The organism is Vibrio sp. 10N.261.54.E10 (assembly GCF_002877735.2).
In the GTDB taxonomy this organism is placed as follows: domain Bacteria; phylum Pseudomonadota; class Gammaproteobacteria; order Enterobacterales; family Vibrionaceae; genus Vibrio; species Vibrio crassostreae_C.
Window position 1 is genome coordinate 2,363,072 of the sequence record NZ_MCXE02000001.1, and the last position, 115,343, is coordinate 2,478,414.

General features: G+C 45.4%; 89 protein-coding genes and 10 tRNA genes (1 of these 99 cut by a window edge). 38 read left to right on the plus strand and 61 right to left on the minus strand.

The genetic code is table 11. The features are described 5' to 3' along the window. Window positions 1–86 precede the first annotated feature (86 nt). From hemL to BCU07_RS10445, 15 genes are all read left to right on the plus strand, one after another. Window positions 87–1,382: a glutamate-1-semialdehyde 2,1-aminomutase gene (hemL, locus tag BCU07_RS10375; protein WP_102428943.1), complete on the plus strand. Its 1,296-nt coding sequence runs from the start codon at window positions 87–89 to the stop codon at window positions 1,380–1,382. A 162-nt stretch (window positions 1,383–1,544) separates the two neighbouring features. Beyond that, window positions 1,545–2,738, plus strand: coding sequence for an ISL3 family transposase (locus BCU07_RS10380; protein ID WP_413286133.1), 1,194 nt, complete (start codon window positions 1,545–1,547; stop codon window positions 2,736–2,738). A gap of 286 nt (window positions 2,739–3,024) precedes the next feature. Continuing rightward, entirely contained in the window at window positions 3,025–4,110 is a 1,086-nt protein-coding gene (locus BCU07_RS10385) for an AI-2E family transporter (protein WP_017059406.1), read from the plus strand. A 110-nt stretch (window positions 4,111–4,220) separates the two neighbouring features. Further along, on the plus strand, window positions 4,221–5,243 hold the full coding sequence (rsmC, locus tag BCU07_RS10390) for a 16S rRNA (guanine(1207)-N(2))-methyltransferase RsmC (RefSeq protein WP_017066801.1): 1,023 nt from the start codon (window positions 4,221–4,223) through the stop codon (window positions 5,241–5,243). A 216-nt stretch (window positions 5,244–5,459) separates the two neighbouring features. Continuing rightward, window positions 5,460–8,849 (plus strand): response regulator, encoded by a 3,390-nt coding sequence (locus BCU07_RS10395; protein ID WP_017059408.1) that lies wholly within the window; start codon window positions 5,460–5,462, stop codon window positions 8,847–8,849. Window positions 8,850–9,560: 711 nt separating this feature from the next. Beyond that, window positions 9,561–11,243 carry an ABC transporter substrate-binding protein gene (locus tag BCU07_RS10400; protein WP_017056650.1) on the plus strand — a complete coding sequence of 561 codons (1,683 nt, stop codon included), beginning with the start codon at window positions 9,561–9,563 and terminating at the stop codon, window positions 11,241–11,243. Window positions 11,244–11,412: 169 nt separating this feature from the next. Beyond that, the gene (locus BCU07_RS10405; protein ID WP_017059409.1) at window positions 11,413–12,399 is read left to right on the plus strand and encodes an ABC transporter permease; all 987 of its coding nucleotides are present in this window, start codon (window positions 11,413–11,415) and stop codon (window positions 12,397–12,399) included. A 2-nt stretch (window positions 12,400–12,401) separates the two neighbouring features. Further along, window positions 12,402–13,427, plus strand: a complete 1,026-nt coding sequence (locus BCU07_RS10410) for an ABC transporter permease (RefSeq protein ID WP_102428494.1) — start codon at window positions 12,402–12,404, stop codon at window positions 13,425–13,427. Window positions 13,428–13,429: 2 nt separating this feature from the next. Continuing rightward, entirely contained in the window at window positions 13,430–14,413 is a 984-nt protein-coding gene (locus BCU07_RS10415) for an ABC transporter ATP-binding protein (RefSeq protein ID WP_017063265.1), read from the plus strand. A gap of 74 nt (window positions 14,414–14,487) precedes the next feature. After that, the gene (locus BCU07_RS10420) at window positions 14,488–15,483 is read left to right on the plus strand and encodes an ABC transporter ATP-binding protein (protein WP_017063264.1); all 996 of its coding nucleotides are present in this window, start codon (window positions 14,488–14,490) and stop codon (window positions 15,481–15,483) included. A gap of 98 nt (window positions 15,484–15,581) precedes the next feature. After that, window positions 15,582–17,303 carry a glycoside hydrolase family 9 protein gene (locus tag BCU07_RS10425; RefSeq protein ID WP_102428495.1) on the plus strand — a complete coding sequence of 574 codons (1,722 nt, stop codon included), beginning with the start codon at window positions 15,582–15,584 and terminating at the stop codon, window positions 17,301–17,303. Window positions 17,304–17,305: 2 nt separating this feature from the next. Further along, window positions 17,306–18,190 (plus strand): N-acetylglucosamine kinase, encoded by an 885-nt coding sequence (locus tag BCU07_RS10430; protein WP_017066804.1) that lies wholly within the window; start codon window positions 17,306–17,308, stop codon window positions 18,188–18,190. A gap of 12 nt (window positions 18,191–18,202) precedes the next feature. Next, on the plus strand, window positions 18,203–20,164 hold the full coding sequence (locus BCU07_RS10435) for a beta-N-acetylhexosaminidase (RefSeq protein ID WP_102428496.1): 1,962 nt from the start codon (window positions 18,203–18,205) through the stop codon (window positions 20,162–20,164). Between the two features lie 127 nt (window positions 20,165–20,291). After that, on the plus strand, window positions 20,292–22,697 hold the full coding sequence (locus BCU07_RS10440; protein ID WP_102428497.1) for a GH36-type glycosyl hydrolase domain-containing protein: 2,406 nt from the start codon (window positions 20,292–20,294) through the stop codon (window positions 22,695–22,697). A 74-nt stretch (window positions 22,698–22,771) separates the two neighbouring features. Continuing rightward, on the plus strand, window positions 22,772–24,184 hold the full coding sequence (locus tag BCU07_RS10445; protein WP_102319894.1) for a phosphoglucomutase/phosphomannomutase family protein: 1,413 nt from the start codon (window positions 22,772–22,774) through the stop codon (window positions 24,182–24,184). Between the two features lie 150 nt (window positions 24,185–24,334). Here the strand turns inward: BCU07_RS10445 and BCU07_RS10450 are convergent, their stop codons facing one another. The 6 genes from BCU07_RS10450 to BCU07_RS10475 all read right to left on the minus strand — a co-directional run bounded on the left by BCU07_RS10450 (window position 24,335) and on the right by BCU07_RS10475 (window position 30,744). Next, complete coding sequence (locus BCU07_RS10450) at window positions 24,335–25,363, minus strand: ABC transporter ATP-binding protein (protein ID WP_102331933.1); 1,029 nt, start codon at window positions 25,361–25,363, stop codon at window positions 24,335–24,337. Continuing rightward, a complete protein-coding gene (locus tag BCU07_RS10455; protein WP_102428498.1) occupies window positions 25,363–26,988 on the minus strand; it encodes an ABC transporter permease in 1,626 nt (541 codons plus the stop codon). The genes BCU07_RS10450 and BCU07_RS10455 overlap by 1 nt, the downstream gene beginning before the upstream one ends. A gap of 244 nt (window positions 26,989–27,232) precedes the next feature. Continuing rightward, window positions 27,233–28,246, minus strand: coding sequence for a Fe(3+) ABC transporter substrate-binding protein (locus BCU07_RS10460; RefSeq protein WP_017059419.1), 1,014 nt, complete (start codon window positions 28,244–28,246; stop codon window positions 27,233–27,235). Window positions 28,247–28,541: 295 nt separating this feature from the next. Beyond that, entirely contained in the window at window positions 28,542–29,771 is a 1,230-nt protein-coding gene (locus BCU07_RS10465) for an ammonium transporter (protein ID WP_017059420.1), read from the minus strand. A gap of 27 nt (window positions 29,772–29,798) precedes the next feature. Then, entirely contained in the window at window positions 29,799–30,137 is a 339-nt protein-coding gene (gene glnK, locus BCU07_RS10470; RefSeq protein WP_004738200.1) for a P-II family nitrogen regulator, read from the minus strand. 238 nt (window positions 30,138–30,375) lie between these two features. Then, window positions 30,376–30,744, minus strand: a complete 369-nt coding sequence (locus tag BCU07_RS10475; protein ID WP_019824378.1) for a YacL family protein — start codon at window positions 30,742–30,744, stop codon at window positions 30,376–30,378. Window positions 30,745–30,875: 131 nt separating this feature from the next. Between BCU07_RS10475 and BCU07_RS10480 the strand changes: the two genes are divergently transcribed. From BCU07_RS10480 to BCU07_RS10490, 3 genes are all read left to right on the plus strand, one after another. Beyond that, a complete protein-coding gene (locus BCU07_RS10480) occupies window positions 30,876–32,030 on the plus strand; it encodes a sugar diacid recognition domain-containing protein (RefSeq protein WP_017066809.1) in 1,155 nt (384 codons plus the stop codon). A gap of 127 nt (window positions 32,031–32,157) precedes the next feature. Continuing rightward, the gene (locus BCU07_RS10485; protein WP_102428499.1) at window positions 32,158–33,423 is read left to right on the plus strand and encodes a GntP family permease; all 1,266 of its coding nucleotides are present in this window, start codon (window positions 32,158–32,160) and stop codon (window positions 33,421–33,423) included. Between the two features lie 16 nt (window positions 33,424–33,439). Further along, entirely contained in the window at window positions 33,440–34,573 is a 1,134-nt protein-coding gene (locus tag BCU07_RS10490) for a glycerate kinase (protein WP_017059424.1), read from the plus strand. 101 nt (window positions 34,574–34,674) lie between these two features. On the opposite strand, the gene acnB is transcribed toward BCU07_RS10490, so the two are convergent. From acnB to hrpB, 4 genes are all read right to left on the minus strand, one after another. Further along, window positions 34,675–37,263 carry a bifunctional aconitate hydratase 2/2-methylisocitrate dehydratase gene (acnB, locus tag BCU07_RS10495; RefSeq protein WP_102428500.1) on the minus strand — a complete coding sequence of 863 codons (2,589 nt, stop codon included), beginning with the start codon at window positions 37,261–37,263 and terminating at the stop codon, window positions 34,675–34,677. A gap of 272 nt (window positions 37,264–37,535) precedes the next feature. Continuing rightward, complete coding sequence (locus tag BCU07_RS10500) at window positions 37,536–39,869, minus strand: patatin-like phospholipase family protein (RefSeq protein WP_102428501.1); 2,334 nt, start codon at window positions 39,867–39,869, stop codon at window positions 37,536–37,538. Between the two features lie 38 nt (window positions 39,870–39,907). Next, window positions 39,908–42,307, minus strand: a complete 2,400-nt coding sequence (mrcB, locus tag BCU07_RS10505; RefSeq protein ID WP_102331931.1) for a penicillin-binding protein 1B — start codon at window positions 42,305–42,307, stop codon at window positions 39,908–39,910. After that, the gene (gene hrpB, locus BCU07_RS10510; protein ID WP_102428502.1) at window positions 42,304–44,802 is read right to left on the minus strand and encodes an ATP-dependent helicase HrpB; all 2,499 of its coding nucleotides are present in this window, start codon (window positions 44,800–44,802) and stop codon (window positions 42,304–42,306) included. Before hrpB ends, mrcB begins: the two co-directional genes overlap by 4 nt. A gap of 34 nt (window positions 44,803–44,836) precedes the next feature. Here hrpB and sfsA point away from each other — a divergent pair, with 34 nt between their 5' ends. The 7 genes from sfsA to panC all read left to right on the plus strand — a co-directional run bounded on the left by sfsA (window position 44,837) and on the right by panC (window position 50,936). Continuing rightward, a complete protein-coding gene (gene sfsA / locus BCU07_RS10515; protein WP_017066814.1) occupies window positions 44,837–45,562 on the plus strand; it encodes a DNA/RNA nuclease SfsA in 726 nt (241 codons plus the stop codon). 135 nt (window positions 45,563–45,697) lie between these two features. Continuing rightward, window positions 45,698–46,144, plus strand: coding sequence for an RNA polymerase-binding protein DksA (gene dksA / locus BCU07_RS10520; RefSeq protein ID WP_017059430.1), 447 nt, complete (start codon window positions 45,698–45,700; stop codon window positions 46,142–46,144). A gap of 179 nt (window positions 46,145–46,323) precedes the next feature. Then, window positions 46,324–47,199: a tRNA glutamyl-Q(34) synthetase GluQRS gene (gene gluQRS / locus BCU07_RS10525; protein WP_102428503.1), complete on the plus strand. Its 876-nt coding sequence runs from the start codon at window positions 46,324–46,326 to the stop codon at window positions 47,197–47,199. A gap of 183 nt (window positions 47,200–47,382) precedes the next feature. Then, window positions 47,383–48,738, plus strand: a complete 1,356-nt coding sequence (pcnB, locus tag BCU07_RS10530) for a polynucleotide adenylyltransferase PcnB (RefSeq protein ID WP_017059432.1) — start codon at window positions 47,383–47,385, stop codon at window positions 48,736–48,738. Further along, window positions 48,735–49,220, plus strand: a complete 486-nt coding sequence (gene folK / locus BCU07_RS10535) for a 2-amino-4-hydroxy-6-hydroxymethyldihydropteridine diphosphokinase (protein ID WP_004735459.1) — start codon at window positions 48,735–48,737, stop codon at window positions 49,218–49,220. The genes pcnB and folK overlap by 4 nt, the downstream gene beginning before the upstream one ends. Window positions 49,221–49,242: 22 nt before the next feature. After that, on the plus strand, window positions 49,243–50,037 hold the full coding sequence (gene panB, locus BCU07_RS10540; RefSeq protein ID WP_017059433.1) for a 3-methyl-2-oxobutanoate hydroxymethyltransferase: 795 nt from the start codon (window positions 49,243–49,245) through the stop codon (window positions 50,035–50,037). An 8-nt stretch (window positions 50,038–50,045) separates the two neighbouring features. Next, window positions 50,046–50,936 (plus strand): pantoate--beta-alanine ligase, encoded by an 891-nt coding sequence (panC, locus tag BCU07_RS10545; protein WP_017059434.1) that lies wholly within the window; start codon window positions 50,046–50,048, stop codon window positions 50,934–50,936. An 85-nt stretch (window positions 50,937–51,021) separates the two neighbouring features. Here panC and BCU07_RS10550 read toward each other — a convergent pair whose 3' ends face one another. The 3 genes from BCU07_RS10550 to BCU07_RS10560 form a co-directional block, all read right to left on the minus strand. Continuing rightward, the gene (locus tag BCU07_RS10550) at window positions 51,022–51,792 is read right to left on the minus strand and encodes an ABC transporter permease (RefSeq protein ID WP_010435987.1); all 771 of its coding nucleotides are present in this window, start codon (window positions 51,790–51,792) and stop codon (window positions 51,022–51,024) included. Between the two features lies 1 nt (window position 51,793). Further along, entirely contained in the window at window positions 51,794–52,711 is a 918-nt protein-coding gene (locus BCU07_RS10555) for an ABC transporter ATP-binding protein (protein ID WP_017059435.1), read from the minus strand. A 337-nt stretch (window positions 52,712–53,048) separates the two neighbouring features. Then, window positions 53,049–54,680 (minus strand): SulP family inorganic anion transporter, encoded by a 1,632-nt coding sequence (locus BCU07_RS10560; RefSeq protein ID WP_017063247.1) that lies wholly within the window; start codon window positions 54,678–54,680, stop codon window positions 53,049–53,051. A gap of 286 nt (window positions 54,681–54,966) precedes the next feature. On the opposite strand from BCU07_RS10560, the gene can reads away from it, so the two are divergent. Continuing rightward, the gene (gene can / locus BCU07_RS10565; protein ID WP_017063246.1) at window positions 54,967–55,635 is read left to right on the plus strand and encodes a carbonate dehydratase; all 669 of its coding nucleotides are present in this window, start codon (window positions 54,967–54,969) and stop codon (window positions 55,633–55,635) included. 74 nt (window positions 55,636–55,709) lie between these two features. On the opposite strand, the gene hpt is transcribed toward can, so the two are convergent. After that, window positions 55,710–56,240: a hypoxanthine phosphoribosyltransferase gene (hpt, locus tag BCU07_RS10570; protein ID WP_017059438.1), complete on the minus strand. Its 531-nt coding sequence runs from the start codon at window positions 56,238–56,240 to the stop codon at window positions 55,710–55,712. 337 nt (window positions 56,241–56,577) lie between these two features. On the opposite strand from hpt, the gene BCU07_RS10575 reads away from it, so the two are divergent. Then, on the plus strand, window positions 56,578–57,183 hold the full coding sequence (locus BCU07_RS10575) for a LuxR/HapR/OpaR family quorum-sensing transcriptional regulator (protein ID WP_102428504.1): 606 nt from the start codon (window positions 56,578–56,580) through the stop codon (window positions 57,181–57,183). A 192-nt stretch (window positions 57,184–57,375) separates the two neighbouring features. Here the strand turns inward: BCU07_RS10575 and lpdA are convergent, their stop codons facing one another. The 5 genes from lpdA to ampD form a co-directional block, all read right to left on the minus strand. Next, window positions 57,376–58,806, minus strand: coding sequence for a dihydrolipoyl dehydrogenase (gene lpdA, locus BCU07_RS10580; protein WP_017059440.1), 1,431 nt, complete (start codon window positions 58,804–58,806; stop codon window positions 57,376–57,378). 242 nt (window positions 58,807–59,048) lie between these two features. Beyond that, a complete protein-coding gene (aceF, locus tag BCU07_RS10585) occupies window positions 59,049–60,953 on the minus strand; it encodes a pyruvate dehydrogenase complex dihydrolipoyllysine-residue acetyltransferase (protein WP_102428505.1) in 1,905 nt (634 codons plus the stop codon). A gap of 30 nt (window positions 60,954–60,983) precedes the next feature. After that, on the minus strand, window positions 60,984–63,647 hold the full coding sequence (gene aceE, locus BCU07_RS10590) for a pyruvate dehydrogenase (acetyl-transferring), homodimeric type (protein ID WP_017059442.1): 2,664 nt from the start codon (window positions 63,645–63,647) through the stop codon (window positions 60,984–60,986). Between the two features lie 62 nt (window positions 63,648–63,709). Further along, on the minus strand, window positions 63,710–64,471 hold the full coding sequence (gene pdhR, locus BCU07_RS10595; protein WP_009847596.1) for a pyruvate dehydrogenase complex transcriptional repressor PdhR: 762 nt from the start codon (window positions 64,469–64,471) through the stop codon (window positions 63,710–63,712). A gap of 441 nt (window positions 64,472–64,912) precedes the next feature. Beyond that, window positions 64,913–65,554 (minus strand): 1,6-anhydro-N-acetylmuramyl-L-alanine amidase AmpD, encoded by a 642-nt coding sequence (gene ampD / locus BCU07_RS10600; RefSeq protein WP_102428506.1) that lies wholly within the window; start codon window positions 65,552–65,554, stop codon window positions 64,913–64,915. 83 nt (window positions 65,555–65,637) lie between these two features. Between ampD and nadC the strand changes: the two genes are divergently transcribed. The 8 genes from nadC (at window position 65,638) to yacG (ending at window position 72,757) form a co-directional block, all read left to right on the plus strand. Further along, on the plus strand, window positions 65,638–66,528 hold the full coding sequence (gene nadC, locus BCU07_RS10605) for a carboxylating nicotinate-nucleotide diphosphorylase (RefSeq protein ID WP_102428507.1): 891 nt from the start codon (window positions 65,638–65,640) through the stop codon (window positions 66,526–66,528). 253 nt (window positions 66,529–66,781) lie between these two features. Continuing rightward, window positions 66,782–67,228 carry a pilin gene (locus BCU07_RS10610; protein WP_102428508.1) on the plus strand — a complete coding sequence of 149 codons (447 nt, stop codon included), beginning with the start codon at window positions 66,782–66,784 and terminating at the stop codon, window positions 67,226–67,228. Beyond that, window positions 67,228–68,913: a type IV-A pilus assembly ATPase PilB gene (gene pilB / locus BCU07_RS10615; RefSeq protein WP_102428509.1), complete on the plus strand. Its 1,686-nt coding sequence runs from the start codon at window positions 67,228–67,230 to the stop codon at window positions 68,911–68,913. Before BCU07_RS10610 ends, pilB begins: the two co-directional genes overlap by 1 nt. Window positions 68,914–68,928: 15 nt before the next feature. Further along, window positions 68,929–70,158, plus strand: a complete 1,230-nt coding sequence (locus tag BCU07_RS10620) for a type II secretion system F family protein (protein WP_102428510.1) — start codon at window positions 68,929–68,931, stop codon at window positions 70,156–70,158. A 65-nt stretch (window positions 70,159–70,223) separates the two neighbouring features. Beyond that, window positions 70,224–71,093: a prepilin peptidase gene (locus tag BCU07_RS10625; RefSeq protein WP_017065897.1), complete on the plus strand. Its 870-nt coding sequence runs from the start codon at window positions 70,224–70,226 to the stop codon at window positions 71,091–71,093. A gap of 2 nt (window positions 71,094–71,095) precedes the next feature. Next, on the plus strand, window positions 71,096–71,710 hold the full coding sequence (gene coaE / locus BCU07_RS10630) for a dephospho-CoA kinase (RefSeq protein WP_102428511.1): 615 nt from the start codon (window positions 71,096–71,098) through the stop codon (window positions 71,708–71,710). 26 nt (window positions 71,711–71,736) lie between these two features. Further along, the gene (zapD, locus tag BCU07_RS10635) at window positions 71,737–72,477 is read left to right on the plus strand and encodes a cell division protein ZapD (RefSeq protein ID WP_017063237.1); all 741 of its coding nucleotides are present in this window, start codon (window positions 71,737–71,739) and stop codon (window positions 72,475–72,477) included. 82 nt (window positions 72,478–72,559) lie between these two features. Beyond that, window positions 72,560–72,757: a DNA gyrase inhibitor YacG gene (yacG, locus tag BCU07_RS10640; protein ID WP_004735515.1), complete on the plus strand. Its 198-nt coding sequence runs from the start codon at window positions 72,560–72,562 to the stop codon at window positions 72,755–72,757. 318 nt (window positions 72,758–73,075) lie between these two features. Here the strand turns inward: yacG and rplS are convergent, their stop codons facing one another. From rplS to ffh, 5 genes are all read right to left on the minus strand, one after another. After that, on the minus strand, window positions 73,076–73,429 hold the full coding sequence (gene rplS, locus BCU07_RS10645; RefSeq protein WP_004735514.1) for a 50S ribosomal protein L19: 354 nt from the start codon (window positions 73,427–73,429) through the stop codon (window positions 73,076–73,078). A gap of 59 nt (window positions 73,430–73,488) precedes the next feature. Next, a complete protein-coding gene (trmD, locus tag BCU07_RS10650; protein WP_102319880.1) occupies window positions 73,489–74,229 on the minus strand; it encodes a tRNA (guanosine(37)-N1)-methyltransferase TrmD in 741 nt (246 codons plus the stop codon). Window positions 74,230–74,255: 26 nt separating this feature from the next. After that, entirely contained in the window at window positions 74,256–74,810 is a 555-nt protein-coding gene (gene rimM / locus BCU07_RS10655; RefSeq protein ID WP_017063236.1) for a ribosome maturation factor RimM, read from the minus strand. A gap of 24 nt (window positions 74,811–74,834) precedes the next feature. Next, window positions 74,835–75,083 carry a 30S ribosomal protein S16 gene (gene rpsP, locus BCU07_RS10660; RefSeq protein WP_004410028.1) on the minus strand — a complete coding sequence of 83 codons (249 nt, stop codon included), beginning with the start codon at window positions 75,081–75,083 and terminating at the stop codon, window positions 74,835–74,837. Between the two features lie 212 nt (window positions 75,084–75,295). Beyond that, a complete protein-coding gene (ffh, locus tag BCU07_RS10665; protein ID WP_102428512.1) occupies window positions 75,296–76,690 on the minus strand; it encodes a signal recognition particle protein in 1,395 nt (464 codons plus the stop codon). 200 nt (window positions 76,691–76,890) lie between these two features. Between ffh and BCU07_RS10670 the strand changes: the two genes are divergently transcribed. Beyond that, window positions 76,891–77,685: an inner membrane protein YpjD gene (locus tag BCU07_RS10670; protein WP_102331964.1), complete on the plus strand. Its 795-nt coding sequence runs from the start codon at window positions 76,891–76,893 to the stop codon at window positions 77,683–77,685. Between the two features lie 127 nt (window positions 77,686–77,812). Then, complete coding sequence (locus tag BCU07_RS10675) at window positions 77,813–79,084, plus strand: HlyC/CorC family transporter (protein ID WP_017063233.1); 1,272 nt, start codon at window positions 77,813–77,815, stop codon at window positions 79,082–79,084. Between the two features lie 97 nt (window positions 79,085–79,181). Here the strand turns inward: BCU07_RS10675 and luxS are convergent, their stop codons facing one another. The 24 genes from luxS to pncC all read right to left on the minus strand — a co-directional run bounded on the left by luxS (window position 79,182) and on the right by pncC (window position 98,254). Then, window positions 79,182–79,700, minus strand: coding sequence for an S-ribosylhomocysteine lyase (luxS, locus tag BCU07_RS10680; protein WP_017056597.1), 519 nt, complete (start codon window positions 79,698–79,700; stop codon window positions 79,182–79,184). Between the two features lie 24 nt (window positions 79,701–79,724). Continuing rightward, window positions 79,725–80,375, minus strand: a complete 651-nt coding sequence (locus BCU07_RS10685; protein WP_017629422.1) for a hypothetical protein — start codon at window positions 80,373–80,375, stop codon at window positions 79,725–79,727. A 10-nt stretch (window positions 80,376–80,385) separates the two neighbouring features. Continuing rightward, complete coding sequence (gshA, locus tag BCU07_RS10690) at window positions 80,386–81,954, minus strand: glutamate--cysteine ligase (protein WP_102428513.1); 1,569 nt, start codon at window positions 81,952–81,954, stop codon at window positions 80,386–80,388. A gap of 99 nt (window positions 81,955–82,053) precedes the next feature. After that, entirely contained in the window at window positions 82,054–84,912 is a 2,859-nt protein-coding gene (locus BCU07_RS10695) for a M16 family metallopeptidase (protein WP_102428514.1), read from the minus strand. A gap of 9 nt (window positions 84,913–84,921) precedes the next feature. Next, window positions 84,922–85,383 carry a YqaA family protein gene (locus BCU07_RS10700; RefSeq protein WP_102428515.1) on the minus strand — a complete coding sequence of 154 codons (462 nt, stop codon included), beginning with the start codon at window positions 85,381–85,383 and terminating at the stop codon, window positions 84,922–84,924. A gap of 6 nt (window positions 85,384–85,389) precedes the next feature. Next, window positions 85,390–86,343 carry an NADP-dependent oxidoreductase gene (locus BCU07_RS10705; protein WP_102319878.1) on the minus strand — a complete coding sequence of 318 codons (954 nt, stop codon included), beginning with the start codon at window positions 86,341–86,343 and terminating at the stop codon, window positions 85,390–85,392. Window positions 86,344–86,515: 172 nt separating this feature from the next. Beyond that, the gene (locus BCU07_RS10710) at window positions 86,516–87,646 is read right to left on the minus strand and encodes a sodium ion-translocating decarboxylase subunit beta (RefSeq protein WP_019825842.1); all 1,131 of its coding nucleotides are present in this window, start codon (window positions 87,644–87,646) and stop codon (window positions 86,516–86,518) included. A 9-nt stretch (window positions 87,647–87,655) separates the two neighbouring features. Beyond that, entirely contained in the window at window positions 87,656–89,431 is a 1,776-nt protein-coding gene (gene oadA / locus BCU07_RS10715; RefSeq protein WP_102428516.1) for a sodium-extruding oxaloacetate decarboxylase subunit alpha, read from the minus strand. A gap of 31 nt (window positions 89,432–89,462) precedes the next feature. After that, a complete protein-coding gene (locus BCU07_RS10720) occupies window positions 89,463–89,720 on the minus strand; it encodes an oxaloacetate decarboxylase subunit gamma (protein ID WP_004741884.1) in 258 nt (85 codons plus the stop codon). 375 nt (window positions 89,721–90,095) lie between these two features. Next, window positions 90,096–90,172 (minus strand) — tRNA-Arg (locus tag BCU07_RS10725). Window positions 90,173–90,253: 81 nt separating this feature from the next. Then, a tRNA-Arg gene (locus BCU07_RS10730) sits at window positions 90,254–90,330 on the minus strand. Between the two features lie 57 nt (window positions 90,331–90,387). Beyond that, a tRNA-Arg gene (locus BCU07_RS10735) sits at window positions 90,388–90,464 on the minus strand. A gap of 58 nt (window positions 90,465–90,522) precedes the next feature. Further along, a tRNA-Arg gene (locus tag BCU07_RS10740) sits at window positions 90,523–90,599 on the minus strand. Window positions 90,600–90,681: 82 nt separating this feature from the next. Then, window positions 90,682–90,758: transfer RNA gene (locus tag BCU07_RS10745), tRNA-Arg, on the minus strand. Window positions 90,759–90,838: 80 nt separating this feature from the next. After that, window positions 90,839–90,915, minus strand: a tRNA-Arg gene (locus BCU07_RS10750). Between the two features lie 67 nt (window positions 90,916–90,982). Then, window positions 90,983–91,059: transfer RNA gene (locus tag BCU07_RS10755), tRNA-Arg, on the minus strand. A gap of 89 nt (window positions 91,060–91,148) precedes the next feature. Next, a tRNA-Ser gene (locus BCU07_RS10760) sits at window positions 91,149–91,241 on the minus strand. Window positions 91,242–91,285: 44 nt separating this feature from the next. Beyond that, a tRNA-Arg gene (locus tag BCU07_RS10765) sits at window positions 91,286–91,362 on the minus strand. A 43-nt stretch (window positions 91,363–91,405) separates the two neighbouring features. Beyond that, a tRNA-Ser gene (locus BCU07_RS10770) sits at window positions 91,406–91,498 on the minus strand. Between the two features lie 474 nt (window positions 91,499–91,972). Then, window positions 91,973–92,170, minus strand: coding sequence for a carbon storage regulator CsrA (gene csrA, locus BCU07_RS10775; RefSeq protein WP_004415691.1), 198 nt, complete (start codon window positions 92,168–92,170; stop codon window positions 91,973–91,975). A 92-nt stretch (window positions 92,171–92,262) separates the two neighbouring features. Further along, entirely contained in the window at window positions 92,263–93,444 is a 1,182-nt protein-coding gene (locus BCU07_RS10780) for an aspartate kinase (RefSeq protein WP_080583151.1), read from the minus strand. A gap of 220 nt (window positions 93,445–93,664) precedes the next feature. Beyond that, window positions 93,665–96,247: an alanine--tRNA ligase gene (alaS, locus tag BCU07_RS10785; RefSeq protein WP_102428517.1), complete on the minus strand. Its 2,583-nt coding sequence runs from the start codon at window positions 96,245–96,247 to the stop codon at window positions 93,665–93,667. A gap of 332 nt (window positions 96,248–96,579) precedes the next feature. Then, the gene (gene recA / locus BCU07_RS10790; protein ID WP_017056586.1) at window positions 96,580–97,620 is read right to left on the minus strand and encodes a recombinase RecA; all 1,041 of its coding nucleotides are present in this window, start codon (window positions 97,618–97,620) and stop codon (window positions 96,580–96,582) included. Window positions 97,621–97,759: 139 nt separating this feature from the next. Then, the gene (gene pncC / locus BCU07_RS10795; protein WP_029235458.1) at window positions 97,760–98,254 is read right to left on the minus strand and encodes a nicotinamide-nucleotide amidase; all 495 of its coding nucleotides are present in this window, start codon (window positions 98,252–98,254) and stop codon (window positions 97,760–97,762) included. 124 nt (window positions 98,255–98,378) lie between these two features. On the opposite strand from pncC, the gene mutS reads away from it, so the two are divergent. After that, on the plus strand, window positions 98,379–100,940 hold the full coding sequence (mutS, locus tag BCU07_RS10800) for a DNA mismatch repair protein MutS (RefSeq protein WP_102428518.1): 2,562 nt from the start codon (window positions 98,379–98,381) through the stop codon (window positions 100,938–100,940). Between the two features lie 140 nt (window positions 100,941–101,080). On the opposite strand, the gene rpoS is transcribed toward mutS, so the two are convergent. From rpoS to rlmD, 13 genes are all read right to left on the minus strand, one after another. Further along, window positions 101,081–102,061 carry an RNA polymerase sigma factor RpoS gene (gene rpoS / locus BCU07_RS10805; RefSeq protein ID WP_017059027.1) on the minus strand — a complete coding sequence of 327 codons (981 nt, stop codon included), beginning with the start codon at window positions 102,059–102,061 and terminating at the stop codon, window positions 101,081–101,083. Between the two features lie 98 nt (window positions 102,062–102,159). Further along, window positions 102,160–103,074, minus strand: a complete 915-nt coding sequence (gene nlpD, locus BCU07_RS10810; protein WP_102428519.1) for a murein hydrolase activator NlpD — start codon at window positions 103,072–103,074, stop codon at window positions 102,160–102,162. A 34-nt stretch (window positions 103,075–103,108) separates the two neighbouring features. Then, window positions 103,109–103,735 (minus strand): protein-L-isoaspartate(D-aspartate) O-methyltransferase, encoded by a 627-nt coding sequence (locus BCU07_RS10815; RefSeq protein ID WP_017059029.1) that lies wholly within the window; start codon window positions 103,733–103,735, stop codon window positions 103,109–103,111. After that, complete coding sequence (gene surE, locus BCU07_RS10820) at window positions 103,736–104,479, minus strand: 5'/3'-nucleotidase SurE (protein WP_017067358.1); 744 nt, start codon at window positions 104,477–104,479, stop codon at window positions 103,736–103,738. 81 nt (window positions 104,480–104,560) lie between these two features. Continuing rightward, entirely contained in the window at window positions 104,561–105,607 is a 1,047-nt protein-coding gene (truD, locus tag BCU07_RS10825; protein WP_102394113.1) for a tRNA pseudouridine(13) synthase TruD, read from the minus strand. Window positions 105,608–105,629: 22 nt separating this feature from the next. Further along, window positions 105,630–106,109: a 2-C-methyl-D-erythritol 2,4-cyclodiphosphate synthase gene (ispF, locus tag BCU07_RS10830; protein ID WP_017067356.1), complete on the minus strand. Its 480-nt coding sequence runs from the start codon at window positions 106,107–106,109 to the stop codon at window positions 105,630–105,632. A 2-nt stretch (window positions 106,110–106,111) separates the two neighbouring features. Next, window positions 106,112–106,813, minus strand: a complete 702-nt coding sequence (gene ispD, locus BCU07_RS10835; protein ID WP_017067355.1) for a 2-C-methyl-D-erythritol 4-phosphate cytidylyltransferase — start codon at window positions 106,811–106,813, stop codon at window positions 106,112–106,114. Beyond that, complete coding sequence (gene ftsB / locus BCU07_RS10840) at window positions 106,813–107,094, minus strand: cell division protein FtsB (RefSeq protein ID WP_010435786.1); 282 nt, start codon at window positions 107,092–107,094, stop codon at window positions 106,813–106,815. Before ftsB ends, ispD begins: the two co-directional genes overlap by 1 nt. Before the next feature lie 399 nt (window positions 107,095–107,493). Then, complete coding sequence (gene eno, locus BCU07_RS10845) at window positions 107,494–108,792, minus strand: phosphopyruvate hydratase (RefSeq protein WP_017063215.1); 1,299 nt, start codon at window positions 108,790–108,792, stop codon at window positions 107,494–107,496. Between the two features lie 81 nt (window positions 108,793–108,873). Continuing rightward, a complete protein-coding gene (locus BCU07_RS10850) occupies window positions 108,874–110,514 on the minus strand; it encodes a CTP synthase (RefSeq protein ID WP_017063214.1) in 1,641 nt (546 codons plus the stop codon). Window positions 110,515–110,664: 150 nt separating this feature from the next. Then, window positions 110,665–111,462 carry a nucleoside triphosphate pyrophosphohydrolase gene (mazG, locus tag BCU07_RS10855; protein WP_102428520.1) on the minus strand — a complete coding sequence of 266 codons (798 nt, stop codon included), beginning with the start codon at window positions 111,460–111,462 and terminating at the stop codon, window positions 110,665–110,667. Window positions 111,463–111,670: 208 nt separating this feature from the next. Then, on the minus strand, window positions 111,671–113,893 hold the full coding sequence (relA, locus tag BCU07_RS10860; RefSeq protein WP_017059036.1) for a GTP diphosphokinase: 2,223 nt from the start codon (window positions 113,891–113,893) through the stop codon (window positions 111,671–111,673). A 134-nt stretch (window positions 113,894–114,027) separates the two neighbouring features. After that, window positions 114,028–115,343 carry the 3' portion of a 23S rRNA (uracil(1939)-C(5))-methyltransferase RlmD gene (gene rlmD / locus BCU07_RS10865; protein ID WP_102428521.1) on the minus strand. 4 nt of this gene lie beyond the right edge of the window, so the window shows 1,316 of its 1,320 coding nt (coding positions 5–1,320); its start codon lies beyond the right edge, outside the window; it ends in the stop codon at window positions 114,028–114,030.

The window sequence follows — 115,343 nt, forward strand, 5'->3', positions numbered from 1 at the left end:
ATTATCTGGGCGAAAGCATTCCTACTTGGATTGTGGATAGGTACAATGCGTGCCAATTGGTCCGACAGTCAAAAGAGGATATATCAATGACCAAATCAGCAGAGCTATACGAAAAAGCACAGCAAACTATTCCTGGTGGCGTAAACTCTCCAGTTCGTGCATTCAATGGCGTAGGTGGTTCTCCAATCTTCGTTGAACGCGCTGACGGCCCACTTATTTTTGATGCTGATGGTAAAGCGTATATCGACTACGTTGGCTCTTGGGGTCCAATGATCCTTGGTCACAACCACGCTGTTATTCGTGATGCTGTGATTGCAGCAGCTCAACGCGGCCTTAGCTTCGGTGCTCCAACCGAAACTGAAATCAAAATGGCTGAACTTGTATCTGAGATGGTTCCATCGATGGAACAGCTACGTATGGTGAGCTCAGGTACAGAAGCAACAATGAGTGCGATTCGTCTAGCTCGTGGTTTCACTGGTCGTGACAAAATTCTTAAGTTTGAAGGCTGCTACCACGGCCACGCAGACAGCCTACTTGTAAAAGCAGGTTCTGGTGCACTGACTTTAGGTCAACCAAGCTCTCCTGGCGTACCAGCTGATTTTGCGAAACTAACACTAACAGCAACCTTCAATAATCTAGATTCAGTTCGTGAAATCTTCGCAGCAAACAAAGGCGAGATCGCTTGTATCATCGTAGAGCCAGTAGCGGGCAACATGAACTGTATCCCTCCTGTCGAAGGCTTCCACGAAGGTCTACGTGAAATCTGTGACCAAGAAGGTGCATTGCTAATCTTTGATGAAGTAATGACAGGTTTCCGCGTTGCTGAAGGTTGTGCTCAGGCTTACTACAACATCAAGCCTGACCTAACGTGTCTTGGTAAAGTGATTGGCGGCGGCATGCCAGTGGGTGCTTTCGGTGGCCGTAAAGATGTGATGCAATACATCGCACCAACGGGCCCAGTTTACCAAGCAGGAACGCTTTCAGGTAACCCTGTGGCAATGGCTGCTGGCTACGCATGTTTGAACCTTCTACGAGAAGAAGGCAACGAAAAGCGTCTAGCTTCAAAAACTAAGCAGTTGGCAAAAGGCTTCAAGCAACTTGCTGACAAGCACGGCATCCCAATGCTAGTTCATCAAGTGGGCGGTATGTTTGGTTTCTTCTTCACAGACCAAGAAACAGTAACCTGCTACGAAGATGTAACTAAGTGTGATGTAGAACGCTTCAAGCGCTTCTTCCACCTAATGCTGAATCACGGTGTTTACCTTGCACCTTCAGCATTCGAAGCAAGCTTTACTTCTCTTGCTCATGGTTCAAAAGAACTTGATGCAACACTAGAAGCTGCTGACCGCTCTCTTGCGATCATTGCTGCTGAAAGCAAATAATCGAAAGCACTTTATAAGTCGCTAACCGATTGAATTTAGGGCTGCATTAAATGCAGCCCTTTTTTATGGTTCATCGCGGATTAGCGGGAACTAAAAACAAAAACGGTAGTAAGTGATATGGTTTAGTCGCCAAACAAAAATCATACACAAACTACCGTTTTCATGCCGAATCATACTTTCCTATCTTCATTCTGGGAAGGCTTTCAAATAGTAAAGTCTCACCAGACAGCATCACTTATTACCCTGACTCTTAAACCTAACTCTGAGGCTAAGTGCCTTTGTGGTCTCGAGGCCGAGGCTATTCATGAGTATCAATGGCGTCATGTAAAAGAGGCCATGTTGCTCGGTGTTCCTGTTGAACTTTCCGTTCAAACACGAAGAATCAAGTGTCGTGACTGCGGCATAAAAACAGAGTCTCTATCTTGGCTAGAGCCTTATGCTCGCATCACGAAGCGCTTAAAAAGTTATATAGAACAACTGCTGCCTCTTCTTCCCATTAAGCATATCTCCCAGTTAACAAGCGTACATTGGCACACCATTAAAGAGATAGATAAACGCCGACTTCGCCAAGTGGTACCGTCAGTGAAATGGGAGGGGCTAAGGCAACTCGTCATGGATGAGTTCGCTATCTTTAAAGGACATCGGTATGCCACGGTCATCGCTGACGCTAAGACTCACCAAGTTATTTGGATAGGGTTAGGCCGTAGCCGCAAGGACATACGACCGTTCTTCGAGCTGTTAGGCAAGCATGGCAATAATATCGAAGCGGTCGCGATGGACATGAATACGGCTTTTGACCTTGAAGTTCAAGCGCATTGCCCGAACGCAAAAATCGTTTACGACTTATTCCATGTTGTCGCTAAGTTCGGTCGTGAGGTCATGGATAGAGTCAGAGTCGACCAAGCCAACAAGCTCAAGCAAGATAAAAAAGCGAGGCAATGGGTCAAGCGCTCACGCTGGGTGTTGTTGAAAAATAGAGGCAACTTAAATCCACGGCAAGACAGCTATCTTACAGAAATATTGAATATCAATAAGGACTTAATGACCACTTATATACTCGGGGCACAGCTCAAAGAGCTTTGGTATTTTGAATCAGAAGCACATGCTAAAGGGCTCTGGGAGGCGTGGTGGGCACAAGTACAAGAGAGTGGAATTAAGCCATTGAAAGAGTTCGCACGAAAACTGAGTCCTTATCTTCACGGTATTATCGCATCGGCAAGTTATCCGCTAAACACCTGCACCCTAGAAGGGATAAACAACAAGATAAAGCTAATCAAGCGAATGGGGTATGGGTATCGAGATACCGACTACTTCTTCTTGAAGATAAAAGCGGCTTTCCCCGGAAAGCCGCGATGAACCTTTTTTATATATCGCGCTCACCAGCCACAAATATGACAGCTTATTTAGCCGTCGACTAAGGCTAAAGCTGAACCAAAAGCATTAACGTTCCCAGAAAAGGAAAACCAACAACATCAAGGTACCAAGGAACATTCTGAACCAAGGGATCTCTTTTTTTGTTTGCTGTTCTTCGTCTTGGCATTTCTTATCTTTATTACAGCATCCCATTATCAAAACTCCTCATTGCTAACTCTCTGTTTTGCAGCCATTATAAACTCAGAACGCAAATATAGAGACCATTACCGTGTCAGAAAAACTCAAAATCAATTCCAGCCACTGGGTGATCATCATTGCCCTACTCGCGGCGGCTTATGCTTGTTACTTGCTTATCGAGCCATACGTTAACTCTATCGTGATGGCCTTTATCATTTCACTATTGATGTTCCCAATCCATGAGTGGCTTGAAAAAAAGCTCCCGAATAAAGAAAACATCGTCTCTCTGCTGTCTTGTATCATACTGACCTTCATTATTGTTATCCCTTTATTGGCAGTATTCGCAGCAATTGTTCAGCAAGGTTCTCTGTTCTCTCAGAATACTTACCAATGGGTGACCCACGGTGGCATTCAGACTCTGTTTGCTCATCCGTTAGTGGTCAAAGCGCTGTCATTTGTGAATAACTACCTGCCTTTCGACAACATTGAGCCCCAAGCCATCGCACAAAAAGTCGGTGAGTTTGCGACCAGCTTTGGTTCTAAGCTAGTTGGTATCAGTGCCAAAATCTTAGGTGACGCAACCAATTTCTTGATGGATTTCTTCTTGATGCTGTTCGTTTTGTTCTTCTTATTAAGAGATCATGACAAAATCATCAGTGTGGTTCGTCATATTCTGCCGCTGTCTCGTAGCCAAGAAGACAAACTTCTAACAGAGATAGAACAAGTATCTAAATCAGCAGTAATGGGCTCATTCTTAACCGCAATAGCGCAAGGTTTTGCCGGCGGTTTAGGTATGTGGATTGCCGGTTTCCCAGGTCTATTTTGGGGTACTATGATGGGCTTTGCCTCTTTCATCCCAGTTGTGGGTACCGCATTAATCTGGATTCCAGCAGCAACCTACTTGTTCCTAACTGGTGATACCACGTGGGCGATTTTCCTAACGGTTTACTGTGTAGCGATTGTTGGTTCAATTGATAACCTTCTGCGTCCGCTGCTAATGCAAGGCAGTGCAGGCATGAATACCCTGATGATCTTCTTCTCACTATTGGGTGGTATTCAACTGTTTGGCCTAATTGGTCTTATCTACGGACCATTGATTTTTGCGATTACCATTGTCCTATTCAACATCTACGATGAAGAGTTTAAGGACTTTTTAAACCAGCAAGACAAGAGTTAACGAACTTGACGTCAACTTGATTGGCGAACCCGTATTAAACACTTCAAGCTTTGGGCGGATTATGCGAAAATCCGCCCTCATTTTTTGCTAACGATTCAACAGAGTGTCCTATGTCAGCTTATATTGCACCAAGCCAGATTGCTCAACGCCAACTCGCCTACTTTGAAGGCAAACATGTTTTAGTTGCCGGTGAGGCAGAAGACTTGTTCCCTGTTGAGTTAGCGAAGCATTGTGAATCTGTCTCTGTGTTTACTTCTAATTACAGCTACTACCGTCAATTAGAAGGCTACAACACCATCCAACGTTTTTATGGTGCGGAGTTTACCGAAGAGACTAAAGCCGACTTAGTGATGTTGTACTGGCCAAAAGCCAAAGCGGAAGCGGAATTTTTGTTGGCGATGCTATTTGCCAAGCTAGGCAAAGATACCGAGATCGTCGTGGTTGGTGAAAACCGTTCAGGCGTGAAAAGCATCGAGAAGATGTTTGCTCCTTACGGCAAAGTTGTTAAATACGATTCAGCGCGTCGTTGCTCTTTCTACTGGGGTCAATGCTTCGAGCAACCACAAGCGTTCAACCTGCAAGACTGGTTTAAGACCTACACGGTTAACATTGGTGAGCAATCACTTACGGTAAAAAGCCTTCCTGGCGTCTTCAGTCACGGTCAATTCGATGTCGGTAGCCAACTTCTGTTGGATACTCTGCCAAAACTAAAAGGCAAGGTACTGGATTTTGGCTGTGGTGCAGGCGTATTGGGCGCGGTGATGGCATCTCGTAACCCAGATATCGAGCTAGAAATGTGCGACATCAGTGCATTTGCCGTGGCATCAAGCCAAGCAACGCTAGAAGCGAATGGTTTAACGGGTAAAGTCTTCGCATCCGATGTCTATTCTGATACTGCAGAAGACTATCAGTTCATCATCAGTAACCCACCATTCCATTCAGGTTTAGACACTAGCTACAGCGCGACTGAGACCTTACTTTCTCAGGCTCCTAAGCATTTGAAGCGTTCTGGTGAGATGATTATTGTTGCGAATAGTTTCTTAAAATACATTCCAATTATTGAACAAGCGTTTGGAAAATGCGCGACTCTAAATAAGACCACTAAATTCGCGATCTATCACGCAAACAAATAACCTCTCTAGCACAGCGCAGGGTCATTATCTGCGCTGTCTGTTCATATTTTTGTCAAAACTCTATAAAAATGAGCTTTTGCACACGCTTTAAATACCACTTACTTGTCAAAGTAAAAAAACTCGTTAATTTCGTTAAATTGGAACCCGTTAATTCTATTCTCTGTACTTGTTTTCGCCCCTTTTAGCAGTACATCAAAGGAAAGTAGTACCCAATTTATGTTTAGATTCTATCGTAAGCAGAAGTTTAAGCGCCTTCAAAATACCCTAATGCTGGCATTTCTTGTCCTCAGTATTACCCCTGTGACACTTATCGCGATATTTTTCCTCCAATCGCACAGTCAGGATCTCCAGGAACAAAGCACCTCACACCTTGTTTCGGTTCGTGATACTAAGCAGCAGCAAATTGTCGATTACCTACAAGCTCAAGAATCCCAAGTGATGGGCTTTGTTCGCTCAGAATTGGCCAATGCCAGTGGCGGGCGATTTTATGGTTTGATCAATGCATTTCAACGATTGGGGTTAGATATTGACGAGGCACGCAGTAATGCACAGCAGCGCTATATTCAAGGCTCTGGCGATCAAATCAAAACGTCGATCCTCCCTGAATCCAGCAGCTTTATTGGCAGCGAGCGTTATCGCCTGCTCCACAAGCGCTACCATAATGCTTACCTAGAACTGCTTAAACGCTCTGATTTTGACGATATTCTCTTAGTTGATATCAACGGTAACGTCGCTTATTCCGTCTTTAAAAATGACGATTACGGCACCAATCTGCTGACAGGAAAATACAAGGATTCCAACCTAGGTATTACCTTTCAACGACTAGCCAAAGACGTAACCGACCGACGTAAATCTAACGAAGATTACACGCCGGTTATCGTGTCTGATTTTAAAGACGAAAACGGCAAGCAGACCGCATGGCTAGGCGCACCTATCGTTCAACAAGGCTACCTGCACAGTTACGCGATGTTTAGGCTACCAATCAACGGCATTACTAAGTTGATTGCGGATCTCAACAAGAGTTCGAACATTCAAACGCTGCTTGTGGGTGATGATCACCTGCCGCGTAGCCTTGCCCATTCACAAGAATCAATCAATTTGAGCCTAGACGTTGTCGATAAAGCATTGGCTGGTGAAACGGCGGTTGGCACCTTCGACAACACCCTAGATCAAGCTATCATCGCAGCATATACGCCAATTGAGCTGAAATACGCAACATGGGCTTTAGTGGTTGAACTACCAGAGAAAGAGGCGTTTGCCCGTATTCATCAGTTAGAAAAGATCTTCGTGATCGTGATGCTAACGGCGATCATTCTCGTAGTCGTTGCATCGCACTATCTGTCTAACTTCATCACATCCCCACTGCTTAAACTGACTTGGGCAGCTGAAAAAGTATCGGCGGGTGATCTTGATGAAACCATGATCAATACCGAGCGCAAAGATGAGATCGGCCGTCTTGCGGTGAGCTTCGAAAGAATGCAGCGCTCTATTCGTGAAAAAATGCAGCTCATCAAAAGCCAAAACGATGAACTTGAGGACAACCTTAAGACCATTCAAAAGCAAAACGAAGAGTTGCAACTGGCCAACAAACTTAAAGATGAGTTCTTAGCGACTACTTCACACGAATTGAGAACACCACTGCATGGCATGGTGGGTATTGCTGAAGCGCTGATATCTGGAGCAAACGGCCCTATTCCGGCTAATCAGAAGTATCAGTTGGATATCATCATCAATAGTGGCCAAAGATTGGCAACACTGGTTGATGACCTGCTTGATTACCACAAGATGCGCTATGGCAGCTTAGATATTAAGAAATCAGCCGTTGATTTATCTGCAGCCACCAGCTTGGTCCTAGAGTTGTCTCATCACTTATTGGGCAATAAACCAATCCGTATCATCAACCAAGTCCCAAGTGATTTAGGTCTCGTTTCATCGGATCCTCAACGACTTGAGCAAGTGATGTATAACTTGGTCGGCAATGCTATCAAGTACACCTCAGAAGGTAAGATTGTTATCTCTGCCAGCGTTATCGACGACAACATTCGTGTACAAGTAGTCGATACTGGCCAAGGTATACCGGCCGAGTACCTTGAGCACATCTTTGAGCCATTGATTCAAGCTGGCCAAGATGCGAGTAACTACCGCCAAGGTGCAGGGCTTGGATTATCGATCAGTCGTCAGCTCATCGAGTTAATGGGCGGTTCACTGTACGTAAGTAGTCAACCAATGCTTGGCACTACGTTTAGCTTTACCCTGCCCCTAGCGACTCAAGGTGAGCTGGACAGTTACAACGAATCCGGTCATTACTCGCACTTCCAAGCGCCGGATTTAATTGATAACAGCCAACAAGAAAACAGCGTTATCAGTGAGAATCCAGATGGCCCGTTACTGGTTATCGCCGATGATGAGCCGGTTAACCTGCGAGTATTAGACAGCTTCTTGAAATTAGAAGGCTATCGAGTACGTACTGCATGTGATGGCCCTGAAACCATTGAACTGATTGAAAAAGAGAAGCCAGAGCTACTTCTACTCGACATCATGATGCCAGGAATGAGCGGCTATCAGGTTTGTGAAGCACTGAGAAAGCAATACGATCATGCTCAATTGCCAATCATCATGCTAACGGCACTCAACCAAGCAGAAGACCGTGTTCGAGGTTTCGAAGCGGGTGCCAATGACTATTTATCTAAACCGTTCAACAAACAAGAACTGGCGGCTCGAATCACAGCGCATCTTTCAGCAAGTAAAGCCGAACAGAGACGCCTTGAAAACGACCAACTGCAACTCGAGCTCAAACATAGAGCGATGGTTGAAGCTAACTTGTTAGAAACTCAAGGGCGCTTATTAGAACAGCTCGAATCGGCTCCTGAAGCCATCATCTGTATTCGTGATGACCAACGCATTCGCTTTGCTAACGAAGCCGCAGCTAAGCTATTCAGACGCGGACAGGAACAACTCAAACGCTCAATGGCCGACGAGATCATTGCGCCTAAATACCTTAAAGTGGAACAAGCCCACTACTGCGGTGACATTGATATCTATATAGACGACACACGTCAACGCATACCGAGTGACATCCTTAAGCTACCTGAAGGCTCAGGGCTCGACACCATGTACATCTTCAATGTCGGTGGTGGCGTTAACTCCAACCGAATCAATAACCTTGAAACGGCGGTTGAGGCTCTTTCTAGTTATGCCTTTGAAGGCGACAAAGATAAGTTACAGCAGCTTAAAGAGCTTGGCGGAGAATTTACTCGTCTTGCTGACAAGGCAACCGGTGAAGGTAAAAACAAGCAAGAGTTAATGCGTGAGGTACTGGTCGATGCGATGACGAATGCCATCATCTACTGGGAATCAGTGACTGGTGAAACCAAGTTCGCTTTCGCCGAGAAGAGTGGCTTGTGGCGCGTCTACTTAGACCGCAGTACGCTGCAAACTCGAACGCTAGACAAATACCTACGCGTCGAAACCCTACCGAAAACGCCTCGCTGGCGAACGGTACTGAGCTCAATCGAATTCATACTGGAACACTGTAAAGAACAGACACCAGAGAGAACCCATATTGAGATGCTAAGAGATAAACTGCAGAAACTACTGACCAGTTAATCCCTGAACCAACATCACGATACTTTGAATAATGGAGCCCACCTAGCGTGGGCTTTTTTGTACGCCTAATAATCACAAAAAGTAGAATCCCAACGTTTGCAACACACTTTTTTTACGCCTTTAAACAAGGGAGGATTCACGCTAATTACGCACAGTGCGTGCTCGTAACCGTCAGTACTTTTCGTTCTATTCTCAATCATATCTGACCGTTATCTGACTCTTTGTTGCAGTTTGAGAAGCGAGTCACAACAGAACGGCAGATTTAATTTTCTAGGGAAATTTAACGTAAAACTGGCAAGTGACCGAGATCTACAATTATACCAACGTAGGGTAAAGCATTATAATAAAAAGCCTTTAAAGTTAGTGACTACTTACAATTAACAAGAACCTCAAAACCAAATGCGAGTCACATCACCTTAACAATTACGCACAAAAAACCACCAAAGCAACCTATTTTGACGTTAATGACGTGGGGTTGTGTATTTTTAACGTTTTTGACGGGAAACGTGTTTGATTAATTCATCGATAAGGTGTTTTCTTACTCCTGCCAAAGGCCTACAGGCCACTCTTACCACTTCTCAGAATCAACGATGAATCTGGAGCAACGAAGAAGAGGTAGGCCTTTAACCAGAGTGTGTATCTACTAAACAATTTAGCGACAGATAACATTCAATCCATTAGTGAAATGAAAGCAAATAGTAAGGAACAGCTATGCTTGCCAATATAAAAAAAACAGCAATAGCAACAGCAATTATTGCAACTGCTACAACAGGTTTTGCATCAGTAGCAACCGCTGCAGAACGCAGTGAACTGACCGTTCACCCGAAAGAGTACACTACATTCGTACGTAACTTTAACCCGTACCTTGGTGCTACTAACCTACATACTACAACTGACTTCATGTATGAGCCGCTAGTAGTATTTAACGAAATGCACGGTAACACTCCTGTGTTCCGTCTAGCTGAAAACTTCAAAATGTCAGATGATCTGATGAGCGTTGTTTTCGACATTCGTAAGGGTGTTAAATGGTCTGACGGAGAAACTTTCTCTGCTGATGATGTTGTTTTTTCTTTCAACCTTGTAAAAGAGAAGCCAGAGCTTGACCAATCTGGTATCAACTCTTGGGTAACTTCTGTAGAAAAACTGAACGACAACCAAGTTAAGTTCACACTAACAGAAGCAAACTCAAACGTACCTTACGAGATTGCTAAAGTACCTGTAGTGCCTAAGCACATCTGGAAAGACGTTAAAGATCCATCAACGTTTACCAATGAGAACCCGGTAGGTTCTGGTCCATTTACAGAAATCGATACGTTTACAGCGCAACTATACATCCAGTGTGCAAACCCGAACTACTGGGATGCAGACAACCTAGATGTTGACTGTCTACGTGTTCCACAAATTGCGAACAACGACCAATTCCTAGGTAAAGTTGTAAACAGTGAAATGGACTGGACGTCTTCTTTCGTTCCAGATATCGATCGTACATACGCAGCAGCTAGCCCTAAACACCACTACTGGTACCCGCCAGCAGGTACACAGGCATTCATCGTTAACTTCAAGCACCCTGATGCAGCGAAGCATGAAGCATTGAGCAACGTTGACTTCCGTCGTGCTTTCTCTATGGCTCTTGACCGTCAAACTATCATCGACATCGCATTCTACGGTGGCGGTACTGTGAACGATTTCGCATCGGGTCTTGGCTACGCGTTTGAAGCTTGGTCTGATGAAAAAACTCATGACAAGTACAAAGGCTTCAACACTTACAACGCTGAAGGCGCGAAGAAGCTTCTTGCTGACGCTGGCTTCAAAGATGTAAACAAAGATGGTTTTGTTGACACTCCATCAGGCAAGTCTTTCGAACTAATGATTCAATCGCCAAACGGCTGGACTGACTTCAACAACACAGTTCAACTAGCGGTAGAACAGCTAAACGAAATCGGTATTAAAGCGAAAGCTCGTACACCTGACTTCTCTGTTTACAACCAAGCAATGCTTGAAGGTACATACGACGTAGCATACACAAACTACTTCCACGGTGCGGATCCATACACGTACTGGAACAGTGCTTACAACTCATCACTACAATCTGGTGATGGTATGCCTCGTTTCGCAATGCACTTCTACAAAAACGACAAGCTAGATGGTCTTCTAAACAGCTTCTACAAAACAGCTGATAAGAACGAGCAGCTAGACATTGCACACGGTATCCAGCAAATCATCGCTGCAGACCAAGTGACAATCCCTGTGATGTCTGGTGCTTACATGTACCAATACAACACAACTCGCTTCACTGGTTGGTGGAACGAAGAAAATCCAAAAGGCCGTCCAAACATTTGGGCTGGTATTCCAGAGCGTCTACTTCATGTACTGGACCTAAAACCAGTTAAATAAGTAATCGTTCAATCCTTGCGGCGTAACCTCTTACGCCGCTTATAAAAATCCCCACACTCTCAATTGAAAGTATGGCGCTAGTCGTCAGGGGATTTTTCGTTCCAAATTTCGCTAGGAGCGACCTGAATCCAGAAACAGGGAAACAATCTGGGTGAGTAAGGTGTGAGTTATGGGTTATTTTTTAAGACGTTTGTCATTTTATTTTGTCGCGCTATTAGTTGCTGCGACGTTAAACTTTATTATTCCAAGAGCAATGCCTGGTGACCCAGTTACCATGATGTTTGCGAACGCTTCTGTACAAGTTACTCCAGAGCGTATTGCTGCAATGAAAGAACTATTAGGCTTCGTTGATGGTGGCTACTTAGTTCAATACGTGGCGTACATGAAGAACATTCTTAGCTGGGAACTTGGTACATCAATTCAATTCTACCCACTTTCTGTAAACACACTGTTGGGTGGAGCATTCGGTTGGTCGCTTTTCTTAGCCGGCACCGCAGTTATTCTTTCTTTCTCGATTGGTTCAATCCTAGGTATTTTCGCAGCGTGGAAACGCGGCAGTAAGTACGATGCCTTCGTAACGCCAGGGATGCTGATTCTACAAGCCGTTCCTCAAGTTGTTATCGCGATGATTGCACTATTTACCTTTGCAATTGGCTTGAAGTGGTTCCCAACAGGGTATGCCTACACCGCTGGTACTATACCTGATTGGACAAGCTGGGCATTCATTAAAGATGTCGCTTACCACGCCTTCTTACCACTGTTCTGTGCTTCTGTTGTTCAAATTGGTGGCTTCCTAGTAAACATGCGTAACAACATGATCAACCTATTAGCCGAAGACTACATCACCATGGCGAAAGGCAAAGGCCTGAGCGAAAACCGAGTGGTATTCAACTACGCAGCTCGTAACGCGATGCTACCTAGTGTGACAGCCCTGTCAATGTCGCTAGGTATGGCAATCGGCGGTCAGTTAATTATCGAAATCATCTTTAACTACCCAGGTCTTGGCAGCGTACTTTTCAACGCAATTAACGCTCGTGACTACCAAGTACTGCAAGGTCAGCTGCTTATCATGACGCTATTCATGCTGTTCTTTAACCTAGTTGCAGACATGCTTTACGTTGTTCTTGACCCTCGTCTTCGTAAGGGTGGTAAATAATCATGAAAGACTTTTTAAAACTCATTTGGCGTAACCCGATGGCCCTAACAGGCGTCATCATCCTAAGTATTTTTATTCTTGGCGCGATTGCAGCTCCATTAATCACCAAACATGTACCAGACAAGCGTACAGGTAACCCTCACGAATATCCTGGTTTCGTGGTGAAGTCTGCACAAACTAACCCTGATGGCTGGGTTGCTCAAAATCTAGCAGACGACCGTCGTACATTGATCATGTCTAAAAAGGCAGACCACGTACTAGGTACAACTCGTATGGGTCGTGACGTTTGGTCTCAAGTGGTATACGGCGCACGCGTATCTCTTGCTGTAGGTTTTGGTGCGGGTCTAACCGTATGTTTACTCGCAACTGTTATTGGTGTTTCTGCAGGTTACTTCGGTGGCCGTGTCGATGACGTTCTAACAGCCGCAATGAACATCATGCTGGTAATCCCTCAATACCCATTACTGTTCGTAGTAGCAGCCTTTATCGGTGAGGCAGGGCCACTCACCATAACCTTGGTTATCGGCTTTATGTCTTGGGCTTGGGGTGCCCGTGTTGTTCGCTCCCAAACCTTAGCACTGCGTGAAAAAGAGTTTGTAAAAGCCGCTGAAGTTTTGGGTGAATCTTCATTCCGCATCATCTTCGTAGAGATTCTGCCAAACCTTATCTCTATCGTTGGCGCAAGCTTCATCGGTTCGGTGATGTACGCAATCATGATGGAAGCAACCATCTCGTTCCTAGGTCTTGGTGACCCGAACACAATCAGCTGGGGCATCATGCTTTACAACGTTCAAACCTCTTCATCAATGCTGATTGGCGCTTGGTGGGAACTGCTGGCTCCTTGTATCGCACTGACACTACTTGTAACTGGCCTTGCTCTACTTAACTTCGCGGTCGATGAAATTGCTAACCCGCAACTGCGTTCTCACAAAGGCATGAAGCGTTGGAAGAAACTAGCAACTCAAGACAAAGAAGAACGTGAACCAGAACTACCACCACAAAATGCACTTTGGAGCGGAGATAAATAATCATGTCTGAACCACTAATTTCTATCCGCAACTTATGCGTGGATTACATCACAGAGTCTGGCGATGTTCGTGCGTGTAACAACGTAAGTTTCGACATCGCTCCAGGTGAAGTCTTCGGCCTAGCTGGTGAATCTGGCTGTGGTAAATCAACGGTCGCTTTCTCTCTTATGCGTCTTCATAAGCCGCCCGCTTACATCAGTGGTGGTGAGGTTATCTTCAACGGTGAGAACATCCTTGAATACAGTGATGACCGTATGCAGTCGTTCCGTTGGAGTGAGATGTCGATGGTATTCCAGAGCGCGATGAACGCACTCAACCCAGTACTACCGATGGAAGAGCAGTTCTGTGACGTAATCATGCGTCACACCAACATGACTCGCGAGCAAGCTAAGCAGCGTGCTGAAGGTCTACTTGAAATCGTCGATATTCACCCGAGCCGATTGAGTGACTATCCTCACCAATTCTCTGGCGGCATGCGTCAGCGCTTGGTTATTGCTATCGCGTTAGCACTGAATCCAAAGCTGATCATTATGGATGAGCCGACAACCGCACTTGATGTGGTTGTGCAACGCGAAATCCTACAAAAGATCTATGCACTAAAAGAAGAATTTGGCTTCTCAATTCTGTTCATCACCCATGACTTGTCATTGATGGTCGAGTTCTCTGACCGCATCGGCATCATGTACTCAGGTGAGCTAATCGAAGTGGCTAACTCTCAAGATATTCTAGAAAACCCTTACCACCCTTACACCAAAGGGCTGGGAAGTTCTTTCCCTCCACTGACAGGGCCAAAGACAAAGTTAGCAGGTATTCCGGGTAACCCTCTGAACCTGTTAGAGATCCCTGAAGGGTGTCGTTTCCAAGCTCGTTGTGACCGTGTACATGAAAAGTGTACCAAGGTGCCAACCAAGCTGCGTTCTATCGACCCGGGACATTTGTCTAACTGCCACCTGTACGGTGACCCAATAGTACAAAGGAAGCTATAGCTTGCGTGAATAACGAACAAGGCGGCTCGACCGCCTAAAAACAAGCAAAGCGAATAAGGATTCTGGAGACAATTATGAGCAAAGATTTCGGTCAATTATTGGTAGAAGGCAAGAATGTCGTAAAAGACTTCCCAATAAGCAGTACCACCATTCAAACCCCAATGATGCGTGCGATTAACGACGTGTCATTCAAGATGTACAAAAGCCGTGGCCTAGCAGTGGTTGGTGAGTCTGGTTCAGGCAAATCAACAACCGCAAAAATGATCGCAAAAATGTACGCACCTTCAGGCGGCACGATCGAATACAAAGGTCGTGATATCCAAGAGATCTCAAGCAGAAAAGATCTTATGCACTACCGTGAAGGCGTGCAGATGGTATGGCAAGACCCGTTTGGTTCATTGAACCCAACACACAATATCTTCCACCACATTGCTCGACCACTGTTGATCCACAAGAAGGTAACCCCGGGCAATAAGAGAGAACTAGAAGAACGTGTTTACGATCTTTTAGAGCAAGTGGGCCTGATCCCACCAAAAGAGACGGCGAAGAAGTACCCTCACCAACTGTCTGGCGGCCAACGTCAACGTGTCAACCTAGCCCGCAACATCGCGGTAGGTGCGGAAGTTGTACTAGCCGATGAGCCAACTTCAATGCTTGATGTATCGATTCGTGCCGGTGTTTTGAACCTGATGGAAGAGATGAAGTTCGAGAAGCAAATGTCTCTGCTTTACATCACTCACGATATCGCAACCGCTCGTTACATCGCTGAAGACCTTTCGGTGATGTACGTGGGACACATGGTGGAATGGGGCGATACCGATGACGTGATTGCTAACCCTCAGCACCCATACACCCAATTGCTTGTTTCGGCCGTTCCAGATCCTAAGAAGTCGATCCACGAGCAACTTGCAGGCAACAAAGGTGAGATTCCTCTGTGGACACCAGTATCAGCAGGCTGCCCATTTGCAGGCCGATGTACTCACGCAATGGATAAGTGCAAAGAGCAGCTACCAGGGGTTACGCAGCTCGCTGATAACCACTTTGTGCGCTGTTACCTACACGAAAGCTAAGCAATAAAACCCAAGTTAGGGTCTTCGGACCCTAACTATTTATATCCAAAACATTCAAGTACCTAGCCAATAGAAACTAGGACTGTCGGAGAATATTGATGCTGTTATTGACCAACCATATTGGCTATGAGTCCACAGGCCCGAAGCAAGCTATCCTACAAACTAAGAAAGCTCGCCTATCAAGCACTACGGCTCTACTCGTCTGTGCTGACAACCATATGACTGTCGGAAATTTTGATGTGGTTAAACAAGGCCGCGTAGCAAATTGGCATCAAGGGCAATTCTTCACTATTGATTTCAGTTCAGTCACTGAATCTGGTCGCTACTACCTACGTTTTGACAACCTGCGTTCAGAAGTATTTGAGATTGGTAGCAACCTATTAATGAACCACACGTTTTCTGATGTGCTTCATTACTTTAAGTCACAACGCTGTGGCGGGATTTTCGACAAAAAAGATCGACAAGCACAAATTCTAGGTACCGACCGATACGTCGATGTCCACGGTGGATGGTATGACGCATCAGGTGATGTCAGTAAGTATTTTAGCCACCTGTCTTATGGTAACTACCTAAACCCACAACAAATTCCGATGGTCGTTTGGAACATGCTAAAAAGCGTACGCTTGACTGGCCATAACCCAGACTTCCCGAAATTCTCCATGACTCGTCTAACGGAAGAGGCTCTGTTCGGTGCCGACTTCTTAGTGCGTATGCAAGACGCTGACGGATACTTCTATATGACGGTATTCGACAAATGGAGCAAAGATATCAACCAACGCGATATCTGCGCTTATGCGACTCAAGAAGGTCATAAATCAACGGACTTACAAGCGGGCTACCGACAAGGTGCAGGTGTTGCTATCGCAGCATTAGCCGCAGCTTCTGAGCTTGAAATCTCTGGTAGCTACTCGAGCCACACCTACCTTGAAATGGCGGTTAAGGGTTACTGGCACTTAAAAGAGTACAACCTACAGTATATAAACGATGGTGAAGAGAACATCATCGATGAGTATTGCGCCCTACTCGCAGCCAATGAACTGTATCGCGTAACACAAGACCAGCAATACCTATCAGAAGCAAGAACTTGGGCGACTCGTTTAATCTCTCGTCAGCAATCCGATGATTCATTTGAGCACTTCTGGTCGGCAAACTCTGATGGCTCTCGTCCATACTTTCACGCAGCTGAAGCCGGTCTTCCTGTGATTGCACTATGTGAATACATCGACAATGAAACCGATGCTGAATTAAAAGAACAGGCGCGCACAGTTGTTGAACAAGCTTGTCAGTTCGAAATCAACATCACCGACAAAGTCACCAACCCATTTGGCTATCCAAGACAATACGTTAAATCTGTCGATGGTGATAAACGTGATGCCTTCTTCGTCGCTCAACAGAACGAAACCGGTTACTGGTGGCAAGGCGAGAACGCACGCCTTGGCTCACTCGCAACCATGGCTTACCTAGTTCAACCGCACATTAAAGATAGCGAACTTCAAGAGCGCTTAATCCAGCTTTCACAAAATAGCCTTGATTGGATCTTGGGCCTCAACCCATACCACATGTGCATGCTCGATGGTCATGGCCATAACAACCCAGACTACCTACCTCAGCTTGGGTTCTTCAATGCGAAAGGCGGTATCTGTAATGGCATCACAGCTGGTTTTGAAGATGAACAAGACATTGCGTTCAATCCACCAGCACAAAAAGATGACATGCTTCAAAACTGGCGCTGGGGTGAGCAATGGATCCCTCATGGTGCGTGGTTCTTATTAGCAACCGCTGCACAGTTCAACTTCTTAGCTCAGCGTAAGGAGCAATAATAATGACTCTTTACTACGTCGGTATTGATGGTGGTGGTACTTCTTGTCGTGCTCGTATTCGTGACGCTCAAGGCAAACTGATTGGTGAAGCGAAAAGTGGCAGTGGCAACATCCTTTTGGGTGTTGATGTTGCGATGAGCTCAATTATTGATGCCATCACAAAAGCTGCACAACAAGGGCAACTCAACTCAGACCATTTTTCAAATATGCATGTTGGCCTAGCGCTGGCTGGCGCTGAGCAAAAATCAGCATGGTTCGACTTCATGGCTCAACCACACCCTTTCGCAAGCATGACACTAAATACCGACGCTTATGGCGCTTGCATTGGTGCTCACAATGGCCAAGACGGCGCAATCATGATCGGTGGTACGGGTTCTTGCGGTATCTTCCTAAAAGACGGTGAGCAATATGTGGTTGGCGGTCGTGAATTTCCGATTTCAGATCAAGGCGGCGGCGCAGTCATGGGCTTACGTTTGATTCAACAAGTCTTGCTTGCAGAAGACGGTATTCGCAACAAAACCCCGCTGACTCTACATGTGATGAATCACTTTAATAATGATGTGGATGCCATTGTCGAATGGTCAAAAGGTGCTATTCCAAAGGATTACGGTCAATTCTCACCAGTTATTTTTCAACTCGCTAACGAAGGTGACGAACTGGCTATCGATATGCTCAAGCAAACCGCGGCTGATATCGAAATGTTTGTCTTAGCACTGCATCGAAAAGGCGCTGACAAGGTGTGCTTAATGGGAAGTATCGCTGAGCGTATTCTCAACTGGCTATCACCACCAGTACAACAATGGATCGTTAAACCTCAATTCGACGCTATTGAAGGCGCATTGATGTTTGCCGGAAAACCACAACACAACTTGTATCAACAGGCTTAGCAGGGAAGTTATATGAATTATCGCATCGACTTAGCTGTTCTTTCTGAACAAAAAAATAACTGCCGATTTGGCCTTACGGTACATAACTTAAGTGACCTCGACGTAAAAGATTGGTCTCTGCACTTTGCATTTGATCGTTTCATCCTTCCAGAGAGTTTATCGCAAGGAGAGCTGACTCAAGTTGGCAGCTTTTGCTCATTCACACCAAGTTCGTCAGTGTTAAAGGCCAACAACCATTACTACCTTGAATTCAGTATTCAAAGCGCACCATTCCGCTTCTATTCTGATGGCCTTAACGATGCCTTTATCCAGTCACATAATGATAGAGAAACATCGGTACTGCCTGTCGCGATATCACCCATAGTACTGGCTTCGCCATACCGTGAACGCAATCAAATACCTGAAGTTAACGCTGCTGAGATTGCATTGATTCCTCAGCCTAATCAGATCGAATTTCAGCAAGGTAGTTTCGCGCTAAGTAACTTCGCGCTAAATAACGACTGCAGAATTGAGGTTCAATCTCATCTTGCTGATAAGGCAGTCTCTTGGTTCCAGCAAGAGTTGCTCTCGACCTTTGAGCTGTCTCTTTCGACCGCGCTTTCAGCTGAACTTTCAAAAGACGAAAGCGGCAACATTCTATTTCGCAGCAACCCGACGTTAGATGAAGCCGAATACAAACTGACCATCACTGCACAACAGATTATTGCTGAATCAGGCAGCCAGTCGGGCTTTACACACGCTGTGGCAAGCTTGATTCAACTAGTTCAACAACTGGACGCAGAGAACTTCTCTCTACCATGTTGCAAGATAGCCGACCAACCGCGCTTTAAGTACCGCGGCATGATGTTGGACTGCGCTCGTCACTTCCACTCAGTAGAGCAAGTGAAGCGTTTAATCAATCAACTGGCGCACTACAAGTTCAACGTATTTCATTGGCACCTAACTGACGATGAAGGTTGGAGAATTGAGATAAAGAGCCTGCCACAGCTAACAGAAATTGGCGCTTGGCGTGGCCCTGATCATGCACTAGAGCCGCAATATACCCACATTGCGGAAAACTACGGCGGCTTCTACACGCAACAACAAATTCGTGAAGTCATTGAATATGCAGAGCAACGCAGCATCACGGTGATCCCAGAGATCGATATTCCGGGACACTGCCGTGCCGCAATCAAATCACTGCCTGACATGTTGGTAGAGCAAGCTGACACTACTCAATACAAAAGCATTCAGCACTACAACGACAACGTCCTAAACCCAGGTTTACCAGGCACTTACCAATTTCTAGATGCAGTTATTGAAGAAGTCGCAGAGCTGTTCCCGAGCGAATTAATTCACATGGGTGCAGACGAAGTGCCACCGGGAGTGTGGAGCAACAGCCCTGCTGCTCAAGCGTTGATGAAAGAACACCAGTACCAAGACAGCAAAGACCTACAAGGTCACCTATTCCGCTATGCCGAAAACAAGCTTAAGCAACTCGGCAAACGCATGGTCGGCTGGGAAGAAGCACAGCACGGCGACAAAGTGAGTAAAGAGACCATCATCTACTCATGGCTCAGTGAAGAAGCGGCTGTCAATTGCGCTCGCCAAGGCTTTGATGTGGTGTTGCAACCTGCACAGTTTACCTATCTCGACATGACCCAAGATTATGCACCGGAAGAACCGGGCGTAGATTGGGCTGCCGTTATCCCATTAGAACAAGCTTATACCTACGAAGCACTTGCTGAGATATCCGACACCGACCCAATTCGTAAGCGGATCCGCGGAATTCAGTGTGCTCTATGGTGTGAGATCGTCACCAACCAAAAGCGTATGGATTACATGGTATTCCCAAGAATTAGCGCTTTAGCTGAAGGATGTTGGACACATAAAAACAACCGAAACTGGCTAGATTACCTATCTCGCCTAAAGGGGCATCTGCCATTACTCGACAAACTCAATGTTGATTATCGCAACCCTTGGAAAGCTCAATAAAACAAACCAAAGCGACACTCATATCGAGTGGTTGCTGACTCAAATTAAGGTGCTCAGTTAGATACGACTCAGCATCACTATTTAAAAATTAGCTGCATAGATGCAGTTTGTTAAAAAGGAAATGACAATGAAATACGGCTATTTCGATAACGACAATCGCGAATACGTCATCACTCGCCCTGATGTACCAGCACCTTGGACAAACTACCTAGGTACTGAAAAGTTTTGTACCGTGATTTCGCACAATGCGGGCGGTTACTCGTTCTACAATTCTCCGGAATACAACCGTGTTACTAAGTTCCGTCCAAACGGCACCTTTGACCGCCCAGGACACTATGTTTACCTGCGTGATGATGAGACGGGTGATTACTGGTCTATCTCTTGGCAACCAGTGGCAAAGAGCCTAGATGAAGCGAACTACGAAGTTCGTCACGGCCTGTCATACTCAAAATTCAAATGTGAATACAGCGGCATTACCGCAACCAAGACGCTATTCGTACCTAAGGGTGAAGATGCAGAAGTTTGGGACATTGTATTAAAGAACAACACTGACAAGCCACGTACTATCAGCACTTTCTCGTTTGTTGAGTTCTCTTTCAGCCATATTCAATCAGACAATCAAAACCATCAGATGTCTTTGTACTCTGCGGGCACGTCTTACCAAGAAGGTGTTCTGGAATACGACCTGTACTACAACACTAACGACTTTGAAGGCTTCTACTACCTAGCTTCAACTTTCTCACCAGACAGCTACGATGGCCAACGTGACAACTTCCTTGGTATGTACCGTGATGAAGCAAATCCAATTGCGGTTGAAAACGGTAAGTGTTCTAACAGCGCTCAAACTTGTTACAACCATTGTGGTTCTCTGCACAAGCAATTTACGATTCAACCCGGTGAAGAAGTTCGCTTTGCGTATGTACTCGGTATCGGTAAAGGCAACGGTGAACGCCTACGTGAGAAGTACCAAGACACAGCAAACGTAGACGCCGCTTTCCAAGGCATCAAAGATCACTGGGACGAGCGTTGCAACAAATTCCAAGTTAAGTCGCCAAACGAAGGCTTAGACACAATGATCAACACGTGGACGCTATACCAAGCGGAAACCTGTGTGGTTTGGTCACGCTTTGCATCATTCATCGAAGTTGGCGGTCGTACTGGTCTTGGTTACCGTGATACGGCTCAAGATGCTATTTCAGTACCCCATGCCAACCCACAAATGACCAAGAAACGTATTATCGACCTGCTTCGCGGCCAAGTGAAAGCGGGCTACGGTCTACACTTGTTCGATCCTGACTGGTTCGATCCAGAGAAAGCCGACGTTGAGCCATCAAAATCACCAACAGTTGTTCCAACACCGTCAGATGACGACAAGATCCACGGCATTGAAGACACATGTTCTGATGACCACCTATGGATCGTTCCGACCATTATCAAATACGTAATGGAAACCGGTGAGCACGACTTCTTCGATGAAGTGATTCCATACGCAGACGGTGGCGAGGCGACAGTTTATGAACACATGAAAGCGGCACTGAACTTCTCTGCTGAATACGTGGGTCAAACGGGTATCTGTAAAGGTCTTCGAGCTGACTGGAATGACTGTTTGAACCTAGGTGGTGGTGAATCTTCAATGGTTTCATTCCTACACTTCTGGGCGCTACAAGAATTCCTAGATCTTGCTAAGTTCCGTAATAACGATGCTGATGTTGCGAAATACACTGAAATGGCAGCTAACGTTCGCGAAGCGTGTGAAACGCACCTTTGGGATGACGAAGGCGGCTGGTACATCCGTGGTCTAACTAAAAATGGCGACAAGATCGGTACCGCTCAACAAGCTGAAGGTCGTGTACACCTTGAGTCAAACACGCTAGCCGTTCTATCTGGTGCTGTATCTCAAGAACGCGGTGAGAAAGCGATGGACGCTGTTGATGAGAACCTTTTCTCAGAATACGGCCTACACCTAAACTCTCCTTCATTTGCAACACCAAACGATGATATCGGTTTCGTAACTCGCGTTTACCAAGGCGTAAAAGAGAACGGCGCAATCTTCTCTCACCCTAACCCATGGGCCTGGGTAGCAGAAGCGAAACTAGGCCGTGGTGACCGTGCGATGAAATTCTATGACGCACTGAACCCATACAACCAAAACGACATGATTGAAACGCGTTACGCAGAACCATACTCGTACGTGCAGTTCATCATGGGTAAAGATCACCAAGACCACGGCCGTGCAAACCACCCTTGGTTAACCGGTACCTCTGGTTGGGCTTACTTCGCGGTAACCAACTTCATTCTTGGTGTTCGTACAGGCTTTGAAGGCTTAACGGTTGATCCTTGTATCCCGACTGATTGGCCAGAATTCGAGGTTACTCGTCAATGGCGTGGCGCAACTTACAACATCACAGTGCAAAACCCGAATGCAGTAAGCAAAGGCGTTGCCTCTATCACTATCAATGGTGAATCAGTTGAAGGCGCTATCCCAGTACAAGCAGAAGGCAGCGTGAACGATGTTGTCGTTGTTCTAGGCTAGTCACGCAATTTAACGAACAGCTCTTGTCTCAAGTCTTTACAGGCTTGAGACAATGAGACTAAAAGGATTTTCTAATGATTAAATTTGGTACAGGTGGCTGGCGCGCTTTCATTGGTGAGGAGTTCACTAGAGAAAACGTCCGTTTGGTAGCGCAAGCACTCGCTAACATCATCAACAACGAAGATGCAGCCAAGAATGGGTTTGTGATCGGCTATGACCGTCGTTTCCTTTCCGATAAAGCCGCATGTTGGTTTGCAGAAGTACTTGCGGCGAACAACATCAAAGTAAGCTTCATCGATAAGTTTGTTCCAACACCTATCGTGATGTTCCAAGCAAAAGAGATGGGATGCACCTACTCGGCGTGTATTACCGCCTCTCACAACCCAGCCGATTACAATGGCATCAAGGTATTCATTGAAGGTGGCCGTGATGCTGATGAGATCATCACAGAGAAGATCGAACAGCAAATCGCAACACTGACCAACGAAGATATTATTCGTGTCGATTTCGAGCAAGCGTTGAATGACAAAGAGATCGAAATCATCAACCCGATGAACGCCTTTGTTGATTCCATCATTAATGCCATCGATATTGAATCGATTAAGAAAGCGAATCTACGCGTGCTGATCGACCCAATGTTTGGTGTGGCGAAAAACGCTCTGCAAACCGTGCTGATTAACGGTCGCTGTGATGTCGACGTCATCAACGATGGCAAAAACCCAGATTTTGGTGGCTTAATGCCGTCGCCAAATGCTGCAACGCTGTATCGCTTGAAGCACTTAGTTGCAGCAGAAGGCTATGACATTGGTATTGGTACTGATGGCGATGCTGACCGTTTGGGAATCATCGATGAGAAAGGTCACTTCATTCACCCTAACGAAGTGCTACTCCTACTTTACTACTACTTGCTGGAATACAAAGGCTGGAAGGGCTCTGTCGTTCGTAACATCGCAACCACACACCTACTGGATAAAGTGGCGGCAGATCATGGTGAGAAGAGCTTTGAGGTTCCTGTAGGCTTTAAGCATATCAGCTCACAAATGGAGGCCGATGACTCTCTGATTGGTGGCGAAAGTTCAGGTGGTTTAACCATTCGTGGTCACATCAAAGGTAAGGATGGCGTATTTGCTTCAAGCTTACTGGTTGAGATGATCAGTGTGACAGGCAAGAAGCTGTCTGAATTACTTGATGAGATTTACTCTAAATATGGCTATGCCTACACCGCAGAAGGCGATTATAAGTTTAAACCTTCAGAGAAAGAAGCGCTCTACACTAAGATCTACGTCGAGAAGCAACTGCCTGAATTTGAATACGAAATTGAAAGAGTCAGCTATGAAGATGGTGCCAAGGTGTACTTCAAGAATGGCGGCTGGGTCATTGCTCGCTTCTCAGGAACAGAGCCGTTACTACGAATCTTCGCAGAAATGGAAGATAAAGACACTGCAGAACGTGTTCTTCAAAAAGTGAAAGACTTCCTCTCTCTATAGGCTTATAGAGTGCAGCAGTTTTGTATGGGACTTAACAAATCACTGCCTTGTTAAAGCCTATAAGTGAAGAACTCTTGCCCAGTACTTTGATTAAAGTGCTGGGCTTTTTTATCGCGATTCTTGTAACGATTAGTATCGCGTTATATCTCTTTAAAAAGCCAATACGCCTTTGGTATCGACTTTTACGTTGACCGGCATACCCACTTCAAGTGCTTCTGACGAGGTTGCTAATAACTTCTGACCATGCGCTTCGATTACATAACGACAGTGATCACCCATAAATTGCTGTTCTAGCACCGAAATAGCACTATCTTGCTCGTAACTTGCTTGGATATGCTGGGGCCTTAGCAGAAGCTCACATGTATTGCCGAACTCAATCTCCGTTTGCGGTTTGGCTTCAACCATACCCAAACTGGTTTCAAATTCATGCTCCGAAATACGCTGTGCATTGAGGTAGCTACCGCCACCCAAAAAGTCTGCAACAAACTTACTTGAAGGATGGAAATACAACTCAGATGCCGAACCATACTGCTCAATCACACCATGGTTCATTACTGCCATTTTATCTGCAAATGCGAACGCTTCTTCACGGCTGTGAGTTACGAAGATAGCTGTAACACCCTGCTTCTTAAAAATCTTGCGAATCTGAGAAATCAGCTCATGACGAACCTGAGTATCGATGTTTGAGAATGGTTCATCTAACAGTAGCAAGTCTGGCTTGTACGCCAAAGAACGAGCAATAGCGACACGCTGTTGTTGACCACCTGAAAGTTGGTGTGGGTAGCGGTCACCGTACTCATCTAAGTGAACCAACTCCAGCATCTCTTGAACTTTGTCTTTCTTTTGCTGCTCAGAAAGGTCTGTCAAGCCAAAGCCGACATTCTGGTTTACCGTCAGATGCGGAAACAGGGCGTAATCTTGGAAAATCATACCAATGTTACGCTGCTCTGGTGGCAACCAATTCTCGCCATCATCAATGGTTTGACAGTTCAAACTCATCACACCGCTACTTAATGGAAGTAAGCCTGCAATCGCCTTCAGTAAGGTCGTTTTACCGCAGCCACTCGCACCAAGAAGACAAACAATTTCACCATGCTCAACTTCTAACGAGAGCGCTTCCAAAATGGTTTGCGACTCATACTTACAAGTCAGATCTTTAATTGATAATGCACAACTCATTAGTTTTTCTGCTCCAAGGAACGGTTTACGATGATCAGAGGAATTAAACCCACCAACACCAATAATACAGCAGGCATCGCCGCCAATTCTAGGTGCTCATCTGAGGCATAGTTATAAACATAAGTCGCCAATGTCTCGAAGTTGAAAGGACGCAGCAGCAAGGCCGCATTCAACTCTTTCATTGATTCGATAAACACCAGTAAGCCAGCGATCAATGCGCCACGTTTAATCAAAGGTAAATGAACACGGCGTAACATCTGATTGGTATTGCAACCCATGGTTTTTGAGGCCATATCCAATGAAGGGGATACTTTACTCAAGCTGCTTTCAATACTGCCAATTGCCACTGCAGAGAAACGTACGACCATGGCAAAAATTAGCGCGAACATGGAGCCAGAGAAGATCAAACCAGGTCGCCCCCACTCCATCACTTTCGCAATGTCATTGACCAAGTGATCCATGAACAAAACAGGTACCATCACCCCAATCGCTAACACGGTGCCTGGAACGGCATAGCCCATCGAAGCGAGACGCATATAAGCCTGATTTTTCTTACTCGGACTAACGCGTTGATTAAAGTTAACAATCATCGCGATAATCACGCCAATAATCGCAGCAGCTACCGAAACGTAAAGGCTGTTGATGGCATATTCTCTGAATTCAGGGGTCCAGCTTTGAGCAAAATATTTGTAGGCGTAAATAATGAGCTGGCCAAGAGGGAATAAGAACGCAACGCAAACTAATACCCAGCACCAGAATAGTGCCAGCCATTTTTTCCAACCAGAAAGGTCGTAACGAAAATCTTCGCGGCTGCTGAACTGATTCTGGAATAGCTTCTGCTTACGGCGACTGTATCGCTCTGAGCTCAACAGTAGGATCACGATAACCAGCATGATTGCCGATATTTTCGCAGCTGCCGTTAAGCTTGAGTAGCCTAGCCAAGTATCATAAACCGCAGTCGTTAAAGTATTTACCGCAAAGTAACTCACGGTACCAAAGTCACCGATGGTCTCCATAGCAACAAGCGATAAACCGACCGCCATTGATGGACGAACAAGTGGTAAGGAGATACGACGGAAGCTTTCCCAAGGCGAGCATTTTAGCAAACGAGCAGATTGTAATAAGGAGACGTTTTGCTCCATAAATGCCGCGCGGCACAGCAAATAAACATAAGGATAGAGAACGAGAGACAGAACAATAATAGCGCCGGATAAGGTTCTAATATCTGGGAACCAATACTCACCGGGTCCCCACCCAGTAAGATCTCGCAGTAGAACCTGAACAGGGCCGGCAAAGTCGAACCAATCGGTAAAGATATAGCCAACAATATAGCCTGGCATTGCTAATGGCAGGACGAGTGCCCACTGCAAAACACGCTCTCCCGGAACACGGCACATTGCCATAACCCAAGCCGACGGAATACCAAAAACTAAAGACAGGAACATGGTTCCTATGACTAAAACCACCGTATTGTAGGCATAGGTAGGCATCACTGTGGACATCAGATGAGAAAATAGCTCATCTGTTTCTCCAACAGCCGTCGTAAAAATCGCTAAGATCGGTAAAACCAGTAATACAGCAATAATGCCGCTACTGGTGTTCCATAAATAATTCTTTTCTTTCATCGCCTAACTACAACGAGGCTTAATGAAACACAAATGCATTTGCAAATACATCTCATATCCTTTTAATGGTGGGGTTATTTATACCCATATACTCTAATGACTTCAAGGTGAGATGCTAATAACTCAAGGGATCAACGGGGTGCTTTGTATCAAAAAGTGATTTTCCAATAACAAACAACCCCAAGTAGCCAAAATGGCGACTTGAGGTTGTCATTTTACTTAGGCCGAAGCCTACCGTAATAAATTATAGATCGAACTTAACTTCGTCTAATAGCTTGATTGCAGCCGCGTGGTGGTTTGCAATTTCGTCTAGAGAAATAGTATCCGCTTTGAACTCGCCCCATGAAGCAACAAGCTCAGAAGGTTTAACGTCTGCTTTCACTGGGTATTCGTAGTTCACTTCTGCGTACATGCTTTGTGCTGTGTCACCAGATAGGAATTCCATCAGCTTAACGGCATTCTCTTCATTTGGAGAGTATTTAGCCATTGCCATACCAGAGATGTTTACGTGAGTACCTGTAGTCTCTTGGTTAGGGAAGTTAATGTAAACAGAGTCAGCCCAAGCTTTTTGCTCTTTATCATTAACCATCTTACCTAGGTAGTAGCTGTTACCAAGAGCAACATCACATAGACCTTCTTTAATCGCTTTAACTTGCGCGCGGTCGTTACCTTGAGGCTTACGTGCTAGGTTTGCTTTTACGCCTTCTAGCCATTCTTTCGTTTCAGCTTCACCTTTGTGAGCAATCATCGAAGATACTAGAGAAACATTGTATGGGTGCTTACCACTACGAGTACAGATTTTGCCTTTAAATTCAGGCTTAGTTAGATCTTCGTAAGTGAACTCTTCACCTAGACGACCAACACGGTCACGTGAAGAATAAACGCTACGTGTACGAGTTGTTAGAGCGAACCACTCGTTATCTGTATCTTGGTATTGAGCTGGGATGTTCTTTTCAAGTACATCGCTCTCTACAGATTGAACTAGACCTTGTTTAGTTAATTCAGATAGACGGCTGATATCTACAGTTAAGACAACGTCAGCTGGGCTGTATTCACCCTCTTGAGCTAACTTCTCTGCTAAACCTTTTTTAGCAAACTTAACGTTTACTTTAATACCAGTCTCTTTTGTGAACTCTTTGAACATTGGCTCAACAAGGAAAGGTTGACGGTAAGAGTATACGTTTACTTCTTCCGCAGCCATTGCTGTCGGGGCAATTACACCACACGCTAGAGCTGAAAGTGTTAGCAGTTTCTTCATTGTAAAATCCTTTATATCGAAATGATAATGTCTATCAGTTGCGTTATTATATTCATCATTAACATAATTACAATGACGACCAACAAAAAATCCGTCTACTCAGACCATTCAAACTCTCACTTTTGTAACAAACCATTTCAACTTTGTGTCTTGTCGTTCCCCTTAAACAATGAGCCTAACTTCAACGTTCGTGTTTATATATTGTGCAACCGTAAATACAACAAAGCCCCGCAACAAGAGTTGCGGGGCTTTCTTTGTCCAACCTAACCCATTCAGATTAGGCGACGACTGTTGATTATTTTACTGATACAAACTCAGGGTAAGCGCCGACACCACAATCGTGCATGTCCATACCTTCAAGTTCTTCATCTTCCGTTACTCGGATACCGATTGTTGCTTTAAGCACCGCCCATACTGCTAGGCTAGCACCGAATACCCATGCAAAGATGACTGCTGCACCCATTAGCTGAGCACCAAACGTTGCATCAGCGTTGCTTAGTGGCACAGCCATTAGACCGAAGAAACCACATACACCGTGTACAGAGATAGCACCTACTGGATCATCAATCTTAGCTTTGTCTAGAGCGATGATGCTGAATACAACCAATGCACCAGATACCGAACCAATCGCTACAGCAAATAGAGGTGATGGTGATAGAGGGTCTGCAGTGATTGCTACTAGGCCAGCTAACGCGCCGTTAAGAATCATTGTTAGGTCTGCTTTACCCCAAGTTGTTTTACATACTAGTAGTGCTGCAATTGCGCCTGCTGCTGCTGCTGCGTTGGTGTTAAGGAAGATTTGACCTACTGCTGTTGCGTTCTCAAAATCCGAAACCATCAGTTGAGAACCGCCGTTGAAACCGAACCAACCGAACCAAAGGATAAATGTACCTAGCGTTGCAAGTGGCATGTTTGAACCAGGAATCGGGTAGATTTCACCGTTCTTACCGTATTTACCTTTACGAGCACCGAGTAGTAGAACACCAGCTAACGCTGCTGCTGCACCAGCCATGTGTACGATACCTGAACCTGCGAAGTCACTGAAACCCGCTTCTGATAGGAAACCACCGCCCCAAGTCCAATAACCTTCAACAGGGTAAATGAACGCTGTTAGTACTACAGAGAAGATTAGGAATGACCAAAGCTTCATACGCTCAGCAACCGCACCAGATACTACAGACATTGCTGTTGCAACGAATACTACCTGGAAGAAGAAGTCTGATTCTAGAGAGTGATCTGCGCCTTCACCTTGTGTACCAATTAGAGTACCAAATGATGGCAACCAACCGCCTTCACCGTTGTCGACATACATGATGTTGTAACCAACCACTAAGAAAGCTGTACAAGCAATTGCGTACAAACAGATGTTCTTAGTTAAAATTTCTGTGGTGTTCTTTGAACGAACTAGGCCAGCTTCTAACATCGCGAAGCCTGCTGCCATCCACATTACCAACGCACCTGAAATGAGGAAGAAAAAAGTGTCTAGTGCGTAACGTAGTTCCGTTACTGTTGTTGTAAGTTCCATATTAAAGTCTCCAGTCCTTGTAATTCTTTAAAGTGCTTCAGCATCCATTTCACCAGTACGAATTCGTACGGCTTGGCTTAGGTCATACACAAAAATTTTGCCGTCGCCGATTTTTCCGGTGTGTGCCGCTTGGCTAATCGCTTCAACAACTCGGTCAACATTCTCAGCTTGGGTAGCAATCTCTAGCTTCACCTTTGGTAGGAAATCCACTTGGTACTCTGCACCACGATACAATTCAGTGTGTCCCTTCTGACGACCAAAGCCTTTCACTTCAGAAACAGTCATACCTTCAATACCCACATCAGAGAGCGCTTCGCGTACATCGTCTAATTTGAATGGCTTAACAATGGCATTTATTAATTTCATATTCGTTCCTTAAATTCTTACTTAATCCGTTAATTCTCTTATTACAATCCAAGTAGCGTGCCAAAAAGTTAAGTGCTTGATTTTAAATAAGATGAAGATAATAAGGTCGTAATAACGAAAAAGGCCGCACCAACATGGTGCAGCCTTTTCACTATCTTAATGCGCGATGCTCTTATTGCTCCAGTTTTGGGCAACGGAGCCTTCAAAGCTCTGAATGACTAACAAATAGGTCTTAGGACTAGTAACCTAAAAAATCCATCCAGCGTTCGATGAGCAGTTCGAAATCGTCGATTCCACAGCTTGCTTGGCTTTCACAGTTATAGAAGTCGAACTCACTGCCCTCTTCCATCTCTTGCTCATGCGCTAACACGTTTTCTTGAATCGTTACTTCGTCTTCATTAATCGCAAGGCTAATCTCTTTGCCAAGCAACGTCACTTCATTGCTCAAGTCCTGTCGAGATTGCTCAATCAACGCCATCACATGATCTAATTTTTGCTTATCTTTACCGATCTCTTCTTGAAGCCAACGGCCAACAATCTCATGGCCCATGCTGCATTTCACATAGTATTCACCCATTAGAGTGTTTCTAGTAAATTCAAACTCCATAACTCAACCTATACTGCATTAATACTCAAGCGATACTATTTCTGAGTATACCATTGTCTTGTCAGAAACGAGCGTATTGACGAATTTATCGTTACGATCCAACCTACACAGTCAATGAAGAGGAGGGCTCTATGCAGTTGAACGAAATGATTGCCAAACAAATTGTCGAACGAACCATGAAGATCATCCCACACTCGATTAATGTGATGGATAATAAAGGTCGCATTATTGGATCCAGTGATCCTACTCGCTTATACCAAAAACATGAAGGAGCGGTACTTGCCATCACCGAATCACGAGTCGTTAATATTGACGAAGCCACTGCCGAACACCTAAAAGGGGTTAAGCCTGGAGTTAATTTACCGATTCTATTTCAGGATAATGTCATTGGGGCGATTGGGGTTTCTGGGACACTGCAGCAAGTTCATCATTTTGGTGAGCTGGTGAAGATGACCGCTGAGCTTATTGTTGAACAAGCTGTACTTATGTCTCAAGTAGAATGGAATAAGAGGCATCGTGAAGAATTGGTATTGCAATTAATCCGAGGTAGCACGCTTAATGACATGCAACTGCAATCCATCGCACAGCGTCTGGATCTCGACCTTGCACAACCGCGGATTGCCGCCATCGTCAAGGTGTTACCGATAGGAGACACTGCGCCTTCATTGGAAAACTTACAGCAATTAGTACATTTACTTGAATATCCCGAGCGCGATAATTTAGTCGGTATCTTGTCTGTTTCACAAAACGAAGTGGTGGTACTCAAGCCTATAACCCTGATAGGGAACAGCTGGTCCAAGGATGCAGAAGCCAAGCGCGTGAAATTGCTACTCAAAAGAATAAAGAAAGAAGCTAAGTTTCAAATCAAGATTGCGCTTGGGGATTACTTTACCGGACTTTCTGGTTTAGCACGCTCATATGATACCGCTGAGCTCACTATGCGCAGTGTCGGTAACCGCCCCGGAGACATGTTTTTCTATCAAGACTATCGACTGCCGGCCATTATGAGTAGCCTGTTACAAGATCCATGGATTCGTGAGCAACTGGAGCAGTCTTACCTACATCTTCAACAACAGGACAGTAAAGGGATACTGATCAAAACTTTGAAGACATATTTAAAGCAGAACTGTGATTCAGCTCTCACCTGTAACGAACTACATATCCATCGCAATACGCTACGCTATCGAACAGACAAGATAAACCAAATAACATCATTAAATATCAACAATATAGACGATCTATTTCAACTCTACATTGCAATAAATCTATTCCACTGGTCGAGCTAAAAAATGTGCAACCGCACAATTTAAAAGGACCGATTTGAGCACTTATTTGTAGAGAATGACAAAGACTTACCAACCCTATATCTTTATATTTGCCGAAAATGACACATCGTTATCTGGGAAATAGAACATGATTGAAGTTTCAACTCTTGGCGCACTTTCAGCATTGATTGTTGCTATCGCGCTCATTCTTAAAAAAGTGCCACCCACCTACGGCATGATCATCGGTGCTTTGGTTGGCGGCGTGGTTGGCGGCGTTTCTCTCACCGAAACCGTTGAGTTAATGATAGGTGGTGCCCAAGGGATCGTCACTTCAGTGATGCGAATTCTCGCCGCTGGTGTGTTGGCCGGCGTACTAATTGAATCAGGGGCGGCTACCTCGATTGCAGAATCCATCATCAAAAAAGCAGGCGAAACTCGCGCCTTACTTGCTCTTGCCATTGCGACCATGATTTTAACCGCTGTTGGCGTTTTCGTTGATGTGGCCGTTATCACGGTTTCTCCTATTGCACTGGCTATTGCTCGCCGCGCAGACCTTTCTAAAACCGCGATCCTTTTGGCGATGGTGGGCGGCGGTAAAGCAGGTAATGTCATGTCGCCTAACCCAAATGCCATTGCGGCGGCTGATGCGTTCAATGTTCCGTTAACCTCTGTGATGGCTGCAGGCGTGATTCCGGGTCTATTTGGGCTGCTTTTCGCCTACTTCTTGGCAAAGCGCCTCGTCAATAAAGGTTCAAAAGTAGCGGAAAGTGAAGTGGTCAAAGCGGATCAAAGTTCACTGCCAAGCTTTTCTTCTTCAATCGTTGCACCGTTAGTGGCTATTGCCCTACTCGCGCTGCGACCACTCGCTGATATCAATGTTGATCCTCTAATTGCATTACCCTTGGGTGGATTGCTGGGTGCACTGGCTATGGGTCGCTTCAAACAAGCCAATAGCTTTGCGGTTTCAGGCTTGTCACGTATGGCACCGGTTGCTGTAATGCTACTGGGCACAGGAACCATTGCAGGCATCATTGCTAACTCAGGACTAAAAGCTGATCTGATTGAAGTGCTGACGATGTCTGGGCTGCCTTCTTACTTACTTGCTCCGTTTTCTGGCGCACTGATGGCACTATCAACCGCATCGACAACTGCCGGAACAGTAGTGGCATCGAATGTATTTGCCAGCACCATTCTTGAGCTAGGTGTTCCAGCTCTCGCAGGCGCAGCAATGATCCACTCTGGTGCGACAGTACTTGACCATATGCCACATGGTAGCTTCTTCCATGCCACGGGTGGTGCGGTACATATGAGTATTCATGAACGTCTAAAACTCATCCCTTATGAGTCAGCGGTCGGTCTTGTTATCGCCTTCGTCTCAGTAATGATCTTCGGTGTATTTGGTCTGTTTGTTTAAGTTTAAAGGTATCAAAATGAAAATTGTAATTGCTCCTGACTCATATAAAGAAAGCCTATCAGCAATGGGCGTTGCTCAAGCGATTGAAGATGGCTTTAAACAGCTAATACCAAACGCCGAATACGTAAAATTACCAATGGCTGATGGTGGTGAAGGCACAGTACAATCTCTGGTGGATGCGACCAATGGCTCTATCATCCAACATCCAGTGATTGGTCCATTAGGTGAAATTGTCGAAGGCTTCTACGGTATGTTCGGTGACGGTAAAACTGCCATTATTGAAATGGCGGCCGCTTCCGGCCTAGATTTAGTCTCTCCAGAACAACGTAATCCACTAAAAACCACTACCTATGGTACGGGTGAGTTGATCAAAGCCGTATTAGATAAAGGTGTTGAGCATATTATTATTGGCATTGGTGGTAGTGCGACCAATGATGGTGGCTTAGGAATGGCTCAAGCGCTAGGCATTCGTATGCTAGATGCAGAGGGTCACGAGCTGGTGTTTGGTGGTGGTGAACTGTCAAAACTGACAACCATTGATCTCACCAACCTCGACCCACGCCTACAAAACGTACGCTTAGAGGTCGCTTGTGATGTCGATAATCCATTATGCGGACCAAAAGGGGCATCACAGGTATTCGGTCCGCAAAAAGGCGCAACACCAGAAATGGTTGAGCTGTTAGATGCTAACCTTGCTCATTATGCCAGTATCATGAAAAACCAGTTAGGCGTCGATGTCATTGATCTCCCTGGTGCTGGCGCGGCAGGCGGTCTAGGCGCGGCACTTGTTGGCCTGTTAAATGCGGAGCTTCGCCCTGGTATTAACATCGTAATGGACGCCGTCAATTTAGATGAAATAGTCTCAGATGCTGATCTTGTGATTACAGGAGAGGGGCGCATTGATAGCCAAACCATTCATGGCAAAACACCGATTGGTGTCGCTCGCACAGCCAAAAAACATAAACTGCCTGTCATCGGTATTGCCGGCTGTCTAGCCAGTGATTGTGGTGTGGTTCATGAGCATGGTATCGACGCGGTATTTGCGGTAGTGAACCGTTCAGTAGACTTGCCGACAGCTTTGGCTGAAGCGGCTGAAAATATTGAACTTACTGCTCGCAATGTTGCAGCAATGTATACGATTAAGCACTAATCGAGCTCTCTGTAAGCTAAAAGCAATTTTCGCTGTATGCTAAAAGCAATTAAGGCCGCTATTCACAGCGGCCTTAATTATATTTACAACAAAATCAGACGTTACGCAGGCTCTTGGAAGATAACCGTGTCTGCTTTTTCCGTGTACTGACCCATTTTATGGAAGTTCAGGTAACGGTATGTATCAGCAGCGGTTGCATTAATCTTCTCAGCGTACTCTAAGTACTCTTCTTTCGTTGGGATGCGACCTAGAATCGCGCCAACAGCAGAAAGCTCAGCAGAAGCCAGATAAACGTTCGCGCCATTACCTAAGCGGTTCGGGAAGTTACGCGTTGACGTCGACATAACCGTCGAAGCATCAGCAACACGAGCTTGGTTACCCATACATAGTGAACAGCCAGGAGTTTCGATACGTACCCCAGCACGACCGAAGATGCCGTAGTAGCCTTCTTCTGTCAGTTGGTCTTTATCCATCTTCGTTGGCGGAGCCACCCATAGGCGAGTATTTAGCGAGCCGTTAAACTCTTCTAGCATCTTACCAGCGGCACGGAAGTGGCCGATGTTGGTCATACAAGAACCGATGAACACTTCTTGAATCTCTGCGCCTTGAACGTCAGATAGAAGACGAGCATCATCTGGATCGTTTGGTGCACATAGGATTGGTTGATCGATATCAGCAAGGTCAATCTCGATAACGTGCGCGTATTCCGCATCTGAATCAGCAGACAGCAACTCAGGGTTAGCTAGCCACTCTTCCATTGCTGTAATACGACGCTCAATCGTACGAACATCACCGTAACCTTCAGCGATCATCCACTTCAGCATCACGATGTTCGAGTTCAAGTACTCAGAGATAGACTCTTCAGAAAGCTTAACGGTACAACCTGCAGCAGAACGCTCAGCAGATGCATCAGAAAGCTCAAATGCTTGCTCAACAGATAAGTGCTCAACACCTTCAATTTCTAGTACACGACCAGAGAATTCGTTGATCTTACCTGCTTTCTCTACCGTTAGTAGTCCTTGCTTGATGCCGTAAAGAGGAATGGCATGTACTAGGTCACGTAGCGTGATACCCGGTTGCATTTCACCTTTAAAGCGAACCAAGATAGATTCAGGCATATCAAGAGGCATAACGCCTGTTGCTGCAGCAAATGCTACCAAGCCAGAACCCGCAGGGAATGAAATACCTAGAGGGAAACGAGTATGCGAGTCACCACCTGTACCTACAGTATCAGGAAGAAGCATACGGTTTAGCCATGAGTGGATAACGCCATCACCCGGACGAAGTGAAACACCCGCACGATTCATGATGAAATCAGGTAGCGTATGGTGAGTGTTTACATCGACTGGTTTAGGGTATGCCGATGTGTGACAGAAAGACTGCATTACAAGGTCTGCAGAGAAACCAAGACACGCCAGATCTTTAAGCTCATCACGAGTCATAGGACCGGTCGTATCTTGAGAACCGACTGTCGTCATTTTAGGTTCACAGTACTGACCAGCACGAACACCTTCAACGCCACATGCTTTACCAACCATCTTCTGAGCTAGCGTGTAGCCTTTATCAGATGCAGATGGATCGATTGGTTTAGCAAACAGATCCGTTTCAGCTAGACCTAGAGCGTCACGAGCACGACCCGTTAGACCACGACCGATGATCAGTGGAATACGGCCACCAGCACGCACTTCATCAAGAAGTACTTTGCTTAGCTCAAAGTTTGAGATCACAGAACCGTTCTTGTGAACAACACCTTCGTACGGGTAGATATCAATGATATCGCCCATGTTCATGTCTTGTACGTTCAGTTCAATGGGTAGTGCGCCTGAATCTTCCATTGTGTTGTAGAAGATTGGTGCAATTTTACCACCAAGACAAACACCGCCAGTACGCTTGTTTGGTACGAATGGGATATCTTCACCCATGAACCAAAGTACTGAGTTTGTTGCCGATTTACGTGAAGAACCTGTACCAACAACATCACCAACGTAAGCCAGTGGAATGCCATCTTTTTGCATTTCTTCAATTTGTTTGATTGGACCAACGCTACCCTGTTCATCAGGAGTAATGCCATCACGTTCCATCTTCAGCATCGCTTTCGCGTGTACTGGGATGTCAGGACGTGACCATGCATCAGGCGCTGGAGATAGGTCATCGGTGTTCGTTTCACCAGTGACTTTAAATACTTTTACTGTGATTTTTTCTGCTACTTTATCTTTCGCTGTAAACCATTCAGCATCAGCCCAAGATTGAAGTACTTGTTGTGCAGCAGCATTGCCAGCTTTCGCTTTCTCTTCTACGTCATAGAACGCATCGAACATCAGTAGAGTATGAGATAGCGCTTTAACAGCGATTGGAGCAAGCTCAGCATCGTCTAGTAGAGATACTAGAGATTCGATGTTGTAACCGCCTTGCATGGTACCAAGCAGTTCTGCAGCTTTTGCTTTGCTTACTAGTGGCGAAGCTACTTCACCTTTAGTGATAGCCGTAAGGAAGCCAGCTTTTACGTAAGCAGCTTCATCTACACCCGGTGGAATGCGATTTTCTAGTAGGTCAAGAATGATTTCTTCTTCACCTTGAGGTGGATTCTTCAGAAGTTCAACTAGGCCAGCTACCTGCTCAGCATCTAGTGGTTTTGGAACAACTCCTTCGGCAGCACGTTCTTCGACGTGTTTACGGTAGGCTTCAAGCACGACTTTTTTCCTCTCATTGCGGTTCACTTCTTCCCTTCATAATTGTTAGTAAAATAAAGAAGTGAACATCCTTGGAAACTTGGCTCTCCATTGCCATTTTTGTCATTCAATTTGTATTGATGAGCGGCGTCATAGAGGCCAAACTGTGGGCGGTAGAATAGCAAATTTAACGTTAAATTAAAATCTTATCATTTTGACCAACATAGCAAGTTAAGACGAAAGTCCCACTATTTTTGCCTAATTACGCACTTAAATGGCGACTCTGCGCATGATTATTTGTAGGACGTACCTACAATCAGATACACCGAATCGAAGTTATCTTCGGTTCGGCCATAAGCTAAAATAATCGGCCCGATTGGTGAATCAACACCCGCGAAAACAGAACCCGCGGTGTACATTGGCGCTTCATCAAGCCTTAAATCATTGTTCGACCAGACACCACCATGTTCAATGGATGCGCCCACGTAGAATGGTGATTCAAAGAGTCCGAAGTCATTTTCAAACCACTTATAACGATAGATAAGGCTGGTGTAGGCCAAATTCTGACCTATCATACTATTCCTTGGAATACCTGACAGGTTTAAGAAGCCACCAAGCTCTTTGGGGTCGATTGGAAAAACAGAGTTTTTACTTTCTACAATTCCGTAATCAAGCTTTGCGACTAAAGTATGCTTCTCAATACTCTTTGCTGCCATGAAATTAGCCGAAAACTCGTAAACAGTATCGCTTTCAGCCGCTAGCTCCGGGCTATCTCCAGACATGTTGTCCTCAAAATCATCATGAGAAACAAGGTACTCAAGATCAACAAAGTAACCTTCCGTTGGCAAACTAAAATTATCTAAAGTATCGAGTCGATAACTAATAAACGCACCTATACGTGCATACGCTCCGTTACCAAAAGATGGTATCGAAGAAACCTCAAAATCCCCATCAGTATAACGAGCACCAAATTTCAGTTCTTGCCACAAGGTAGGCTGATAGCCTAAAGCCAATTCACTAACATATTGACTATAAGTCAGTGGAACATAGTCTATAGTCGCATCTAATGTCGGCTCTCCAACCTCCCCCTCAACCACTGGCAAGTTTCTGTTTTCCTTACTGTAAACAATCGATGCAGAAGTGAACAGTTTTTGACTCGAAAAGAAGGGCGAGTAAAGTTCCGCTTCAATTCGTTTGTCAGTACCCATCTCGACGTTAGTTCTTAGCTCTGCACCATGCTTATTAATATCGGTAAAGTTGGCTGAAACACCGATCGAGTACTGACTGGTAGTAGAGAAGTCATCTTCAAGAAAGAATCGAAAATTGAGGTAGTTTGGCCCCCAAGATTTTTCGTTCACATCGACTAGCAGTTGCTCCTCGCCATTCACTGTGTCAAATTCATAAGTCACCAACTCGAATCTATCTAGCGCATAGAGGTCTTGTACTTTAGATTCAATTTCACTGGTCTTCAGAACCTTACCTGAATCAAGGTTTAAACGGTTTTCGATCAGCTTATCGGAATAGTGGGTATTGTTATTGATAACAACTCGGTCAACGACGGTCTTATCGCCGTGTTTTAGCTGTCTGCGCGCTTTTTGTTTGTCCTCGATATAATGCTGATAATCGGCATTTGAGAGCGATAGCTTAGAAAGTTCATCAGTATGCTGCTTAGCGGCTTCATAGCCCGCGAGGAAAGCCGATGGCATTTTATCAAAGTCAGTCGTCTCCATTTGCCCAACATCAGGACGTAGGAAAACATCATCATCCGTCAGTGTTTCAGCTTGCTCTTGAGTGCTGCGTTGGACCAGATAATTAGAGAGTTGATCAGCTGCCGCTAGAAAATTCGTGAAATCTTCTTTGCCTTTGTAATTGGTACTGATATCCACCGCAATGACAATGTCCGCGCCCATCGCTCTGGCAACGTCGACTGGCATATTATTGGTGACACCACCATCAACCAGCATTCGGCCATCTAATTCATAAGGGGGAAGCGCGCCGGGAACTGACATACTGGCCATCATCGCATCAACAAGGTGACCATGGTCGATGACCACTTCTTCAAGCTCAATAATGTCGGTTGCGACTGAACGGTAGGGAATAGCAAGATGGTCAAAAGAGTCGAGTGGAGATAGGTTACCTGTGGTCTCACGCAGAATACGCAACATATTCTGACCTTGAACCACACCTTTCCTAGCTTTGATTTCGCCCCAACCTAAACCGAGATCGGTGTTAAGTTGGTAACGGTCTTCATATTCTTTGTCACGCACTCGGCGATCACTACGGTTAACGCGATCACGATAGCCGCGATTCCAATCAACCGTATAAATAAAACTTTCAATCTCATCAGCACTCATCCCTGTCGCATAAAGCCCACCAACGTAAGAGCCCATGCTGGTACCGGTAATGTAATCGACCGGAATTTGCATCTCTTCTAGCGCTTTAAGTACACCAATGTGAGCCGCTCCTTTGGCTCCTCCACCAGCAAGCACAACAGCAACGGTTGGTCTTTTATGAGCTTGTCCAGCTTGCTGAGATTGTTCCACCGGTGTCACAGTAGATGCAAACAGCTGAAAACTGATCACAGTACCGACAATGCCTAAGCTGCTCACTATCCAACGAGAAATCATTATTTAAACTATCCTTGTCATTCTTTTCTTTTACGACTTTACCACTGAAAAAGCTTTTTTAGCCACTGTTTTGGTTGACTTTCACAACCCTTTTTAATGTTTCCATTCTCATCCCAAACCGGCAGTTTAACCGTACCGTCACAGTCAAACTCTAAAGCCCCTTGAGAAGTTCGAGTAAAACTTGCCGTCGTAATGCCATTCGGCCAAGGCAACAGTAACTGCTCTGGAGTTCGATGTTTCAGATAATCGGCATAGACACGTAGCGCACCACTAGAGCCCGTGAGTTTAGTCGGCTTATTATCATCGCGCCCTAGCCAGATGGTAGTGACTTCGCGACCATCAACACCCACGAACCAACTGTCTCGGCTGTCATTACTAGTGCCAGTTTTACCAGCTAACCCTGCCCATGCAAACTGACCTTGTAGGAAACGGCCCGTGCCTTCCGACACGCCACGTTTCATTGCATAGGTTGTAAGCCAAGCGGCTTGCTGGTCAACGCTTTGTGATACACGAGGGATCGACTGATACAGAACCTCGCCATCGTTATCAACAACTGAGCGAAGCGCAGACAAAGGTGCTATACGCCCAGAATTGGTAATGGTTTGATACATCTGCGCAACTTGGAACGGAGTCAGTGAGAACGAACCCAAAAACATCGACGGCACTGGACGAATCTCATTTTTATCGACCCCCAGTTTTCCAATCGTATCCGAGACACTATCAATGCCTAATTGCATGCCTAAACGAACAGTAGGTACGTTGTAAGACTTAGAAAGCGCCACATACAAAGGCACATCGCCACGGAACTTACGATCGAAGTTTCTCGGGCTCCACACGCTACCTTTACTGCCTTTCAAGCTCAGTGGCGTGTCTTTCAATGTTGTCGCCAACGTGTACTTCTGAGGCTGCTCTAGTGCGGTTAAGTAAATTGCAGGCTTGACCAAAGAACCAATTGGGCGACTCGCGTTCAAGGCACGGTTAAAGCCATCGTAGCCAGTACGCTTACCACCGACCATCGCCCGGATTTCACCGGTATTTCTATCCACGGCAATAGCTGCTGCTTCCAGCTTATTACCTGCGGTTTTCGATAAATCAGGCACCTTACGAGCAATCGACTTCTCTAACTTGTCTTGAGATACCGGATCCAGAGAGGTAAAGACTCGAATCCCTTTTTTCGCCTCAAATCGATCGCCGACATACTTCTTAAGCTCAATGTTTACTTGTTGGAAATAAGCGGGCTGACGGCTAGCAATGCGTGGGTTGTCTTGAATATCCAAATCACGACTCGCCGCCTCTTCGTATTGTCGCGGAGTTAAGATGTCTTGTTGCATCAATAAGCGAAGAACCAGATCGCGTCGAGTCTTAGCACGCTCAGGATAGCGAACCGGATTGTAATACGACGGTCCTTTCACCATACCCACCAGCAGTGCTAGCTGATCGATGCGCAGCTCTTGAATAGGTTGACCAAAATACAAACGAGACGCTAAACCGAAGCCATGAATCGCTTGCCCACCATTCTGTCCAAGATAAACCTCATTTAAGTAAGCCTCTAGGATACGGTCTTTGCTGTAACGATGGTCTAAGATAAGTGCAATGTAGGCTTCACGAACCTTACGCCACAATGTACGTTCACTGGACAGGAACAGGTTTTTTGCCAACTGTTGTGTCAGCGTACTACCACCTTGTACCGTTCGCCCAGCTTTGACGTTAACGACCATTGCACGAGCGATGGCCAGTGGCGACACACCATCGTGTTGATAGAAGTTTCGGTCTTCGGTTGCCAGTAAGGCATCAACCATCACTTCTGGGAACTGATTGCGTTTTAAGAACAGGCGCTGCTCATCGTTACTTTTCTCAAGCATGCCAAGCATTTTCGGTTCAACACGCAGGTAGCCCATGTCGCCTTTCTTCTCCAGCGACTGAATGCGAGTTAATTCGTTACCATTGAAGTGCAGCATCACATGACGATCCGCTTCCGGTCCATCAACAAACTCGAACGGACGACGAATCATTTCAATCTTGGTCGAAGAAGAAGAGTATTCGCCTGGGTGACGAGGCGCGTTCACCTTACGGTAATTAAGTACATCGAGCTCATTCTTAACCTGAACCAAACTCACCGGAGTTCCCGGAGACAGGTCTAGCACTCGCGCATAAACCACGGTTGGCAAATCAAACAGCTGACCTTCAAAGCGCTGTTTGACCACAGAATCAAGATAAATACCGACGAACAACAGCAATGCCGCAAGCGCTAAGCCCGCTTTCCAAGAAATGCCCCATAGGATCTTCAACCAACCTCTTTTGCCAGATTTCTTAGCCTTAGGTTTGGTCTTTTTCGCAGCCGCTCTTGGTTTTCTTGGCTTGGCTTTGGTCGCTGGTGACTTCTTTGCTGGCGCTTTTTTAGGTGGTGCCTTTTTTGGCGTTAACATTTTGGTCATCATCGATTCAACTGTCGTTTGGTTTTAGTGGTTGCTACATGGTTAGCAGGGTCATCCGGCCAAGGATGTTTTGGGTAACGGCCCTTCATCTCTTTTTGTACTTCTTTGTACGCGCCAGCCCAAAAGCCAGCTAAATCTTGAGTAATTTGTAGTGGTCGCTGTGCTGGAGAAAGGAGCTCAAGCACTACTTTTTTACGCCCTTGCGCGATCAATGGCGAGTCTTGTTCGCCAAAGACTTCCTGCATTCGCACTGAGATCACTGGTTCAGATTGATATTGATAACGAATGGCCTTCTTGCTGCCTGTTGGCATCAGATAGTGCGTTGGCAACCATTGGTCGATTTCTTGATTCAAAGGCCAACCAAGATAAGCCGACAATGCTTGCTCAATCGAAACACTAGACAGTCCTTTTACCGACTTAATGCCATTCAGATAGGGGGATAGCCACTCATCAAGGTGTTCAATCAAACTCGCATCGTCCATCGCTGGCCAATCATGCTCAGGCATCCAAAGCTCTGCACAGCGTACACGCTCAACCAACTGCTTAGCCGAAGCTGTCCAATTTAAGCGATCCAACCCACATCGAGCGACATAATTGAGCAGCGCTTGGCTCGCCTGATTCGCATCGGGATCAGGTAAAGCTTTGGTGCTGATAATCAACTTGCCCAGAGATACACGCTGCTCAGCAACTAAACGGCCACGTTTCTCATCCCAATCGGCGTAATCGGAACGCACAAACAGTTTTGGAAATTCAGCTTCTAACTGTGCGATATCAACCGCGGTGGCTAAGAAAATCTGACTGGCTCGCCCTGTGCTGCGCATCAAATCAATCACTACGATATAGTTATTGTTCGCCAGTGGATCATCATCACGAACCTCAGCACCGTGGCCATTCGCCAAAAGGAAAGCACTGCTGGTCGCGCTTCTCACTTGTGCAATCCGGTCTGGGAAGGCAAAACAAAGCACTAATGGTAGCAATGATTCGTCAGCTTGTGACAAATCTAAGTGATGATTGAGTTTGCTCGCGAGACTTTTCGCTCGCTGCATCACAACGCTATTTTTGGAATGTTTTCTTTGCTTAAGTCGATGCAAAGAGTGTTGAATATCCGTCACATTGCGCTCCGGCTCTTCCAGCAAAGCAGCAGCAACAACCGCGACATTCAACAGAGCAGGACTACCTTGCTGCGCTTTAACCAACATGCTGGCAATACGAGGCTCTAGACCTAAACGTTGGACCTGTTTTCCTAATGCCGTAAATTGACCATTATCGTCTAACAATTCAAGAGTCTGTAAGAGTTGCTTGGCTTGCCCGATAGAAGCTTTGGGTGGAACGTCTAACCATTGCAGTTCATCAGCACTCGCAGCGCCCCATTGCGTCAATTCAGACACCAGCGAAGACAAATCAGAATGAAGAATTTCAGGTTCTGGTATAGCTGGTTGCTGCATCAGCTGCGTTTCGCTGTACAAACGAACGCACAAGCCCTCTTCAATTCGTCCCGCACGGCCCGCTCGTTGTTCAGCTGAAGATTGCGAGATTTTCACTTGCTCAAGCTTAGTAATACCGGTTTTCAGATCGAACTTCGCCACACGTTCAAGCCCGGAATCAACCACCAATCGAATACCTTCAATCGTCAAAGAAGTCTCAGCAATATTGGTCGCTAACACCACCTTTCGACGCCCTTTCTCTGATGGCGCGATCGCTTTCTGCTGTTGAGAAAAGCTGAGTTGCCCATACAGAGGACACACATCGATATCATTGGCGAATTGTTCTAGTTGAGATTCCACCTGCTTAATCGCAGAAACGCCCGGCAAAAAGGCCAGAAGTGAGCCTGACTCTTTCTCCATCAGAGAGCGAATCACGTTAGCCATTTTAGGGGCTAGATATTCATTTGCACTAAGAGGCTGATAACGGAAATCGACCGGAAAGGTGCGACCTTGTGATTCAACGTATTTGGCATCCGGTAGCAAAGTTTGTAGCGCTTGTTGATCTAAGGTTGCCGACATCACAACCACTTTTAGATCGTCACGCAGCGCGTCTTGGATCTCTAAGCTAAACGCCAATGCGGTATCTGCGTGAATGCTGCGTTCATGAAATTCATCAAAGATCACCATATCAACCCCTGTCAATTCAGGGTCGGTTTGGATCATTCTTGTCATGATCCCTTCAGTAACAATCTCTAAGCGAGTCGTACTGCTGCTTTTAGATTCACCACGAACTCTAAAGCCAATGCTCTCTCCCACCTTTTCTCCCAATTGGCTCGCTAAGTAAGTAGCAATATTCCTTGCAGCCAAACGCCTCGGTTCAAGCATGATGATTTTGCCTTGAACGGCGTTGGTCTTAACTAACTGTAAAGGGAAGAATGTTGACTTACCCGCACCGGGAGCGGCCTTTAGAATAAGTTGAGTGTGTGTTTCTACGCCAGCGAGCAGATCTGGCATCACAGCTTCTATGGGCAGTTGTGGCAATGGGAGAACCTTGTGGTGTAATGTTGGCAACATTGTACATAAAAACCTACCTGTCTAAATAAGTAATATGCACTTCAATCCTCCATTAGAGCCAGCGACTCTTATTAAACGCTATAAACGCTTTCTCACTGACATCCAACTTCCAGACGGTAGCGAGCGCACTATCCACTGCGCTAACACTGGAGCGATGACAGGATGTGCGACTCCTGGCAATACGGTGTGGTACTCAACCTCCGATAATGCAAAGAGAAAGTACCCAAACAGCTGGGAGATCTCAGAAACAGACAAAGGTCATCGTATTTGTGTAAATACTGCGCGGGCAAACCAGCTAGCAGTGGAAGCAATTGAAAATGGGACTATAGTTGAACTCTTAGGTTATAACGCGTTACGAACCGAAGTGAAATATGGCAGTGAGAATAGTCGCATTGATATTCTGCTTGAAGATAACGAAAAGCCGCCTTGCTATATCGAAGTGAAAAGCGTCACGTTGCTCGACGAGCAAGAAACGTCAACTAAAGGGCAAGGTTTTTTCCCTGATGCGGTCACAACCAGAGGCCAAAAACATCTGCGTGAACTCACAGAAATGGTCGAATCTGGAAATAGAGCCGTACTTTTATTCACTGTTTTACATTCAGGTATTGAAAAAGTGTCTGCGGCACACCATATAGACGCCAAATATTCGTTATTACTAAAACAAGCACAAGACGCTGGAGTTGAAGTGCTTTGCTATAAAGCAGAGCTCAGCAGTACTCAAATACAACTAAAACAAGCTGTTGAATTTATCAATAGCTAAGCAAAGATGCTGAACTAATCACATTGATTGCAAGTTTGAATAAGAGTATTTGCCACCATTCGTTCTTTCTGCTATAGATACCCGCCTTAAAATTAGCTGCTTTGCAGTTGACTAGGTGTAAATAGGAGATGCTGTATGCCAGAATCTAAGAAAAAAGCGCTAGGCATCCTAGCCATCGCAGGTGTTGAACCGTACCAAGAGAAGCCAGGTGAAGAGTACATGTCACTTGAGCAAACGGAACATTTTACAAAAATTTTAGCAGCTTGGCGCAACCAGCTCAGGGAAGAAGTTGATCGTACTGTGCACCACATGCAGGACGAAGCAGCGAATTTCCCAGACCCAGTTGACCGTGCTTCTCAAGAAGAAGAATTCAGCTTAGAGTTACGTAACCGTGACCGTGAACGTCGTCTTATCAAAAAAATTGAGAAGACATTAGACAAGATCGAAGAAGACGATTTCGGCTTCTGTGATTCTTGCGGTATCGAGATTGGCATTCGTCGCCTTGAAGCTCGTCCAACTGCTGATCTTTGTATTGACTGTAAAACACTTGCAGAGATCAAAGAAAAACAGATGCAAGGTTAATTCTTGCAGATGTAAAGAAAGGGAGCCTTGGCTCCCTTTTTTGTTTGTTATCCAAGCGAAGTATTTCACACGCTTGATAGTAAATAGCAGCTTTAAGCCTTAGTTCTAGGCATTAAAGCTCTTGTCAAACGTCTTAAGAATCGGCTACTGCGGTACCATTTAGATTAGGTTGTTCACTCATGAATTATATCGGGCGCTTTGCACCATCACCGTCAGGTCCTCTTCATTTTGGCTCACTTGTTGCTGCTCTTGGTAGCTACTTTCAAGCGAAATCTAACCAAGGAAAATGGTTAGTTCGTATGGAAGACCTCGACCCACCAAGAGAAATGGCCGGCGCTGCAGACCTCATTCTTAAGACGCTTGAGGCTTACCATCTATTTTGGGATGGTGAAGTCGTCTATCAAAGCCAACGTCATGACTTGTATCAAGCTCAAATCGATCAATGGGTTGCTGACAATCAAGCCTACTACTGCCAATGCACCCGCAAGCAGATAAAGGCTTTGGGCGGCTTTTACAATGGTCACTGTCGAGATGTAGGCCTAATCGATTCAGGTGAACAGGCGGTGCGCTTGTGCATGGACTTTCCAGTGGAGTCCTTTGATGATGTTCGCCACGGCACCATTCAAATCCCTAAAGCACTAGCTGAAGAAGATTTTATTATTAAACGCAGAGATGGATTGTTTGCCTATAACTTGGCCGTTGTTCTTGATGACATCGACCAAGGAGTAACAGAAGTCGTAAGAGGCGCAGACCTTATAGAACCAACAGGTCGACAAATCAGTTTGTATAAGACGCTCAAGCAAAAAACAGTGAGCTACTTGCACTTACCATTGGCAACCGATGGCTTGGGGAATAAACTGTCAAAACAGAACCATGCCACCGCGATAGATCTCGACAACCCAAAACCAACGTTACTCAACGCGATGCGATTCTTAGGTTTTGATATCCCGACGGCTCTTTGTGAGGCTTCAATGGATGAGATTTTATTGTGGGGCTGCCAGCAATGGAACGTCAGTCAGTTACCTGATAGTTTACAAAAAGAGCACTGTAATTAGCTCGAAACTCACGGCAAATAGCAAAAACGACACATAAAAATGCCATAACCAACCACTGTGGTTAAGCAGACGATGTTCTCAAATGGCTCGCGCTAAGCTATTATTAGCCGCAATTAAACTCTGCACTACCACTTTGGACTAAGAGAAAAACAAAGTTGGCGATACCTACTTTGTTCTAAACTAATGAATACAAACGACAATACCCCAAGCGAACAACGCGGATTCCACGAATTAGCTCTGAATATTTATACTCGTCAAGAGCACAATATTTCACGCAAGCAGATCAGCGACAACGCACTAAAAGTGCTATATCGCCTGAATGGTGCGGGTTTTGACGCATTTCTAGTCGGTGGTGGTGTGCGCGATATCTTATTAGGCTCTCAGCCAAAAGATTTTGATATTGCGACCAACGCAACGCCAGAGCAAATCAAACACCTCTTCAGAAACTGTCGTCTTATCGGTCGCCGTTTCCGCTTGGCACATATCATGTTTGGTCGCGACATCATTGAAGTGGCAACTTTCCGTGGTCACCACCAAGAACCATCGAAGAACGTTTCTGCACAATCGAAAGAAGGCATGCTACTTCGCGATAACGTGTACGGCAGTGTTGATGAAGATGCAGAGCGTCGTGATTTCACAATCAACGCGATGTACTACAACATTGCAGACTACAGCATCCACGATTACGCGGGTGGTGTAGAAGATTTAGAAGATAAACTGATCCGCCTGATTGGCGATCCAGAAACGCGTTACCGCGAAGACCCAGTACGTATGCTACGTGCAATGCGCTTCGCCGCTAAACTGGATTTCGACATCGAAGAAGACACGGCTGACCCGATTGAAGAGTTAGCTCACCTTCTAAGAGATATCCCAGCAGCGCGCCTTTACGAAGAGTCTCTGAAATTACTGCAATCAGGTCACGGTTTAGAAACCTACCACTTGATGCGCGAGTACAATCTATTCCAACAGATGTTCCCAGCGGTAGCGGAGCACTTCACCGAAGATTACGACTCACACACAGAGCAGATGCTTGATTTGGTTCTCGATTCAACCGACCTTCGCATCGAAGATGGTAAGCGAGTAAACCCAGCATTCATGTTCGCAGCGATGCTTTGGTACCCAATGAACAAGCTGGCAGACAAACTTGTCGCTGAACAGGGTATGGCACACTACGATGCGATCATGGAAGCGAGTAACATCATTCTAGATCAGCAAGTAAAGTCTATTGCGATTCCTCGTCGTCACACAGCAACCATTCGCGAAGTTTGGCAACTGCAACTTCGACTGCCTCGTCGCAACGGTAAACGCGCTGTTCGTCTAATGGAATTAAACAAATTCCGTGCAGGCTACGATTTCCTAGAAATGCGTGGTGAGATTGAAGGTGGCGAAACCAAAGAGTTAGCAAAATGGTGGGAGCGTTATCAGACTGCAGGTCGTAACATGCGTCAAGCAATGGCTAACGACGTTGCAGCACCATCAAAGTCAGGCCATCGTCGCCGTAAGACTTACCGAAACAAAAAGAGTAAGCAATCAGAATGATAACTGCTTACATTGCGGTCGGCAGCAACCTTGCCGACCCAGTTAGCCAAGCAAATTTGGCTATCGAAACGCTAAAAAGCCTACCGCGATCAACGTTTATTGCGACCTCTCAGCTATATAGTAGCACTCCAATGGGACCGCAAAATCAACCAGACTACATCAACGCGGTAGTCGCTATCCAAACCGAATTAACGCCAATTGAACTGCTTGATTGCACTCAAAAGATCGAACTAGAGCAAGGGCGCGTCCGTAAAGACGAACGTTGGGGACCAAGAACCTTGGATCTCGACATTGTGCTATACGGCAATGAGGTGATCGATTCAGAGCGCTTAATCGTTCCTCATTATGGAATGAAAGAACGAGAGTTTGTACTCTACCCGCTTGCTGAAATCGCACCAAGTTTACAACTCCCTGATGGGACTGAGCTGACAGAACTACTGAAAATAGTAGATAAGAACGGGCTCAATGTTTGGCAACAATAGCCAAGCGCATTAAGGAAAACCAATGAAAAAAGTAACCATTAACGACCTGATCAAATGCAAACGTGAAGGCCGTAAATTTGCGACTTCGACAGCTTATGATGCGAGCTTTGCTCAATTATTCGAAAGCCAAGAAATGCCAGTTCTGCTTGTCGGTGATTCACTGGGTATGGTTTTACAAGGCCATAACGATACATTACCAGTAACCGTTGAAGACATTGCTTACCATACTCGCTCAGTGCGTGCTGGTAGCCCAAATTGTCTTCTTATGGCTGACATGCCTTTCATGAGCTACGCGACGCCAGAACAAGCTTGTGAGAGCGCAGCGACTTTGATGCGTGCTGGTGCGAACATGGTAAAAATCGAAGGCGGAAGCTGGTTGGTTGATACTGTGAAGATGCTAACAGAACGTGCAGTACCAGTATGTGCACACTTAGGCTTGACGCCCCAGTCTGTGAACATTTTTGGTGGTTACAAGATTCAAGGTCGTGACGACGAGCAAGCCGACAAAATGGTTGCTGACGCGTTAGCACTGCAAAACGCAGGCGCTCAAATCGTTCTACTTGAATGTGTGCCAGCTTCATTGGCAAAACGAATTACAGAAGCTTGTGACGTACCGGTTATCGGTATCGGCGCAGGTAATGTTACCGATGGTCAGATCTTGGTTATGCATGACATGTTCGGTATTTCTGCGAACTACATGCCGAAGTTCTCTAAGAACTTCCTAGCAGAAACAGGTGATATGCGTAAGGCAGTAGCTCTATACAAAGAAGAAGTAGAGAGCGCGCGCTTCCCTGATGAAGCTCATACAATCGCTTAGGAGTAAGTATGCAAACTTTTGCTGAAATAGCGGCTCTTCGTGAGCAGATTAAACAGTTTAAGCGTGATGGACGTACGGTTGCTTTTGTACCGACAATGGGAAACCTGCATGAAGGCCACCTGACTCTGGTAAAGAAAGCTCGTGAACTGGCCGACATCGTTGTGGTAAGCATCTTTGTAAACCCAATGCAGTTTGACCGTGCAGACGACCTAAACAACTACCCTCGAACGTTAGAAGCAGATTTAAGCAAACTAACAGGTGAAGGGGTTGAGCTAGTATTTACACCAACGCCAGAGGTGATGTACCCAGATGGATTAGACAAGCAGACGTTTGTTGAGGTCCCTGGCATATCTCACATGCTTGAAGGTGCCTCTCGTCCAGGTCACTTCCGTGGTGTATCAACCATTGTCACTAAACTGTTTAATATCGTTCAGCCAGACTTTGCATGCTTCGGCGAGAAAGACTTTCAGCAACTTGCTGTTATTCGCCAGATGACCACTGATTTAGCATTAGACATTGAAGTTGTCGGCGTTGCGACCGTTCGTGAAATGGATGGTTTGGCAATGAGCTCTCGCAATAGCAACCTAACGATTGACGAGCGCCAACGAGCGCCCGTTTTAGCGCGTACTATGCGCTGGATCAGCAGCGCTATTCGTGGTGGTCGCGATGATTACGCATCAGTGATTGAAGATGCTACTGACCAGCTACGCGCTGCAGATCTTCAACCTGACGAAATCTTCATTTGTGATGCTAAAACTCTGCAAGCGATCACTTCAGAATCAACTCAAGCAGTGATTCTAATGTCGGCTTTCCTAGGTAAGACGCGTCTTATCGATAACCAAGTTCTCGATTTGGTAACGGAAACCAAAGAAGAAGTGAAAGAAGAAACGACTGAATAGTCGGCTTCTGCTCTTAACGCAAAACAAAAAAAGGTCGATGTTATATCGACCTTTTTCTTTACCTGTTACTTAGATGAACCAAAGGTTAGCTACGTAAGCCAATACCCTTTGTCACTAGGTAGTGTGCAATGCCATACAACAGCACGATAAACACACCTAGTACGCCAAACGACGTCACGATCCCCACATCAGACACACCCAAGAAGCCATATCTGAACGCGTTAACCATGTACACGATAGGGTTCAACTTCGATACTCCTTGCCAGAATTCAGGCAATAGACTGATCGAGTAGAACACACCACCAAGGTACGTCAGCGGCGTTAAGATAAAGGTTGGGATAATAGAGATATCATCAAACGTGCGTGCGAATACCGCGTTAATCAAGCCACCCAAAGCGAATACTACCGACGTTAAAAATACCGTCGCAATGATCACGCCCCAATGGTCAACTTGTAAGTCGACAAAGAACAACGACACGAAGGTTACTATGGTACCCACTAACAAGCCACGAACCACACCACCCATTACGAAGCCGGCGATAATCACGTAGTTAGGAACAGGCGCTACAAGCAGCTCTTCAATGTTCTTCTGGAACTTGGCACTAAAGAACGATGAAGCAACGTTGGAATATGAGTTGGTGATCACCGACATCATGATCAGACCGGGAACAATGTATTCCATGTAGCTAAAGCCGTTCATTTCACCAATACGCGCACCAATCAGGTTACCGAAGATGATGAAGTAAAGCGTCATGGTAATCGCTGGCGGCACCAGAGTCTGCACCCAGATACGAGTAAAGCGATTGATCTCTTTGGTCAACAAACTGCAGAAAGCGGTCCAATATAGGCTGTACATATTATTTACTCCCCTCACGGACGATACTCACAAATAGCTCTTCTAGACGGTTTGCTTTGTTACGCATAGAGAGGACTTTAACCTGTTGCTCGCTCAATTGAGCAAAGATGGTATTCAAACCTAGGTTCTTGTCGATTTCGATTTCTAGCGAGCCATTGACCATCACTTGGCTATTCACGCCTTCAAGCTTAGGTTCAGTCGTGCCCTCTTCCAGATCCAGAATAAAGGTCTCAGCACTCAATTTGCCCAACAGCGCTTTCATTGTTGTGTTCTCAATCAGCTCACCGCGATTGATGATACCAATGTTGCGACACAGCATTTCTGCTTCTTCTAGGTAGTGCGTGGTCAAGATAATGGTAATGCCCTGCTTCTCATTGATCTCTTTTAGGAATTCCCACATTGAACGACGTAGTTCAATATCAACGCCTGCTGTCGGTTCATCAAGGATCAACAAATGAGGTTCATGCATCAATGCACGCGCGATCATCAAACGACGCTTCATACCACCAGACAAGTTACGCGCGCGTTCGCCACGCTTTTCCCACAGATCGAGTTGAGATAGGTACTTTTTCGCTCGCTCTTTCGCTAATGCTTTTGGCACGCCGTAATAACCCGCTTGTTGCAGCACGATCTGTTCAACGGTTTCAAACGGGTTAAAGTTAAACTCTTGAGGCACAAGGCCTAAGTTCTGCTTCGCCAATTCCAGATCGGTATCAATGTCGTAGCCGAACACTTTAACCTTGCCTGACGTTTTATTTACCAGTGAAGAGATAACACCAATGGTGGTTGATTTACCCGCACCATTGGGACCAAGTAGTGCGTAAAAGTCGCCTTTTTCTACTTGTAAACTAACGCCCTTAAGAGCCTCGAAGCCCCCAGCATAAGTTTTTCTTAATTGCTCAATTTCTAATGCATACATAGAGATAGACTGCCATTTGCTATAGATAAGATGTAGACGGCCGAGCTTGAGGAAGAGAGTAATGCTTAAAACGAACTAGCTGAAAGCTAACCCAAGATTTGTTTACTCGGCCATTTTGCGAACAAGTTTATCGTTGATTGACGATGAATACAAATATCGTGTGAGAGTTTCTTTCGAAAACAAATAAGCGTCTTGGCTACGTGAAGACTAAATCAACGTTCAATAAATATAAAAATGCCGCTAAGTGATTCACTTAACGGCATTAATGATCAGTCTTGAAGTGAGCGTCTATGGCTTATTCATATCAGGTCATTCATATCAGCTTATTACTGAAAAATTAAACTGACTCAAATTGATGCTCATCTCTGTCGACATAGCTTGTTGCTGCCGTCAGGGCTTCATATCTGAATCGATAAGTGTTGGATTCAGGTACTAGGTCAATCACGTGGAACTTCTCTAGTTGTTGACGAGTATTCTCATTAGGACACAGCAGATACACCTCACACTGCGCATCCAATGCATCTTTAATCGCATTCTCTAGCGCTAGGCCAACAGTGACATCAATCATAGGTACATCTGTCAGGTCTAGAATCATCGCTTCATAGTCAGAGATACTTGAGTGCTGACGTGAAATCGCCTTTGAAACGCTGAATATCATCGGCCCTGATAGGTAGAAGAATAGCACCTTACCATTGGCACTATCGAGTAACTGACGTTCGCTATCAGTCAATGGGATATCGTCTTCATCATCACCATCACTGATCGCCTTAACTTGTCTGGCTTGCTCTCGGCTTAATCTTTCAATAATCAGAATATTCGAGATAAACACACCCAGTCCAACGGCAATAATCAAGTCAACAAACACAGTCAATAGCATCACGCCGTACATCACGCCCATGCCGGCATAGCTAACCTTGTGCGCGCGCTGGATAAAGCTCCAATCTAGGATATTGAAACCAACATACATCGCGATACCAGCCAGCACTGCCATAGGAATCGGTTCTGTTAAACCACCTGCAACCAATACCACGAGCGCAAGTACTAAAGCTCGAATAACACCTGAAAGCGGAGAACGCGCTCCCACCTGAATATTGGTTACAGTCCCCATAGTGGCACCCGCGCCAGGTAGTGCACCAAACAGGCCAGAGATCATATTGGCAATGCCTTGGCCACGAAGCTCTTTGTCTGAGTCATGCTCTTTACGAGTCAATGAATCTCCGATAACCGCGGTCAAAAGCGTATCAATACAACCTAATGTACCAAGCACCAAGGCATCGATAACCATAGTAGTAAACTGTTCAGCGCTGATCGTAGGGATAACGAGGGAAGGTAAACCAGCTGGGATTTCACCAATACGGCGAATAGAGTCGGTATCAAAAATAATGACGGACAAGAGCGTTACAGCCACTAACGCGACCAGTTGAGCAGGCACATACTTACGATACTTAGCGGGGAAGCCAAAAAGAATACCGAGTGTCAGAGCACCTAGAAATAGCTCACTCACTTTTAAGTTTGCTAGCGTATCAGGTAAAGCAGAGAGCGTGCCCATTACACCACCGGATGGAGCGGCATGCCCTAACAATGGAGACAGCTGCAAGATAATCAGAATAACGCCAATGCCCGACATGAATCCGGAGATCACGCTATATGGCATCAAAGTGACGTATTTTCCTAGCTTTAACGTACCAAGTAATATCTGGAATGCACCGGCCATCATCACGACAGTAAAGGTCATTGCCATACCCGTTTCAGGATATTTAGCAACCATACTCGTCATTACGGCAGTCATGATCACCGTCATCGGGCCGGTAGGTTCAGAAATCAAACTACTCGAACCGCCAAACAATGCTGCAAATAGGCCAACCATAATGGCGCCCCACAAGCCAGCTTCAGCTCCCGCGCCAGAAGCGACACCAAATGCCAATGCTAAAGGTAACGAGATGATGGCTGTAGTTACACCGCCAAACATATCCCCTTTGAGATTGATATCCGTAAAACGACTTCCAAACAAAACACACCTTCCTGATGATGAAATGACAAACCTTATCACTTTAGCAAATGTATCAAGTGTTCTGAAAGTGTTAATTCAATCACATTATTCATGTCTTATAACCGGATTATTGATAGTGGGCTAAGTTTATGATTTTCCGTACTAGAACACGTCAGATGAGTACATTTTGACGCAGTTTTTACGAGATTGAATTTGTAACATTGTGTATAGTTAAGCATCTTAATTGAGGGATGTAAGAAGCAAGATGCCAGAAATAAAACAGCTTTTTGAGAACAATTCCAAATGGTCTGAAGAAATTCGCTCTGAAAGACCTGAGTATTTTACAACGCTTGAAGAGGGTCAAAGCCCTGGTTTTCTATGGATAGGTTGTTCAGATAGCCGAGTTCCAGCCGAGCGCCTGACTGGCTTATATTCTGGAGAACTGTTTGTTCACCGAAACGTGGCCAACCAAGTGGTTCATACAGACCTAAACTGTCTATCTGTTGTTCAGTACGCAGTAGATGTGCTTAAAGTGAAACACATTATTGTCTGTGGTCACTACGGTTGTGGCGGTGTTAACGCGGCGATTGATAACCCTAAACTTGGTCTTATCAACAACTGGTTACTGCACATCCGTGACAATTACCTAAAATACCGCAAGCAAATCGAGGGGCTTCCTCGTGAGCAATGGGGTGACAAGTTATGCGAAATTAACGTCGCAGAACAGGTTTATAACCTAGGTAACTCAACCATTATGCAAAATGCGTGGGAGCGTGGCCAAGACGTTGAAATCCATGGTGTGGTTTATGGTATTGGCGATGGCAAGCTACAGGACCTTGGCGTACGTTGCTCAAGTAACGATACTTTAGAGAACAGTCACTTAGATGCATTAAACAAGATCTTAACGACGCCTCTTCTTAGTCAACAAAGCTAACCCATTCCGTCATATATACAAAAAGCCCGCATCAAGCGGGCTTTTTAATGACTTCTAAACCACAAGCGTAATGATTACTCTTGAGGTACTACCTTACCGATGTACGGTAGGTGACGATATTTTTGTGCGTAGTCGATACCAACACCAACAACAAACTCGTCTGGGATCTCAAAACCAATCCATTTTGTATCGACAGTCACTTCACGGCGAGAAGGCTTGTCTAATAGCGTACAAATTTCGATAGACTTAGGACCACGTAGGCTCAGAATCTCTTTTACTTTAGTCAGCGTGTTACCTGTATCGATAATATCCTCTACAAGTAGAACGTCTTTACCTTGGATATCATCATCAAGATCTTTCAAAATACGAACATCACGTGAGCTTTCCATGCCGTTGCCGTAGCTAGACGCGGTCATGAAATCAACTTGGTGAGTTAAATCGATAGCACGAGCAAGATCTGCCATAAAGACAAAAGATCCACGCAATAAGCCAACTAAAACTAGATCTTCACTACCGTTGTAGTGTTCCGTGATCTGTTTGCCTAGTTCGTTCACTCGATCCTGAACTTCTTGCTCAGAGATCATGACTTCAACTGTATGCTTCATACTGCTCTCATTCTATTTGGTGATTGCGACGAATGTTGACAGTTTCGTCAGTTGTGTCGCTCAATTTTGTGCGTAAGTCTAGCACTGCTCAAATACCCACACCACCTTATGGTTCGAATTTACTGTCAGATTCTCCACGAAATGTGCGCTGGTGCCTTATCCAATACTCGTCTCCTTTCACATCAATGCTGATCACGCTTTATGTATCAAGTTTGATGTAACTGTCTATAAAACAAGCTCAAAGGATTGACCATTCGCATATGCACCATTACACTCATCTTGGATTAAATAATAATAAAATCATTAATATAAAAATTTCGTTGGCAAGGAAAATAAAATGGACTCAATATCTAAGAGACCTAGAACTAGGCTTTCACCTTTAAAAAGAAAACTTCAATTGATGGAAATCGCTCTTGAGGTATTCTCTCGCCGCGGTATCGGTCGTGGTGGACACGCTGATATTGCAGACATCGCTCAGGTGTCTGTAGCAACAGTATTTAATTACTTCCCTACCCGTGAAGATCTGGTTGATGAAGTGCTTAATCATGTTGTACGCCAATTCTCTAACTTCCTTTCAGACAATATCGATCTGGATATTCACGCAAAACAAAACCTACATAATATTGCGACTGAAATGGTGACGTTAGTGGCTCACGATAGCCATTGGTTGAACGTATGGTTTGAATGGAGCGCTTCGACTCGTGATGAAGTATGGCCTCTATTCGTAACCACCAACCGCACTAACCAAATGTTAGTACAAAACATGTTTAGTAAAGCGATCGAACGCAGCGAAGTTTGCGACGATCACGATCCTAAACATCTAGCGAACCTATTCCACGGCATCTGCTACTCACTGTTCATTCAAGCGAAACGTGTAGAAACGCCAGAAGAGCTTTCAAGCTTAACGGATAGTTACTTGAACATGCTGTGCATTTATAAGTAGATTCGAGTAAATAATTTAAGGGTTGGCCTAATCGGTCAACCCTTTTTTTGTAGAATGGAATGGCTCTTCGCATCCCGAAGCGCAGCGTACTCGCATCTCGGAGTGAAACGTTACTGTTCCTTACTTCAGATATAAAAAAACCGCTGACGAATCAGCGGCTTTTAAAAACATTAGCGAGTGGCTAAAGAAGGATTACTTCTTCTTTTTTACTGCTTTCTTATTTGGAAGGTCAGTGATTGAACCTTCGAATACTTCCGCAGCTAGACCAACAGACTCGTGTAGAGTTGGGTGAGCGTGGATAGTAAGTGCGATATCTTCTGCATCACAACCCATTTCGATCGCTAGGCCGATTTCGCCAAGAAGTTCACCACCGTTAGTACCAACAACAGCACCACCGATTACGCGATGAGTATCTTTATCGAAGATCATCTTAGTCACGCCGTCTGCACAGTCAGAAGCGATTGCACGACCAGAAGCAGCCCAAGGGAAAGTAGCAACTTCGTAATTGATGCCTTCAGCTTTCGCTTCTTTCTCAGTCTTACCTACCCAAGCAACTTCTGGCTCAGTGTACGCAATTGATGGGATTACTTTAGGGTCGAAGTAGTGCTTCTTACCAGAGATAACTTCAGCAGCTACGTGACCTTCATGCACACCTTTGTGAGCAAGCATTGGTTGACCAACAACATCACCGATCGCGTGGATGTGAGGAACGTTAGTACGCATTTGCTTATCAACATTGATGAAACCACGCTCATCAACTTCGATACCCGCTTTTTCAGCGTCGATAAGTGCACCGTTTGGAACACGACCGATAGCAACAAGAACAGCATCGTAGCGTTCAGCTTCAGCTGGTGCTTTTTTGCCTTCCATTGAAACGTAGATACCGTCTTCTTTTGCTTCAACAGCAGTCACTTTAGTTTCAAGCATTAGCTTGAACTTGTTCTTAATGCGCTTAGTGAAAACTTTAACGATGTCTTTATCCGCAGCAGGGATAACTTGATCGAACATCTCTACAACTTCAACTTTAGAACCTAGAGAGTGGTAAACCGTACCCATCTCAAGACCGATGATACCGCCGCCCATGATAAGCAGTTTTTCAGGTACTTCGTTTAGTTCTAGTGCATCCGTAGAATCCCAAATACGTGGGTCTTCATGTGGGATGAAAGGAAGTTTGATTGGGCGAGAACCCGCAGCAATGATTGCGTTGTCGAAGTTAACAGTTGTTGCTTCGCCTTCGCCTTCAACAAGAATGCTGTTAGGACCAGTGAACTTACCGAAACCGTTAACAACAGTAACGTTACGCATCTTAGCCATACCGCCAAGACCGCCAGTTAGTTGATCAACTACTTTTTCTTTCCAGATACGGATCTTGTTTATGTCCGTTTGTGGCTCGCCGAATACAACGCCGTGCTCTGCCATCGCTTTAGCTTCTTCGATTACTTTAGAAACGTGAAGAAGTGCTTTTGATGGAATACAACCAACGTTTAGACATACACCACCAAGAGTGCTGTAACGTTCAACTAGTACTGTTTCTAGACCTAAATCCGCACAACGGAATGCCGCTGAGTAACCAGCAGGACCTGAACCAAGTACAACAACTTGGGCTTTAATTTCTTTGCTCATTGTGACCTCTTGTAGTCATTATCCCTAACAGGCTGAGTAGATGTTCTTAAAATTATTGGGCTTTCAAACAGGAAACATTTTACAGAGATGTTAACAGTGTGAAAGTAGCTTTAAGTTAGCCTGTGAGCTAGACAACAATTCCCCATCAGATTATGAGAAATGCAGGAAACTGTTGTCTAAAAATAGTCTTTATATAAAGAATTAAGGTGACCCGAAAGTCACCTTAATAATTACTTTCTCAATTACAGTACTAGACGACGAATGTCAGATAGTGCGCTGTTTAGGAAAGTAATGAAGCGTGCACCTTCAGCACCATCGATCACACGGTGGTCGTATGATAGAGACAGTGGAAGCTGTAGACGTGGTTGGAACTCTTTACCATTCCAAACTGGCTTAATTTCAGACTTAGATACACCTAGGATACCTACTTCTGGAGCATTTACGATTGGAGTAAATGCAGTGCCGCCAATACCACCAAGGCTAGAGATTGTGAAACAACCGCCTTGCATGTCTGCCGCTGTTAGCTTACCAGAACGTGCTTTCTTAGAAACAGCCATTAGCTCTTCAGATAGCTCGTAAATGCCTTTCTTGTTCACGTCTTTGAAGACAGGAACAACTAGACCGTTTGGTGTATCAACAGCGATACCCACGTTTACGTACTTCTTAAGAATGATGCTTTCGCCATCTTCAGAAAGAGAAGAGTTAAACGCTGGGAATGCTTCTAGCGCTTTAGCAACAGCTTTCATGATGAACACAAGTGGAGTGATCTTCATGCCAGTGTCTTTCTTCGCTTCGATTGCGTTCTGTTCTTTACGGAATGCTTCTAGCTCAGTGATGTCTGCGTTGTCCCATTGTGTAACGTGAGGGATCATTACCCAGTTACGGTGCAGGTTAGCACCAGAGATCTTCTTAATCTTAGAAAGCTTCTGAACTTCAGTTTCGCCGAACTTGCTGAAGTCAACTTTTGGCCATGGTAGTAGACCAAGAGCAGAACCGTCGCCGCCTTTGCCAGATGCAGCTGCACCAGACTCAAGACGCTTAAGTGCATCTTTAACGTAAGACTGAACGTCTTCTTTAAGGATACGGCTCTTACGACCAGTACCTTTAACCTTAGAAAGGTTAACGCCAAATTCACGAGCTAGACGACGAACTACTGGAGAAGCGTGCGCGTAGTCACCGTTCTCTTGGAAGTCGCCAGCTGCTGCAGGTGCTTCTGCTTTAGGAGCAGGTGCCGCCGCTGGAGCTGCTGCTTGTGCTGGAGCGGAAGCCGCTACTGCTACTGGAGCTGCGCCTTCCACCGGAGTGCCGGCCACGACGAAAGTCATGATTAGAGAGCCAGTTGACACTGTGTCGCCAGCTGCAATCTTGATTTCTTTTACTGTACCAGCGAATGGTGCAGGAACTTCCATTGAAGCTTTGTCGCCTTCAACAGTAATTAGAGATTGCTCTTCTTCTACTGTATCGCCAACTGCTACCATGATTTCAGTAACTTCTACTTCGTCACCACCGATATCAGGAACGTTTACTTCTTTTTCAGCTGATGCTGCTGGAGCCGCTGCAACTGGTGCCGCCGCTGGAGCAGGAGCTGCTGCAACTGGAGCGCCAGAACCTGCCACTTCAAATACCATCACTAGAGAACCAGTAGATACTGAATCACCAGAAGCGATCTTGATTTCTTTAACGATACCAGCGAATGGTGCAGGTACTTCCATTGAAGCCTTGTCACCCTCAACAGTAAGAAGAGATTGCTCTTCTTCTACTGCGTCACCGATAGCTACCATGATTTCGGTTACTTCAACTTCATCACCGCCGATATCAGGAACGTGAACTTCTTTAAGTTCTGCCGCTGCTGCCGCTGCAGGCGCAGCTACTGGAGCTGCCTCTGCTGCTGGAGCAGGTGCAGCTTCAGCTGCACCCTCGGCTTCGAAAATCATGATAAGAGAACCAGTAGAAACTGAATCGCCTTCAGCTACTTTGATTTCTTTAACAATACCTGCTTGAGACGCTGGAACTTCCATAGAAGCTTTGTCGCCTTCAACAGTGATCAGAGACTGCTCTTCTTCAACCTTGTCGCCAACGCTTACAAGAATCTCAGTAACTTCAACCTCATCCGCACCGATGTCAGGTACATTAATTTCGATTGCCATTGCTTATTTACCTTCTAGTTAAGCGCTGTATTAAGCGTATTGTGGGTTTGTTTTTTCAGTGTCGATATCGAATTTAGCAATTGCTTCAACAACTACAGATTTCTCGATGTCACCACGTTTAGCCAGTTCAGTTAGAGCTGCAACTACGATGTAGCCAGCGTTAACTTCGAAGTGACGACGTAGGTTTGCACGGCTGTCAGAGCGGCCGAAACCATCTGTACCAAGTACTTTGTAAGACTCAGTTGGCATGTACGCACGTACTTGCTCAGCGTAGTTCTTCATGTAGTCAGTCACTGCGATTGCAGGTTCTTTACCAAGAACAGTCGTGATGTACGGTACTTTCTCTTCAGCTTCTGGGTGAAGCATGTTGTCACGCTCTACCGCTTGGCCGTCACGAGTTAGTTCGTTGAACGACGTTACTGAGAATACGTCAGATGCTACGCCGTACTCTTCGCTTAGAATTTCAGCCGCTTTACGCGCTTCGTTCATGATAGTACCAGAGCTCATTAGTTGAACTTTGCCCTTAGCACCAGCGTGAGATTCAAGCTTGTAGATACCTTTACGGATGCCTTCTTCAGCGCCTTCTGGCATTGCTGGCATTGCGTAGTTCTCGTTCATTACTGTTAGGTAGTAGTAAACGTTCTCTTGCTCAGGACCGTACATGCGACGGATACCGTCTTGCATGATTACCGCTAGCTCGTAAGCGAACGTTGGGTCGTAAGAGATACAGTTAGGGATAGTGTTCGCTTGGATGTGCGAGTGACCATCTTCGTGCTGTAGACCTTCACCGTTCAGTGTTGTACGACCTGCAGTAGCACCTAGTAGGAAGCCACGAGCTTGTTGGTCGCCTGCTAGCCATGCCATGTCACCAATACGTTGGAAACCGAACATTGAGTAGTAGATGTAGAACGGGATCATCGGTAGATCGTTTGTGCTGTATGAAGTTGCAGCAGCAACCCATGAAGCCATAGAACCTAGTTCGTTGATACCTTCTTGAAGAACTTGACCAGACGTTGCTTCTTTGTAGTAAGAAACGATGCCTTTATCTTCAGGTGTGTATTCTTGACCGTGTGGGTTGTAGATACCAACCTGACGGAATAGACCTTCCATACCGAATGTACGAGCTTCATCACAGATGATAGGAACGATGTTCTTACCAATGTTCTTATCTTTAAGAAGGATGTTTAGCGTACGTACATAAGCCATAGTTGTAGAGATATCACGCTTCTGTTCACCTAGTAGAGGTGCGAATGCGTCTAGCTCAGGAACCTTGAACTCTTGAGTAAACTTAGGAAGACGTGCAGGTGTGTAACCGTGTAGAGCGTTACGACGAGCGTGCATGTATTCGTACTCAGGCGTACCTTCTTCCAATTTCAGGTAAGGAAGTTCAGCGATCTTCTCATCTGAAAGGATGTCTTCTAGGCCTAGGCGATCACGTAGGTGTTGAACATGAGTCATGTCCATTTTCTTAACACCGTGTGCAATGTTCTTACCTTCAGCTGCATCACCCATGCCGTAACCTTTAACAGTCTTAGCTAGGATTACAGTTGGCTTACCGTTTGTCTCTTTAGCATTGTTGAATGCAGCAAACAGTTTAGAAGAATCGTGACCACCACGCTTAAGAGCGAAGATTTCGTCATCAGTCATGTCTGCAACTAGTGCAGCTGTTTCTGGGTACTTACCAAAGAAGTGCTCACGTACGTATGCGCCATCTTTAGATTTGAATGTTTGGTAGTCACCATCGATAGTTTCGTTCATTAGTTGAAGAAGCTTACCAGTAGTGTCTTTAGCTAGTAGAGAATCCCAGTTGCTACCCCAGATAACTTTAACAACGTTCCAACCTGCACCTTTGAATAGGCCTTCAAGTTCTTGGATGATGCTACCGTTACCCATTACAGGGCCGTCTAGACGCTGTAGGTTACAGTTGATTAGGAAACATAGGTTATCTAGCTTCTCACGCGCAGCGAAAGAGATAGCACCACGTGATTCTGGCTCATCCATCTCACCGTCACCTAGGAACGCGTATACGCGTTGCGCTGAAGTTTCTTTCAGGCCACGGCCGTCAAGGTACTTAAGGAAGCGCGCTTGGTAGATAGCAGAGATAGGGCCAAGACCCATAGATACTGTCGGGAACTGCCAGAACTCAGGCATCAGTTTCGGGTGCGGGTAAGAAGGGATACCTTTACCATCAACTTCTTGACGGAAGTTATCTAGCTGTTCTTCAGTTAGACGACCTTCAACGAATGCACGAGAGTAGATACCTGGAGAGATGTGACCTTGGTAGTAAACTAGATCGCCACCGTCTGTCTCGTTTGGAGCACGGAAGAAGTGGTTGAAACATACTTCGTAGAACGCTGCTGCTGACTGGTAAGAAGCCATGTGACCACCAAGGTCTAGGTCTTTCTTAGAAGCACGCAATACGATCATGATTGCGTTCCAGCGAATAATCGAACGAATACGACGCTCAAGAGTTACGTCACCAGGGTAAGCTGGCTCTTGTGCTGCTGGAATTGTGTTGATGTAGTTTGTGTTGATGCCTGTAGCCATATCAACACCATCTAAACGCGCTTTATCTAGAACTTGTTCTAGTAAAAACTGTGCACGTTCTACACCTTCTTCACGTACTACTGACTCAAGAGCTTCTAACCAATCTTGAGTTTCCAGAGCATCAACGTCATGCTTCATGTCAGACATGGCGATCTATCCTTTTTGTTAGTTGGATTCTACTAAACACGTAAATAGCCGAAGTATTACGGCTATTTACCCTGTTGAATTCGACGTAAAGAACGTTCGCGGCGCGATTCTTCTTTGGTCAAATCCATCAATGTTTCTTCGATGTAAGCTAAATGAGAATGTGACATTTCACGCGCCTGTTCTGGCTGCCCTGAAACGATCGCATCTACAATGTTAGCTCGATGTATACTCACTTTCTCCACAACGTCTTTACGACGATGCAACAGCTTTAAATTTTCTAAGACATTTTGTTCGAGTAACGGAGCCAAGCTACGAACAATGTGCAATAACACCACATTGTGCGCTGCCTCTGTTAAAGCAATAAGAAAAGCCATCACTGCTGCAGATTCGGCTTCAATATCACCCTTATCTTGCGCACCGCGAATTTTTTCTTGGCATGCTTGAATTCGAGCAAAGTCTTCATCAGTGCCACGCAATGCCGCGAAGTAAGCCGAAATCCCTTCCATCGCATGACGCGATTCCAACAAGTCTAGTTGGGTTTCAGAATGGGACGACAACAAATTAAGCAAAGGATCTGAAAAGCTTTTCCAGATATTTTCGCTAACAAACGTACCTCCACCTTGACGGCGAGTAAGCAAGCGTTTTGCTTCTAAACGTTGTATCGCTTCTCGGATCGAAGGTCGAGACACATCGAACTGTTTCGCCAGTTCGCGCTCAGGCGGCAGCTGCTGCCCTGGAGCCAGTGTTCCTTCCACTATCAACCTTTCTAACTCTTGTTCGATAACATCGGAGAGTTTTGGCTGACGAATCCTTTGATAAGCCATAGTTTGTTGTTCTTCTTTTTCTTCGCTGACAATTGGTAATACCAATTTTAAGTTGGGCAGAAATTAACATAATTAAAACGCCACTGTCCAGCCTAAAATTGACCTGCATCATAGAATACAGCGTGAATTAACCATGATTTAACAAATGAAATTTAAAACAGCAACCAAATTGGTCTTACCATTTACAGGGGTAATACTTTTGGGGAGTGTTCGTGCTAGAAAGTTTCAGGATAAAAATGAATTGTTTCAGAAAGATTAGCGTCACTTGTTTAAAAACCGAACCAAGCGCACATTTAGGGTGGAAATTCTGTTCATAAGTTTTAATAAATGAGTGTTTGATAAGTTCGTCACACTCTCAATTTATTGATGCGCTTCTCTCCACCACTTTCTTTACATCGCAACAACAAAAATTCACAAGTCATTATGCCAGGCGTTGACTATTCAACGCCCACCAGCGGTAAGGCCATCGTCAAAAACGGAGGCTTGAACTTTGAGATTTTTTTTAAACTTCTGCCAATCGAACACCAAGCCAGGGTCAGTTTTACGCAGAGGCGCTATGTATTGATGGCCAGTGATACGTTCGCTGGTGATTTGAGGGAACGTAGATACGATCGTTGCTGTTAGTTGGCTAAGCGCTTGATACTGCTGCTCGGTGTAAGCCACAAAATCACTGCCTTCCAGTTCAATACCAATCGAATAGTCATTACAACTTTCACGCCCTGAAAAACTCGACTGGCCAGCATGCCAAGCTCGGTCAAGAAACGAAACGAACTGCACCACTTCCCCATCGCGACGAATCAAACAGTGCGCCGATACGCCCATTTGGTGAATCACCTTAAAAAATGGATGTTCCGAAGCGTCGAGTTTACCCGTAAAAAATTGTTCGATGTAAGGCCCACCAAATTGACCCGGAGGCAAGCTAATGTTGTGAACCACCAGCAGAGAAATATCCTCGACGCTAGGCCTAGCATCAAAATACGGGGAAGGAACATGCCGAGCGTTGTCGTGCCATCCGTTGGAGCTGATCGTCATCTTGGTCTCACTTTCTTTTCTGCTAGCACAATAAGATGTGACCTTGCCCATAGAGCAGTCGCGCTAGCCTCTTTAATTTGAAGTTAAGCAAGAGTATCATTCCATTCCCACTCCCTTTCAAGATTAGATTTGCGATGAAAAACACACATAACAGCCACCAACGCCTTGACTACTTAAAAGAACAACTGCCTCTAGAGATCACTCGTGCAGTAGCCGAGACTATCAAAGAAGACCTAGGTGGCACGTTAGATCCAGCGACTGACATCACAGCAAGTCTAATCCCAGCAGACGCAATCAACAGCGCAACCATCATTACTCGTGAGCACGGTGTGTTCTGTGGTAAAGCTTGGGCTGATGAAGTGTTTAAGCAACTGGGCGGTGAAGTGACTATCGAGTGGAATGTAGAAGATGGCGATAAGGTTGAACCAAACCAAACACTTTGTACCTTAACAGGTCCAGCACGCGCGCTATTAACGGGTGAGCGCAACGCAATGAACTTCATTCAAACGCTATCTGGTTGTGCGACTACGACGGCTACCTACGCGGACAAAATCAAACACACAGAGTGCCGCCTGTTAGATACTCGTAAAACGATACCTGGCCTGCGCAGCGCACTAAAATACGCAGTCGCTTGTGGCGGCGGTTTCAACCACCGTATTGGGGTTTTCGATGCTTACCTAATCAAAGAAAACCACATCATCGCTTGTGGTGGTATTGAGAAAGCTATTTCAACAGCAAAAGAGCTAAACCCGGGTAAGCCTGTAGAAGTGGAAACTGAGAGCCTAGAAGAGCTAGAGCAAGCGATCAGCGCTGGCGCAGACATCATCATGCTAGATAACTTCACCACAGACATGATGCGCGAAGCGGTTAAAATCAATGCGGGCCGCGCTGCATTAGAAAACTCAGGTAACGTCACATTAGACACTATCGCAGAGTTCGCTGAAACGGGTGTTGATTACATCTCGGTAGGTGCGCTGACTAAGCACCTAAAAGCAATGGATCTATCAATGAGATTCAAAGCGTAATTGACTGAATAATAATTAATTTCTGTAAAGGCACTGTTGATAACGGTGCCTTTTTTATTGCCTGAATTATCAGTATTTCAAGCAGTTATTTAAGCTGATCGCATAATTTTGCCTGCTATATGAAACACTACACCAATAAATACAAAACCACTCGCGACCACACCTGAACACCATTCCACTCCCCCATCTCAACTTCTATTCTTTCCATCAACCAGTGCCTGCACTGAAACAAACTAAAGAATGGAATTAGACAATGAATAACAAAAGTAAAAGAACAAATCAGAAAGGCTTTACGCTGATTGAATTGATGATTGTGGTAGCGATTATTGGCGTGTTGTCTGCGATTGCTGTGCCTGCATATCAAAATTACGTAAAGAAATCTGAAGCAACGACTGGTCTTGCCGCAGCAAAATCTTTAGTAACGAATGTAGATATGTTTATACAAGAAAATGGTCGCTTTCCTACAAATGATACAACAGGGTTTACCGCTGTTGGAGCAAGCACTGGTATGAATGCTATTGGTACTTTATCTTTCGAAAGTATCAGCGGAGCTGACGGAACAATTAAGTTTCTATTCGATAGCACAACATCTATAAGTACGGCATACGTTTCATTAGCAAGAACAAATTCTGGTTGGAATTGCACATTCACTAAGTCTGGTAAGCTAACGGATGATGATGTCCCAAAAGCTTGTAAATAATGATGCCTAGTCTCCTTACAGCTCTTCTTCAAACAAACTTAATTAACCCAACTCAAGAGAAAGCTGTAGTAGACCATATTCAAGCTTTCGGTGTTTCAACACCGGAAGCACTGTTCTCCCTAGGGTTACTTTCCGATAGCTGTCTAGCTGAAAACCTAAGCGCAATTTTTAGTTTACCTGTTATTCAGTTATCAAATATTAATTATCAATCTCTATGTGAAGAACTTGGTTTACGTGAACTCATCACTAAGTACAATTCAATCCCAATAAATTGCTCCTCGTCAACACTAACCTTAGCGGTTTCTGACCCTACTAATTTACAGGCTGAAGACGACTTTCGATTCGCGACAGGGTTGCAGATCGAATTGGTCGTCGCCAACTACTCAGAACTAGAAGGCGCAATACGAAAGCTGTATGGCCGTTCAATTTCCGGGCAAGACTCTAAACGCAAAGAGATCACCCAAGATGAACTCGCTAATCTTGTTGAAGTGTCTGACGATGAGATAGCGTCGATAGAAGATCTCAGTCAAGACGATTCCCCTGTCAGCAGATTTATCAATCAGATACTGGTCGATGCGGTTCGTAAAGGCGCATCAGATATCCACTTCGAACCTTATGAAGAGCACTACCGAGTACGACTGCGTTGTGATGGCATCCTTGTTGAAATACAACAACCCGCTTCCCATTTAAGTCGTCGTCTATCTGCTCGTTTAAAGATCCTCGCCAAGCTTGATATCGCTGAACGTCGCTTACCTCAAGACGGTCGTATTAAGTTGCGCTTGAACGACGAACTCGCGATTGATATGCGTGTATCAACTTTGCCGACCTTGTGGGGTGAAAAGATCGTACTGCGACTGCTTGATAGCAGCGCGGCCAATCTAGATATCGATAAGTTAGGTTACAGCGAAGATCAAAAAGCACTCTACCTCAATGCCCTGAAGCGCCCACAAGGGATGATCTTAATGACAGGGCCAACCGGCAGCGGAAAAACCGTCTCCCTTTATACTGGCCTTCGCGTGCTCAACACTACGGAACGCAACATCTCAACAGCCGAAGATCCGGTGGAAATTAACCTGTGTGGTATCAACCAAGTACAAGTAACACCTAAGATCGGCTTTGGGTTTGCTGAAGCACTGCGATCATTTTTGCGACAAGATCCTGATGTTGTGATGGTTGGAGAGATCCGCGACTTGGAAACCGCAGAGATCGCGATCAAAGCATCGCAAACCGGTCACTTGGTCCTATCAACACTGCACACGAATTCCGCTGCAGAAACCGTAACTCGACTCGCTCATATGGGGATAGAACCCTTTAACCTCGCTTCATCATTGAGTTTGATTATCGCCCAACGACTGGCAAGACGATTGTGCAATCACTGCAAAGAAACTGACGACTCACCAGAAATATTTCTGCGTCACTCGATTCCTAACAGTCAAACCATCTACAAAGCGAATCTTCAAGGGTGCAATGAGTGTAACCAAGGTTATTCGGGGCGAGTGGGTATCTATGAAGTGATGCCGTTTAGCGATCAACTGAAAAGCAGCCTGATCGACAAACCGAACGCGTTAGCCATTGAAAACTTGGCACGTCGAGAGGGCATGAGAACTCTGCAAGAGTCGGGGCTAGATAAATTGCTTGAAGGCACCACCAGCTATCAAGAACTGCAACGTGTTCTGTACATATAAACCCATGGAGCACCAATGAGTAGCAAGTCCAAACAATCACAACTAAAAAGCTATCACTGGAAAGGCATTAACAGCTCAGGCAAGAAAGTGTCTGGGCAAACCTTAGCGCTCACCGAATTGGAAGTACGAGAAAAGCTCAAAGAGCAGCATATTCAGATTAAGAAAATCAAAAAGAAAAGTATTTCAGCCGTCACTCGTTTAACTCATAGAGTCAAAGCCAAAGACATCACTATTTTGACTAGGCAGCTTGCTACCATGCTGGCTACTGGCGTGCCTATCGTACAAGCCATCAAGTTAGTGTCGGACAATCACCGAAAAGCTGAAATGAAATCAATTTTATCGCATATCTGCAAAGGTGTAGAAGCCGGAACGCCAATCTCAAAAGCGATGCGAACTGCAAGCCGCCACTTTGATGACCTCTATACTGATTTAGTCGCGACAGGCGAGCTCTCCGGTAACCTCGCCCAAGTATTCGAACGCTTAGCGACCTATAGAGAAAAGAGCGAGCAGTTAAAGTCCAAAGTCATCAAAGCACTGATCTACCCAGCCATGGTGGTCATCGTTGCACTGACCGTTTCTTATTTAATGCTGACCATGGTGATTCCAGAGTTTGAGTCGATGTTTTCCGGCTTTGGCGCCGACCTGCCTTGGTTCACCCAACAAGTACTTTACCTTTCCCATTGGATGCAGGCTTACAGTTTTTATACAGCTGTAGGCATCGGGCTTGTTGTCCTGATTATTTACCAACTGTGTCAGCGTTCCCACTCGATAAGACTGTCTGTTAGTCGGCTAGGATTACGCTTCCCTGTTCTTGGTGGCGTATTAGCCAAAGCCTCCATTGCCAAATTCAGCCGAACCTTATCGACCAGCTTTAGTTCTGGCATTCCGATTTTAATGAGCCTCAAGACCACAGCCAAAACCGCAGGCAACCTGCATTATGAGTCGGCCATCATCGAGGTTCACCGAGAAACGGCTGCTGGCATGCCAATGTATATCGCAATGCGCAATACCAACGCCTTCCCTGAAATGGTGTTACAGATGGTGATGATCGGTGAAGAGTCAGGAAACCTTGATGATATGCTCAATAAAGTAGCCTCGATTTACGAGTTTGAAGTCGACAACACCGTCGACAATTTGGGCAAGATTCTAGAGCCACTGATCATCGTGTTTTTAGGCACTGTCGTTGGCGGGCTTGTGGTTGCGATGTACTTACCGATCTTTAATCTTATGAGTGTGTTAGGATAGTTAAAGCAACTAAACACCCATGAGCAGCAATCTCTGCTCACCTTGATTAAGTGGTAAAGGACACTATGGAAGTATTTCACTACTATCCTTGGCTATTCCCCGTATTAGCTTTCATTTTTAGCCTTCTTATCGGCAGCTTCCTCAACGTAGTCATACACCGTTTACCGATTATGATGGAACGCGAATGGCAACAAGAGTGCTCGGAATATTTCTCTCAATATAAAATTCCAGCGCCAGAGGGAAAGTTCAATCTCAGCATTCCTCGTTCAACCTGCCCGAAATGCAAAACCCAATTAAGAATCGTCGACAATATCCCAGTGTTAAGCTGGTTGCTCTTAAAGGGTAAGTGCCACAGCTGCGCTAATCCAATCAGTGCTCGCTACCCTTTGGTCGAACTGCTTACAGCAATACTTTGCACAATGGTTGCTAGCCACTTTGGTTTCAGTTACTACGCCATTGCTTTGATTCTTTTCACCTTCGCACTGATTACCGCGACCTTTATCGATCTCGATACCATGTTGTTGCCTGATCAAATCACCTTGCCTTTGGTATGGTCCGGTATCGCATTAGCACTGTTTAATATCGGCCCAGTATCGCTGCAAGATTCCGTGGTTGGCGCAATGGCTGGTTACCTCGCTTTATGGTCTGTTTATTGGTTGTTCAAACTGCTAACAGGTAAAGAAGGCATGGGTTACGGTGACTTCAAACTCCTGGCTGCGCTTGGTGCATGGCTTGGTTGGCAACACCTACCGATGATCATCCTTTTATCTTCGCTGGTAGGCCTTGTGTTTGGTTTAATTCAACTTCGCCTGAAACAGCAAGGCATCGATAAAGCCTTTCCATTTGGCCCTTACCTTGCAATTGCGGGTTGGGTGAGTTTGATGTGGGGCAACGACATCATGGGCTGGTATTTCACTTCTGTACTAGGAATTTAACCATGGCAATCATTATCGGATTAAGTGGTGGTATCGCCAGTGGAAAAACCACAGTTGCTAACCTCTTCAATGAACATTTTAATATTGATATTGTCGATGCTGATATTGTGGCTCGTGAAGTCGTAGCACTGGGCAGCGAAGGTCTCAAACAGATTACTGCTCATTTTGGGGAGGCTATCTTACTTGAAGATGGCACGCTCAACCGAAGTAAACTGCGTGAGCTAATCTTCTCAGATCCCAAACAGAAGCTGTGGCTCAATGACCTCCTTCATCCCATGATCCGTGACAAAATTGACAGTGACCTGTCTAAAATCACATCCCCGTATGGTTTATTAGTTGCACCGCTATTGGTGGAAAACCAAATGCAAGGCATGGCCGATCGCGTATTAATTGTTGATGTGCCAGCAGAAGTTCAAATAGAACGTACGATGAGTCGTGACAATGTTTCTAGGGAACAAGTTGCATCAATTTTAAAATCACAGGCTTCAAGAGAACAACGCTTAGCAGTTGCAGATGACGTGATTAAAAACCATACTAAAAACCAAGAACTTTTGCCTCAAATCACAGATTTACATCAAAAGTATCTGGCAATCAGTGCTGTAGATGGGTCAGAATAGAACAATGTTGAATGAAGGTTTGCTCGATGATCACCCATAAATTTGAACATCCTCTAAATGAGAAAACACGCATCTACTTAAGAGTCGAATCACTCTTGAGGCAGCTACACTTGTCTTCTACATTTTCCGATGCTCAACAGTATCAACTCTTTTTCCGTTCCATCTTTGATCTGATTGAAATCTTCGAACAGATCCAACTCAAGAGCGAACTGGCAAAAGATATTGAGAAGCAACGTGTAACCTACAAAAGTTGGTTGGATGTTGAAGGTGTCGATCAAGAGATGCTGACATCACTGCTTAATGACATTGGTAACATCTATCGTGATCTGATGCAGGCAGAGCGTTTTGGCCAGTCACTTAAGGAAGACCGCTTCCTGAGTGCCATTCGCCAACGCTTTAATCTTCCAGGTGGCTCATGCTGCTTTGATTTACCGGCACTGCATTATTGGCTGCACCTTCCTCTTGATAAGAGAATGCGAGATGCTAAAGCTTGGATGGACAGCTTACAGCCTCTGTATGAAGCGCTAACACTGTGGTTGAAGCTCACCAGAGAGACGGGTCACTTCAAAGAGCAAATCGCTCGCGCTGGCTTCTTCCAGAGCGATGCCGATGAAGCGAATATCCTTCGTCTATCTATTCCAATGCAATACGGTGCCTACCCGATGATCTCAGGTCACAAGAACCGCTTTGCTGTTAAGTTCATGAGCTTTGAAACAGGGCAAGCCTGTACTCAAGACATTGAATTTGAATTGGCTATCTGCACCTAATTAATTTTCTTTTTTTAGTTTGGCTTGAGTCTTCACTCGAGCCTAAACTCACTATTATTACACCTTCAAATTAAGAATCACTATGTCGAAGAAAATCACCATCGTTAAATGCCCTCAATGTAATGCTGACGTTGAATGGGGCGAACAAAGCCCGCACCGCCCGTTTTGCAGCAAGCAATGTCAGATGATTGATTTCGGTGAATGGGCAGACGAAGAGAACAGCATCGCTGGCGCACCAGATATGTCAGATAGCGATGGTTGGTCGGAAGATCCGCACTAAGCGAGTAGCGAGTAGCGAGTAGCGAGTAGCGAGTAGCGAGTAGCGAGTAGCGAGTAGCGAGTAGCGAGTAAATTTTGAAGGGTTGGCGTTTAACGTCAATCCTTTTTTATTGCCTATAACACGGCGCTAGTAGAGATTCCCTACTCCTTCCTTCGTCAGTCTAGGGAATGACGGTTAAATATGAGTTTCGTCTGGTTTGTCATCCTCAAGAGTGAGGTACGAGCGAATTGGGGATCTCTTACCTGCTAAGCTCCAAATAACAGACACAAAAAAGCGGAGCCAAATGGCTCCGCTTTTATCGATAGAATGCAAAAAGAATTACTTCTTAGTAAGCTTCTCTTTAATACGAGCTGACTTACCAGAACGCTCACGTAGGTAGTACAACTTGGCACGACGTACTGCACCACGGCGTTTAACTTCGATGCTATCAACCATTGGAGAGTGAGTTTGGAACGCACGCTCTACGCCTTCACCGTTCGAGATCTTACGAACTGTGAATGCAGAGTGTAGACCACGGTTACGAATAGCGATTACAACGCCTTCGAAAGCCTGTAGACGCTCACGGTCACCTTCTTTTACCTTAACCTGAACTACAACAGTGTCACCTGGTGCGAATTTAGGAAGGTCTGATTTTAGTTGCTCTTCTTCAAGAGCCTTGATGATGTTGCTCATTTGTATAAATTCCTAGAATAAACTGATACTAAATTTAATAGGTTACTGCTTGCTTTTCGTTAAGAGCGTTGCTCTTTAATGAATTCAGCCAGTAATTGTTCCTGTTCGTCAGTCAGAGCTAGGTTTTCCAGGAGTTCTGGTCTTCTTAGCCAAGTTCGGCCCAACGATTGTTTTAATCGCCAGCGACGAATGTCCTTATGGTTTCCAGACTTGAGTACCGATGGTACATCTTTATCGTCTAGCACCTCAGGGCGCGTATAATGGGGACAATCTAGCAAACCATTTGCAAAAGAATCTTCTTCTGCTGAAGCGAAATCTCCAAGTACACCCGGAACAAACCGAGATACTGAATCAATCAGCGTCATGGCTGGCAGTTCGCCACCCGTCATCACAAAATCTCCAATCGACCATTCTTCGTCAACTTCAGATTCAATGATGCGCTCATCTACCCCTTCATAGCGACCACAAATAAGAAGTAAATTCTCGTTTGTTGCCAGCTCTTCAACACCTTTCTGGTCGAGTTTACGACCTTGAGGTGAAAGATAGATGACTTTCGTCTTTCCCGGTGCTGCTTGCTTGGCAGTTTTGATAGCGTCGCGCAAAGGCTGAACCATCATTAACATGCCAGGACCACCACCGTAAGGTCTGTCATCAACAGTGCGATGTTTATCATGAGTGAAATCACGAGGATTCCATGTCTCAATAGATAAAAGACCTTTTTTAACCGCTTGACCTGTTACTCCAAAATCAGTAACAGAACGGAACATTTCAGGAAAAAGGCTAATAATGCCAACCCACATGTGTTCTCTCGCTCTGTAATTTGGAGTTAGAATCCAGGATCCCAGTCAACTTCGATCCGGCGAGCTTCGCGATCAACTTTCTTGATCACTTGCTCTTCAAGGTACGGTACTAACCGTTCCTTTTGGCCAAAAGCATCTTTAAGATTTGCTTTGATTACTAGAACATCGTTCGAGCCAGTTTCTAATAGGTCAGTGACCTCACCAAGGTCGTAACCTTTAGTGGTAAAAACTTGCATACCGAACAATTCGCGCCAGTAGAATTCATCTTCTGACAATTCAGGTAACGAAGCAGGGTCAATAGCAATTTCAAAGTTAGTCATCAGTTGCGCGTCTTCACGAACATCTAATCCCGCTAGCTTACATACATAACCTTGGCCATGACGTTTCCAGCTCTCAACTTTGTACTCAACCCACTTACCCTTTAGGTTTAAATACCAAGGGCTGTAATCAAATATGCTTTCAGCATTGTCTGTGTAGGAGAACACTTTAAGCCAGCCACGAATACCATAGGTAGACCCAAGTTTACCCATGACAATTCTATTGTTTTGCTCGCTCATAGTTTCTTTACCCTTCATCGACATAAGCTATTTCTCTTTAAAAAAGAATTAAGCCGCTTTTTGAGCGTCTTTAACTAGCTTAGCTACACGATCAGATAGAGATGCGCCTTGACCAACCCAGTGGTTAACACGATCTAGGTCTAGACGTAGACCTTCTTCTTGACCTTGAGCTGTAGGGTTAAAGAAACCTACTTTCTCGATGAAACGGCCAGTTGCAGCGTTACGGCTATCCGCAACTACGATTTGATAAAATGGGCGCTTCTTTGCACCGTGACGTGCCAAACGAATGGTTACCATGTCGTCCTCTTTGCTTTCTTAATAAAATAATTAACCCCAAGTATAAGTAAATAGCTTGGGGTCTCGTGCCAAATTAAAGCCCCGGAATTTTACTCTTATTCCGGTGCAATGCAAGGGCTTTAGTTATTTTTTCACCAACATAGCTGCCGTACACTTTCTGTGACACGGCTAACACTATGAAAAGTAACGTAGCTAAAGCTTACATTTGTAGATTATCGACCAAACGGGTTAAAGCCACCACCCATTCCGCCCATACCTCCACCGCCGCCCATCATGCCTTGCATGTTGCGCATCATGCCTTTCATGCCACCTTTCTGCATCTTCTTCATCATCTTCTGCATTTGGGTGAACTGCTTAAGCATACGGTTTACATCTTGTACCTGTGTACCAGAACCAGCGGCAATACGCTTTTTGCGAGAGCCTTTGATTAGGTCAGGGCGTTGACGCTCTTTCATGGTCATAGAGTTGATGATCGCTTCCATTTGCTTGAACATCTTGTCATCAACTTTATCTTTAACGTTATCTGGTAGCTGAGACATGCCTGGAAGCTTATCCATCATGCCCATCATGCCGCCCATGTTTTGCATCTGACCTAGTTGTTCACGGAAGTCTTCAAGGTCAAAGCCTTTCTTCTCTTTGAACTTCTTAGCCAGTTTCTCTGCTTTCTCGGTATCAACGTTTTTCTGTAGGTCTTCAATAAGAGACAGTACGTCGCCCATACCTAAGATACGAGAAGCAACACGATCTGGGTGGAACGGTTCTAGTGCGTCAGTCTTTTCACCAACACCCAAGAATTTAATCGGCTTGCCTGTGATATGACGAACAGACAGAGCAGCACCACCACGCGCATCACCATCAACTTTCGTCAAGATAACACCGGTTAGTGGTAGCGCATCACCAAAGGCTTTTGCAGTGTTCGCAGCATCTTGACCTGTCATTGCATCAACAACGAACAGTGTCTCTACTGGTTTAATTGCAGTATGAAGCTCTTTGATCTCGCCCATCATCTCTTCATCGATAGCCAAACGACCCGCAGTATCGACAAGTAGCACGTCGTAGAATTTCTTCTTCGCGTAGTCGATTGCAGCGTTTGCAATATCAAGAGGTTTTTGATCAGCTGAAGATGGGAAGAAGTCTACGCCAACATCGCTTGCTAACGTTTCAAGCTGTTTGATTGCCGCTGGACGGTAAACGTCGGCAGACACAACCAAGACTTTCTTCTTGTCACGCTCAGTTAGAAGCTTAGATAGCTTACCTACCGATGTGGTTTTACCCGCACCTTGTAGACCCGCCATTAAGATAACGGCTGGCGGCTGCGCTGCTAGGTTAAGAGCCTCGTTAGACTCACCCATCACCGCTTCAAGTTCAGCTTGAACGATCTTAATGAATTCTTGACCAGGCGTTAGAGATTTAGAAACCTCAACACCCACAGCGCCTTCTTTTACGCGCTTAACAAAATCGCGGACAACGGGCAGTGCAACGTCGGCTTCAAGTAGCGCCATACGTACTTCACGCAGCGTCTCTTTAATATTGTCTTCGGTCAGACGACCTTTACCGCTGATGTTCTTCAGCGTTTTGGATAGACGATCCGTTAAATTATCAAACATAGTTTTCTCTTCGCTCAAAACTGCGACTATTACTGTGAGTATACATTAGCGCGGATTAGAGTCATACCCGTTGTAGAGCGTTAATCATCCGTGCTTGTGATGTGAGACATTATTCACTTGGAATTGAATGAGGTTCGCCATAGCCCCAAAGAGCGATGCGAGGTATAATTCGCCAATTAGTAATCATTAAAATGGATACCATGGACAGTCTTATTGCGATCGCAGCAGCCTTTCTTTATACAATGGCGATTTCCACGATCATTCCAGGTCTCGTGCACCAAACAGGAATCCGTGTAAAAACGGTGTTTATCAGCGCATTACTTGCTCTAGCTTTCCATGCTTGGTTGCTTGACGATTTGATTTTTAATGCCAGTGGCCAAAACCTCAGTATCTTGAACGTTGCTTCATTAATCAGTTTAATCATATCTGTGGTAATGAGCGGTGCAATGCTCAAAACCCGTCTGTGGTTTATCTTACCCGTCGTCTATAGCTTCGCTGCGCTGAACTTGATGGCTGCCACTTTTCTTCCAAGCACCTTCATCAAACATCTAGAGAATGACCCAAAACTGCTCGTGCACATCTCTTTGGCTCTATTCTCATACGCAACGTTAACTATCGGTGCGCTATACGCCCTGCAACTTGCGTGGCTAGATCACAAACTTAAAAAGAAAAAAGCCTTAGTGATAAACCCTAACCTACCTCCTTTAATGATGGTGGAAAGACAGCTTTTCAAGATCATTTTGATTGGTAATGGCTTATTAACAGGTACCTTGTTAACGGGTCTCATCTTCGTGCAAGATATGTTTGCTCAAGGAAAGGCACACAAGGCTGTGTTGTCTTTTATCGCTTGGGTTATCTACTCCATCCTTCTGTGGGGTCACTATCAGAAAGGTTGGCGTGGACAGAAAGTCACTTGGTTCGCACTGGCCGGCGCCAGCATGCTCACATTAGCCTACTTCGGTAGCCGCTTCGTCCAGGAAATCATCCTGAACTAGTCTGTAAAATAAAGGCAAGGTCTCACATACCTTGCCTTTAAAATATTGAGTGCAATACATTCAATTGACATCTCGACCATGTTCGGTCATAAATTAATCAAGATACACAAATAGGAAAAGAATAGTTTTGGACGACATATCAACGGGTATCTTATTTGCGCTACTCGCGTGTCTCATTGTAATTTCTGGTTATTTCTCTGGTTCCGAAACGGGCATGATGTCCCTGAACCGCTACCGTTTAAAGCACTTGGCCAATACGGGTCATAAAGGTGCCAAACGTGTAGAAAAACTTCTGAACCGCCCAGACAGATTGATTGGCCTCATCCTCATCGGCAACAATCTCGTCAACATTCTTGCATCTGCGATCGCTACTATTCTTGGTATGCGCATCTACGGGGATATCGGTGTGGCTATCGCTACTGGTACCCTGACTCTCGTGATCCTAGTATTCGCCGAGGTAACCCCAAAGACCATCGCTTCTCTATTTCCTGAACGTGTCTCTTACGCGAGTAGTATCCTTTTGATGATACTGATGAAGGTGCTATCACCATTGGTGATCTTAGTGAACTTCATTACCAACGGCTTCATTCGTATCTTAGGCGTTAAAGCCAGCCATGATGCAACCGACCACTTGAGCTCCGAAGAGCTTAGAACCGTGGTAAATGAAGCCGGTAGCTTAATCCCTCAACGTCACCAAGATATGTTGGTGTCTATTCTGGATTTAGAGCACGTCACCGTGAACGACATCATGGTGCCGCGTAATGAGATTACTGGTATCGACATCAATGACGACTGGAAATCGATCGTTCGTCAACTTACCCACTCGCCTCATGGTCGCGTAGTGCTGTACCGTGACCAAATAGATGAAGTGGTCGGCATGCTTAGGCTGCGTGAAGCTTACCGTCTGATGCTTGAAAAGAACGAATTCAATAAAGAAACCCTGTTGCGTGCCGCGGATGAGATCTACTTTATTCCTGAAGCGACACCACTCAATATTCAACTGCTTAAGTTTCAACGCAATAAGCAGCGCATCGGTTTGATTGTTGATGAGTATGGCGACATCAATGGTTTGGTTACATTAGAAGATATTCTAGAAGAGATCGTAGGTGAGTTTACCACCTCAATCACCCCAAGCTTATCTGAAGAGATTACTCCGCAAAGCGATGGCAGCTTCTTGATTGAAGGCAGTGCCAATATCCGAGATATCAACAAAGGCTTACAGTGGGCACTGCCTACCGATGGCCCAAGAACGCTGAATGGTTTGATACTGGAACATCTTGAAGATATTCCTGAGAGTCACCTGAGTGTTCAGGTTGCCAGCCACCCAATGGAAATTGTTGAGCTTGAAGAGAACCGCATCAAACTGGTTCGCGTGTTCCCACAGATCGTGAACGGCTAACTGAGTTATCACTGAAGCTCACATAAACAAAAGACCCGGTTCATTGAACCGGGCCTTTTAGTATCTAACTCGCCCTATCTAGGGTAGCTATCAATGACTAGTCGATCTTAAGCTCTTGCAGCATAGACTCTGGCAGTGCCAGTTCATCATTCTTGTTTACAGAGATGCCTGCAGCGATGATCGCATTCGCGATCTCTTTCGCTTCATCCAAAGAGTGCATTGCCGCGGTACCACATTGGTATTCGTTCAGCTCAGGGATCTTATTCTGGTTCTCAACTTTCAGTACGTCTTGCATCGCTGCCAACCAACCGTCAGCCACTTGTTGTTCTGTAGGCGTACCAATCAGGCTCATGTAGAAACCAGTGCGACAGCCCATCGGTGAGATATCGATGATCTCTACATCTGAACCGTTCAATTGATTACGCATGAAACCAGCATATAGGTGCTCTAGAGTATGGATACCTTTCTCAGATAGGATGTCTTTGTTTGGCGCAGTAAAACGCAGGTCAAACACAGTGATGGTATCCCCTTTTGGGGTTTGCATTGTTTTAGCAACACGAACGGCAGGTGCGTTCATGCGTGTGTGATCAACAGTGAAACTATCTAATAAAGGCATTGCTCTTCTCCATGACGGCTGGCTTTAGAAAAACCAGCTTCGATTGTCTTCTAGTTCTTTGCGGCACTGTTTCAGCTGCCATCCATAATCTTTTGCTTGCTGTTCGACTTTGCGCGCCACCTTAATTAGCGATGGCTTGCTGTTGTATGACTTACGCTTATAACCACCACGGCCTTCATGATAAGCCAGGTATTGGTTATATGGGTCCCATAGTGAGATGCCCAATTGACGACGCGTCTCGCTGGTATACCAACCGATGAACATCAATGCATCATCAAAGTTGGTTCTTGAACCACCGTTATTGGTCGCCTTTTGGAAGTCTTCCCAAGCAGGATCTTGAGCTTGTGCATAACCGTAGGCACTGCTTACACGCCCCCACGGTATAAAGCCAAGAATGTAATCTTTAGGTGGGCGCGCATCATGACGATAGCTACTCTCTTGTTTCACAAAAGCCATCGCAACGTTAATCGGCGTTCCCCATTCTTCTTGCATATCCAAGGCATCTTCATACCATGAAGGGTGCTCTCGAAAGATGCTACACAAATTATCTTGCTGCTTTGGCGGTGGCGTTGCACATCCAACCAACAGGCTAGAGACAACACCAACAGTCACTACAGGTAACCATTTACTACTCACTCGAGTAGGCTGACCTAATAAGGCTTGCTTCCTTTCCACCAAAGTCTCGCTATGCTTTTAAATACGAAAAATAATCCGCTAAGAAGCTATCAAAATCTTGAGTGCTTGCTTCTTCACTTTGTTGCTGAGCAATCACAGAACGTTGAACTTCTGCTTCCATCAACTCAGCTGAATATACTTTGTATTGGTGAGCTTTGTGTTGCTGAGCGTACGTTTTACCTAACGCGCAACCCACTTTACCTAAGCCGCCCAATTTTTTGGTCTCTTCTAGCAACTGGCCAGAAATAGTTAGCTCAGGGTTATCAATCCAAGCCTCAAGCGTATCGCATGTTTCTTGGTATGCACGACCGCCTTGTTCTGCGTCCATCATTTCGGCAATAGAGCGTAGATCTTTAAATACACGCTTCGCCCAATCTTGCAGAGACAAGCGCTCGCCATGACAACCAATTTGCAGCTCTAGACCAGCTTGACGACCTTCTAAGATCACCTTGTTCCAGTTGTCGCGCCAGCACTCAAGTTCGCAGTTATCCATCTCAGCAGAGTCTGTTAGTACACTCCACGTTAGGAATAGATCCAAGAAGCGAACTTGCTGTTCGGTGATACCGATTGAGCTGAATGGGTTTACATCGAGAGAACGCACCTCGATGTACTCAACACCTCCGCGAGCCAACGCTTCAGATGGTTTCTCACCACTCTTCGCCACACGCTTAGGGCGGATTGGAGCGTAAAGCTCATTTTCAATTTGCAGTACGTTGCTATTCAACTGACGGTATTCACCATCAACCTTAGTGCCAATCTCGGCAAATTCTTCTGATGGTGTGCGAATCGCTTGATTCAAACCTTCAAGGTATTGGTCTAGGCTGTTGAAACCAATCTTCAACACACTTTGCGCACTGTTCGTGTAGCCAAGGTCGCTCAGGCGCAGTGCCGTTGCTTTTGGCAGATACAGTGTCTCGCCAATCTTTTCAAAAGGCAGGTTTGTCTCTCTTCCTTTGATGAAAGAAGAACATAGCGCAGGTGAAGCACCGAAGAAGTATGGGATTAACCAACCAAAGCGGTAGTAGTTACGAATCAAACCAAAGTAAGCATCTGACTTAGATTCACAACGCGCTTCTTCAGTTTGCTCTCCAAACAGGCTATCCCAAAAGCTTTCTGGGAAAGAGAAGTTGAAGTGAACACCAGAGATAATCTGCATCAGGCTACCGTAACGACGTTTTAGGCCTTCACGATATAGGGTCTTCATCTTACCGTTATTAGAGGTGCCGTATTGCGCTAGCTGAATGTAATCTTCACTGCCAACGTAACAAGGCATAGAAAGCGGCCATAGTTTTTCGCCGTCTAACTTGGTTTGCGTGAAGTGGTGGATATCAGACAACTGATTCAAAAGCGTCGGAACGTCGTTAGAAACAGGCGTGATAAATTCCAGTAGCGACTCAGAGAAATCGGTCGTTACCCATTCGTTCATCAACGCAGATCCCAAAGCCTCAGGGTGCGGCCCAGTAGCAAGGTGCCCATCTTCCGTGTAGCGTAATGTTTCCCTTTCAACACCACGACCAAATTGAGAGAAGGTCTTAGGGTTGGTTGCAACTTGCTTTAGTCGCGCAGCAAAATCAGTCAAAATTCAGTTCACTTATCTTATATTGTTCTGATTAGAACTATCATAAATTAGGTTGGAGGAGAAAAGTAGAGTCTCTTCCCTCCCCCTTTAATGTGTACTCTAACGAATGATTTCAAGCTCTTCTATTGGAATATCTAACTTTTCTAATTGCGGGCGAAGCGAAGTCGCGTCACCAACAACGATTATTTGATAATCATTCGGGTCAAACCATTTCTTAGATAGCTCGTTTAAGGTCTCTTTTGAAACCGTTTCAACTATCTGATTACGCTGTTGTAGGTAATCTTCATCAAGGCTCAATGCAACAATATTACTCAACAACCCCGCCTTTTGACTTGGCGTTTCGTATTTAAGTGCATCTTGTTGACCGACGGCAAGGCGCATAAATTTCACCTCTTCGTCAGTTAATCCACTTTGGCTAAACTCATTCAGCTCATTAATAAACTCTTGAATCGATGGAACCGTCGCATTCGCCCTTACCTGCGCGCTAAATACCACTGCGCCAGTTTCACGAGTACTTGCGAAGTAACCGCTTGCACCGTAAGTGTAGGCTTTGTCTTCACGTAGGTTCTGGTTGATACGGCTATTGAAGTTGCCCGCTAAGTTAAAGTTAGTTAACTGGCTCAAATACAATTCGCCCGTCGCATCAAACGGCAGGCCCTTACGAACCAAGCGAACAATGCTTTGCGGCGCACCCGGTTTATCAACTAAGTACAGGTGCTGACCAGAAAGCTCTTTAACGATCTGTGGACGCGTTAATGGTGCCGCATCGCCTTGCCACTCTTCAAAGAATTGTAGCTGTTTCCCTACCTCTTTCTTCGAGATGTCTCCCACCACAACAATATTGGCACCTTCTGGTGTGTAATGTTGCGCATAGAATTTTTTCACATCGTCTAAGGTCAATTTCGATAGAGATTCCTTAGTACCATCACTTGCACGAGCAAAAACAGTGTCACCAAACAGCACTTCACGGGTTGCTTGAGAAGCCATCCAGCTTGGCTGCTGATGCTGATACACAACGCCTTCTAGCATCTGTTTCTTAACGCGCTCAAAATCTTGCTCATCGAACATAGGATCGAATAGAACCTCTTGCACAATCGCTAAGGTTTGAGGCAAGTTTTTCTCTAGCGTCGAGACTGAAATATCTGTGGTGTAGCTGCCCGCACTAATGCTCACGCTGCTACCAAGTTTATCTAAGGTCGCTTGTAACTCTTCAACGGTTCGTTTAGTTGAGCCTTCTTCCATCATCGAAGCCGTTAGGTTCGCTAGGCCTTCTTGCCCTTTGCGAACATAGCGTTCGCCTGCAGGCAATTGAATTTGCAGCTGTACTGTCGGCGTTTCACTGGTCACGGTACCAATTAAGTCAGTGCCATTTGCAAAGTGCATGCGGTACAACTCAGGCATGGTCGCCTCAACACCAAAGTTCACTTCTGGCATCACACTGCGATCAAAGGTATCCGGTGCCTTTCTGAAATCCAGTTGATCTTCCGTCACCTTGCTGTATTCCGGCAACGTACGTGGTGGCGTGGTAAAGGTCGCTTCACGAACCGCCAAATCGAGCTTTTTCTTAGGAACCACACTCAAGGTAACCTTGTGCTTACCTTCGATGAAATCTTGGTATGCCTTGCTCACGCTCTCAGGCGTCACCGCTCGGATTTGATCGAGTTGTGATTCAATGCGATCAGGCTGACCATAGAAGGTTTGGTTCGACGCGAGTTGCGACACCTTACCTTTAACGCTTTGCAATGCAAAAACAGCATTCGCTTCGGCCATGCCAGTGATCTGGTCTAAACGCTCTTGCTCAACGCCCTCTTTCGAGAATTGCTCCAGGGTATCCATCAGCTCTTTATTGAGAACCGTCAAATCGCCTTTTTCACCTGAGTTGCCCATTGCATACACGTACATGGTACACGCCAACTCAGCACAATCATGGAAAGAGCCAGCGCTGACGGCCTTCTGCGTTTTTACGAGGTTTTGATATAGGTAACTGTTGGTACCTGAACCTAACACGTTAGACAATGCATTCAGTGAAGCTTGCGTCTCTTCACCGCGATACGTTGTTGGCCACCCCACCAGCACCATCGGCTGACGAATATTGTCTTCTAAGGTGATGTATTTATCTTCTGTTAGAACAGCAGGTTGCTTCTCTGCCGCCTTCACTTCAGGGCCTTGAGGAATTGAACCAAAGTACTTGTTAACCCATTCTAGCGTGTCATCAACGTCGATATCACCACCAATCGTTAACACGGCATTGTTTGGGCCGTACCAACGCAGGAAGAACGCTTTAAGATCATTCACGTCAACACGGTCAAGATCTTCAACATAGCCGATTGGTTGCCAAGAGTAAGGGTGACCTTCAGGGTAAAGCGCTTCGCCCATGCGTTCCCACATCAAGCCGTAAGGACGATTTTCGTAGCTCTGCGCTCGCTCGTTCTTGACCGTGCCTCTTTGAACCTCAAATTTCTTCTGAGAAACAGCATCCAACAAGAAGCCCATTCGGTCTGATTCTAACCACAACATTTTCTCAAGTTGGTTAGAAGGAACAGTTTCAAAATAGTTGGTGCGGTCACGGTTGGTCGTGCCGTTTAACGAGCCACCCGCTTCGGTAATGATCTTAAAGTGCTGTTGGTCACCAACGTTCTCTGAACCCTGGAACATCATGTGCTCAAAGAAGTGAGCAAATCCCGACTTGCCTATCTCTTCACGTGCTGAACCGACGTGATAAGTTACATCAACATGCACCAACGGATCGGAATCATCAGGGGAAAGAATAACTGTCAGACCGTTTTCAAGCTGATACTTGGTGTAAGGAATCACTACTTTATCTTTAGAGGGCTTAACCTCTTCTAACAGAGTGACACCTTCAGGTAACGAGGAAAAGAAGGGCGTTGAGCTAGGTACATTGTAAGAACAGCCAGCAATGGCGATAAGAGAAAATGTACCAAGTAAAACCTTTTTCATAGGTTCTCCTTAGAAAAAACCGAAGTAGATAGCAGCAAGTAAGCTATAGCGAGCGGCTTTGCCAATCGCTATCAAAATAACGCTAGGGATGAATTTCATTCTTAGCCAACCCGCAACGAGACACAAAGGGTCACCAATGATCGGTAACCAACTAAATAACAGTGTCCAGTAGCCATAGCGACTCAGCCAAGCCATAGCCTTATGACCATGCTTTTCAGATTGAGTTCGATTAGGCAACCACAAACCAATCCAATAGTTAGTCAGGCCGCCTAAGGTATTGCCTAATGTCGCCACTAGAATGATCGATGAGGTTGAAAACTGATCTAAGCTCAATGCAGCCACAAGGCTAGCTTCTGAACCACCGGGGAGTAACGTGGCACTCAAGAAGCCACTAATGAAGAGTACCCACAGCGCCGAGTCCGAGAACCACAGCGCGATATTTTCAAAAAGGGAGTTAAAAAATTCTAACACTGCCTATCAACTTTCTTGCATTTTAAGTAGCACCTTGCCTCTGGTGTGTCCGGTTTCAACCTGCAGGTGCGCCGACTGCGCCTCGTCTAATTGGTAGATACCTTGAATTTCTGTTTTGAGTAATCCGACACTGACCATGTAAAGCATAGTGTCCATTTGCTCAGGGCTTGGTTCAACCAGCATGCCTGATGCAGTAAAACCTAATAGTGTGGCTTTTTCGCAGATAAGTTCTGCAGATAGAGTCGGCACAGTCACGACTCGCGCGTCATCTTTTAGGCACTTCAATGCATCAAGCGCGGTATCGCCGCCGACCAAGTCAATCAACACATCGACATCAGATACTCTTTCTGATGCTGGTGCAAACTTATAGTTAATCGCGTGAGCACCTAGCGTCGCAAGGTAATCAAGGTTGGCTTCGCTGCAGGTTGTGTAAACCTCTGCTTTTGCTGCCACTGCAATTTGAACCGCAAGGTGACCAACGCCGCCCGCGCCCGCCAAGATAAGCACGCGGTCGCCTTCTTTCACTTCGGCTTTGTTGAGCGCTTGTGCCGCTGTTTGACTCGCGAGTGGTAATGCAGCTGCCGCTTCTAGAGTGACAGAATCAGGAACCATACTTAATGCAGCTTCTGGAACACACACATATTGGCTGTAACCGCCACCTTGCAGTGGAAAACCAATAAAGCCAGCTACGTTATCACCAACAGTAAAGCGTTCAGCCTGTTCGCCTAGCGAGACAATTTGCCCTGAAATATCGTAGCCAGGTACCCAAGGTAGGTTATCTTTGTTTTGTGCTGCCGCCCAACCAAGGCCCGCTCGGGTTTTGACATCAATCGGATTAATGCCTGAAAAGGAAACTTTAACCACCACTTCTCCAGCCTTAGGCTCAGGGATCGCACTGGTTTGAATACTTAAGTTTTCGACGCCGCCGAATTGAGTAATCGCAATCTGTTTATTTTCCATTTCCACATTTCCTTGATTGATAAAAGCCCTAGTGAGCAAGCACCCTAATTAATAAAAAGAAAGGGATGCGAAAGCATCCCTTTGACTATAAACCATTTAATAAGGCTAAGTTAACCGCTCATTCGTAAATTGACGACCAATTAACGTAACGATACATGACCCAGCAAATCCACTAGCCCACGAGAGCTAATAGAATACCCGCCGCAACCGCACTACCAAGTACACCGGCTACGTTCGGGCCCATTGCATGCATCAACAAGAAGTTCTGAGGGTTTGCCTCAAGACCAACCTTGTTCACAACACGTGCCGCCATTGGAACCGCTGATACGCCAGCTGCGCCAATCAGTGGGTTGATGTCCTCTTTCGAGAATCGGTTCAACACCTTAGCCATCAATACACCACCCGCCGTACCGATACTGAACGCGACCGCACCTAAACCTAGAATACCCAATGTTTCTAAGTTCAAGAACGTATCCGCTTGAAGCTTAGAACCAACCCCTAGACCTAGGAAAATAGTTACAACGTTAATCAGTTCGTTTTGAGCTGTTTTTGAAAGGCGATCAACCACACCCGCTTCACGCATTAAGTTACCCAAACAGAACATACCAACTAGAGGTGTTGCTGAAGGTAGGAACAAAATCGTCATCAGTAGTACAGCAAGCGGGAAAAGAATCTTCTCGGCTTTGCTAACGTGACGAAGTTGAGCCATCTTAATTTTGCGCTCTTCAGGAGACGTTAACGCTTTCATGATTGGTGGCTGAATGATCGGAACCAAAGCCATGTAGCTATAAGCCGCTACTGCAATGGCACCTAAAAGATCCGGAGATAACTTACTCGCCAAGAAGATCGCAGTTGGGCCATCGGCACCACCAATGATCGCAATTGACGAAGCATCGGCCATCGAGAACTCCATTCCTGGAACGTAGTTCAGCAAGATCGCGCCAAATAGCGTCGCGAAGATACCAAACTGAGCCGCAGCCCCTAGCCACAACGTTTTAGGGTTCGCAATCAACGCACCGAAGTCCGTCATCGCACCAACACCCATAAAGATCAGCAGTGGGAAAATACCTGTCTCAATACCAATGTAGTAGACGTAGTAGAGCAAACCACCTGGATCAGTAAACCCAGCATTTGGAATGTTTGCTAATACAGCACCAAAACCAATAGGCAGTAGAAGTAACGGTTCAAATCCTTTACGAATTGCCAAAAACAACAGTAAGCAACCAACCAGCATCATACAGATCTGGCCGAACTCAAAGTTCGCAATCCCTGTTTCAGACCATAAGGTCATCAATCCTTCCATGGTACTCCCTTACGCTAAGCTTAGTAGTGGAGCGCCTACAGTAACTGCATCGCCTTCTTTAACATTCAATTCTTGAACGATACCACCACGAGCAGCACGAACTTCCGTTTCCATCTTCATCGCTTCTAGGATTAGTAGAACGTCGCCTTCAGAAACCTCAGTACCCGCCTGAACGTTTACTTTAAAGATGTTACCCGCCAATGGAGCTGGAACCGCTTCAACGTCAGACGCTGCTACTGGTGCAGCCTGAGCAGGTTTTGCAGATGGCGCCACCGATGTCAGTTCACCTTGTGGGCCAACTTCAACATCGTAAACTTGACCATCAACCTTCACGCTGTAGCTTTCAATACCACCAGAAGCTTGTACAGGAGCTGCAGCAACTGGAGCCGCAACTTCTAGCGTTGGTGCAGGTTCAAATGCTTCAGGATTACGACGGTTCTTAAGGAACTTAAGACCCACTTGTGGGAAGAGCGCGTAAGTCAGTACATCATCAACCGTATCTTCAGCTAGAGAGATACCCTCTGATTTCGCTTTCTCTAACAGATCCGTCGTTAACGTATCCATTTCAGACTTAAGTAAATCAGCAGGACGACAAGTAATCGGCTCTGCACCGTCTAGAACTTTCGCTTGCAGTTCAGCATCCACTTCAGCAGGAGCTTGACCGTATTCACCTTTCAGTAGACCAGCAGTCTCTTTCGTGATGCTCTTATAGCGTTCGCCCGTTAAGACGTTAATAACCGCTTGAGTACCGACAATCTGAGAAGTTGGTGTTACTAAAGGAATGTAACCAAGCTCTTTACGTACGCGTGGGATCTCTTCTAGAACTTCATCCATGCGATCGGCGGCGCCTTGCTCTTTAAGCTGGCCTTCCATGTTAGTTAACATTCCGCCAGGAACTTGAGCGATTAAGATGCGAGAATCGACACCTTTTAGCTGACCTTCCCATTTCGCGTACTTTTTACGTACATCACGGAAGTAAGCCGCGATGGGTTCGATTTGGTCTAGTTTAAGATTCGTGTCGCGCTCTGTACCTTCTAACATCGCAACAACCGTTTCGGTTGGCGTATGACCGTAAGTACAGCTCATTGAAGAAATAGCGGTATCTAGAATGTCGATACCCGCTTCAACGGCTTTAACCGCTGTTGCAGTCGATAGACCAGTTGTCGCGTGGCTATGCAGTGCCAGAGGAACGTCACACGATGCTTTGATACGTGTAATCAGCTCTTCTGCTTCATACGGCTTTAATAAACCTGACATATCTTTGATACATAGTGAGTGACAACCTAGGTCCTCTAGGCGCTTAGCCAAATCAACCCAAGTATCTGAATTGTGGACCGGACTGGTTGTGTAAGACAACGTACCTTGAGCGTGGCCACCAACGTCGATCGTTGCTTTCACTGCTTTTTCAAAGTTACGTACGTCATTCATCGCATCAAAGATACGGAATACGTCCATGCCGTTTTTATGGGCACGTTCAACAAATTTTTCTACTACATCATCCGCGTAGTGACGGTAACCCAACAGGTTTTGACCACGCAGTAGCATCTGCATTGGTGTGTTTGGCATCGCTTTTTTAAGTTCACGTAAACGCTCCCATGGATCTTCTCCAAGAAAACGGATACACGAATCAAATGTCGCGCCGCCCCAAGTCTCAAGTGACCAGTAACCGACTTTATCCAGTTCTGCCGCAATTGGCAGCATATCTTCGATACGCATACGAGTAGCAAATAGTGACTGGTGCGCGTCACGAAGTACCACATCTGTGATAGCTAGTGGTTTAGACATGCTCATAAACTCCTTTTTAATCCTTTAAATGCTACTTAGCAGTAGACGCACGGTATTGATGAACCGCGGCCGAAATTGCTGCCACTACCTGTGGACTAACAGCTGAAGGGTTTGATTGTGATTTTTGAATTTTTTTAGGTGCTGCGATCGGCTCTGGTACTTCTTCTGGTACCAGTTTTGACATCAACCGAACGAGGTAAACTAGAATAGTTAGAAAAATAAAGACAACGGACATCCCCGTTATCATTAGAGTCGCCGCATCTCCTAGCAGGCTTCCAATATTAGTCATGTTGCTTCCTTTCTTCGTCATCCTGACATACGTACAGGATTTCAGCGAATAGTGATCCCGACCCATGGATTATCTCGATTGGTAAAAGTTTGTCAATTTTGTTTAAGGTTCTGTTACGGATAACGCACACATAAGGTTAATTATTCGCCTATCAGATCACATAAATCTGTCAAATACGTCATTTTTAGATATTTAAACTGTGACTTAAACGGGGCTTTTCTGGGAATTGATATGAGAAAGGTGGAATAACAAAGAAGCAATCAAGAACTACTTTAAATACAACAAGTTAAACAACTAACAAATTTAACATTATCGCAACAAATTTGCAGCAGACATAAAAAAAGCCTCGTATAAACGAGGCTTTTTCTAATAATGTGGCGCGCTCTGGAGGATTCGAACCTCCGACCGCCTGGTTCGTAGCCAGGTACTCTATCCAGCTGAGCTAAGAGCGCACGGTTTTAATATCAATTCATTGTTACTAACAAGAGATCAATATAAGGATTTCATTCTTATAAGAAAAAAGCCCTAAATAGTGGCGCGTCCTGGAGGATTCGAACCTCCGACCGCCTGGTTCGTAGCCAGGTACTCTATCCAGCTGAGCTAAGGACGCACGGTTTTCGATATCAGTATTTCCAATATCAGGAGTTCACAAGGAAACCCTAAAGAGTGGCGCGTCCTGGAGGATTCGAACCTCCGACCGCCTGGTTCGTAGCCAGGTACTCTATCCAGCTGAGCTAAGGACGCGCAGTTTTCGATATCGGTATTCCCAATATCAGGGGTTCATAAAAGAAACCCTAAATAGTGGCGCGCTCTGGAGGATTCGAACCTCCGACCGCCTGGTTCGTAGCCAGGTACTCTATCCAGCTGAGCTAAGAGCGCACGGTTTTAGTATCAATTCGTTGTAAACAACAACAACTCAATACAAGGACTTCTGTTCTTATAAGAAAGAAGCCCTAAATAGTGGCGCGTCCTGGAGGATTCGAACCTCCGACCGCCTGGTTCGTAGCCAGGTACTCTATCCAGCTGAGCTAAGGACGCACGGTTTTTGATATTAATTCTCGACGAACGATTTATCAATATCAGGATTCACATTCTTATAAGAACTAAACCCTAAATAGTGGCGCGCTCTGGAGGATTCGAACCTCCGACCGCCTGGTTCGTAGCCAGGTACTCTATCCAGCTGAGCTAAGAGCGCACGGTTTTAGTATCAACTTAGTCAATACAAGGACTTTCATTCTTAAAAGAAATAAACCCTTAAATAGTGGCGCGTCCTGGAGGATTCGAACCTCCGACCGCCTGGTTCGTAGCCAGGTACTCTATCCAGCTGAGCTAAGGACGCACGGTGTTCATTCATTAAGAATGAAGTTGTGAAATATATCACATTCTTCTTGCTACGAAGAAAAAAAAAGGCCATCGGCCTGTAATGAATGGCGGTGAGGGAGGGATTCGAACCCTCGATGCAGCTACAAACCACATACTCCCTTAGCAGGGGAGCGCCTTCGGCCACTCGGCCACCTCACCTAATTCATTATTCTCAAATCACTTACAAGTAAGAGAAGAGAGAATGGCGCGTCCTGGAGGATTCGAACCTCCGACCGCCTGGTTCGTAGCCAGGTACTCTATCCAGCTGAGCTAAGGACGCACATTTACATTGTCTAAATTGCTAATTTTAGACTCGCAAGAAATGGCGGTGAGGGAGGGATTCGAACCCTCGATGCAGCTACAAACCACATACTCCCTTAGCAGGGGAGCGCCTTCGGCCTCTCGGCCACCTCACCGTCTTGCGGAGGCACATATTACGTTTTACCGAAAATATGTCAAACACTTTATTGAAAAAAATTGGACAAAAACACTCAACCGTTTGCTATTTAATCAAAGCGCTTGCAAATTGAACTTATAAGATTCAAATCGCGCTTTTTCCCTTAAAAATTAAGGTGAAAGATTGGCAATAATAAACAGCCGAAAACAATTATCTAATTTCTCCAGCAGCAAGTGCTACCGCTGATGGCACAATACTACGGGATGCGTATTTTCGCCATAGGGGAAGCGAATAAATCTTGAGTTTTGCCAAACAAAATACAGAGCAACAGTTCTGTTCAACCTTGTCTGTATCTCGCAGCATCACAAAGCATTCACTTCACCACTTTGAGACCGATCCGTTATCCAACCCATCTATGTCCCAATCAGTGTTTCGGTTCCCCAAGATCAAAAAAGGCTAGCAACAATGCTAGCCTCTTCTCTACGCAAAAGTATTAGTAGTTGCCAGATGCAACGTTACCATTACCTTTTTCAGCTTGAATGCGCATGTAGATCTCTTCACGGTGAACAGATACTTCTTTAGGTGCGTTAACACCGATACGTACTTGGTTACCTTTAACGCCTAGTACAGTAACTGTTACTTCATCACCAATCATCAGTGTTTCGCCAACGCGGCGAGTCAAAATTAGCATTCTTTGCTCCTTGAGTAATCTCTAAATTTATCTAGCTACGAGAGCATTATCCAACAAAAGTTATATTTTCGTAAACTATCGATTGAGTTTATTTAACCAAAATGCACTTCTTTTTTAAGATAACCCTGTGTTTCACGCGCTACGATGTATGCATTGTGTAATATGTTAGCAGCTATATCGACTTGCGTTGGTGATATCACCAAAGTTAAAGACTGCTGCTGCAATAAGTGATGTTGTACATCAATTTCGCCTTCAGACAACAATCCATGTGAACTGACCACAATTTCTTGCGTTCGGCTTCCTACCACAGTTAACAAACTAACATATTCACTATTACGGATTTTTTCAGCAAAAACTAGTTTTAATTTAGCACTTATGTCCGGTTTGATAATGAGCGCTGCCCGTTCTGTTTCCTCGATCACACTACAGACTTCGATCCCTAACAACTGGCAATGCGACATGAGAGACGGTAAATCTTGATTCAAACACTCGATGCGAACCATATCTCTTTGAATGGCTATTCCAGCAATATCATTCAAACAATCATTACCCGCGATGAGAGTGCCCTCGCCTTCTTCAAAACTCGAAAGTACTCTTAGTGGTACATTGTGTCGCCACGCATGCTGAACACATGGAAGGTGCAAAACCTTAGCGCCTCGGCGAGCCATTTCTTCCATAGAGGGAAAGTCTAAGGTATCTAATTTTTTAGATTGCTTAACCACTCTAGGGTCGCAGGAATATACGCCATCAACGTCGGTATAGATCTGACACTCTTTAGCTTGAAGCGCGCCCGCTAATGCAACGGCCGTGGTATCTGAACCACCTCGCCCTAAGGTTGTGATATCACCTTTCGCGTTAACACCTTGAAAACCTGCAACAATGACAATCTGGTCATCATCTAACAGCGCTCTAATAGGAGCGGTATCAATACGCTCAATCGTCGCATTATTATGATTAGAATCGGTGTGTATCTTGGCTTGATAACCGGTCATCGATGTCGCTTCATAACCCAACTTGTGCAACGTCATCGCCAACAAAGCCATGGAAACTTGTTCTCCAGCCGTTAACAACACATCCAATTCTCTAGCGTTTGGGACACTATCAACTTGTGAAGCTAAGTTAACTAACCGATTTGTTTCACCTGACATAGCAGAAACGACAACCAAGATCTGGTTCCCTTCATTTTTCGCTTCAATGATTTTTTCTGCTACATGATGGATCCGCTCTATTGAACCCACCGACGTTCCACCAAATTTCTGCACGATAAGAGGCATTTTCACCCGTCCTCACCTTCCCAAGACCAATGTCTATATATGACAAAAAAACACATACTCCGCGTCAGGGCGAAGCAATAAAAAATTAACCAAGGAGTCTAACGCCACCATTAGACTTCTTGGTTAATCTCAATCAAACCTTGTTTAAACACACTTCCAATAGGCAAAATAAAAGATGCCCAATCAACTGATTGGGCATCTTTGTATCAATTACTTAAGCTTAAAGACGCTCTTCTAGCCAAGTACGCACAGATTTAAGTGCTTCTGGCAGTGCTTCAACGTCGGTACCGCCCGCTTGAGCCATATCTGGACGACCGCCGCCTTTACCTCCAACTTGCTCAGCAACCATCTTAACGAGGTCACCCGCTTTTACTTTGCCGATAAGGTCTTTGGTTACGCCAGCAATCAAGCCAACTTTACCGTCTGCGATATTCGCAATCAGGATGATGCCGCTACCTACTTGGTTTTTAGCGTTATCAACCATAGTACGTAGGTTCTTGTTGTCTGCGCCTTCAATTGCAGCAACCAAAACTTTAGTACCAGAGATGTCTTCTACTTTGCCCATGATGTTTGCGCTTTCTGCAGCAGCCATCTTTTCTTTAAGCAGTTGGATTTCTTTCTCTAGCGATTTCGCTTTCTTAGCTGATTCAGCCAATTTCTCTTCGTAAGCGTTAGCCTGAGCTTCTACTGCATCTAGAGCAGCTTCACCCGTTACCGCTTCAATACGACGAATACCCGCAGCAATACCACCTTCAGAAGTGATCTTGAATAGGCCGATATCACCCGTGTTGCTTGCGTGGATACCACCACAAAGTTCAGTCGAGAAATCGCCCATAGATAGAACGCGAACTTCATCATCGTACTTCTCGCCAAACAGTGCCATTGCACCTTTTTCTTTCGCTGACTCGATGTCCATGATGTTCGTTTCAATCACATGGTTCTTACGAACTTGTGCGTTAACTAGACGCTCTACTTCTTTAATCTGTGCTGGTGTTACCGCTTCAAGGTTAGAGAAGTCAAAACGTAGGTTATCTGGCTTAACTAAAGAACCTTTCTGAGCAACGTGCTCACCTAGCACTTCGCGCAATGCAGAGTGAAGTAAGTGAGTGGCAGAGTGGTTTAGTGAGATAGCAGCTCGACGCTCAGCGTCAACCGTTGCTTCTACTTTATCGCCCTTAGCAAATACACCTTCAACTAGCTCACCGTGGTGCGCAAATGCGTTACCTAGCTTCTGAGTGTCTTGTACTTTGAAAAGACCCGACGCTGTTTTTAGTGTACCAGCATCACCACATTGACCGCCTGACTCAGCGTAGAATGGTGTCTCTTCAAGGATGATGATTGCTTTGTCGCCAGCCGATAGTGAAGATACTTCTTCGCCGTCAACGAATAGCGCAGAGATTTCACCAGCACCTTCAGTTGCTGTGTAACCACAGAACTCAGTATTGGTGTCTACTTTGATTGTCGCGTTGTAATCCGTGCCGAATTGGCCAGCTTCACGTGCACGCTTACGCTGTGCTTCCATCGCCTTCTCAAAGCCTTCTTCATCGATAGTAAAATCGCGTTCGCGAGCTACATCGTTAGTAAGGTCAGCTGGGAAGCCGTATGTATCGTAAAGTTTGAAAACTGTTTCGCCGTCAAGCTCTTTGCCTTCAAGTGCATCTAGTGCGTCATTAAGAATAACCATGCCGCGCTCTAGCGTACGACCAAAGTTCTCTTCCTCAATGCGAAGTACTTTTTCAACCAGCTCTTGCTGTTTCTTAAGTTCATCTGCCGCAGAGCCCATCACTTCAGCCAGTACGCCCACAAGTTTGTGGAAGAACACGCCTTGTGCGCCAAGCTTGTTACCGTGACGAACTGCACGACGGATGATACGACGTAGAACGTAGCCACGACCTTCGTTTGAAGGCATAACACCGTCAGCAATTAGGAATGAACAAGAACGGATGTGGTCAGCAATAACGCGTAGCGATTGGTTAGATAGATCGTCATGACCAACAACTTCCGCAGTCGCTTTGATTAGCTTTTGGAATACATCAATTTCGTAGTTAGAGTGAACGCCCTGCATGATTGCAGAAATACGCTCAATACCCATACCTGTATCTACAGCAGGCTTAGGTAGCGGTTCCATTGTGCCGTCAGCGTGACGGTTGAACTGCATGAATACGTTGTTCCAGATCTCGATGAAACGGTCACCATCTTCTTCAGGTGTACCAGGACGGCCGCCCCAGATGTGCTCACCGTGATCGTAGAAGATTTCAGTACATGGACCACAAGGACCTGTGTCACCCATCGTCCAGAAGTTATCAGACTCGAACTGTTTACCGCCTTCTTTGTCGCCAATGCGAACGATACGGTCAGCAGGAACACCTACTTTCTTGTTCCAGATATCGAATGCTTCATCATCTGTCTCGTATACCGTTACCAGTAGACGATCTTTTGGCAGTTGAAGAGTTTCAGTCAGGAATTCCCAAGCAAATCCAATCGCTTCTTCTTTGAAGTAGTCGCCAAAGCTGAAGTTGCCTAGCATTTCGAAGAACGTGTGGTGACGAGCCGTGAAACCTACGTTTTCAAGGTCATTGTGTTTACCACCCGCACGTACACAACGCTGAGCCGTAGTTGCTCGAGTGTAGGCACGCTTTTCGGCGCCTAAGAAGCAATCTTTGAATTGGTTCATACCTGCGTTAGTGAATAGCAGGGTTGGATCGTTATGTGGAACTAACGATGAACTGTCTACGATTTGGTGTTCTTTGCTCTCAAAGAACTTAAGGAACGCGTTGCGAACCTCATCAGTGCTCATGTACATGCAGCTCTTCCTGAAAATAGTCGAGTTAGAATTTTGCCGTATTGTAGATCATGGTTAAGGCTTCGACTAGTTTTCTTGTAGAAAAGACACCCTTGGGCAGGATTTTAGTGGGAATTCGATAAAATGAAGAATATTCCACTATATCTTGCCGTGGAAAAGCAGAACTAAATTGACGACCTAGTACCGAAGAAACTCAGTCAACGAGAGAGATTTGACCAAAGACATGCTCGACGGAGCAGATCCAATAAAAAAGCCCCGCATAAAATATGCGAGGCTTTAAATTCTTTCAAAGCGGATGCTTCTTTCAAACATCCACTCTATAAAACGTGAGCTTATAGCTCTTCGTTTTCTTCTTCTTTCTCTACGTCTTTCTCTTCAAGAACAGCAGGAGTCAGTAGTAACTCACGAAGTTTAGTATCGATCTCTAGAGCAACTTCTGGGTTTTCACGTAGGTATTTACCAGCGTTAGCTTTACCTTGGCCGATCTTATCGCCTTTGTAGCTGTACCAAGCGCCTGCTTTTTCTACTAGCTTATTCTTAACACCTAAGTCGATAAGCTCACCTTCGCGGTTGAAGCCTTTACCGTAAAGGATTTGAGTCTCAGCTTGTTTGAATGGTGCAGCAATCTTGTTCTTAACGACCTTGATACGAGTTTCGTTACCAACAACTTCATCACCATCTTTAATCGCACCAGTACGGCGAATATCAAGACGAACAGATGCGTAGAACTTAAGTGCGTTACCACCTGTTGTTGTTTCTGGGTTACCGAACATCACACCAATTTTCATACGAATTTGGTTAATGAAGATAGCCATACAGTTAGACTGCTTAAGGTTACCCGTCAGCTTACGCATTGCTTGAGAAAGCATACGAGCCTGAAGACCCATGTGGCTGTCGCCCATTTCGCCTTCGATTTCTGCTTTTGGTGTTAGGGCTGCTACTGAGTCAATAACAAGAACGTCGATTGCACCTGAACGAGCCAGTGCATCACAGATTTCCAGCGCTTGCTCACCAGTATCTGGTTGAGAAACAAGAAGTGCATCGATATCAACACCAAGCTTTTGAGCGTAGATAGGGTCTAGTGCGTGCTCCGCATCAACGAATGCACACGTCTTTCCCACTTTCTGTGCTGCAGCAATAAGCTCAAGCGTTAGCGTTGTTTTACCTGATGATTCTGGACCGTAAACTTCTACGATACGTCCCATCGGTAGGCCACCAGCACCTAGTGCGATATCTAGAGATAGAGAACCTGTAGAAATAGTTTCTACGTCCATTGTGCGGTTATCACCAAGACGCATGATAGAACCTTTACCAAATTGCTTTTCAATCTGACCAAGGGCTGCGGCTAACGCTTTTTGTTTATTCTCGTCCATTTCTATCTCCACATAATCGGTTGTCTCAACAAGCGATCTAGAATCTATTTCTAACCCACATAGGGGTGACTAATTGGCTTTCATTATACTGTTGATTCATACAGTGTCTATACCTGTATGAAAATAATTTGTACAAATGTTACTTACCTTCCATTGATAGGTAATCATAAATAACTTGCAGGGCATGGTGCGTGGCTTGTTGGCGTACTTGTGATCTGTCGCCTGTAAATACATGCGTTTCTACTTTATCCCAGCCATTTAGCGCTTTCCACGCGAAGCATACTGTACCAACAGGCTTATCTTCGGTCGCGCCACCTGGGCCAGCGATGCCACTGATTGATACAGAGATCGTCCCGTTTGAATGTTGCAATGCCCCGCTCGCCATTTCTATTACGACAGGCTCACTCACGGCGCCGAACTCCATTAAGGTTTTAAGTTGTACACCTATCATCTCTTGTTTGGCTTCATTGCTGTACGTAACAAAAGCGCGGTCAAACCACCCAGAGCTGCCCGCAATATCGGTGACTGCACTCGCGACACCTCCGCCAGTGCAAGATTCAGCCGTCACTAACACGTGTTTGTGTTTAGCGAGTAAATGTCCAAGCTGCTCACTAAGGTCTTGAGTCATCTGCATCATCTGCTTCCCTTTATTTACTGTCATATCATTTGGATTCGCATCTTTTCGCATCAGCCGCTTTTCGCACGAAACGCTTTCACGTATCCTAAGCCGCAATAGAAATAAACGAAAGAAGTTAACTGTGAAAGCCGATCAAAAACATACTCCCATGATGCAGCAGTATCTAAAACTGAAAGCAGAAAACCCAGAAATTCTGCTGTTCTACCGCATGGGCGATTTCTACGAGCTTTTCTACGATGACGCTAAAAAAGCCTCTCAACTCCTCGATATTTCACTGACTAAGCGTGGCTCATCAAATGGTGAACCGATTCCGATGGCAGGTGTTCCATACCATGCGGTTGAAGGATACCTTGCAAAGTTAGTGCAACTTGGTGAGTCCGTAGCAATTTGTGAACAGATTGGTAATCCAGCACTTTCAAAAGGCCCTGTTGAGCGCGCAGTAGTGCGTATCGTGACACCGGGTACCGTAACCGACGAAGCCTTGCTTTCTGAACGCGTTGATAACCTAATTGCAGCCATTTATCACCACAACGGTAAATTCGGTTATGCGACACTTGATATTACCTCTGGCCGATTCCAACTTTGCGAGCCAGAAACAGAAGAAGCGATGGCCGCTGAGCTACAAAGAACCTCTCCGCGTGAGCTGCTGTTCCCTGAAGATTTCGAACCCGTCGATTTAATGGCAAGCCGTAATGGCAACCGCCGCCGCCCTGTATGGGAATTTGAATTAGACACCGCTAAGCAGCAATTGAATAAGCAGTTTGGTACTCGCGATCTGGTTGGCTTTGGCGTAGAAAGCGCGAAACTGGGTCTATGTGCGGCTGGTTGTTTGATCCAATACGTGAAAGATACCCAACGTACTGCCCTCCCTCATATCCGTTCACTCACGATGGATAAACAAGATCACTCGGTGATCCTTGATGCTGCAACTCGTCGTAATTTGGAGATCACGCAAAATCTTGGGGGTGGTACTGATAACACCCTTGCCGAAGTACTTGATCACACTGCGACAGCAATGGGTAGCCGTATGCTTAAGCGTTGGTTACATCAACCAATGCGCAATATATCTGCACTCGATCGGCGCTTAGATGCAATTGGTGAAATGAAAGATTTGGCTCTATTCACAGAACTACAGCCAACCTTAAAACAGATTGGTGATATCGAACGTATTCTCGCTCGATTAGCACTTCGCTCTGCTCGCCCTCGCGATATGGCGCGTCTTCGCCAAGCAATGGAATATTTGCCAGAGCTTGCTGAAACACTGACGCAACTGAAGCACCCATACCTAACTCAACTTGCTCAATATGCTTCTCCTGTGGATGAGGTTTCTGAGCTGCTTGAACGTGCAATCAAAGAGAACCCACCGGTGGTTATCCGTGACGGTGGTGTGATTGCAGAAGGCTACAATGCCGAGTTAGACGAATGGCGCGACCTTGCAGCAGGCGCAACTGAATTTCTTGATAAGCTTGAGCAAGAAGAGCGTGAACGTCATGGCATCGACACGCTAAAAGTTGGCTACAACAACGTACATGGTTTCTTCATTCAAGTAAGCCGTGGGCAAAGCCATCTTGTGCCGCCACACTATGTTCGTCGTCAAACGCTGAAAAATGCTGAGCGTTACATCATTCCTGAGCTAAAAGAGCACGAAGACAAAGTACTTAACTCTAAGTCGAAAGCACTCGCTATCGAGAAACAGCTGTGGGAAGAGTTGTTTGACTTACTACTGCCGTATCTAGAGCGCCTACAAAATATCGCCTCTTCAGTATCTCAGCTTGATGTTATACAGAACTTGGCTGAGCGTGCAGATACCCTTGATTACTGTCGTCCAACCATGACAGAGTCTGCTGGCGTACAAATTCAGGCCGGTCGTCACCCTGTTGTTGAACAAGTGATGGACGAACCTTTCATTGCTAACCCTATCGACCTGAATGATCAACGTAAGATGCTGATCATCACGGGTCCCAACATGGGTGGTAAATCGACCTACATGCGCCAAACGGCACTCATCGCATTGATGGCTCATATCGGTTGTTATGTTCCTGCAGAAAGCGCAACCATCGGCTCTATCGACCGTATCTTTACGCGTATTGGCGCATCCGATGATTTGGCTTCTGGCCGTTCAACCTTCATGGTTGAGATGACAGAAACCGCAAATATCCTGCACAATGCAACACCAAACAGCCTTGTGCTAATGGATGAAATCGGTCGTGGTACCAGTACTTACGATGGCCTGTCTCTGGCTTGGGCAAGTGCAGAGTGGCTAGCCAATCAAATCAATGCGATGACACTGTTTGCAACGCACTACTTTGAGCTAACTGAACTACCTAACCAACTTCCAACTTTAGCAAACGTACACTTAGATGCGGTTGAACATGGTGATAGCATTGCCTTTATGCACGCAGTTCAAGAAGGTGCTGCAAGTAAATCTTATGGTCTAGCGGTTGCAGGTTTAGCTGGCGTACCGAAAGCAGTGATCAAGAATGCTCGTGCGAAGCTGACTCAGTTAGAAGCGTTAAGTATGGAGTCGCCAACATCGAAGCCAAGCGGTGTCGATATCGCAAACCAACTGAGCCTGATCCCAGAACCGAGTGAAGTAGAGCAAGCGCTAGCGAATGTTGATCCTGATGATCTAACTCCTCGCCAAGCATTAGAAGAACTTTACCGCTTGAAGAAGCTGCTTTAGTTTCTTACCAAGTAGCTTGTTATGGCCGTACTGCTATTTTGATTAGACGGCATGAAATACCAAAGCCACAAACAAAAAAACGCTGACTTAAAGTCAGCGTTTTTATTTGTCTTCTATTTAGAGAAGCATCATCCGTTCAATTAGTCGTTTTCTACGTTGAACAGGTTTTCCATATTCAGACCTTGCTTGATAAGAATCTCACGTAGACGGCGAAGACCTTCAACTTGGATTTGACGAACACGTTCACGAGTCAGGCTGATTTCGCGGCCCACTTCTTCTAATGTTGACGGTTCATAACCCAGTAGTCCAAAGCGACGCGCAAGCACCTCTTTCTGCTTAGGATTCAGCTCATCAAGCCAGAAAATCAACGAGTTCTTGATATCGCTATCTTGAGTTGAAACCTCAGGATCTGAATTATTGATGTCTGGAATAATATCCAACAGCGCTTTCTCACCGTCACCACCAATTGGCGTATCAACAGAGCTCACTCTTTCGTTTAGACGAAGCATCTTGCTCACATCACCAACCGGCTTATCTAGCTTAGAAGCAATTTCTTCTGCCGTTGGTTCATGGTCAAGCTTTTGTGATAGCTCTCTTGCAGTACGTAGGTAGATGTTCAGCTCTTTCACAACATGGATTGGCAAACGGATAGTGCGAGTCTGATTCATTAACGCACGTTCAATGGTTTGACGAATCCACCATGTCGCGTAAGTTGAGAAGCGGAAGCCACGCTCTGGATCAAACTTCTCTACGGCGCGAATCAAACCTAGGTTGCCTTCTTCGATTAGATCGAGAAGTGCAAGGCCGCGGTTGCTATAACGACGTGAAATTTTGACCACTAAACGCAGGTTACTTTCGATCATGCGTTTACGTGCTGCTTCATCACCGCGTAGAGCTCGACGTGCATATAGCACTTCTTCTTCAGCGGTTAGTAGTGGTGAGAAACCAATTTCGCCTAAGTAGAGTTGAGTGGCATCTAAACTTTTAGACGTAACTTCAACTTCTTCTTTCGCTTCGGTTTTCTTAGTGACTGTTCGTTTTGCTTTTCCAAGAGCTTCCGGTTCCGTGGTTGCTTGGTCAAGATCGAACTCTTCTTTGGTTACTGCATTGCTTATACTCATAACGCCTCCCCCTGGCGAAATTAGCATGACATCACAACTTTATATGTCGCTAAATGACTATGTCACTCCATACAATATGTATTATTTGCATATTGTATTTAAGGCAAATATCGTTTTGGATTAACGGACTTACCTTGGTAACGAATCTCAAAGTGCAGCCTAACACTGCTGGCTCCAGAGCTTCCCATTGTTGCAATCTTCTGCCCTGGTTTCACACTTTGCCCTTCAGATACTAATAGTCGGTCGTTATGCGCGTATGCACTTAAGTAATTATCATTATGCTTCACAATCACTAGATTGCCGTAGCCTCGTAATGCATTACCCGAATAAACAACCGTTCCCCCTGCAGTAGATACTATTGGCTGACCTCGCTGTCCTGCTATGTCTATGCCTTTATTTCCTTGTTCGCCTACAGAGAAACTCTTGATTACTCTCCCTTTAGTTGGCCATAACCATTTGGATACTTTATCACTTGTTGGTTTGGTGGGCGGTGTAACATTCTGTTTACCTTTAGAACCAACATACTCCTTTGATTTGGATTGTTCAACCTTCTTTGGTGGATCTTTTTTCACCACTTTGGTGGTAGTTTGAGCTGGAGCCGGTTTAGAGTTTTTGCTCTTTTGCGATGTGGTTTTCGGTTTACTTGCCGCAGATGACGTTGTGGATGCGGCGACAGGCGCAGCAACTGCTGCTGCCGCTACCGTTGACTTACCATACGCTGGCGCGTTGTAGCTAGGACGCCATAACTTAAGCTTCTGCCCTGGGTGGATAGTGTAAGGAGCAGACAACTTGTTATAACCGATGAGGTCTTTAACGTCTTTATTGGTGACATAAGCAATGAAATAAAGCGTATCGCCTTTTTTAACTTCATAGTAACTGCCACGATAACTACCACGATCAATCGATGAGTAATTCTTGTTTAGGTTTGAAACGGGCGCAGGCGAATTCGCTGCACACCCAACAAGGGCACAGCTAAGCAGTAAAGTACTTCCTTTTAACAACTTCGAACGCATCGACTCTCTATCCACCTACACCATTAGTCTTTTATTAAGCTAGCTCACCAGGAACAAGAGGTACAAATCTCACCATCTCGATAACACTCGATAAAAACTCATCGCCGTGTCGAACGATCTTCAATAGTTGCTGTTCGTCATCACCGACTGGAATCAGTAAACGACCGCCATCTTTCAGCTGTTGCAGAAGCGCTTGAGGAATCGACTCTGCAGCGGCGGTGACAATAATCGCATCAAAAGGGGCTTTTGAAGACCAACCTTGCCAACCATCACCGTGCTTAGTTGAGATATTGTAGAAATCGAGTTGCTTCAACCTACGCTTGGCATCCCATTGTAGCGACTTTATTCTTTCAACCGAATACACATGATCAACAAGTTGAGCCAATACCGCAGTTTGGTAACCAGAACCCGTTCCGATCTCCAAGACACGGCTATCTTGTTGTAATTCAAGTAGCTCTGTCATTTTAGCAACAATGTATGGCTGTGAGATTGTCTGACCCTGACCGATAGGCAGCGCATTATTATCATAGGCTTGGTGATACATCGCCTGTGATAAAAAGCTCTCTCTCGGCAGTTGGTAAATCGCATCAAGAACCTTTTGATCCTGAATACCATTTTCAATCAGGAAAGTAATTAAACGCTCAGCTTGCGGATTACTCACTTACTTCTCCCCTAACCATGTTGCCATCGCACCCAACGACTCATGCGCCGTCAGATCAACCTGCAACGGTGTTACCGACACAAAGCCATGCTCAATCGCGTAAAAATCGGTACCTTCACCGGCATCTTGCTCTTTACCCGGAGGGCCAAGCCAATAGATATCGTGACCACGCGGGTCTTTTTGCTTGATCATATCTTCAGCGTGGTGACGAGCACCGAGGCGCGTAACTTGAGTACCAGAGAGTTGTTCTAAAGCCAAATCAGGCACATTGACGTTTAACAGGCGATTAGTTGGGATTGGGTTGACTAAATGTTGTTCGACGATACGACGAGCAATCGCTGCCGCTGTCTTAAAATGTTTTTTACCCACCAATGAAAATGCCACCGATTGAACGCCTAAGAAATGCCCTTCCATTGCGGCTGCGACTGTGCCTGAATAAAGCACATCGTCACCAAGGTTAGCACCGTGATTAATACCCGTTAAAACCAGATCGGGCATATCGTTCTTGAGCAGTTCATTTAACGCAAAATGCACACAGTCGGTCGGCGTGCCTTGTACCGAGTAGGTATTTTCTGCAATTTCTTGAACGCGCAAAGGTTGTTCTAAAGTTAATGAATTTGAAGCACCTGAGCGATTTCGGTCAGGTGCCACAATGATAACTTCAGCAAGATCACGTAATTCATTTGCTAGCTCATGAATACCTTGAGCGTGCACACCATCATCATTGCTGAGTAAAATCTTCATCTTGTATCCTTTCTTTTGTTCCCATGCTAATCCAAGTCACTTAAATTCCAATATCAAGTGACTCAGCTCCAAGCAGAATCGTTATTGCTCGTAGGTTCTCTCTACGTGTACTTCTTCAACCAACTCTCGAACGATAGCGGTTGCGAAACAACCTGCGTCTAGAGAGAACTTAAGAGTGACATTATCTTCGTTCACTTCCCAAGTTAAATCGGTTGGTTTTAACGATGCTTCACGACGGTCATGGCGCATGCGGTTACCGCGAATCAGCGCCATTAGGTCAGGTTCAGAATCAAGATGTTTTTGCTCTAACGCTTGAGACTCATCAATCGTTGGTAAGGCATTATCGCCAGCCAAAGCAACAGTTATCAAAGCAGAACCGTTCGCAATGTCTTGGTTTACAGCTTCAATGTTGTCTGCTGTTACTGCCAGTTGAGCGCCGTCTTTCATGACAATATCGCCAACCAATGCCGATGCAAACGCATCTTGCTCAATACGGTCCGACAGGATCAGGTTGTAAATCCACGAGCGAGCCGCAGAAAGGTACAAGCTGCGCTTATTCTGGTTACGAGTACGAACGTTATCACGGCCCCAACGACGAGCTTCAGATAAGTTGTTACCTTCATTACCAAAACGCTGAGCACCGAAGTAATTTGGCACACCGACTTGAGCGACTTTTTCCAAACGTTTTACGACATCATCACAGTCTGTTACTTCAGACAAAGTCAGCTCGAATTGGTTGCCAACTAAATCACCCGGACGTAACTTTTTGTTGTGTCTTGCTGTCGCCAAGATCTCAATGCTTGGGTACTGTGCTAAGAACCCTGAAAAGTCAGGCTCACCTTTTGGTAGGTGTACACTCAACCACTGCTCTGTCACAGCGTGGCGGTCTTTCAAACCCGCCCAGCTCACGTCTTTCGACTTAACACCGCAAGCTTTAGCCAGCTCATTGGCCACGAAGCTCGTGTTCTCACCCGTTTTACGGATGCGAACCATGAGATGCTCGCCTTCGCCGGTAAATTCAAAACCCAAGTCTTCATTAACGACAAAGTGTTCGGCTTTTGCTTTTAGTTTTGCTTTCGCAGTTGGTTTACCGTTTAGATAAGCCAATGAAGATAAAATATCTGACATGCTGTTCTTTTCGTGTTGGTGCTTACGCACTTTTGGTAATTAGGACCACCGCTTCACATGCGATGCCCTCTTTGCGACCTGTAAAACCTAAACGCTCTGTGGTCGTCGCTTTTACATTCACATTACTGATGCTGGTTTCTAAGTCTTGTGCAATAGCTTGGCACATAGAGTCTATATGAGGCGCCATTTTTGGTGCTTGCGCCATGATAGTAATATCGGCATTACCAATCACGTAGCCTTGCTCTTTTACTCGACGATAAACATCTTTCAGTAGCTCACGGCTATCCGCACCTTTCCATTCGTCATCGGTATCAGGGAAATGACGACCAATATCACCCGCAGCAATCGCACCCAATAGAGCGTCACATAACGCATGTAGGGCAACATCACCGTCTGAGTGTGCAATAAGACCTTGTTCATAAGGGACGCTCACGCCACCAATAATTACCGGGCCTTCACCACCAAACTTATGTACATCAAAGCCATGGCCAATACGAATCATCATTATTCCTTATTCTGACTTAAATAGAACTCAGCAAGCGCTAAATCTTCAGGCTGAGTAATCTTAAAATTATCTGAACGCCCCGCCACTAAAGCGGGCGATAAACCTTTCCATTCAAAGGCTGAGGCTTCATCAGTAATTGAAGCGCCTTGTTGCAACGCCTCACTTAATGCCTTCCACAGAGGCTTTGCTCTGAACATTTGCGGCGTAAGTGCATGCCATAAATCGGCACGCTCAACGGTATGCTCGATCTGCCCTTGGGCACCGCGCTTCATCGTGTCACGAACTGGAGCCGCTAAAATAGCGCCCACATCATGGCTCATCGCGCCGGAAATTAGCTTGTCGATATCACTTAGCTGAACACACGGCCTTGCCGCATCGTGAACCATTACCCAATCACTAAGCTGCTGCTCAGCGATATAGTTTAGCGCAGAGAGTACAGAGTCCGCTCGCTCGCTTCCGCCTGACACTCTGATCACTTGCGGGTTCAGGTTGAGTGCTAGATCTGGGTAGTATGGGTCATCATCGCTGATCGCAACGACAATTTGAGCGACTTGTGGGTGAGACAGTAATTTCTCAATGGTGTGCTCTAAAATTGTTTTGCCGTGAATCTTGAGATATTGCTTAGGGCGGTCTGCCTTCATTCGGCTACCGACGCCCGCCGCAGGTACAACGGCAATCACGCTTTGAAGTTGAGTCGACATTAATGGGATTCCTCACCAATGATGCGATAAAACGTTTCACCTTCTTTGACCATTCCAAGTTCATGACGTGCGCGTTCTTCTATCGCGTCTAAGCCTTGGCGTAGATCGTCAATTTCAGCAAACATTTCTGCATTTCGAATATGCAGCTTTTCATTTACTTGCTGTTGAACTTGGATTTCGTTGTTCACACCGTAGTAATCAGAGATACCATTTTTACCGAGCCACAGTGTGTGTTGTAGCCAGCCAAACACTATGAGCAGTACTAAAGCAAAAATTCGCATAACACCTTTCGCCGGTTGAAAAAGAAGGAACTAGAATAAGGCACATATATACCATAATGAGCTTATTGGTGCGAGATATGTGGTGTCAGGGAATCAATAAGTCGGGGAGTCATTGTCAGGAAAACAATGAGATTCCCTACTCCTTCCTTCGTCAGTCTAGGGAATGACGAACTTTATATGTGACAAGGAGGAGCTTTAGAGCCTAGAGCTTCTTCCCATCATTTTTACAGGCAAAAAAATGCCCCGCATAAGCGAGGCATTCAAAAGTATTAGTGCATAATTCTAACTAGTTGGTGCTGTAGCAAGGCAACAAAGAAGATTCAGCTATGGAGCATAGTTTCCTATGTGACTTAGTGAATCTTCTGCAGTTAACGCAGCTACAGTGCCAAATAGGACGAATTATTGACCTTTAACTTCTTTAAGACCGTTGTAAGGAGCTTTAGAACCTAGAGCTTCTTCGATACGGATAAGTTGGTTGTACTTAGCAACACGGTCAGAACGGCTCATAGAACCAGTTTTGATTTGACCTGCAGCTGTACCTACCGCTAGATCAGCGATAGTTGCATCTTCAGTTTCGCCAGAACGGTGAGAGATTACTGCAGTGTAGCCAGCGTCTTTAGCCATCTTGATAGCAGCTAGAGTCTCTGTTAGAGAACCGATTTGGTTGAACTTGATAAGGATAGAGTTAGCTACGCCTTTCTCGATACCTTCAGCAAGAATCTTAGTGTTTGTAACGAACAGATCGTCACCAACGATTTGAAGTTTGTTGCCTAGAAGTTCAGTTTGGTGCTTGAAGCCATCCCAATCTGACTCGTCAAGACCGTCTTCAATAGAAACGATTGGGAAGTTGTTCGCTAGCTCAGCTAGGTAGTGGTTGAACTCTTCAGAAGTGAAAGTTTTACCTTCGCCCTTCATGTTGTAGATACCAGCTTCTTTGTCGAAGAACTCAGATGCTGCACAGTCCATAGCAAGAGTAACGTCTTTACCTAGTTCGTAACCAGCAGCTGCAACAGCTTCTGCGATAACTTCTAGAGCTTCAGCGTTAGACTTAAGGTTAGGAGCGAAACCACCTTCATCACCAACTGCAGTGCTGTAGCCTTTAGACTTAAGAACTTTAGCTAGGTTGTGGAATACTTCAGCGCCGATACGTAGACCTTCTTTAAGAGTTTTAGCGCCAACTGGTTGGATCATGAACTCTTGGATGTCAACGTTGTTATCTGCGTGCTCACCACCGTTGATGATGTTCATCATTGGTAGAGGCATAGAGAACTGACCAGCAGTACCGTTTAGCTCAGCGATGTGCTCGTATAGAGGCATGCCTTTCGCAGCAGCAGCAGCTTTTGCGTTAGCTAGAGATACAGCTAGGATAGCGTTCGCGCCGAACTTAGACTTGTTATCAGTACCGTCTAGGTCAAGCATGATTTGGTCAACGTCAGCTTGTGCTTTAGCGTCAGTACCAACTAGAGCTTCAGCGATTGGGCCGTTTACAGCTTCAATAGCTTTAAGAACACCTTTACCTAGGAAACGTGATTTGTCGCCGTCACGTAGCTCAAGAGCTTCGCGAGAACCAGTAGATGCGCCAGATGGAGCAGCAGCCATACCTACGAAACCGCCTTCTAGGTGTACTTCAGCTTCTACAGTTGGGTTACCACGTGAATCGATGATTTCACGACCTAGAACTTTAACGATCTTAGACATTGAATGTTTCCTTCTCGTTGAATATATAAATGTCAAATTTAAAGGTAGCAGCACAACTTACGCAGCTACCTGTATTCCTTTTTACTTCTCTAACTCGCCGCGCTGGAACTCACCAGCCGCTTTAACGAAACCTGCAAACAATGGGTGACCATCGCGAGGTGTTGAAGTGAACTCTGGGTGGAATTGAGCAGCAACGAACCATGGGTGGTTCGGGTTCTCAATAACTTCAACCAGTTTCTTGTCCGCAGATAGACCCGATACTTTTAGGCCCGCTTTTTCGATTTGTGGACGAAGATTGTTGTTCACTTCGTAACGGTGACGGTGACGTTCATGGATCGTCGCGCTACCGTATAATTCGTAAGCTTTCGTCCCTTTCGCTAGGTGACAAAGCTGTGAACCAAGACGCATTGTGCCGCCAAGGTCAGATGTTTCTGTACGCTCTTCAACTTTACCTTCGCCATCAGTCCACTCAGTGATAAGACCAACAACTGGGTACTTAGTTTCAGTACAGAATTCAGAAGAGTGTGCCCCTTCCATTTTCGCAACGTTACGAGCGTACTCGATAAGTGCTACTTGCATACCTAGACAGATACCTAAGTACGGTACTTTGTTTTCACGAGCGTATTGAGCAGCAAGAATCTTACCTTCAACACCACGGTCACCAAAGCCACCAGGAACTAGGATTGCATCTAGGCCTTCTAAAACTTCTACGCCACGAGACTCAACGTCTTGTGAATCTACGTATTTAATATTAACGCTTAGGCGATTTTTCAAGCCCGCGTGTTTTAGCGCTTCATTTACTGATTTGTATGCGTCTGGTAGTTCAATGTACTTACCAACCATACCAATCGTCACTTCACCCGTTGGGTTAGCTTCTTCGTAAATTACTTGTTCCCATTCAGACAGGTCTGCTTCTGGAGCTGTGATGCCGAAACGCTTACATACAAGTTCATCAGTACCTTGAGCTTTAATAAGCTGAGGGATCTTGTAGATAGAGTCAACATCGCGCATAGAAATAACTGCATTTTCTTGCACATTACAGAACAGAGCAATTTTCTTACGCTCGTTCGAAGGAATGTTGCGGTCTGAACGACAAACTAGGATGTCTGGCTGAATACCAATAGACAGTAGCTCTTTTACAGAGTGTTGCGTTGGCTTAGTTTTCACTTCGCCCGCAGCTGCTAGGTATGGCACTAGAGTAAGGTGCATGAACATTGCGCGTTCACGGCCTAGTTCTACTGCTAGCTGACGAATCGCTTCCATGAATGGTAGAGATTCGATATCACCAACCGTACCACCAACTTCAACGATCGCAATATCGTGGCCAGCTGCGCCAGAAATTACACGCTCTTTGATAGAGTTAGTGATGTGTGGGATAACCTGAATAGTTGCACCTAGGTAATCACCGCGACGCTCTTTAGCGAGTACGTCTGAGTAAACACGACCTGCAGTGAAGTTGTTACGCTTAGTCATCTTGGTGCGAATGAATCGCTCATAGTGACCAAGGTCAAGGTCTGTTTCAGCGCCATCTTCCGTAACGAACACTTCACCGTGCTGAGTCGGGCTCATAGTGCCTGGATCAACGTTGATGTAAGGGTCAAGCTTCATCATAGTCACTTTAAGACCACGAGCTTCTAAAATAGCCGCAAGAGATGCTGCAGCAATACCTTTACCTAGAGAGGATACAACCCCGCCAGTAACAAAAATGTAATTTGTCGTCATGTTTAACCTGAAATTGGTTGAATGAGGGAAATGGACTACTTCTGGACGGGATGAAAATATACCAGAAGCCCCTTATCGCCACAACGTGAAATCTATCACACTGCTATTTTTTATTTTTTGCTTCAAATCAATTCATGATAAAAGCTTTGGTTATCTTTTCTCCGCCACTTTGACTTCACCCCACATGGAATCAAGCTGTTGTAGTGAAAAGTCAGTCAAATTTTTACCTTGCTGACGAACTTTTTGTTCCACCCCTTTAAAGCGACGCGAAAACTTGAGATTGGCTTTATTGAGTGCCGATTCTGGGTTTTTACCTAAATGTCGTACCAAATTGACCGTCGCAAACAGCAAGTCTCCCAACTCTTCTTCAACCAAATCTTCATTTGGCGTCACTTGAAGTGCCTCTTCCAGCACCTCATCGACTTCCTCTAAAACCTTATTAGCCACTGGGCCAATAGAGTCCCAATCAAAGCCATATTTCGCTACCTGTTTTTGAATCTTTGTAGCACGTGAAAGCGCAGGTAGAGAGTTTGGTATTGAGTCTAGAATACTTTCTTGAGTTTTGCCTGCCTGAGCTTTTTCTTTGGCTTTTTCAGCTTCCCAGTTGGCATTAATTTCTTCATCGCTCGCAAACTCGGTATCAGAAAACACATGCGGATGGCGGCGTGTTAGCTTTTCGTTAATGCCATCAACCACATCAGAGAACTCAAACAACCCCTGTTCTTTCGCTAACTGGCTATAGAAGATCACCTGAAACAACAAGTCACCCAACTCTTCTTGTAGGTTCGGCCAATCTTTGTTGTGAATCGCATCCACCACTTCGTACGTCTCTTCGATAGTATGCGGGACAATTGTTTCAAAATTTTGTTTTAAATCCCAAGGACAGCCACCTTCTGGATCGCGCAGCTTAGTCATAATTTGTTCTAGTTGTTCAATCGGGTGGCTCATGGTGCTTTCCTATTATTCTGTTTGATTGTTTTAATCTAATTCTTTTCTTAAAACTAAAAAAGGTGAGCAGCCAAAACCACTCACCTTTCTATTTTTCGTCATCTCCAAGAGTGAAGTATGAGCGAGTTGGGGATCTCAAACCGCTTGGCGAGATTCCCTATCACGTTCGTCCCTCACTGTAGGGAATGACATAAATGACACAAAAGGATCATCCAAGTCTCTTAACGCTCATTACATCTTTGATCTGCTCGACTCGACTTGTCACTCGGCTCAGAATCTCAATATTGGTCACTTCCAAATCGAAATCCATTACCGATAGCTGACGCTTGTAGTCGATGCGGCTCTTCATTGTCGTCACACTGATCTTCTCGTTCGAGAACAGTGAGGTGATGTCTTTCAACAAGCCATTACGTTCTAGCGCTTCAACACGCAGCGTTAGGATGTATGAGCCGACAAAGCCATTACCCCAAACGGTATCAATGATACGTTCTGGCGCATGCACGCTTAGCTCGCCTAGCTGTTCACAGTCAGCGCGGTGCACTGAGATACCACGACCTTGAGTGATGTAACCTTTAATCACATCACCTGGGATTGGCTGACAGCAACGCGCTAGGTGCGTCATTAGGTTATCAACGCCCTCAACCACTACCGCATCTTTCTTCGGACGACTCTGTTGTGCCGGCTTGTTTTCCGACTCAAGCAGTTTCTCTAGCGCTTTCTTGTCTTCTTCTTCCGCCGTTGGCTTATTCACTAGCGCATTGATGTGATTAACCACTTGGTTAATACGCAAGTCGCCACTACCAATACCTGCATAGAGTTCGTCTGGCGTATTCACGTTAAAGCGTTTTAGTGCGTATTGATCAGCATCTTTTAGGGTTGCGCCTACTTTCGCTAGCTCAACTTCCAGGATATCACGACCCGCTTCTAGGTTTTTCTCACGGCTTTGTGCGCGGAACCAAGCGTTGATTTTCGCTCGAGCTCGACCAGAATGAACAAAACCTGTGGTTGGATTTAACCAGTCACGAGATGGGTTCGGCTCTTTCTGCGTGATGATCTCAACTTGATCGCCCATCGATAGTTTATGAGTGAACGGTACGATACGCCCCGCTACTTTGGCACCGATACAGCGGTGTCCGACCATCGAGTGGATGTGGTAGGCGAAATCCAACGGGGTTGCGCCCATTGGTAAGTCGACCACGTCACCACGTGGAGTAAATGCGTATACACGGTCATCGAAGACTTGGCTACGTACCTCATCCAGCATCTCGCCAGAGTCCGACATCTCTTCTTGCCAGTCGATAAGTTTACGCAACCAAGTGATTTTCTCATCGTAGCCACTACGGCCGCTTGAAGCTCCTTCTTTGTACTTCCAGTGCGCCGCCACACCAAGCTCAGAGTCTTCGTGCATTTGCTTAGTACGGATCTGAATCTCAATGGTCTTGCCTTCAGGGCCAAGTACTACGGTATGAATCGACTGGTAACCATTTGGCTTAGGGTTCGCCACATAATCATCAAATTCGCTCGGGAGGTGCTTGTATTTAGTGTGTACCACCCCAAGGCCGGCGTAACAGTCTTGCAGCTGGTCAGCGATAATACGTACTGCTCGTACGTCAAAAAGCTCATCGAAGGCTAAGCCTTTCTTCTGCATTTTGCGCCAGATACTGTAGATGTGTTTTGGTCGGCCACTCACTTCAGCATTGATGTTTGAACGCTGCATTTCTGCGGTTAAATCATCAACGAAATCTGTGATGTATTGTTCACGAACGATACGACGCTCAGACAGCTGTTTTGCAATCTGCTTGTAGGTATCTGGTTGTTGGTAGCGGAATGCGTAATCTTCGATTTCCCACTTAAGTTGGCCGATACCTAAACGGTTTGCCAGTGGGGCATAGATGTTAGAACACTCTTTTGCGGCCGCGCGACGCACAGCATCAGGCGCTTTTTTTACCTCGATAAGGTTACAGATTCGTTCAGCGAGTTTGATGACTACGCAGCGGAAATCATCGACCATAGCCAGTAGCATGCGTCGAACGTTATCAACTTGACCCGAGGCAGCACTGCCTTCAAGGGTCACGTTTAACTGGCCTAAGGCCGCCATTTCTTCAACGCCGTCAATCAACTTTACGGTTTCTTTACCGTAGCTTTCTTCAAACGCTTCGCGCTCAAAAACGCCGCTTGAGACGACGGGGAAAAGTTGTGCAGCAATTAAAGTGGCACGGTCCATGGACAAGGTGACCAAGATTTCGATCATCTCACGGCCACGCCAAAGCAAGAGCGATGCTTGCTCGTGATCTTTTAAAAGTTCTTCACAGTGACGATAAACTTTAATCAGTTTATTCGAGGTTTTTGCGTCTTGATTCAATGACGCAATCCAACTTTCTAGCTCAAACTGTTCGCTTGGGTTTAAATGTGCGCTTCGTACCGCAACCATCATGCCTTCCTAGTTATTATGTTTTATACCCAATTCAATATGACTAACTGGTTCCAAGTTAGTTCGACCATATTGATATCAGCGCAGGCTTCCCTGCGCCTTTGTGATTCATTTGAAGCCTTGTTTAAGGGCCTCTAAGCCTTGATAAAGAGAGCCATCGATTCTAGATGACTGGTGTGTGGGAACATGTCCAACATACCCAGTTTGGCTAATTGATAGCCTTGTTTTTCTAAGCTCTCAGAATCTCTAGCTAGAGTAGCAGGATTACACGAAACATAAACCACACGCTTCGCTCCTAACGCTGAAATTTGATCAACGATCCCACTCGCTCCCGCACGTGCCGGGTCAAGCAATACTTTATCGAATTTCTCTTTTGCCCAAGGCTGTGAAGATAAGTCTTCTTCAAGGTTAGCTTGGTAAAATTCTGTATTGCTTAACTGGTTTAACGCTGCATTAGATGCGGCTTGCTGAACCATTTCATCAACGCCTTCTACACCAACCACAAACGCCGATTGTTGCGCGATAGGCAGACTAAAGTTACCGAGACCACAAAACAGGTCTAGCACTCGCTCATCCGCTTGAGGCTCTAGCCACTCAATCGCTTGAGCCACCATCTGCCGATTCACTTTCTGGTTTACTTGGATAAAGTGGTTTGGCTCAAACGGTAACGTCACGCCAGTTTCGCTGTAAGAAGGTGTATCGCCGACTAAGCGAACCAACTTATCGGTTTCAGGCATCGAATACAGCGTAGCGCCTTCTTCTTTTGCTAACGCAATCAGCGCTTGCTCATCTTTTTCAACCAGAGGCTTAAGGTGACGTAGCACCATAACAGGGCCAGTATCGCCCAACACCAATTCAACGTGTCCTAAAGACGTAAGGCTGTTGAAAGTGTTCAGTAAATTTTTCAGTTTTGGCAGCAACACATTAAGGCGAGGATCAAGCACGGCACAGTCGGTGATGTTTTCAATCTGCTTACTCTGCTTCTTACGGAAACCGAATTGAAGCTGTTGTGTCTTCTTATCAACAAATAGGCTGATACGTGCGCGACGTCGATAACCGGTTTCATCACCGACAATAGGTTGTGCAACTTCAGTGTTCGCCGTTTGGTATTGGCTCATCAGGTGCGTCAGAGATTGCGATTTATGCTCAACCTGAGAAGAGTAACCTAGGTGTTGAAGGTGACAGCCACCACACTGATTAAAGTGCTTACAAAACGGCTTTAAACGCTGCTCGCTCGGCTTCAATAACTTGATGAGTTTAGCTCGCGAAAACTTACTTTTGCTCTCAGTAAATTGAATAACCACCTGCTCACCGGGCAATGCGCCATCAATGAAAACCGGTTTATTCTTTTGATAAGCGATGCCAGCGCCATTGTGATCCATTCGTTCAACCAAAACCGATTGATGCTTGGTCTCGAGTTGAGTTTTCTTTTTTGGTTGGAAAAAACGTG

Coding starts and splice junctions, on each gene's coding strand:
- oadA (WP_102428516.1), bottom strand. CDS start 89,431: ATGTCTAAACCACTAGCTATCACAGATGTGGTACTTCGTGACGCGCAC.
- dksA (WP_017059430.1), top strand. CDS start 45,698: ATGCCAGAATCTAAGAAAAAAGCGCTAGGCATCCTAGCCATCGCAGGT.
- BCU07_RS10550 (WP_010435987.1), bottom strand. CDS start 51,792: ATGTACAGCCTATATTGGACCGCTTTCTGCAGTTTGTTGACCAAAGAG.
- BCU07_RS10575 (WP_102428504.1), top strand. CDS start 56,578: ATGGACTCAATATCTAAGAGACCTAGAACTAGGCTTTCACCTTTAAAA.
- BCU07_RS10410 (WP_102428494.1), top strand. CDS start 12,402: ATGAAAGACTTTTTAAAACTCATTTGGCGTAACCCGATGGCCCTAACA.
- BCU07_RS10695 (WP_102428514.1), bottom strand. CDS start 84,912: ATGAAAAAGGTTTTACTTGGTACATTTTCTCTTATCGCCATTGCTGGC.
- BCU07_RS10610 (WP_102428508.1), top strand. CDS start 66,782: ATGAATAACAAAAGTAAAAGAACAAATCAGAAAGGCTTTACGCTGATT.
- ispD (WP_017067355.1), bottom strand. CDS start 106,813: ATGTCGACTCAACTTCAAAGCGTGATTGCCGTTGTACCTGCGGCGGGC.
- recA (WP_017056586.1), bottom strand. CDS start 97,620: ATGGACGAGAATAAACAAAAAGCGTTAGCCGCAGCCCTTGGTCAGATT.
- nadC (WP_102428507.1), top strand. CDS start 65,638: ATGAAAAACACACATAACAGCCACCAACGCCTTGACTACTTAAAAGAA.
- rpsP (WP_004410028.1), bottom strand. CDS start 75,083: ATGGTAACCATTCGTTTGGCACGTCACGGTGCAAAGAAGCGCCCATTT.
- zapD (WP_017063237.1), top strand. CDS start 71,737: ATGATCACCCATAAATTTGAACATCCTCTAAATGAGAAAACACGCATC.
- pcnB (WP_017059432.1), top strand. CDS start 47,383: ATGAATACAAACGACAATACCCCAAGCGAACAACGCGGATTCCACGAA.
- BCU07_RS10440 (WP_102428497.1), top strand. CDS start 20,292: ATGAAATACGGCTATTTCGATAACGACAATCGCGAATACGTCATCACT.
- csrA (WP_004415691.1), bottom strand. CDS start 92,170: ATGCTAATTTTGACTCGCCGCGTTGGCGAAACACTGATGATTGGTGAT.
- pilB (WP_102428509.1), top strand. CDS start 67,228: ATGATGCCTAGTCTCCTTACAGCTCTTCTTCAAACAAACTTAATTAAC.
- BCU07_RS10710 (WP_019825842.1), bottom strand. CDS start 87,646: ATGGAAGGATTGATGACCTTATGGTCTGAAACAGGGATTGCGAACTTT.
- glnK (WP_004738200.1), bottom strand. CDS start 30,137: ATGAAATTAATAAATGCCATTGTTAAGCCATTCAAATTAGACGATGTA.
- BCU07_RS10555 (WP_017059435.1), bottom strand. CDS start 52,711: ATGTATGCATTAGAAATTGAGCAATTAAGAAAAACTTATGCTGGGGGC.
- panC (WP_017059434.1), top strand. CDS start 50,046: ATGCAAACTTTTGCTGAAATAGCGGCTCTTCGTGAGCAGATTAAACAG.
- nlpD (WP_102428519.1), bottom strand. CDS start 103,074: ATGCGTTCGAAGTTGTTAAAAGGAAGTACTTTACTGCTTAGCTGTGCC.
- BCU07_RS10560 (WP_017063247.1), bottom strand. CDS start 54,680: ATGTTTGGCGGTGTAACTACAGCCATCATCTCGTTACCTTTAGCATTG.
- ampD (WP_102428506.1), bottom strand. CDS start 65,554: ATGGGCAAGGTCACATCTTATTGTGCTAGCAGAAAAGAAAGTGAGACC.
- mrcB (WP_102331931.1), bottom strand. CDS start 42,307: ATGATGACCAAAATGTTAACGCCAAAAAAGGCACCACCTAAAAAAGCG.
- BCU07_RS10395 (WP_017059408.1), top strand. CDS start 5,460: ATGTTTAGATTCTATCGTAAGCAGAAGTTTAAGCGCCTTCAAAATACC.
- alaS (WP_102428517.1), bottom strand. CDS start 96,247: ATGTACATGAGCACTGATGAGGTTCGCAACGCGTTCCTTAAGTTCTTT.
- BCU07_RS10625 (WP_017065897.1), top strand. CDS start 70,224: ATGGAAGTATTTCACTACTATCCTTGGCTATTCCCCGTATTAGCTTTC.
- BCU07_RS10435 (WP_102428496.1), top strand. CDS start 18,203: ATGAATTATCGCATCGACTTAGCTGTTCTTTCTGAACAAAAAAATAAC.
- BCU07_RS10500 (WP_102428501.1), bottom strand. CDS start 39,869: ATGATTTCTCGTTGGATAGTGAGCAGCTTAGGCATTGTCGGTACTGTG.
- BCU07_RS10415 (WP_017063265.1), top strand. CDS start 13,430: ATGTCTGAACCACTAATTTCTATCCGCAACTTATGCGTGGATTACATC.
- panB (WP_017059433.1), top strand. CDS start 49,243: ATGAAAAAAGTAACCATTAACGACCTGATCAAATGCAAACGTGAAGGC.
- BCU07_RS10720 (WP_004741884.1), bottom strand. CDS start 89,720: ATGACTAATATTGGAAGCCTGCTAGGAGATGCGGCGACTCTAATGATA.
- hrpB (WP_102428502.1), bottom strand. CDS start 44,802: ATGTTGCCAACATTACACCACAAGGTTCTCCCATTGCCACAACTGCCC.
- BCU07_RS10480 (WP_017066809.1), top strand. CDS start 30,876: ATGCAGTTGAACGAAATGATTGCCAAACAAATTGTCGAACGAACCATG.
- eno (WP_017063215.1), bottom strand. CDS start 108,792: ATGTCTAAGATCGTTAAAGTTCTAGGTCGTGAAATCATCGATTCACGT.
- BCU07_RS10490 (WP_017059424.1), top strand. CDS start 33,440: ATGAAAATTGTAATTGCTCCTGACTCATATAAAGAAAGCCTATCAGCA.
- rsmC (WP_017066801.1), top strand. CDS start 4,221: ATGTCAGCTTATATTGCACCAAGCCAGATTGCTCAACGCCAACTCGCC.
- mazG (WP_102428520.1), bottom strand. CDS start 111,462: ATGAGCCACCCGATTGAACAACTAGAACAAATTATGACTAAGCTGCGC.
- BCU07_RS10465 (WP_017059420.1), bottom strand. CDS start 29,771: ATGGAACTTACAACAACAGTAACGGAACTACGTTACGCACTAGACACT.
- pdhR (WP_009847596.1), bottom strand. CDS start 64,471: ATGGCTTATCAAAGGATTCGTCAGCCAAAACTCTCCGATGTTATCGAA.
- rpoS (WP_017059027.1), bottom strand. CDS start 102,061: ATGAGTATAAGCAATGCAGTAACCAAAGAAGAGTTCGATCTTGACCAA.
- luxS (WP_017056597.1), bottom strand. CDS start 79,700: ATGCCTTTATTAGATAGTTTCACTGTTGATCACACACGCATGAACGCA.
- BCU07_RS10430 (WP_017066804.1), top strand. CDS start 17,306: ATGACTCTTTACTACGTCGGTATTGATGGTGGTGGTACTTCTTGTCGT.
- BCU07_RS10445 (WP_102319894.1), top strand. CDS start 22,772: ATGATTAAATTTGGTACAGGTGGCTGGCGCGCTTTCATTGGTGAGGAG.
- hemL (WP_102428943.1), top strand. CDS start 87: ATGACCAAATCAGCAGAGCTATACGAAAAAGCACAGCAAACTATTCCT.
- aceF (WP_102428505.1), bottom strand. CDS start 60,953: ATGGCAATCGAAATTAATGTACCTGACATCGGTGCGGATGAGGTTGAA.
- trmD (WP_102319880.1), bottom strand. CDS start 74,229: ATGTGGGTTGGCATTATTAGCCTTTTTCCTGAAATGTTCCGTTCTGTT.
- ispF (WP_017067356.1), bottom strand. CDS start 106,109: ATGATTCGTATTGGCCATGGCTTTGATGTACATAAGTTTGGTGGTGAA.
- BCU07_RS10405 (WP_017059409.1), top strand. CDS start 11,413: ATGGGTTATTTTTTAAGACGTTTGTCATTTTATTTTGTCGCGCTATTA.
- BCU07_RS10455 (WP_102428498.1), bottom strand. CDS start 26,988: ATGAAAGAAAAGAATTATTTATGGAACACCAGTAGCGGCATTATTGCT.
- BCU07_RS10780 (WP_080583151.1), bottom strand. CDS start 93,444: ATGCCTCTTATCGTGCAGAAATTTGGTGGAACGTCGGTGGGTTCAATA.
- pncC (WP_029235458.1), bottom strand. CDS start 98,254: ATGCAGATGACTCAAGACCTTAGTGAGCAGCTTGGACATTTACTCGCT.
- yacG (WP_004735515.1), top strand. CDS start 72,560: ATGTCGAAGAAAATCACCATCGTTAAATGCCCTCAATGTAATGCTGAC.
- BCU07_RS10420 (WP_017063264.1), top strand. CDS start 14,488: ATGAGCAAAGATTTCGGTCAATTATTGGTAGAAGGCAAGAATGTCGTA.
- BCU07_RS10475 (WP_019824378.1), bottom strand. CDS start 30,744: ATGGAGTTTGAATTTACTAGAAACACTCTAATGGGTGAATACTATGTG.
- sfsA (WP_017066814.1), top strand. CDS start 44,837: ATGCACTTCAATCCTCCATTAGAGCCAGCGACTCTTATTAAACGCTAT.
- rimM (WP_017063236.1), bottom strand. CDS start 74,810: ATGTCGATGAAGGGTAAAGAAACTATGAGCGAGCAAAACAATAGAATT.
- surE (WP_017067358.1), bottom strand. CDS start 104,479: ATGAAGATTTTACTCAGCAATGATGATGGTGTGCACGCTCAAGGTATT.
- lpdA (WP_017059440.1), bottom strand. CDS start 58,806: ATGAGCAAAGAAATTAAAGCCCAAGTTGTTGTACTTGGTTCAGGTCCT.
- truD (WP_102394113.1), bottom strand. CDS start 105,607: ATGTCAGATATTTTATCTTCATTGGCTTATCTAAACGGTAAACCAACT.
- folK (WP_004735459.1), top strand. CDS start 48,735: ATGATAACTGCTTACATTGCGGTCGGCAGCAACCTTGCCGACCCAGTT.
- ffh (WP_102428512.1), bottom strand. CDS start 76,690: ATGTTTGATAATTTAACGGATCGTCTATCCAAAACGCTGAAGAACATC.
- gluQRS (WP_102428503.1), top strand. CDS start 46,324: ATGAATTATATCGGGCGCTTTGCACCATCACCGTCAGGTCCTCTTCAT.
- BCU07_RS10850 (WP_017063214.1), bottom strand. CDS start 110,514: ATGACGACAAATTACATTTTTGTTACTGGCGGGGTTGTATCCTCTCTA.
- BCU07_RS10485 (WP_102428499.1), top strand. CDS start 32,158: ATGATTGAAGTTTCAACTCTTGGCGCACTTTCAGCATTGATTGTTGCT.
- BCU07_RS10425 (WP_102428495.1), top strand. CDS start 15,582: ATGCTGTTATTGACCAACCATATTGGCTATGAGTCCACAGGCCCGAAG.
- rplS (WP_004735514.1), bottom strand. CDS start 73,429: ATGAGCAACATCATCAAGGCTCTTGAAGAAGAGCAACTAAAATCAGAC.
- BCU07_RS10460 (WP_017059419.1), bottom strand. CDS start 28,246: ATGAAGAAACTGCTAACACTTTCAGCTCTAGCGTGTGGTGTAATTGCC.
- can (WP_017063246.1), top strand. CDS start 54,967: ATGCCAGAAATAAAACAGCTTTTTGAGAACAATTCCAAATGGTCTGAA.
- BCU07_RS10400 (WP_017056650.1), top strand. CDS start 9,561: ATGCTTGCCAATATAAAAAAAACAGCAATAGCAACAGCAATTATTGCA.
- BCU07_RS10450 (WP_102331933.1), bottom strand. CDS start 25,363: ATGAGTTGTGCATTATCAATTAAAGATCTGACTTGTAAGTATGAGTCG.
- hpt (WP_017059438.1), bottom strand. CDS start 56,240: ATGAAGCATACAGTTGAAGTCATGATCTCTGAGCAAGAAGTTCAGGAT.
- aceE (WP_017059442.1), bottom strand. CDS start 63,647: ATGTCTGACATGAAGCATGACGTTGATGCTCTGGAAACTCAAGATTGG.
- BCU07_RS10620 (WP_102428510.1), top strand. CDS start 68,929: ATGAGTAGCAAGTCCAAACAATCACAACTAAAAAGCTATCACTGGAAA.
- ftsB (WP_010435786.1), bottom strand. CDS start 107,094: ATGCGAATTTTTGCTTTAGTACTGCTCATAGTGTTTGGCTGGCTACAA.
- coaE (WP_102428511.1), top strand. CDS start 71,096: ATGGCAATCATTATCGGATTAAGTGGTGGTATCGCCAGTGGAAAAACC.
- BCU07_RS10705 (WP_102319878.1), bottom strand. CDS start 86,343: ATGGAAAATAAACAGATTGCGATTACTCAATTCGGCGGCGTCGAAAAC.
- relA (WP_017059036.1), bottom strand. CDS start 113,893: ATGGTTGCGGTACGAAGCGCACATTTAAACCCAAGCGAACAGTTTGAG.
- BCU07_RS10670 (WP_102331964.1), top strand. CDS start 76,891: ATGGACAGTCTTATTGCGATCGCAGCAGCCTTTCTTTATACAATGGCG.
- BCU07_RS10380 (WP_413286133.1), top strand. CDS start 1,545: ATGCCGAATCATACTTTCCTATCTTCATTCTGGGAAGGCTTTCAAATA.